General features: G+C 56.8%; 76 protein-coding genes (2 of these 76 running past the window's edge). 26 read left to right on the top strand and 50 right to left on the bottom strand.

Features of this window, described 5'->3' with window-relative positions; all coding sequences use genetic code 11:
• A protein-coding gene (locus J3U88_RS14750; protein ID WP_207859633.1) for a YcaO-like family protein crosses the window boundary here: on the bottom strand, window positions 1-1,344 show its 5' portion. 927 nt of this gene lie to the left of the window's left edge; the window shows 1,344 of its 2,271 coding nt (coding positions 1-1,344); the start codon lies at window positions 1,342-1,344; the stop codon falls past the left edge of the window.
• A 951-nt stretch (window positions 1,345-2,295) separates the two neighbouring features.
• On the opposite strand from J3U88_RS14750, the gene J3U88_RS14745 reads away from it, so the two are divergent.
• The 5 genes from J3U88_RS14745 to J3U88_RS14725 are packed head-to-tail and all read left to right on the top strand — an operon-like array spanning window position 2,296 to window position 7,942.
• Complete coding sequence (locus J3U88_RS14745) at window positions 2,296-3,000, top strand: ABC transporter ATP-binding protein (RefSeq protein WP_207859632.1); 705 nt, start codon at window positions 2,296-2,298, stop codon at window positions 2,998-3,000.
• Window position 3,001: 1 nt separating this feature from the next.
• Window positions 3,002-4,423, top strand: a complete 1,422-nt coding sequence (locus tag J3U88_RS35015) for a DUF3526 domain-containing protein (protein WP_207859631.1) — start codon at window positions 3,002-3,004, stop codon at window positions 4,421-4,423.
• On the top strand, window positions 4,420-5,847 hold the full coding sequence (locus tag J3U88_RS14735; protein ID WP_207859630.1) for a DUF3526 domain-containing protein: 1,428 nt from the start codon (window positions 4,420-4,422) through the stop codon (window positions 5,845-5,847). Before J3U88_RS35015 ends, J3U88_RS14735 begins: the two co-directional genes overlap by 4 nt.
• 26 nt (window positions 5,848-5,873) lie before the next feature.
• On the top strand, window positions 5,874-6,980 hold the full coding sequence (locus J3U88_RS14730) for a 6-bladed beta-propeller (RefSeq protein WP_207859629.1): 1,107 nt from the start codon (window positions 5,874-5,876) through the stop codon (window positions 6,978-6,980).
• Between the two features lie 20 nt (window positions 6,981-7,000).
• Window positions 7,001-7,942, top strand: a complete 942-nt coding sequence (locus J3U88_RS14725) for a Crp/Fnr family transcriptional regulator (RefSeq protein ID WP_207859628.1) — start codon at window positions 7,001-7,003, stop codon at window positions 7,940-7,942.
• A gap of 608 nt (window positions 7,943-8,550) precedes the next feature.
• Here J3U88_RS14725 and J3U88_RS14720 read toward each other — a convergent pair.
• The 9 genes from J3U88_RS14720 to J3U88_RS14680 all read right to left on the bottom strand — a co-directional run bounded on the left by J3U88_RS14720 (window position 8,551) and on the right by J3U88_RS14680 (window position 18,456).
• A complete protein-coding gene (locus tag J3U88_RS14720; protein ID WP_207859627.1) occupies window positions 8,551-8,967 on the bottom strand; it encodes an ester cyclase in 417 nt (138 codons plus the stop codon).
• Window positions 8,968-9,250: 283 nt separating this feature from the next.
• Window positions 9,251-9,871: a hypothetical protein gene (locus J3U88_RS14715; protein WP_207859626.1), complete on the bottom strand. Its 621-nt coding sequence runs from the start codon at window positions 9,869-9,871 to the stop codon at window positions 9,251-9,253.
• Window positions 9,868-12,003, bottom strand: coding sequence for a peptidase domain-containing ABC transporter (locus J3U88_RS14710; RefSeq protein WP_207859625.1), 2,136 nt, complete (start codon window positions 12,001-12,003; stop codon window positions 9,868-9,870). Before J3U88_RS14710 ends, J3U88_RS14715 begins: the two co-directional genes overlap by 4 nt.
• 18 nt (window positions 12,004-12,021) lie before the next feature.
• Window positions 12,022-12,516: a hypothetical protein gene (locus J3U88_RS14705; RefSeq protein ID WP_207859624.1), complete on the bottom strand. Its 495-nt coding sequence runs from the start codon at window positions 12,514-12,516 to the stop codon at window positions 12,022-12,024.
• Complete coding sequence (locus J3U88_RS14700; protein WP_207859623.1) at window positions 12,513-13,709, bottom strand: aKG-HExxH-type peptide beta-hydroxylase; 1,197 nt, start codon at window positions 13,707-13,709, stop codon at window positions 12,513-12,515. The genes J3U88_RS14705 and J3U88_RS14700 overlap by 4 nt, the downstream gene beginning before the upstream one ends.
• 9 nt (window positions 13,710-13,718) lie before the next feature.
• Entirely contained in the window at window positions 13,719-14,981 is a 1,263-nt protein-coding gene (locus J3U88_RS14695) for a radical SAM protein (protein WP_207859622.1), read from the bottom strand.
• Window positions 14,982-15,118: 137 nt separating this feature from the next.
• A complete protein-coding gene (locus J3U88_RS14690; protein WP_207859621.1) occupies window positions 15,119-15,295 on the bottom strand; it encodes a hypothetical protein in 177 nt (58 codons plus the stop codon).
• A gap of 598 nt (window positions 15,296-15,893) precedes the next feature.
• Window positions 15,894-16,994, bottom strand: a complete 1,101-nt coding sequence (locus tag J3U88_RS14685) for a 6-bladed beta-propeller (protein WP_207859620.1) — start codon at window positions 16,992-16,994, stop codon at window positions 15,894-15,896.
• Window positions 16,995-17,673: 679 nt separating this feature from the next.
• The gene (locus J3U88_RS14680) at window positions 17,674-18,456 is read right to left on the bottom strand and encodes an aldose epimerase family protein (RefSeq protein ID WP_207859619.1); all 783 of its coding nucleotides are present in this window, start codon (window positions 18,454-18,456) and stop codon (window positions 17,674-17,676) included.
• A gap of 990 nt (window positions 18,457-19,446) precedes the next feature.
• Between J3U88_RS14680 and J3U88_RS14675 the strand changes: the two genes are divergently transcribed.
• Complete coding sequence (locus tag J3U88_RS14675; protein ID WP_207859618.1) at window positions 19,447-21,039, top strand: glycoside hydrolase family 43 protein; 1,593 nt, start codon at window positions 19,447-19,449, stop codon at window positions 21,037-21,039.
• Between the two features lie 42 nt (window positions 21,040-21,081).
• Here the strand turns inward: J3U88_RS14675 and J3U88_RS14670 are convergent, their stop codons facing one another.
• The 16 genes from J3U88_RS14670 to J3U88_RS14595 form a co-directional block, all read right to left on the bottom strand.
• A complete protein-coding gene (locus J3U88_RS14670; RefSeq protein ID WP_207859617.1) occupies window positions 21,082-21,777 on the bottom strand; it encodes a response regulator transcription factor in 696 nt (231 codons plus the stop codon).
• Between the two features lie 101 nt (window positions 21,778-21,878).
• Window positions 21,879-22,898: a carboxypeptidase-like regulatory domain-containing protein gene (locus tag J3U88_RS14665; RefSeq protein ID WP_207859616.1), complete on the bottom strand. Its 1,020-nt coding sequence runs from the start codon at window positions 22,896-22,898 to the stop codon at window positions 21,879-21,881.
• Window positions 22,899-23,436: 538 nt separating this feature from the next.
• A complete protein-coding gene (locus tag J3U88_RS14660) occupies window positions 23,437-26,487 on the bottom strand; it encodes a sensor histidine kinase (RefSeq protein WP_207859615.1) in 3,051 nt (1,016 codons plus the stop codon).
• Between the two features lie 420 nt (window positions 26,488-26,907).
• Window positions 26,908-27,735 carry a sterol desaturase family protein gene (locus tag J3U88_RS14655; RefSeq protein ID WP_207859614.1) on the bottom strand — a complete coding sequence of 276 codons (828 nt, stop codon included), beginning with the start codon at window positions 27,733-27,735 and terminating at the stop codon, window positions 26,908-26,910.
• 125 nt (window positions 27,736-27,860) lie between these two features.
• Window positions 27,861-28,490 (bottom strand): OmpA family protein, encoded by a 630-nt coding sequence (locus J3U88_RS14650; RefSeq protein ID WP_207859613.1) that lies wholly within the window; start codon window positions 28,488-28,490, stop codon window positions 27,861-27,863.
• Entirely contained in the window at window positions 28,491-29,465 is a 975-nt protein-coding gene (locus tag J3U88_RS14645; RefSeq protein ID WP_207859612.1) for a VWA domain-containing protein, read from the bottom strand.
• Between the two features lie 938 nt (window positions 29,466-30,403).
• A complete protein-coding gene (locus J3U88_RS14640) occupies window positions 30,404-30,679 on the bottom strand; it encodes a hypothetical protein (RefSeq protein WP_207859611.1) in 276 nt (91 codons plus the stop codon).
• A gap of 296 nt (window positions 30,680-30,975) precedes the next feature.
• Complete coding sequence (locus tag J3U88_RS14635; RefSeq protein ID WP_207859610.1) at window positions 30,976-31,257, bottom strand: hypothetical protein; 282 nt, start codon at window positions 31,255-31,257, stop codon at window positions 30,976-30,978.
• Between the two features lie 190 nt (window positions 31,258-31,447).
• Window positions 31,448-38,458, bottom strand: a complete 7,011-nt coding sequence (locus J3U88_RS14630; RefSeq protein WP_207859609.1) for a hybrid non-ribosomal peptide synthetase/type I polyketide synthase — start codon at window positions 38,456-38,458, stop codon at window positions 31,448-31,450.
• 280 nt (window positions 38,459-38,738) lie between these two features.
• Window positions 38,739-38,942 (bottom strand): hypothetical protein, encoded by a 204-nt coding sequence (locus tag J3U88_RS14625; protein ID WP_207859608.1) that lies wholly within the window; start codon window positions 38,940-38,942, stop codon window positions 38,739-38,741.
• 556 nt (window positions 38,943-39,498) lie between these two features.
• Window positions 39,499-40,548 (bottom strand): aspartate-semialdehyde dehydrogenase, encoded by a 1,050-nt coding sequence (asd, locus tag J3U88_RS14620; RefSeq protein WP_207859607.1) that lies wholly within the window; start codon window positions 40,546-40,548, stop codon window positions 39,499-39,501.
• A 243-nt stretch (window positions 40,549-40,791) separates the two neighbouring features.
• On the bottom strand, window positions 40,792-41,991 hold the full coding sequence (locus J3U88_RS14615; RefSeq protein WP_207859606.1) for a cyclic nucleotide-binding domain-containing protein: 1,200 nt from the start codon (window positions 41,989-41,991) through the stop codon (window positions 40,792-40,794).
• Window positions 41,992-42,694: 703 nt separating this feature from the next.
• Entirely contained in the window at window positions 42,695-45,112 is a 2,418-nt protein-coding gene (locus J3U88_RS14610) for an efflux RND transporter permease subunit (protein ID WP_207859605.1), read from the bottom strand.
• Between the two features lie 115 nt (window positions 45,113-45,227).
• On the bottom strand, window positions 45,228-46,529 hold the full coding sequence (locus tag J3U88_RS14605) for a hypothetical protein (protein ID WP_207859604.1): 1,302 nt from the start codon (window positions 46,527-46,529) through the stop codon (window positions 45,228-45,230).
• Between the two features lie 384 nt (window positions 46,530-46,913).
• Window positions 46,914-47,690: an outer membrane lipoprotein-sorting protein gene (locus J3U88_RS14600; RefSeq protein ID WP_207859603.1), complete on the bottom strand. Its 777-nt coding sequence runs from the start codon at window positions 47,688-47,690 to the stop codon at window positions 46,914-46,916.
• Between the two features lie 87 nt (window positions 47,691-47,777).
• Window positions 47,778-48,497 carry a helix-turn-helix domain-containing protein gene (locus J3U88_RS14595; protein WP_207859602.1) on the bottom strand — a complete coding sequence of 240 codons (720 nt, stop codon included), beginning with the start codon at window positions 48,495-48,497 and terminating at the stop codon, window positions 47,778-47,780.
• A gap of 28 nt (window positions 48,498-48,525) precedes the next feature.
• Here J3U88_RS14595 and J3U88_RS14590 point away from each other — a divergent pair, with 28 nt between their 5' ends.
• The 8 genes from J3U88_RS14590 (at window position 48,526) to J3U88_RS14555 (ending at window position 68,653) form a co-directional block, all read left to right on the top strand.
• A complete protein-coding gene (locus tag J3U88_RS14590; RefSeq protein ID WP_207859601.1) occupies window positions 48,526-48,981 on the top strand; it encodes a hypothetical protein in 456 nt (151 codons plus the stop codon).
• Window positions 48,932-61,864 carry an RHS repeat-associated core domain-containing protein gene (locus tag J3U88_RS14585; protein ID WP_207859600.1) on the top strand — a complete coding sequence of 4,311 codons (12,933 nt, stop codon included), beginning with the start codon at window positions 48,932-48,934 and terminating at the stop codon, window positions 61,862-61,864. Before J3U88_RS14590 ends, J3U88_RS14585 begins: the two co-directional genes overlap by 50 nt.
• Complete coding sequence (locus J3U88_RS14580; protein ID WP_207859599.1) at window positions 61,852-62,211, top strand: hypothetical protein; 360 nt, start codon at window positions 61,852-61,854, stop codon at window positions 62,209-62,211. The genes J3U88_RS14585 and J3U88_RS14580 overlap by 13 nt, the downstream gene beginning before the upstream one ends.
• 6 nt (window positions 62,212-62,217) lie before the next feature.
• Complete coding sequence (locus J3U88_RS14575) at window positions 62,218-62,511, top strand: hypothetical protein (protein ID WP_207859598.1); 294 nt, start codon at window positions 62,218-62,220, stop codon at window positions 62,509-62,511.
• Window positions 62,512-62,805: 294 nt separating this feature from the next.
• Window positions 62,806-66,330 carry an RHS repeat-associated core domain-containing protein gene (locus J3U88_RS35010; RefSeq protein WP_207859597.1) on the top strand — a complete coding sequence of 1,175 codons (3,525 nt, stop codon included), beginning with the start codon at window positions 62,806-62,808 and terminating at the stop codon, window positions 66,328-66,330.
• Window positions 66,331-67,065, top strand: coding sequence for a hypothetical protein (locus J3U88_RS14565; protein ID WP_207859596.1), 735 nt, complete (start codon window positions 66,331-66,333; stop codon window positions 67,063-67,065). It begins immediately after the preceding gene.
• Window positions 67,066-67,513: 448 nt separating this feature from the next.
• Window positions 67,514-67,852, top strand: coding sequence for a hypothetical protein (locus J3U88_RS14560; protein WP_207859595.1), 339 nt, complete (start codon window positions 67,514-67,516; stop codon window positions 67,850-67,852).
• A gap of 342 nt (window positions 67,853-68,194) precedes the next feature.
• Window positions 68,195-68,653 (top strand): hypothetical protein, encoded by a 459-nt coding sequence (locus J3U88_RS14555; RefSeq protein WP_207859594.1) that lies wholly within the window; start codon window positions 68,195-68,197, stop codon window positions 68,651-68,653.
• Window positions 68,654-68,774: 121 nt separating this feature from the next.
• Here the strand turns inward: J3U88_RS14555 and J3U88_RS14550 are convergent, their stop codons facing one another.
• On the bottom strand, window positions 68,775-71,819 hold the full coding sequence (locus J3U88_RS14550) for an outer membrane beta-barrel protein (RefSeq protein ID WP_207859593.1): 3,045 nt from the start codon (window positions 71,817-71,819) through the stop codon (window positions 68,775-68,777).
• A gap of 1,209 nt (window positions 71,820-73,028) precedes the next feature.
• Here J3U88_RS14550 and J3U88_RS14545 point away from each other — a divergent pair.
• A complete protein-coding gene (locus J3U88_RS14545; protein ID WP_207859592.1) occupies window positions 73,029-75,275 on the top strand; it encodes an endonuclease I family protein in 2,247 nt (748 codons plus the stop codon).
• 69 nt (window positions 75,276-75,344) lie between these two features.
• On the opposite strand, the gene J3U88_RS14540 is transcribed toward J3U88_RS14545, so the two are convergent.
• The 7 genes from J3U88_RS14540 to J3U88_RS14510 all read right to left on the bottom strand — a co-directional run bounded on the left by J3U88_RS14540 (window position 75,345) and on the right by J3U88_RS14510 (window position 82,693).
• Window positions 75,345-75,965, bottom strand: coding sequence for a Maf family protein (locus tag J3U88_RS14540; RefSeq protein WP_207859591.1), 621 nt, complete (start codon window positions 75,963-75,965; stop codon window positions 75,345-75,347).
• A gap of 35 nt (window positions 75,966-76,000) precedes the next feature.
• Entirely contained in the window at window positions 76,001-76,738 is a 738-nt protein-coding gene (locus tag J3U88_RS14535; protein ID WP_207859590.1) for a pyridoxine 5'-phosphate synthase, read from the bottom strand.
• On the bottom strand, window positions 76,735-78,051 hold the full coding sequence (locus J3U88_RS14530) for a phosphohexomutase domain-containing protein (RefSeq protein WP_207859589.1): 1,317 nt from the start codon (window positions 78,049-78,051) through the stop codon (window positions 76,735-76,737). The genes J3U88_RS14535 and J3U88_RS14530 overlap by 4 nt, the downstream gene beginning before the upstream one ends.
• Window positions 78,052-78,074: 23 nt before the next feature.
• On the bottom strand, window positions 78,075-79,211 hold the full coding sequence (locus tag J3U88_RS14525; RefSeq protein WP_207859588.1) for a CdaR family protein: 1,137 nt from the start codon (window positions 79,209-79,211) through the stop codon (window positions 78,075-78,077).
• A gap of 26 nt (window positions 79,212-79,237) precedes the next feature.
• Window positions 79,238-80,215, bottom strand: coding sequence for a diadenylate cyclase CdaA (gene cdaA, locus J3U88_RS14520; protein WP_207859587.1), 978 nt, complete (start codon window positions 80,213-80,215; stop codon window positions 79,238-79,240).
• A 703-nt stretch (window positions 80,216-80,918) separates the two neighbouring features.
• Window positions 80,919-82,310 (bottom strand): trypsin-like peptidase domain-containing protein, encoded by a 1,392-nt coding sequence (locus J3U88_RS14515; protein ID WP_207859586.1) that lies wholly within the window; start codon window positions 82,308-82,310, stop codon window positions 80,919-80,921.
• A gap of 149 nt (window positions 82,311-82,459) precedes the next feature.
• Window positions 82,460-82,693 (bottom strand): hypothetical protein, encoded by a 234-nt coding sequence (locus tag J3U88_RS14510; RefSeq protein ID WP_207859585.1) that lies wholly within the window; start codon window positions 82,691-82,693, stop codon window positions 82,460-82,462.
• Between the two features lie 38 nt (window positions 82,694-82,731).
• Here J3U88_RS14510 and J3U88_RS14505 point away from each other — a divergent pair, with 38 nt between their 5' ends.
• Window positions 82,732-85,074, top strand: coding sequence for a hypothetical protein (locus tag J3U88_RS14505; protein ID WP_207859584.1), 2,343 nt, complete (start codon window positions 82,732-82,734; stop codon window positions 85,072-85,074).
• A gap of 609 nt (window positions 85,075-85,683) precedes the next feature.
• Here J3U88_RS14505 and J3U88_RS14500 read toward each other — a convergent pair.
• The 12 genes from J3U88_RS14500 to J3U88_RS34650 form a co-directional block, all read right to left on the bottom strand.
• Window positions 85,684-86,157: a DUF4123 domain-containing protein gene (locus J3U88_RS14500; RefSeq protein WP_207859583.1), complete on the bottom strand. Its 474-nt coding sequence runs from the start codon at window positions 86,155-86,157 to the stop codon at window positions 85,684-85,686.
• On the bottom strand, window positions 86,154-86,999 hold the full coding sequence (locus tag J3U88_RS14495; RefSeq protein WP_207859582.1) for a hypothetical protein: 846 nt from the start codon (window positions 86,997-86,999) through the stop codon (window positions 86,154-86,156). The genes J3U88_RS14500 and J3U88_RS14495 overlap by 4 nt, the downstream gene beginning before the upstream one ends.
• 96 nt (window positions 87,000-87,095) lie before the next feature.
• Window positions 87,096-87,590 (bottom strand): hypothetical protein, encoded by a 495-nt coding sequence (locus J3U88_RS14490; protein WP_207859581.1) that lies wholly within the window; start codon window positions 87,588-87,590, stop codon window positions 87,096-87,098.
• Window positions 87,591-87,638: 48 nt separating this feature from the next.
• Entirely contained in the window at window positions 87,639-88,631 is a 993-nt protein-coding gene (locus tag J3U88_RS14485; protein ID WP_207859580.1) for a hypothetical protein, read from the bottom strand.
• 10 nt (window positions 88,632-88,641) lie between these two features.
• Window positions 88,642-89,007 carry a hypothetical protein gene (locus J3U88_RS14480; RefSeq protein WP_207859579.1) on the bottom strand — a complete coding sequence of 122 codons (366 nt, stop codon included), beginning with the start codon at window positions 89,005-89,007 and terminating at the stop codon, window positions 88,642-88,644.
• A 528-nt stretch (window positions 89,008-89,535) separates the two neighbouring features.
• Window positions 89,536-90,582, bottom strand: a complete 1,047-nt coding sequence (locus J3U88_RS14475; RefSeq protein WP_207859578.1) for a succinylglutamate desuccinylase/aspartoacylase domain-containing protein — start codon at window positions 90,580-90,582, stop codon at window positions 89,536-89,538.
• Window positions 90,583-90,644: 62 nt separating this feature from the next.
• Window positions 90,645-92,102: a hypothetical protein gene (locus tag J3U88_RS14470; protein ID WP_207859577.1), complete on the bottom strand. Its 1,458-nt coding sequence runs from the start codon at window positions 92,100-92,102 to the stop codon at window positions 90,645-90,647.
• A 30-nt stretch (window positions 92,103-92,132) separates the two neighbouring features.
• Window positions 92,133-92,738, bottom strand: a complete 606-nt coding sequence (gene folE, locus J3U88_RS14465) for a GTP cyclohydrolase I FolE (RefSeq protein WP_207859576.1) — start codon at window positions 92,736-92,738, stop codon at window positions 92,133-92,135.
• 163 nt (window positions 92,739-92,901) lie between these two features.
• A complete protein-coding gene (gene tsaA, locus J3U88_RS35005; RefSeq protein ID WP_207859575.1) occupies window positions 92,902-93,591 on the bottom strand; it encodes a tRNA (N6-threonylcarbamoyladenosine(37)-N6)-methyltransferase TrmO in 690 nt (229 codons plus the stop codon).
• Entirely contained in the window at window positions 93,588-95,438 is a 1,851-nt protein-coding gene (locus tag J3U88_RS14455; RefSeq protein ID WP_207859574.1) for a multiheme c-type cytochrome, read from the bottom strand. The genes tsaA and J3U88_RS14455 overlap by 4 nt, the downstream gene beginning before the upstream one ends.
• A gap of 430 nt (window positions 95,439-95,868) precedes the next feature.
• Entirely contained in the window at window positions 95,869-96,768 is a 900-nt protein-coding gene (locus J3U88_RS14450; protein ID WP_207859573.1) for a DUF58 domain-containing protein, read from the bottom strand.
• 148 nt (window positions 96,769-96,916) lie between these two features.
• Window positions 96,917-97,042, bottom strand: a complete 126-nt coding sequence (locus J3U88_RS34650; protein WP_279382537.1) for a hypothetical protein — start codon at window positions 97,040-97,042, stop codon at window positions 96,917-96,919.
• Window positions 97,043-97,289: 247 nt separating this feature from the next.
• Here J3U88_RS34650 and rpsU point away from each other — a divergent pair, with 247 nt between their 5' ends.
• The gene (rpsU, locus tag J3U88_RS14445; protein ID WP_207859572.1) at window positions 97,290-97,505 is read left to right on the top strand and encodes a 30S ribosomal protein S21; all 216 of its coding nucleotides are present in this window, start codon (window positions 97,290-97,292) and stop codon (window positions 97,503-97,505) included.
• Between the two features lie 321 nt (window positions 97,506-97,826).
• Here rpsU and mnmA read toward each other — a convergent pair whose 3' ends face one another.
• Together mnmA and J3U88_RS14435 are read right to left on the bottom strand one after the other, a co-directional pair.
• A complete protein-coding gene (gene mnmA, locus J3U88_RS14440) occupies window positions 97,827-98,963 on the bottom strand; it encodes a tRNA 2-thiouridine(34) synthase MnmA (RefSeq protein ID WP_207859571.1) in 1,137 nt (378 codons plus the stop codon).
• Between the two features lie 45 nt (window positions 98,964-99,008).
• Window positions 99,009-99,311 carry a hypothetical protein gene (locus J3U88_RS14435; protein ID WP_207859570.1) on the bottom strand — a complete coding sequence of 101 codons (303 nt, stop codon included), beginning with the start codon at window positions 99,309-99,311 and terminating at the stop codon, window positions 99,009-99,011.
• A 93-nt stretch (window positions 99,312-99,404) separates the two neighbouring features.
• On the opposite strand from J3U88_RS14435, the gene selA reads away from it, so the two are divergent.
• Window positions 99,405-100,763 carry an L-seryl-tRNA(Sec) selenium transferase gene (gene selA / locus J3U88_RS14430; RefSeq protein WP_207859569.1) on the top strand — a complete coding sequence of 453 codons (1,359 nt, stop codon included), beginning with the start codon at window positions 99,405-99,407 and terminating at the stop codon, window positions 100,761-100,763.
• Here the strand turns inward: selA and J3U88_RS14425 are convergent.
• Both J3U88_RS14425 and J3U88_RS14420 read right to left on the bottom strand, forming a co-directional pair.
• Window positions 100,760-103,054 (bottom strand): TolB family protein, encoded by a 2,295-nt coding sequence (locus J3U88_RS14425; protein ID WP_207859568.1) that lies wholly within the window; start codon window positions 103,052-103,054, stop codon window positions 100,760-100,762. The two genes, selA and J3U88_RS14425, sit on opposite strands and share 4 nt — an antisense overlap.
• 19 nt (window positions 103,055-103,073) lie before the next feature.
• A complete protein-coding gene (locus J3U88_RS14420; RefSeq protein ID WP_207859567.1) occupies window positions 103,074-103,994 on the bottom strand; it encodes a cobalamin-binding protein in 921 nt (306 codons plus the stop codon).
• Window positions 103,995-104,816: 822 nt separating this feature from the next.
• On the opposite strand from J3U88_RS14420, the gene J3U88_RS14415 reads away from it, so the two are divergent.
• The 8 genes from J3U88_RS14415 to J3U88_RS14380 all read left to right on the top strand — a co-directional run.
• Entirely contained in the window at window positions 104,817-106,172 is a 1,356-nt protein-coding gene (locus tag J3U88_RS14415; protein WP_207859566.1) for an OmpP1/FadL family transporter, read from the top strand.
• A gap of 494 nt (window positions 106,173-106,666) precedes the next feature.
• Complete coding sequence (locus J3U88_RS14410) at window positions 106,667-107,794, top strand: hypothetical protein (RefSeq protein ID WP_207859565.1); 1,128 nt, start codon at window positions 106,667-106,669, stop codon at window positions 107,792-107,794.
• A gap of 150 nt (window positions 107,795-107,944) precedes the next feature.
• Complete coding sequence (locus tag J3U88_RS14405) at window positions 107,945-108,589, top strand: sigma-70 family RNA polymerase sigma factor (RefSeq protein WP_207859564.1); 645 nt, start codon at window positions 107,945-107,947, stop codon at window positions 108,587-108,589.
• An 8-nt stretch (window positions 108,590-108,597) separates the two neighbouring features.
• On the top strand, window positions 108,598-109,950 hold the full coding sequence (gene tilS / locus J3U88_RS14400) for a tRNA lysidine(34) synthetase TilS (protein ID WP_207859563.1): 1,353 nt from the start codon (window positions 108,598-108,600) through the stop codon (window positions 109,948-109,950).
• A 175-nt stretch (window positions 109,951-110,125) separates the two neighbouring features.
• Window positions 110,126-112,108 (top strand): ATP-dependent zinc metalloprotease FtsH, encoded by a 1,983-nt coding sequence (ftsH, locus tag J3U88_RS14395; protein ID WP_279382536.1) that lies wholly within the window; start codon window positions 110,126-110,128, stop codon window positions 112,106-112,108.
• Between the two features lie 751 nt (window positions 112,109-112,859).
• On the top strand, window positions 112,860-114,170 hold the full coding sequence (locus tag J3U88_RS14390) for an OmpP1/FadL family transporter (protein WP_207859562.1): 1,311 nt from the start codon (window positions 112,860-112,862) through the stop codon (window positions 114,168-114,170).
• A 298-nt stretch (window positions 114,171-114,468) separates the two neighbouring features.
• Complete coding sequence (locus J3U88_RS14385) at window positions 114,469-114,954, top strand: DUF2147 domain-containing protein (RefSeq protein ID WP_207859561.1); 486 nt, start codon at window positions 114,469-114,471, stop codon at window positions 114,952-114,954.
• A gap of 5 nt (window positions 114,955-114,959) precedes the next feature.
• On the top strand, window positions 114,960-115,343 hold the 5' portion of the coding sequence (locus J3U88_RS14380; protein ID WP_207859560.1) for a glycosyltransferase. Its footprint extends 645 nt past the window's final position; 384 of the gene's 1,029 nt are visible here — the first part of the coding sequence; the start codon lies at window positions 114,960-114,962; its stop codon lies beyond the right edge, outside the window.

Here is a 115,343-nt window from a genome sequence, read left to right as displayed (position 1 = left end):
GGCCGGGCGGTCCTTGGTGAGGGAATGGCCGGCGACCCAAAGTACGGGGAGATCGCGGGTAAAGGGTTTCATTGGGCAGCCCTCTTCCGCGTACATCGCCTTGGTAAACAGTACCAGGCTGTCGGGGTCAATCGCGTGTTCGCCCGCCGCGATCAGTTCGTTGTAGGTGGCGCGGCGCAGGGATTCACCGGGAATGTAGTTGCCGCAATAGCGTTCCACCGTTTCGCCGATGGAGGCGTAAAAAGACTGTTCGGGATTGCCGAAACTGGAGCCGCCGACGATCACGTCGTTGGCCGCCTCGTAGCGGGCCGCGATGTTGGAGACCTGGGCTTGGTAGGTGATCAGGCTGTCGGGTACCGATTCGTGGTGTTTGACCTCGATGCTTTGCACGATCACGCCGCTGCGGTTGTTGATCAAAGCGTCCGCGCCCTCGGGTGCCGAGGTCAGGAAGGGTTTTTCCAGGACGCGGTGGGGCATGGGTAGGAAATGGTAGGGCGTGAGTTCCAAGCTTCGTGGGTCGGCTTGCAGTTCGGTGGAGAGCAGGCGACAGGTTGCGCCCACGGCAAAGCGTTCCAGTTCGGCGAAAAAGGCGCCGATCATCCAGGCCAGTTCGGTGCGGGGCGGCAGGCGGCGCGCGGGTAGGTGGATCGACTTGCCGGTGACCGCCTCAAACATGGGTTTGTTGTCCGCGCAGCACAGGCGGCGCTCGTGGAGGTCTTGGTAATCGCCGGTTTGGCCGGGAACGACCAGGGGACCGAGCCAGCCCGTGCCGGCTTCCAGGTGGAAAGACGCCCAGGTGATCTGATTGTCGCGGGCCCACGCGTCGATCTCGAGCAGGCGTTGGCTGTCTAGGTCGGCGAGCAGGACCACCACCAAGTCGTCCGCGTTGGTTTGTTCGCGCATGTCGGCTAGGTCGCTTAAGTTGTAGAGCTGGTGGTCGACGAAACGGCGATAGGGTTGCCAGTTGGCGAGGTGGGGGAGCAGGGCGTCGTCCGCGAGGACGTGCAAGCGGGTTTTCGTCAGGCGGGTGGGATCGAGCTCGCCGCCGAATCGCAGCCAGGGGCGCAGATCGCCTGCTGGTTTTTCGGCCGCCATGCAGCCGTCTTCGAGTAAGGCTTCCAGGACCTCGGCAAAGTCTTGTCCGGCCGCGGCGAGGATGGTTTCCAGAGAATGGTGTCCGTCACACAGGCGCAACCAACCACCCACTTCCTCGGGTTTGGCGGCGATTTCAAACATGGTACCGGCGGGGGTGGTGACCAAGGTGGCCGCGTCACCGAGAGGACGTAAGTTGATGTCGATTAAATAAGGATGGGCCGGTACGCTGAGGGTCGGTGTTTGGGACATGGACTTCTCCTGGAACAATCTTTTTGCCGGACGAAAAATGCCGGGTTATCATGGAGTTGGCCGTGTGATCGTGTGACCACACGGCCGTGAGAATCACGAAGGCGGAGCAGATCAGCACCTAAATTGAGCGCTTCTTGGCGGCGCACTTGTACAATCTGTTGGGCTGCAACGTGCCGGAAAAATGCTCGACGTACCTTTCAGGTACGCCTCCGCTTTTTCCAACACATTTCGCACCAACATCTTGCACAATTGCATCCACCCGAATCGCACACTTTAGGTTGGAGGTTGGCTTCGCCTTTTTATTTAGCCGCTATGCGGCAAAAACATTCTCAGACGTTACTTCTTGATCCAGCGGATCGCGGTAACGCCGGTACCCAAACCATGGGTGTGGTGGTTGCCGTTAGGGGCCAAAGCTTTTTCCCAGCGACGTTCTTTGATTTTCTTGATCATAATCAAAGCTCCTTTAGATTTTGCCGGTCCGCGCCATGGCCGATTTTCACGGGTGGATCGCGGGTCCGGTTTTGTATTGCCAAAGCGTGAACTTTGGTGAATCCCGATTCTAGTCAGCGATTTGAGAAAAAGTTGTCGCATCGGGTACCTTGTGGATGTCGCAAATGGCACGTATTTGCGAATCGTCATGTATTGACTCGGTTTTCTCTTGGTACGGGAGCCGGCACTTTTTGCCTGTCTGATATGGGTTTGGCGGTTTTACCTGTCGATTCGCTCGGGGTTATCTTCTGATGGGGGCGATAGGCAGTCATATCGACGGGTCCGTGACGCAAAACACGGACCGAAATTGGGATCCCGTTATCAAAATGCTTGCGTTGTCATGATATCGGTATATCATTAGCGCTAAGTTGCCCTGGTTGAACCTTCTCTGGTTTTCTTCTGACGTTTCGTCTTTTTTGGATCAGCCTGGCAGCGACATTTTGGCCGGGATGGATAAAGAACATGTTGCAAGCCATTGGGTTAACCAAAGATTACGGCGACCTTCGCGCGCTCGACACCCTCGATTTGACCGTCGAAGCAGGCGAGATTTTTTGTTTGCTCGGTGCCAACGGCGCCGGCAAAACCACCACCTTAAACCTTTTCCTTAATTTTATTCAGCCCTGTGCCGGCGAGGCACGGGTCGACGGCATCGAGGTTGCCAAACAACCGACCGACGCCAAAAAAGCGCTGGCCTATCTGCCCGAGCAGGTCATGCTTTATCCCAAGTTAACGGGTTTTGAAAATTTGACCTATTTTTTGGAATTATCGGGATTGCGCTTGCCCGAGTCCGAACGAAACGCCCTGTTTGACCAAGTCGGCTTGGATCAAGCCGCGAGCCGGCGCCGCCTGGAAACCTATTCCAAGGGCATGCGCCAAAAGGTGGCCTTGGCGATTGCGCTCGGCAAAAAAGCCAAGGCATTGTTGTTGGACGAACCCACCTCCGGTTTGGATCCGCGCGCCTCAAAAACCTTTTCCGACCTCATGACCAATCTGCGCGACCAGGGCATGGCGTTGTTGATGGCGACCCACGATTTGTTCCGCGCCCGCGAGATGAGCGACCGCATCGGCGTGATGCGGTCCGGCAAGCTGGTGGGCTGCTACCAAACCGCCGATCTGACCACCGCCGAATTGGAATCACTGTACTTGCAGCACATGAGCGAGGCTTGATGTGTTTTGGAACCTATTTTTAAAAGAGTGCCGCCTGCAATGGCGCGAAAAACGTTTTGTGTGGTCGTTGGTGGTGTTGCTGTTGCTGGCCGTCCCCGCGGTCGCCGTGGGATTTGCCCATTACCGATCCGATCTGTCCGAGGTGGAAGCGGGTGCCGTCGCCGAGCGTGAGCGCTGGGTGCAGCAAGGCCCCAAAAACCCGCACAGCGCCGCCCATTACGGCATCTTCGTGTTTCGTCCCGTGTCGCCCCTGCGCGTATGGGACCAAGGCATCACCCCTTTTGCCGGCGGGGTGGTGTTCACCGAGGCCCACATCAAAACCGACGCCTCCTACGAAACCGCCCAGGATCAATCGACCCTTTCCCGCTTCGGCAGCCTCACCCCCGCCTTTGTGCTGTTGTACTTGGTGCCCCTGTTCCTGATGATCAACGGGTTTGCGCTGATTTCCGGCGAACGCGAGCAAGGGACCTTACGCTTGCTCAGCGCCTCCGCCGCCGACCCGCGCCGGTTGCTGGCCGCCAAATGGCTGAGCTTGTTTCCCATCGTGTTGTTGGTAGGCGGGGTGATGCTCGGGCTGGGTTTGGTGCTGCTGTGGGGTCGCTTGCCCGCCGCCAACCTACTGACCGCCTCCGCCTTGTGCGCCCTGGTGCTGCTGCTGTACTACGGCACCATCGCCAACATGACCCTGTTGTGTTCCGCGGTTTTGCGCTCCTCCCACCAAGTTTTGGTCTGCCTGCTGCTGTTCTGGATGACGTCCTCCTTGGTGGTGCCCAAGCTGGCGGCGAGCGCGGCCGAATCCTGGTTTCCCACCCCGGATCGCGAGGCCTTTCACGGTGCCATGAAACAAGAGAAAAAGTCGGGCATGGACGGGCACGACCCGGCCGACCAACGCGTCGCCCGCATCCGCACGGAAACCCTGGCCAAGTACGGCGTTGAAAAAGAAGAAGATTTGCCGATTAACATCGACGGCCTGTTGATGCAGGAAGACGAGAATTACGGCAACAAGGTGTTCGACCGCTATTACGAGGAACTGGCCGCGGTCCACGCGCAACAGGAGCGGGTGTTCCAATGGAGTTCGCTGCTCTCGCCGTTGTTGCCCGCGCGGGTGCTCTCGATGACCCTCGCCGGTGCCGATTCCGGGACCCAACACCGGTTTAACGAGGCCGTTGAGGTGTTTCGACGCGATTACGTGGAACTGCTCAACACCGACATGATGCACGAATCGCGCAGCGGCGACTGGCGTTACCAAGCCGACGAGGGGTTGTGGTCGCGGGTGCCCGTGTTCACCTTTGATTTTGGGTCGCCGCTTTCGCGTTTTGCGACCCAATCCGCCGCGCTCGGCATGTTGTTGCTGTGGTTTCTCATCACCGGTGTGTTAACCGCTTGGCTCGCTCCGAAATTTTTGCAGAAGGTGACCCCATGATGTGGCGTGTTATTTGGGCGCATGAATCGCGGCTTTTGCGGCGCGACCGCATCAGCTTGGCCGCCGCCTTGGGTTTTGTGATGATCATGATCGCCGCGGCTTGGGTCAACGGTGACAAGCTTAACCGCTGGGAGCAAGCCGGCGCCACCGCCGTGGCCGAACAAGAAGCGCGATTCTCGGCGCAACACGCCGATTTGGTCGCGATGGAAGCCGGCGAAAAACACTACGACAGTCTGTTCGGCAGCCCGCAAAGTTATTTCAGTTGGGCCGGCGCCGTCACCGTGTTTCCCTTTGATTCCTGGGCCATGCTCTCCACCGGCAGCGGTGACCTGTTCGCCCCCGTCTCGCAAGTGAAGTTCTACACCAAAGCACGGGTACCCGGCCACGACACCGCCAACCCGATGCCGCGTCTGTTCGGGGCCTTCGATCCGGCTTTTGTGCTGCTCTACCTGTTGCCGTTGTTTGTGATTGCGCTGAACTACGGCATCGTCGGCGATGAACGCGAATGCGGTATTCTGCCGATGGTGCTGGCGCAACCCGTGTCGCCGCGACAATTGTTTCTGCTCAAAATTGTGTGGCGTTGGGGGGTGACCTCCCTCGTGGTCTTGTTCGCATTGTGCGCGGCTTTTGCGGTGGGCGGCGTGAATCCCCTGGCCAAACCCCTTGCCCTGGCGCAACTCGCCGGCTTGGTTTGGCTCTACTGCGGGTTTTGGTTTCTGCTCTGTTTGCTGGTCAATACCGGACGGCGCGGTGCCCACCAATGTGCCGTGGCGCTGACCGGGCTGTGGGCCATGCTGCTGCTGGTGGTCCCCGCCGGTGCGCACCTAATCGGCGGTTTGCTTTATCCGATTCCGTCCCGCATCGAAGCCATTGCCGCGCAGCGTTTGGCCGCCGCCGACGCCGCCAAACAGGGCGGTGAAATCCTGGCCAAGTTCTACCAGGATCACCCCGAACTTTCGGCCAACCGCGGCGATACCTACGCCCAATACAAGGCCACCTTCCAGTGGTACCAACGCACGCTCGCCGTTTTTGAAGCCGTCGAAGCGATCACCGCGCCGATGGAGCAGGATTTTGAGGCCCGCGTCGAGGCCCGCCTGCGCTTCGAGCAGGGCTTGGCGCTGCTGTCGCCCGCCGTTTCGGTGCGCGAGGCGCTTGATGAATTGGCCGGGGTTTCCCGCGTCCATTACCGTGCTTACCAACAAGAAGTTCAGGATTACGCCGCGCGGTTCCGCATGTTTTTCGCCGAAAAAGCCTTTGGCGAATCCGTGATTGAAAGCGCCGACGTCGCCCGCCTCCCGCGCTTCGACATGGCCCCGCTGCAAAGCAACGCATCCGTCCTGCGCGCGCTGGCTTGGCTGGCTTTGGTTAACCTGCTGTTGCTGGCGGCCTGTGCCGTGCTGGGCCGCGAGATCCCGGCCCGTTAGCGGTTTTGATTCCGAGGAGTTTCACCATGTCTTTTCTGCTGTTGCTTACATTATTAATGGCGACCCCGTCGGCCCAACTCCACCAGGACTGGGTTTTGGGCGTCGATGATCCCGATATTTATTTCGGGATGGGCGCGCGTTTGGCCGTTGCCGAAAACGGCACGCTTTATGTTTTGGATCCCGGCCGCCACACCATCACCGCATTCGATACCGAGGGCAAACCCAAGTTCAGCTTTGGTTCCAAGGGCAACGGGCCGGGTGAATTTGTCGAACCCGGTGCCTTGGCCATCAGCCCCGGCGGGGAACTGGTGGTGTTCGACACCTCGCTCAAACGCCGCATTGTGTTTGATCCCGCCGGCAACTACCAACGCGACGCTTTTTTCGAGGCCGGCATCGTCGCCATTCGCGAGGCCGTGGCGCTCGACCAAGACTACAGCGCCTTGGTGACCGCCAAACTCGACAAAGAGGGTCGCCCCATTTACGACCTCTCGCTCTACGATCCCCAGATGAAACCCGTCAAAAGCTTGCAGCGTTTGACCGTCAAACCACTGGACTGGAGCAAATCCAACAACAGCGCCTTTTGGGTCACCTTCTTGGCGCAACAATTTGAGTTGCTCGGGAAAGCCATGCCCATGGTGACCGGCGTTGGCAAAGGCCGCCTTGCCGCCACCCGCATCACCCGCTACCAACTCGCGTTGTTCGACATGCGTGGCGAAAAAATCGGCAGCGCGCCAAGGGACATCAAACCCTTGTTTTTCAATGAAGCCACCCGCGAGGCGGCCTTCAAGACGGTGTGGCACAACCTGGCGGCGGAAAACTTCCTCACCGACAAACTGAAACGGCCTGTATTCGAAAAAGCCAAAAAGGCCGCCGAATTGCCGCCCGTCCTGCCGGTGGTTCACCGCATGGCCAAAACGGATACCGGTTTTGCGGTCCTCTACAACTACCACCCGCTGAAACGCGCCGGGATCCTCGCCTTCCACGACGCCGCGGGCAAGGTTACCGGCGAGGTACCGTTCGAGGGGCCGGCCGAGTTCATCGCCGTGCGCGGTGACAAGGTGTACAGCGTGGGTGAAAACGCCGAGGGCGACATCGTCGTCACCCGCTTCTCCCTCATAAACGGCACCATCTAAACGATTTGGGAGCAAGCTCTATGGTGTCCCTACAAAAAGACCCGGCCTTGGCCAAAGCCGAGCAGGAAGCAAGCGCCTTATTTTTAATTCAGTTCGTGGCGGCGCAACGAACGCGTCGGTTATTGGTCGGCGGCAGCCCGAGCGGGTTCGCCGCCTTGGTTGCGCGCCTGACCGGCCTTCCGCACCTGGTCACCTTCGAACGTTTGGACGAAACGCCGGTCGGGCAGGTCACCAGCCTGATGATCATCGCGGAAAAGGGGCGTTGCCTCAGTTGTCATCATCCGATGATGAACGATCCCTCGCTGACGCTGTTGGTTTGGAACCGCGACGGCACGTCCTCGGTGGCGCTGGCCGCCTACGAACAAGGTGTGCGCACCGTGCTGGAACCGGATTTCGATCCGGCCTTGCTGCCCGCGATGTTGCAGGTCGAGGCCGGCGATATGCGCATCGCCAAACCGCCCAGCCGCGAGCGCCTGCGCCGCTTGGAGCGGGGCGAACACATCCTGCTCACCGAGAACCAGGTATTGGAAGTGAAACGGGGCATCCTGCGCTGCATGACCATGCGCGAGGACGGCGCCGAGGTGTTGCTGGGCCTGTTCCACGCGGGCGACATCATGCTGGGCCACGATCCCGACCATTGCCAGGTGACGACCATTGCCCACACGGATACAACCGTCTCGATCCAGCGCTGGGACGACGCGATGGAAAGCCCGTCCTTCCACCACAAGCTGCTGGAACGCATCTGCTACCTCGAACATTGGGCGAGCATTTTGGCCAAACCCAACCTGGAGGACCGTCTCACCGCGATGGCGCGCCTGCTGTCGCGCAAGTTTAACTGCGAAGAAACCGAGAATCCCTTCAGCGAACTGCGCCTCACCCACGAGCAAATCGCCAACGCCCTGGGTTCGGCACGCACCTCGATCACCCGCGCCCTCGCCAAAAAACGCCGCAAGCAGGGGTGATATTTAACCTAAGAAGCGCGATAACTCGCGGGGATTTTAGCTAAACCTCTGGGCTGCAACGGCCTGAAAAAATACTCACCGCACCCAGTGGGTGCGCGTCGTGCGCGACCCCGGTCCGCTTTTCCCAAGCCATTTCGCTGCAGACTTTTAGCCAAAATCCCTGGCTCTTATCGCGCCTCTTAGGTTTAACGGCGGCGATATTTTCCCGCGCTTGCGAGGTTAAATACCTGACAGTGGAATGCCCATAACACGTCCTGGTGAGAGGCATCGATGCTAAACCTGCACATCAAAAACCTAGGCAACATCCAATCAGCAACCCTTGACATGGATAAGTCGCTGATGGTTTGGTGCGGGCCCAACTATTCAGGGAAGACGGCGCTGTCGGCCAGCCAACACTTTTCGGTTCAATACCGAGCGCTTGTCCTTTCTCCCAAGACCACAAAACGTTTGAAGGTCGATTCCCCCAAGACCCGCGTGGTTTATCATGCGAACGGCGACCTCAAATGGATTGGCCACAATGCCAATTACCCCATCCAATAACAACGGTATTGCTTGTGATACGAAAACGAAGCTCGGCTTCGTGAGGTTGCTCCTGGTTCTGATGTGGCTTATTGAATGCCCAACACCTCGGGTATTGCTTCCTGGTTGACCTCGCCGATTTGGGCCAGGAGGCCGAGCATGTCCCAGGTTTCTCGGCTTTCGACAATGTGGTTGTCGGCGAATCGCACCAAGCCGGTGCCGCCGAATTGGAAGGGTGCCCCGCTTTTACGATGGCTGCCTGTGACGGTGGCGTGGAATGCGACCGTATCGCCCTGCTCAAGGGTGTGGGTGACCGTGATTTTGATGTCGGGGAACTGATCCAGTAAGTGGTTCCGTATCGCACGGAATTCTTCACGGCTGACCGGGGTAGTCCTGATTCCGTTGAGTTGCGCGTCCTCGGTCATGAGTTCATTGATGGACGCATCGCAGGGTGGCAAACACCACACTTTATCAAACCATTGATGAACCAAAGGTGCATACGCCATGACGGCCTCCTTGAACGGAAGTGAAAAATTTGGATGCCCCAAAAACATCATTATGGACTGATTTTGTCAAGTGAATTTTCGTCCGATCTGAGTTGATTCCTTTTTCCGAAAGTGTGCGATTCGGATGGATACAATTGTCCAAATATCGGCGCAGGACGTGCCGAGGGCTGGAGCGAAATGTGTTGGGAAAAGCGAGCCGGGTTGATACGAAAGGAGGCGTTCACCTTATAAAAAAGATGCCGCGGAAAACGATCCGCGGCCAGGGCAGGGCAAGGCAAACGCGTTAGGCAATCGGCTCTTGGTCGAACAGATAACCACATAACGCGGCACATACCGCGTCGACCGCGTCGAAGTAGGCCGCCCAGGAAAAACCGTCGCGTTTTACGAGGTACAAATCCGCGGCGGGATAAACGCGATCACCGTCGCTGACGCCGTGGTCCATCAGGGCGCCTTCTACCGGCGTGTTGTTCCCTGTCCGGTTGATAAAAGCCGCCGCCGCCTCGAACAAACGGAGGACGGCCGCGTGCTCCGCTTTGTCACGGGAAAGGATACCCACGTGGCGTTCGTCGTTGGCGGTTTCGGGATGGTGGTAGTGGTGGCCCTCGCAACTGGTGTAGGTGATTAAGTTGTGGTGGACGCCCACGGCTTCAACCAGCTCGATCACACCTGGTTCCAAAACCGAAACGAAGTCGGGATGGAACCGCGACGCCAAACAGCTTTGCGAGGGAAAAGGCGTGCCTTCTATGTTGAGGTTGCCGAAGGCGGAGCGTTTTTGCGACATGGGGGCCTTTGCTTTTAAGGTGGCGGCTTGGTCCTCGGTGAGTGGCTGATCCCAGAGTTTCATAAACAGCGAAACTTGGAGTGATTGGTTCCATTGGCGCGGTTTTAAATACGTGACGGTCATGAGGCGACTCCTTCCAATTCAACGGCCATGGCCGCGTGTTCTGGTGTGATTTCCACCATACGGGCGTGTTCCATGCGAAACACGCGTGAGGCGCGTTTGACGGTTTCCGGTCGGTGCGCAATCGAAATACAGGTCAAATCGCGTTGGGTTAAGTTGTCCAGCAGTTTCTCTTCGACCGCCTGGTCCAGGTTGGCCGTGCCCTCGTCCATCAGCATGAAGCGGGGATGGTGGTAGAGCGCGCGGGCCAGCAGAATGCGTTGTTTCTGGCCGCCGGAAAGCGTGGAGCCCAAATCGCCGATACGGCTGTTGAGCTTCATGGGCATCTGCTCGATTTCGTGCCAAATCATGGCGACCTCGGCGCAAGCACGGGCTCGGGTTTCGTCCGGGCTTGCCTCGAAAAACACGATGTTGTCGAGAATACTGCCCGTAAGCAGTTGGTCTTGCTGCATGACAACGCCGAACAGTTTGCGGTACTGGTGGATGTCGAGTTCGTCCAGCGGCGTGTCGTCGTAAAGAATGGTGCCGCTGGTCGGTTTATGCAGGCCCAACATCAGTTTGAACAAGGTGGTTTTGCCGCTGCCGGACGGGCCGGTCAGCGCCACGAACTCGCCCTCGCGGATGGTGAAATTAACATCTTTCAAAACCCATTCATCCATGGGCCCGTAGCGGAAGGAGACATCGCGGAACGCCAAGCTACCCAGTGGGCCGTCGCGCACCACCTCACGGCCCGCGCCGGCGATTTGCTCGGGGTCGCTAAAGGTGATGTCGGCGAGACGGTCCAAGTGAATGGCGACCAAGCGCAGTTCCATCAAGCGTTCGGCGAAGAGGAACGAACGCTGGGTGAAATGGGCTTTGTACACGAAAAACGCGAACAGCAGGCCCAGGGAAATCGTGCCTTGTTGGACCAGGAGTGCCCCAAAATAAATGCCCAGGGTTAGGTCCAGCCCGAGGATAAACAGTTTGGTTGCGTCTTGAAAGGCGGTGAGCAAGCCGACTTTTTTTTCGGCGTTGACCAGTCGTGCGTAGTGGTTGCCCCACCCATGCAAGCGCTCCAGCTCCTTGGCAAAGATCTTAATGGGTTGAATGCCGCGCAAGGTGTCGATCACATGGCCGTTTTCCTCGGAACGTGCCTTAATCGCTTTTTCCGAAAGGGTGTGCATCGGTTGGAAGCTCAGCCGGCAGAGCAGCAGGTACAACGCAAAGGAACCGAGTGAAATCCAACCGAGTATGTCCGAGATCCAAAACACGGCCCCAATCGAAATCACCGAAACCAAACCGTCCAGCAAGATGCCGGGTAGGCCGTTGGTGAAGACCGCGCGGACGGCGTTGGTGCTTTGGTAGCGATCAATCAGATCGCCGGTCATGCGTTTCTCAAAGTAGTGCATCGGCAGTTTGAGCAAATGTTGGAAGAGGCTGCTCATCATCTGCAGGTTGAAATGGGCGCCGAAGTAGATGATGAGGTAATCGCGGGCGAAGGACATCACCCCGTGGATGAGCGCGACCCCGGCGAAACCGAGGGTAAGGGCCGTGATAAAGGTGAAGTCCTCGTTGGCCAAACCACTGTCGATGACGGTTTTGAGGAACAAAGGGCTCAGCAATGCCAAGCCCTCGAGAAAGGCGGTCAGCCAGATAACCTGCGCTACAAACGGCAGCAAGCCGCGGCTGATCCGGGCCAGACCGGACAGGGTTAACCGATCACCGACTTTGGCCTTTAAGAAATCTTGGGTCGGCGTGAGTTCCAGCGCGATCCCGGTGAAGTGCTTTGAAACCTCGTCGTGGGAAAGCGTCATCACCCCGGCCGCCGGGTCGTGAATGACGATGTGATGGGGATGGTACGCCTTAACCACCACAAAATGCTCAAAGTCCCAATGCAACAGGGCGGGTTTTCGCAGGTTGCGCAAGTTGCTTATCTCGCAACGCACCGGGCGCGCGGATAAACCGATTTGGGACGCCAGATGCACCACGTCCCGTAAGGTGGCGCCGCGCAGGGAGACCGGGTAGCGTTCCCGCAGCGCGGGTAGGGTGGTGTCCAATCCGTACCAGCCGCAAACCATCGCGAGGCAGGCGAGTGCGCACTCGGTGCTTTCCGCCTGGTAAATCATGGGGAGGGTGGGTTTGGAAAATAGCTTCATGGATAAACCGCCTGTTGATTAGGAAGAGGGTGGCGTGTCGTTGAACATGCGCAAAAAGGGTTTGGGCTGTGTCCAGAGCCGCACGCGGGTGTTGGGTGCCGCGTTGGGAGGAGCGCCGTCGTTTTGCAATACGACACGCGGGCAAGGTTGGCCCGCCCGATCCGGGGCACAGGGGCCCGTTTCCACGCGCAGTACGGTGGCGCTGCGACGATCCGGGGTGTCACCCAGAGCCCATTCCACCTTTTCCCCCGGGATGAGTTGCGTGGGCTCGGCCAGAATCAGGCGCATCTCTTGAGAAGGAGTGGGATCGGTGACGGCCTCGTATTTGGTCTGGAGCTCGATCTGCATCAAGCCGAAACCGACCAGGCCGAGCGCGGCGAGGGGTAGCAGTGAAACGAGGCGGGTGGCAAGTGGGCGAAACAGAACAATCTCACCGAGGTGGCGATAGAGTCGGTGCTCCTCTGCTTCCGGGCGAAAAAAGGGGCGATCCTTTTGGATAGGTTCGGGTCTCATGACGGGGCTCCGTGGGCGCTGAGCGTGGGTTCAAGGCTGCCTGGCCCGAAGCCTAGTTGGTCAAACAGACGGTCACGCAAGGGTTCGTAAAAAGCGCGGCCCAAATCGGTCAATTTTTCGGTGTGCACCAGGGGCGGCGCCAACGCGGCCATGTAGTGGTTGACGGTTTCGACCCGGTCCACCATGGAGGGGCCGTAGCCCAAGGCCTTCAGCCGGTCGAACACCAGCAGCGCATTGCCGAAGGCGTGGTAGCCAAGGAGGATGCGGTCAAAGGGGCGTTTTTGATTCTTGAGGGGTGAAAACACCAAACCTGCTTCCGGGGTCGCCAAGGGGCCCAGCCAGTAAAGACAGTGGAAATACTGATGAGAACATTCGTGGACCAGCATCTCCACGATTTCCGTGACGCTCGCGGGTGCCGCGATGTCGATGCCGCCCCAGCGAACCCCTGACGAGTTGGATGCGATACTGTCCGCGTCCGGCCGCGGGATACAGGTTATTTCCCGCAGGAAACACAGGATCCAGGCGTGGTATTCGGGGATTTTTTGTTGGAGCAGATCGAAGGCCGCTTGAATGGCCGCGACCCCTTCGCTTGGTTTGGGCGTATCGGCGTGGCCCTGTTCGGTAAAGTGATGGTGCCAATCGGTGCCAACCAAGGGAATCACGGGTTTGCCGTCAACCGTGATAAACGGGGTGGGTCGATCCGTCCGTTGCCATATGGGCCGATCCCCGTGGTGATGAACCACTTGGTACGCGGCGATCAGGACGTCGTTTTCATCGGTGAATCTCAGGTGTTCCCGATCACCTTCGATCCTGATGGCAGCCGCGCTTAAGGCGTCGCCGCGAACCAAAAGGGGTTCGTTGTTGAGCGTCGCGCTGAGGTGGATGCTGTCGCTGAGACCACAGAGGTGTGCGGCGACGGCGATTTGCGTGCGCAACCAGACTGGGTCCTTGCGCATCTGGGTGGATTGCTGCAGGTGTAGGACGATGTTGGCCTGTTCCGGGGTCCAGTAGGCGGCGGTAGCGGGGCGCTGATCGAGATCTTGGATGAAGGATTCAAGCAGCGGATCAGATCCACCCGGCTGCTCTTTGATCGCGCGGGTGCAGAATGAACGGAACAAATTGGGGGCCAATTGTTCGGCCAACGAATGGTAATCACCCACGTACGGGTGGGCGAATAAGCCGAAAACATCCATGGGGTCCTCCTATACGTCAAAGGGCGCGCCCATAAGGGTGCGGTTTCCGTCCAGGGCGAGGTTGGACGCTTGGTAATCGGGTCGGCGGCCGAGGATTTCGGCTACTGCTTCGATGCCCACCATTTCGGCGGCCAGGGGCAAAAGCATGTGGTGTAAGGCGTCGAGGGTTTCACAGGCGGCCGAGGCGTTGAGAAAACCGTTTTGCTTGCTGTAGCGGTTGTAAAGGTAGCCGGAACGGCAGGAGCGCAACCAATCGCATACGCTGCATTGGGTCGGTACGGTTTGAACGGCGTGCACCAGTTCCTGCCAGAGATCGCCGGACACAAATTCAAGCAACTCGGTATCAAAAATCGTTTGATCGGTGCGGCAAAGGCGGTCGTCCAGGGCGATGACGTTGTCATCCAGTTGGATGTGACCCTCGCTTGAAATGGTGATGATGTTCTGTTTGCCGGCCTGGAGCCAATCGTTTTCGGTGGCGCGTCGCTCGTTGGTCATGGCCGATACCATGCGCGACAGCAGGTAAATCACCACCTGACGACGGCGGCCTTGTTCGTCTCGCGCCGATGCTTGCCAAGCCTTCATGACCCCGCGGAAGTAAGCGATCCACTTTTGTTGGTCCCGCCAAATGGGGCTGTCATGGCCCTCGCGCGGGAGGAGCAGGTTGAAGCTGTCGATGCCCAGGTCCTCGATGATGTGACGTGCGACCGCCTCGCCGTCATGTTCGGGGTTGGCCACACACAGGATGCCGGTGGGTGGCAGTCGGCCGGCGGCCACGGCTTCTTGAACCAAACGCAGACCCCGAACCGTTGCCTGATAACTGCCGCGACCCTTGTGGTCGGGTCGTGAGGCGTCGTGGAGGGGTTCGGGACCGTCGAGGCTGATGCCGACAATGATCCGGTGTTTTTCGAACAGGTCGATCCATTCGGCGTCGATTAAGGTGCCGTTGGTCTGAATGGAAATCGCCAAGTCGACCCTGTCGTCGAGGTGTTGTCGAAGGATGCCGACGTATTCATCGAACCGTTTTTTGGGGAGCAGAAGGGGTTCACCGCCGTGAAGCCCGAGAAACAGGTTTTTAAGGGCCAGATCGTGTGCACCGCGGCGCAACCATTGCGCCAGGTGGACGATGGTTTCGCGATCAATTAATGGGCGGTTGGCATTGGGATTGTTTTCTTGGAAGAAATAGTAACAGTAGGGACAGGCCAGATTGCACCGCTCGGCCAGTTTAAGGACCACATCGAGTTTGTTGCTGAATGGATGGGAAGGGGAACTCACGGTTTTCTCCTTGGTGATGGGGTTGGATGCCGGGCGGGGTGAAAACGGCGCGACCGATGGGTGGACGCGCCGTCGGAAAAGCGGCTCGCGGGGCGACGCGCTAGCAGTGTTGCCCTGGCCGCCGACCGTGAGAGGGTTTATTTCTCGCGGGGTTTGGGTGAAGAGCCGTGGGCGGAACCGTGGGCGGAACCGTGTGCCGCGGAAACCAGATCGAGGTGCGCGTCAACGAGATCGGTCATGCCGGCGTCGGCAACAACGACCTCTTTTTGGCCCAAACGGTTTTTCAAACGGTCCGCGAGATTCTGTAAGTTCATGTTTCTACCTCTTAGAATGAATTAGATAGGATTGAGCGCTACGTTCTTTGAATAGATTCAAAAAGTGTTGCTCAGTGATTTTTAAATTAAGTGTTTGTGGTATTGGGTGTCAATAAAAAAAATTAAAAAATAATGTATGTAAAAAAGAGCATGAGAAGGCGTTTGTGTTCTGGTTGCTATAATAAAGAACACATCGGGTTTTTGGTGATTTTACTTTGGCTTAAATCTAAAAAGCTTACAGGTCATTGCAGTCCAGGGGTCTGCTTAAATCGCCGCGCGTTATCCCGCTTCTTAGGATTAATCGTGACAGTGTGCTTCGTTTAGGTCAGGAAAGGGTTGTCTTTTTGTTGAAATCGGAATGGGGTAATCGACCCAAAGCCTCGTTGCGAACACGAGGCGGTTTCGGCCGGCGCCCCGCGACCTTCCAGAGAGGCGCGAGCTAACCGCGCGACTAAAGCCGCGAGGGCGCGTCTCGCTGGGTGACGGTAACTGGGTGCGGGCGAATGTGGCGGCGAAAGTTCGCCGTGGGAAACCCGACGCGCCCGGTTCTTTGATTAAAATCTTATTTTGTCAATAGTTTACGCTGAGTCTGTGGCGGTTAGAAATCGTAGTGAATGTTCCTGCCGCGCGGCCCGGTATAGTGGATGGGATTGGCTGCGACATAAGCGGCTGCTTCACTTTTGGGAACTTTAACCAAATAGGCCTCTTCCGTCTCATGATCCCAGGCCGTTAGGTAGGCATGATCCCCTCGAATACCGACCATGCGAACCAATAAAGCACCGTTCCAGGTAACATCAACCACTTCCCCCGATGGTTTTAAGGTTAGGTAGTGGTTGGCGGCTTCCGGCTTTCCACGCCAGCGATCCACGATTAATAAACCTTCACTTGATAATTGCAAAGAACGAATGATCGGGAAGGTTTTTGGGTAGTTTTTGGACCAAGTGACATTTTTTAGGTTGGGATCATCGGTCATTCTCTTGAAGTTTAAATCAGCCCATTCGGTATCAAAAGGGACGTGTTTTTCATGACGCTTAATCGAAGCTTCTTTTTTGAAATCATTTAATTCGTAAACATCGATTTGAAAGCGATCCGTGTGGGATAAATATACCCGCGTTTTATCGCCAGATACCACCATAATCGGTTGGTTTTGAATGGGGTTAAAGCGGCCTTCTCGTTGGTCGCCGTTGTACCAGGTGCTCAACCCACTTCGGGTGCCGGGGTGGGCCGGCTTGGCGAGCGCTTTGCGCTTGCTAAAGGTTTCATTAGCCCAGGTTAACGTCGGCGCTGTTTCCTCCGGCAAAAATCCGTTCCAATTGCCGTATACCCAACCGTTGTGGACTTTTTCCAGAATAAGGTTGCGGTCCGGCGCTTTCCATCGTTTGACAAAGGATCCGTCTTGGGAAAACAAACTGATTTCGGCTGAGTGAATATCGAAAACGTACAGTTGGTTGTTTTCGGTCCAGATTTGGGTTGGGTAGGTGAATTCTCCCGGGCCTTGGCCTTTTCCGCCGATGCGCCGTTGCAGGCGCCCGTCGGCGGCGTACATGTGAATTTTGGCCTCCGGGAAAGACAGAATGAACAGGTTTCCGTTTTTCGCGAGCTGAACTTCCGAAACCATAAGCGGCTGGTAAACGTCGGTTTCTCGGTATTCGGTAATCGGTCCTAACAAAAGGACAAGGAAAAGAGCGGGGGATAACATGGTGACAAAGATTCCTTACTGATTCCTAAGATTGAGGGAACAGCGTGTTCCATCCCGTGCGAGGCCCTGACAGCGGATTCGCCGATAGATCGTGCGCCCGGTTCAAAAGCGGCCCGGTATGGGTGCGACGCTGCAGGGTGACCGGACCCGGTCTTGAAGTCCGAAGGGTCAACCTGGGACACATATCGAAGGGGCGGTCTGTGCCTTGCTCGTGATTCTCAGCCGATCTGGAGAAGCAGGACATGGGCGAAGTAGGGCCGAATAAGCGCCTTATCGCCCAAAAAGAACGATACACATCGGTAAAGGAGCCACGGGATGGGCTGTTGATGCAGTGTGAATGTGTGCCGAACGGTCGACTGATTTTCTAAAGTTTAACTTTCCTGATGTGCTAAGTAAACGGAAAATTGATTGTTTTCGTAGTCAATTACTCGTATTGAATTATCTTGTAGTTGTTGATTGACGTAAAAAATGATGTTCTGGCCGTCCGGGAAACGGCTCCGGTTCGTGTGGTTCGGGTGGGCGCGACGATCAAGGTGAAGATAGCGGGACGGCCGCGGCGCCGGGCGAAAGGGCACTGTATGGACACGCATGGGTACCCGCGGCTCATGGTTGTTTTTAGCCGGGGCAGGTGTGCGAAACCGCCGCTTCGCGGTTCAGCCTGAACGTTCTGAAATGTTCTTTACAGGTTCTCGGATCGCCAAGACCAGCGACTCGTCAAAATCAGCGGTTCCCCGGGGTGTACCCACTGCTGCCAATCGTTGAGCGCGTTGGGTGGGGCGCTTTGGGGTTCCACGCACAAGGCGTGGGTCGGTTGGTTGTAGACGACCCACACGTCGGTTGATGCGGTCATTTCCAGCGTCAGGGCACCCGGCCAATGCAGGCGCACCGGTTGCACCACCCCGGTAAAACAATCGTCCCAGGGACCCGCGCCCGGCGCGACGGGTTCCGCGCTGGTGATGCCGTCCCAATCTCGTGCCAACAGATGGGTCGGTTGGAAGTCGAGTTGTAACGCGCCACCGGTGGCGAGCTGTCGCCGAAACCAGGGATGCCAGCCGACGGCGGCGGGGAAGGGTTCCGATTCGCTGTGCACTTCCAAACGCAGGTCAAGATGGGTCTCGCTCAGGACAAACCGCTGCCTGACGAAGCCGGCAAAAGGCCAATCGGGCCCCAGGTCGATGCGGTAACCGTCCGCGTCGCGTTGCCAGGGGCGGGCGTAGGTGGTTCCGTGCATGGCGTGGGGCGGGAAGTTGATTGGAAGCTGCAGCGTGCGATCCCCGGCGCGAAAACGTCCGCGCCGGATGCGACCCGCCCACGGCGCCATCGGGTAACTTCCCCAAGCGATGGGATCCTCCGAGGCTGCGACCAGGATGTCGACATCGAACAAACGCAGCGCATGAATGCGCGCACCGAGGGCGCGGTTAATGACGAGGCGGGCGGGTCCGGCTTGGTACATGTCCAACATGGTGATTCCTTGACAAGATCGGGATAGCGATTGGGTGAAGGTCCACGGGTGGGGGCCAAACAAACCCTGGAAAAAGGTGGTTCACGGTTCTTGTTTGCGCTAACATTATCACGCAACCCGCGCCCGGGTAGTGGGTTGTTTTGCATTCTGTGCGTCAGCTCATGGGTGCAGAAATTCACTCGCTTCCGTGTTTCCAATGGGACGAAGGTCGCCAATCGGATACATTCTTTCGCTTTTGGGTAATTTTTTTACTTCCTTAATTGAGCGTTAGAGAAAAAGTGATCGTGTTTTTGAGACTGGATTCTTTTTCGCGTGTATCTTGATTAACGGATTTTGTACCTAATGTTCGTCTGATATAGTAACCCGTCCGCGGCTCTGCTCCCGATTGATTGAGCGATCCACGGCGGTCCTTGTCCTATAACCTGAGGCTTGCTTTCAGGTTCCACCATCGGTAAACACCTGTTTGCCGGCAATCCAACGTGGCGTGTGCTTCCTTCGCGCCGTGCTCACCGGTTCTGGGACATCCCCGGTGAATCCGCGCTGTTTCGTTGTTTCGATTGGGTCAACCGCGCGGTAGGAGACGTTGTTGGGCGCCGTTGATGCGCCGCGAACCTCGTTCTCTTTTTGGTTTTGCCGGAAACATTGAACCGGTTCTAGCATTGATCATTCTGCCGGGTTTTTTTTCGGCCGGTTCCCGATGCACCAGCGGTTGGATGGGTCTCCACCGCGTTCCCTTTATTCACACATGGACCTTTCTCGCCGCTTAAACCGAAGAGACGTTGAAACGAGAGATTCTGGTTAAAGATCTGAAGCGAAATGACTTGAAAAAGCGGGCCGGGCTCGCACACAACGCGTACGACCGCGCCGGTTCGGTACGCGAAACATTTGTTCAGGTCGTTGCAGCCCAGAGGTTTGGCCGAAATCATCGCGCGTTTCGAGCTGCTTCGGTTATCGGCTGAGATGCACACACTAAGTCACAGGAAAAACGAAATGGGCCTTATCCAAAACCCCGTTCTGCGTGGTTTTCAGCCCGACCCCTCGATGATTCGCGTGGGTTCGGACTACTACATTGCCACATCGACCTTTGAATGGTTCCCCGGCGTTCAGATTCACCATTCACGCGACCTTGCCAATTGGAGCCTCATCGCCCGCCCCCTGGACCGCGTTTCTCAACTGGATATGTTGGGAACACCGGACTCATGTGGGGTATGGGCGCCTTGCTTGTCCTACGCCGACGGCGTGTTCTACCTGATCTATACCAACGTTCGTTCCTTCCAAGGCCCTTGGAAGGATACCCCCAACTACATGGTCACCAGCCGTTCGATCAAAGGACCTTGGTCGGAGCCGATCTACTTGAATTCGAGTGGGTTCGATCCATCCTTGTTCCACGATGAGGACGGCCGCAAATGGCTGCTCAACATGGTTGTCGACCATCGCGGCGGCAAATTCTTCGGTGGGATTTACCTGCAGGAGTTCGACCAGGAACAGCAGTGCCTGATCGGCCCGGTGTACCACATCTTCGGCGGCACCGAATTGGGCTGCACGGAGGGACCCCACCTCTACCGGCGCGACGGCATGTACTACCTGGTACTGGCCGAGGGCGGCACCGAATACGCCCACGCGGTAACCGTGGCGCGTAGTTCGCGCATTACCGGTCCCTACGAGGTGCATCCCGATAACCCGGTCATCACCGCGCTTCACGAACCCAACCACCCGCTTCAAAAAACCGGCCACGCCAGTTTTGTGGCGGACGAGGACGGGACTTGGTACGCGGCGTTTTTGGCCTCGCGGCCGATTAAACCGCGTGGTCGCTGTACCTTAGGCCGTGAGACGGCGCTGGAGCAGTTGGACTGGGGCGACGACGGTTGGCCGCGTCTGGCTTGTGGCGGCAAGTTGCCGCGGCTTGAGGTTGAGGTGCCGCACCCGCCGAAACCCTTCCTCAAAATGCCGGCCGAGCGCGATGACTTCAACACCTTTGACCTCGATCCCGTGTGGCAATCCCTGCGCATTCCGGTCAACGAATCCTGGCTATCCCTCTCGCGGCGACCGGGGCACCTGCGTTTGTTCGGGCGCGAATCGCTGAGTTCGCTGCACCGGCAGAGCTTGATCGCGCGGCGGGTTACCTCACATCACATCGAGGCGGGTTGCTCGATGGTATTTGAACCGACCAGCTTCCAGCAAATGGCGGGTTTGGTGTGTTACTACAACAGTTTGCACTACCACTATCTGTACTTGAGCGTGGATGACCAGGGTCGGCGTCTGCTCAACATCGCGAGCAGTGATCGCGATGCGGTGCGTGAACCCCTCGGCGAGGGCCTCATCTACCCACACGACTTGCCGGTTTACCTGAAGGTCGTGTTTAAGGGCGCATCGCTGCGCTTTTTCTACGGCTCCTCGCCCCAGGCGTGGTTGCCGATTGGGCCGGAATTGGACGGGAGCATCCTCTCGGATGATTACGTCTGCGACGCGGCCCGCAAGTACCAACCCGCGTTCACCGGCGCCTTTGTCGGCCTGTGCTGCCAGGACTTGTCCGGGCAGGGACAACACGCTGATTTCGATTGGTTTGAATACCGCGCGCACTAACCCAAACCACCAAAAGGAAACGGCCCCGATCCGGGGCCGTTTTCAATTTAGGGGTCCGTTGTCCTTGGTTTCGTCGTGGGCGTAGGCGAAACTTTCAAAGCCCTCGAGGATGCCCAGCATCGACGCCATTTGCATGGCCTGGTTACGCTGGCTGATAGCGCCGTTGTCGTGAATGTCCAGTTTGAAATAGAGCTCGGCCACGATGTTGCGCACGCGACCCGCCGTTTTGTTGAGGCGGCGTGCGATTTCCTCGTTTTTGAAGCCGATTAACCGCAGGACTTCCATTTCGGCCGGGGTAATACCCGCGGCTTTCACCTTCTCGTCGAGTTTGCGGTACTTCTCGGTGACGTCGGGGTTGATGAACAGGTTGGTGCGCGACTGGGCCACGCACATCACCGTGGGAATGAACATGTGGTATTTGGTTTTGGGGATGAAACCATTGGCACCGGCGGCTTCCATCTTTTTGACCAGGCGGTTTTCGTTGGTCAAGGCGATGATCAGCACCGGATTCTCCGCGGCCCGCAGCCGTTTGACGACCTCAATGCCGTTGATACCGGGCGGCATGCGAATGTCGAGCAGCAAGACGTCGGGCCGGTGGGTGGTCACCAGTTCAACCGCTTGCTCGCCGTTGCTCGCCTCGGCAACAACCTCAATGCCGGGTGCGTCCTGAAGCAGTTTGACGATGCCTTGGCGGGTGAAGAACTCGTCCTCGGCGACAATGACACGAATATCACTCATGGTTTCTCCTCACGGGCGGGTTGTTGCGAAAAACCCGAGCCGACGCTCATTGCTTCGGCTCGGGGCGCGGGATCTTGAGACTTTATCGGGTGAGGCCCGTATTAGCGACCCAGGGGGCGAACGGGGGTATCCAGGTCTTTTGAGCGGAAATACTTGACGGAACCGCTGTGGCGTTCCACGCGAATCAGACCGGTTACCACACTCGAGTTTACCGAGAAGGTCGCGTCGGGATCTTGGTGAACCAGGTCAAGCGTCATCAGTTGTTCGTTGAGGTGCAGCGCTTGGTCGCTGACCGCTTCGATTTCAATATCAAAGGTGCCGAAGCCGCCGGGGTAAACGCTGATCGTCACGTTGCCGTTGTTGCGCACGGCATGGTTCAAGCGCAGGTTGTCAAGGTACAAATAGGCCGCCTCGGTTGAAGCAAAGCTGACGCGCATGCGGAATTTGCGGATGTCGTTGCCGAACATGCTGGGGCGGGGCAGGTTCAAACCGCCGGACAAACGGTTGCCGATGCTGTTGATTTGAGTGCCGTCGGGAGGGGCGGGTTTCCAGCCGGTTTTGGGACGGTCGGCGGGGTCGAGGGGTTCGCCGTTGGTTTCATCTTCGCTGGGGGCGTCGCCGAATACAACCGAAACACCGCCGTCGAGATCGCCCTCTTTGTCGCCGCCGTCGGTGGGGTTGCTATCGCTGGTTTGGGCATAAATTTCAAAGTCGTGGTTTGCGATGCCGGGGCCTTCGCCGTTGGTTTGGCCGTCGTCGGGTGGGTCGCCGAAGGTGATGGACACCCCGCCGTCGGTCATGTCGTGATCGTCACCCGGATTCATTTCAGATTCGGGGGCCAGGTAAAACTCGACCACCTCGCCGTTGGCTTCAAACGTCAGGGTATAGGCGAGGGCCGGGTTGAGCCGAACTTTAAAACGGCCCGAGGCATCGCTGCTGAGGGAACATGAGGTGCGCGTGGCGTGTTCGATCACGGTCAGGGCGGCGTTGTCTAAAATCTGACCTTGGGCGTCGGTAATTAAGCCGCTGACTTTGCGATCATCCTGGAGAAAACAATCGGAGGCGGTGAGGTAAAAAGAGGAGACGAAGACGAGACACAAGGGGAGAAATACGTTTTTCATGAAGAAGGACTCCTAGATTCAATTGGCGGCAATACCCATGCGACCGTCGAACCAAACGCGGTCCGAACCATAAATAAAAAACAACCGAGACCGGGTTAGCCCGCATTTCTCACAAGAATTCGTCGCGAGAAGCAGAAAGCCATGTGAGTACGAAGATTACGACCGAGAGACGACACAGGCGTAGCAGCGCTACGGCGAAGGCGGCTCGACCGAGTAAGCGAAGTAATCGCATGGGTTTCGGCTTCGTAGCAGAATATCTTGTGAGAAATGCGGGTTTGTCCGGTATTGACCAAACCGAGGGCGGTTCGGTAACGGTTGAGGGGCTGATGTGGCGGGGTCGAAACCCATGGTGTTTCGCGGCACCTGCAGCCGGTTCAGGTGGCGAAGTGCGAGGCTGGTGGTTGGTATTAAAAAACCAAATCGCTTATTACGCCTCGCCACTATAAGGTAATCGATCCGCTGCTTTGGGACAAGTGAGTGTCGTCTCGCGGACCCGTGACAAATGTAACGGCCCCCGGAACGGGGGGCGCAGGCGGCATTAGGATGACCCCATGCGGGCCGCCTCGGTTTTGGGCAGGTTGACCTCGATACGGGTACCCTCACCGATTTGCGAATGAACCACCAAATCGCCGCCGAGCGCGTTGGCGAAATAATGGGACATGTACAAACCGTAGTGCTTTTCTTTCTTGAGTTGGTCCCAGGCTTGCGGTGCGGCGAAACCGACCCCGTCGTCCGAGACCACGAGCTGAACCTGATCGGTGCTGTAACTCAGATCCAGCCGTGCCTTGCCGGCATGGGCGTGTTTGGCGACGTTTTGCAGCAGCGTGCGCGCGATGCGGTACAGCGTGCTTTTGACCGCGGCCGAAACGCCCGCGGGGTCGTCCGCGATGTCCGTGTCGAGTTCAATCTCGGGGTAGCGCTCGGCCATGTTTTCCGCGAAACTTTCCACTTCCAAAGCCAAGCTCATATCGAAGTCCGGCACCAACAAATCCGAACAGACGTTGCGCAACTCGTGGCTAATGCGCGGCACCAGGGTGCCGGTGAGGTCGGCTAATTGGGCTTTAACCGCCTCGTCGAGGTCGGCCTGTTGCAGGGCATGCAGGCGGAAACCCATGCCGGACAATTCAGCCAGCGGCCCGTCGTGAAGGTCGTGCGCGATTTGGGTGGAGACCTGGTCCAAATGCTGTTGTAGCATCCAAAAGTGTTCTTCTTGAAGCTTGCGTTTGGCGGCCTCGTAGCGTTGTTTGCGTTCGGCGGCCGCGAATTGTTCCTCGGCCAGTTCGACACGGGCTTCCAGTTCCCGTTGTTTTTTGCGCGTGCGGGCCTGAACCACGGTGTGGCCCGCCGCGTAGCTGATCAGGAAAAAAGAGCCGAGCAGCAACCACCACCAACGCTTCCACCAGGGTTCCTGGATGCGCACGGTTTCGACGATCCGGGTGCTGAAGCCCCGTTGATTCTCCCCTTCGACTTGAACGGAAAACAAACCGTCGCCGCGTCCCCAGCTCATGTCGCTGGTAAAGCGGGCGCGCCATTTTCCACGTTGATCGCGCGACTCGCCGCCCTCGCCGATGCGCGCGCGCAAGAGGTTGTAGCGCGGTTGGTTGTAGTCCACGGTGGTCCATTCGATTTCGAGGCTTTCGTGTTCTTGGCCGAGATAAAGCGCGGGCGGGCGGCCGACGGCAATGGGGGAACCGTCGCGATCAATGCCGGTGATTAGGACGCGCGGTGGTTTCATGTGGGTCACCACGTTGGGATCAAAAGCCACCCAACCGCGCGTGCCGCCGAAAAAGACACGGCCGTCCGGCGCGACCGCGCCGGTGCGGGTGGTGGCCCCGGCGATGTTGAACTGTTCGACGCGGCGGCGCAGGATGGTGTAGCCGTCGTCGCGCGGGGTCACCAACCCGGAGCCGGTATTGGCCCAGAGCTTGCCCGTTTGGTCGAAAGTTAGCGCGGTGACCGCGTTATCGGGGAAACCGGATTGCATGGTGAAATAGGTGATTTTACCGCTTTCGGGGTCCAGCTGGTTGAGGCCGCCCATGGTGGCGATCCACAGCAAACCCCGCGCGTCCAGGCGACAATCCAACACGCTGTTGTTGCTGAGCCCGCCGGAGGAAGGGGTGCCCATTTTGCGGTAGTGGGTTTGGCGCCCGTCGGCCGTGTTGATCAGGGTCAGGCCGTGGCGGAAGGTGCCGACCCACAGGCGTCCATGCGCATCGCCTTCCAGAACGGTGATCGTTTTGTTCGGCATGACCTTGGAGACGTCCATCCTCTGTTTTCCCGCGCCGAGGTTGTGGTGGTACAAGCCTTGGCGGGTGCCCACCCACAGGTTCTTTTCGCGACGGTGCACGGCGGTGAGCTGGTAGCGTTTTTTTTCGGGAAAGGTGAGCGGCCGTTTTTGGGGTTGGTCGTCGCCGGGGGCAAGGTGGAACATGCCGCGATTGGTTGCGAACCACACGGCGTCGTCCGCGTCGATGGTGAGCGCGGCGATGCGGTAATCTTGGAGAAAGGTTGTTTGTTGGGTCAGGTCGTTGAGTGAGACCCGGTCGGCCCCGAAGGCGAGTTTGGCGACCCACAAAAAATCCTTGTGAATCATCAACTTGCTGGTGGAGGCATGGGTCACCTGGAGGTGGAATTGATCCTGGAGCAGTTGGTAGGTATCCACGCCGCCGAGTTGGGTGGCGAGCCACAGCAATTGGTGGTGATCGTCGACCAGGAGCAGGTTGACCAAGTTGTTGCGGAGCGCGGCTGGATTGGCGAGGTCGGCCTTGAAATGTTCGAAGGTTCTTTGGCCCGAACGGCGGCGCCACAAGCCTCGATTGCCACCGACCCACAGCGTTCCGAAATGGTCGCGGGCCAGGCTTTGGGCGCGGTAGAAGAGCGGTTTGGTTTCGCCGGTGAGCGGCCATTGCGGCGCGCGTTTGGCGCGGAAGCGGTCAACCCGATAGAGGCCTTGATCGGCCGCCAGCCACAGGGTTTCCTCGTCTTCCAGTAAGTCCCGGACCAGCAGGCCTTGCATGCCGTTGACCGCGCGCTCCGTGTCGTCCACCGGGTTGATGTAGTACAGCCCGTAATCGTTGCCGGCTTGCCAGATCCCGCCGTTGGCCGCGCGCGTCAGGCAGCGGGTGGCGCGGTCGTTCACTTTGCGGGTGATGTCGCCGCTCGTGGAGAAGCGCCATAACCCATGGCTGCCCGCCGCCCAGAGCTGCCCGCTCCCATCAACCACCATGCTGAGGATGGTGCCCGTCACTTTGTCGGCGCGCCACAGGCGGCGTTTGCCGGTGATCAGATCAAACTGGAACACCCCCATGTCTTGGGTTCCAACCCACAAAAAGTCGGGATCGGTTTGGGCGAGGCTCGAGATGTTGTCGGTGGGAATGCTAAAGGAGTCCTCGATATGGCCGCGGAAGTGCAGCGTGTCGATGCCGTCGAAGCGGACCAAGCCGCGCTGGGTACCGAACCACATCAGGCCGCGTTGTGAACGCAGCATGCAGGTAATCCGTTCTTCGATAAAAAAGTCGCTGTCGGTGCCGTACCGGAAAAATTGGCCGGTCGGCGGTTGCATCAACAAAAATAGGGAAACCCAAATCATTGTGGGGGCAAAGGTCCTTTTGTGAAATCGGTGACGAGGGGGTTGGTGCCATCATGCCATGAAATCGGCAATGGTGCGGAGCCGTTTGTCCCGATACGTCCTTTTCACCAAACGTGTTCTCTTTCTGTTTAGCGAGAAATAACCCTTTTTTGTGACATCCACGCGATTAGCCCGCATTTCTCACAAGGATTCGTCGCGAGAAGCTGAAAGCCTTGTGAGTACACAGATTACGACCAAGCCACGGCACAGGGGTCCGACCATTCGCGGGGCCGACCATTCGCGGGGCCGACCATTCGCGGGGCCGACCCTTCGGCGTAGCAGCAGAGGCGAAGGCGGCTCGACCAAGTAACCCGGAAGGCCGCCCCCTCGTAATCGCATGGCTTTCGGCTTCGTAGCAGAATTCCTTGTGAGAAATGCGGGTTAGGGTTTTCGCGTGAAGGGGTAAAGCATGCGTCCCCAAAGACTGGTGGGGAAACGGTCTAAATCCGCGAAACCCAGTTTCGGCGGCTGTTCTTCTTTCGGCCAAAAGGCGGTGCCGAACAGCCAATCCCAAATGCTGAACACGATGGCGAAATTGGTGCCGTGCCCACCGTGGGCGATCACGTCGTGATGCCAAATATGGAAGCGGGGCGAATTAAACACGAACCGCAGCGGGCCGTAGCTCCAGTTGAGGTTGCTGTGGTTGAGATGCCCGACCAGAGTGGCAATCACGGCAATCCACAGCATGATCGCACCATCGACGCCGAGGATCACCAGCGGCAGGTAACTCAGGCTTTTGTACAGCACGATTTCCAGCCAATGGAACCGGAAATTGCCGATCCAGTCCATGGTTTCAATCGAATGGTGAATTTTGTGCCAACGCCACAAAACAGGAACGCGGTGGAGCAGGTTGTGGATGCAATACTCGAGGAAATCCTTGAACAGGAAAAACAGGATAAACTGCAGCCAAGCGGGTGCTTCTGCCAACAAATTCGCTTTTTGGAGCCCGGCGAACAGGTTGAGACCGGTTGCGGCGTCAAAGCGGGCGGTCAACCAACCGGCAAACACGGCAATGATCAACCCGGCGTAATGGCCGTTAAACACCAGGAAAAAAAGGTCCTGGCCGAATTGGGGGCGCAACAAAGGCTGTTTGCGCCAGGGGAACAACCGTTCAAGCACCAGGCAGAGCAACGAAATCAGCAGCAACCAAAAGAAGTAACCGCGCGGGTCACTTGCCACCTGCCATAAGTTCAGTTGTTGCCAGTTCATGATCCACCTCGGTATCACCCGCATACCTTAGCAAAAACAAGCTGGGGTCCGCCAACCTTCCGCTTCGCATAAAAAACCCGTGTCGGGTGACACGGGTTTTTGGGGATTGGAACCAGATAAAACGCTTAGAACTGCATGCGAACGACCAGAACAACGCGGCGGTTTTTGGCGCGGCCTTCCGCGTTGTTGTTTTCGGAGATGGGTTTGTCGGCGCCGTAGCTGACGGTGTTCATCAGGTGCAGCGGGATGTCGTGCTGCTTGTACAGGTACTCACGCACGGAATCGGCACGTTGCTGGCCGAGGCGCATGTTGTAGTCCTCGGAACCGCGGCTGTCGGTGTGGCCTTGGATTTCGATGTGGACCAGTTTGTTTTGGCTGAGCAGCAATTGGGCGAACTTGTCGAGTTGTTCGCGGGCCGGCTCGGTCAGCTCGAATTTGTCGCTGCGGAAGTTGGCCTCGGCCTCGGAAAGCGTTTTTTGGAAACGAAGCTGGCCGAACTGGGCGATCATCTGCTGGTTTTCACTAACCATCTTGGAGATGTCGTCGTTGGTTTCCTCGAGGCCTTCGATTTTCAAACCCATTTCGGAGGCCATGTCTTTGATTTCCGTCTGGGTTTCCTCAACTTGGCGTTTAATGTCTTCGATTTGGCGTTGGGTCCGGGATTCAGAAGCCTCAATCTCCCGGTCGACAAACTGCTTGGTCGCACAACTCATCGAACACAAGCACAAGATCAAGGTTAGCGCGATCGATCTCATTTAATTTCCTCCAATTAGTTCAGGCATGGAACCTATATAGCCCTGACGAAAACGGACCTTATAGTTGTTTCGCCTGTGAATGCGCACATCAATACGTCGCCTTGGGTCACCCGCTTTTTGCTCGACCGTCATCGAAAGCATGTACTGGGGCCGCATTTTCTCGTTAAGCGTGGTGGTGATTTGGGGCAGTTGGTGCGCGTCCTTAGCAATGAATAATTCTCCGCCTGTGATTGTCGTGATTTCCTGAAGCGTTTGCAAGCCCAGATCTTCTTGGGCCGCTTCGCTGCTGGGGACAAAACCGTCGGCAATGCCCACGATAAAGACCGGCACGTCAATAATGCGCAAGACTTTCATGAGTTGCTCGCTGGTGAGACGGCTTTGGTTGTCGTTACCATCGGTAAACAGCATCAGCGCGCGGTTGGTAAGACCGTCTTTGCTGAAATAAGCTTGGCTGGAACTCAGCGCATCGTAGAGGGCTGTTTTCCCGTAGCCTTTCAACTTAGCCTTATTTAGGTGCCAAAGGTGATGGTTTTTTTCATCGGCGATGGCCAAAACTTCGGAATCTGAGAAAAGGATCACTTTCCAGCGATCTTCTTTTTGGTGCTGATCCAGCAGATAGTCGATGGTTTGGATGGAACCTTGGAGTTTGCCGCCGATATCCATGGAGCCGGACATATCAATGAGGTAAACGGCTTCGAGGGGGCGGTCGTAGGCGGGCATGCACCCATCGATTTGGACGGGACGGTTGTCGACGGTCAGCACAAAATCGTCGCGTTCGAGGCCGGCGACGGGGCGGTTTTGTTTGTTGGTGACCCAAACCGGAATTTGAATCAAGGAAAACTTGAAACTCTGGTTGTCGTCGAACCCTTTATCGGGTTGGGTTTGGGCATGAGTGGGGCCGGCCAAAGCGAGGCAGCAAAGCAGCAACCCGGTTTGGCAGATAAGGCTTTGGTTGGGTGTGAAACAGCTGTTCATAGCCAGGGCAGTATGACCGACTTGCCGCGTCAAGGCAAGGGTTTGGGTGGCATATGTGATTTGGGATGGGTGGATGTTGGTGGGTGGAACGAGGGTCGTATTCTAGAAGAGGATGACCCGGTTGCTCCTGAAGGGACGAACACACCCCGATGCGGGGTCCACCATTGATGTTGGACGGGTGGAACGAGGGTCGTATTCTAGAAGATGATGACCCGGTTCGTCCTGAAGGGACGAACACATCCCGATGCGGGGTCCACCATTGATTTAACCGTTCGCCGAAGGCGGACCTCAACCCGCTGTCCTGAAAGGACTAGCTATGGCAGCGAAGGGTCGGGCCCTTTGAAAAAGGGACCTACCCTGGGTCTTCGCGGTTCCCGAAACGCAGGCGCTGAAAGTGCCGGTCCCGAAGCCTTTCAGGATACACGGATGTCAATCATGAACCCCACGAGCGTTTCGGTATTCCGTGGTTTGCCACGCGGGCGTTTCGGTTTTCCGATCAGGAACCAAACGAAGGTTTCGGTATTCCGTGGTTTGCCACGCGGGTGTTTCGGTTTTCCGATCAGGAACCAAACAATGGTTTCGGTATTCCGTGGTTTGCCACGCGGGCGTTTCGGTCGGTGGAAAGGGGTGCCAATGCCCGTCCCTTCAGGACTGGGTTTCCTGTTAATCGAAGCGACCTAGGGTTGCAGTCACTTCGTTCCTTGACCCTAGGCTGCCATAGTTAGTCCTTTCAGGACAACTGGAAGTGGTTCGGCATTGCCTCACGTTTAAATGAAGCATGGGCCCCGCATGGCGGTGTGCGTGTACTTTCAGCACACGCCGGGTCAAGCCCATGGGGGACCGGGTGGTTGCCGGGTCAAGCCCATGGGGGACCGGGTGGTTGCCGGGTCAAGCCCATGGGGACCGGGTGGTTGCCGTTAGGCTTCAGGCCATCCTTGCTAGCGTTTGAAGAACATCGCCACTTCATCCATGTTGCCGCGTTCGTATTCGTTGATCAACGCGTGGATGGTTAACGCCTTTACCTGGAAATCGTATTGGTGGATGTCGTCGTTGCGCCACAACTGGCACAGGCGCTGTAAACGACCGAATAAATAACCCTCTTCGAATTCTTCGCGTTCGGCTTGGGCCGCTTCGCCGGGAAGGTCGTCCAGGCCGCGACGGGCCAAGGCTTCTTTGATGTCTTGCAATACTTCGCGGCGGTAAAGAGCGTCCATTGCGAACTCCTTTTCTCTAAGCCCGGGCACAAAAAGTCCCGGCCGAATCCATTCGGCAAAATGAGAGCACCATGTTGGTTGGGTTGATTCACCGACTATAAAATGAAAAAAGACCCTTCTCAAGGGCCTTTTCGTAAATTTCGCACAACCTCAGTAAACCAAGGTTTTTATAAGGGTGCGTTGACGGCGCAATAAGCGCATTCCGTCAATTACTTAAACTATTGTTGTGTTCGACTTATTGTGTCGGTGGTAGATTGTGATGCTTGAGAAAAATAGTGTTTCCGCAAGTTTTTGGCTTATGCCACCGCGCTTTGTTCTTCCCGCTCGTGGGGGCACGGCTCGCCGGGGAAACGGCTGCCCGCCGCTTCCAGCTTGGCGCGGAACCAATGGGGCTGGCGGTGTGCGGCATAATAGGCGGTAAAACCGCAGTCGCCACATTCGAACTTCACGTGCGGCTTGTGACACTGGTCGCGGGACTCGGGTGCTTTGACCTGACCGTTCTCAACCACAAAGTCGGTTTGAACTTGGGTGGTCCAAGTGATTTTGTAATTCGAAGGGTGAAAACAACGCTTTTCCATGAGAGCCTCCAACCGAATCGCGACAATGCCTGTTTGGTTTGGGTGATTGCCGTCGTTTGCTTACCTGTGTAGTGTATTGATACTCAGTCTCAGGATCAAACGAAAAATGCGGTCTTCTGCTGAAAAAAAACGTATGTGTCAGGTTTTGATAGGTTTAAAAACGACTTTTGCACCCGTGGCCCATTCCTGGTTAGGCACCCGCCAAATAAGCGCGAATTCGGTTCGCCAGGGTTTCCGCGTGTTCCGCCGTGAGCATCGTGGTGTGGTCGCCCGTCACCCCGACGACCTGTAGCCGACTGAGCCAAGCGCGCCAGCCGCGGTCGTGGTTGTCCGCCGGTTCCGCGTCCAATTCTTGTTGCGGGCGGATCAGCAGGGTGTCGCCCGCGTAAAGGGGCGGCTCGAAGCCGTGGGCGGCCCGAGTGTGGTGAATGAACACCGCCACCTGACGGGCCAGGTGCTGTTCGTTCAGTTGTTCGTTGCCGGGTAAGCCACGCAAGGCGTTGGTCACCCGTTCTAATTGGTGGTCGCGCGGCAAGCCCTGGAGTTCTTGTGCCGTGAACGGCGGCGTTTGGCCGGCCTGGCGGAAGAACACACGTAACATGTGGCCAAGGGTGGTTTGGAAGGCGTTTTCCGCGTCGAAGACTTCGCCTTCAGTGGAGGGGAAGCTGTCCATCAAAATCAGTTTCGCGACGGTACGGCCCTTGGCTCGGAGCCGCTCGGCGCAGGCAAGAGCCACCAGGCCGCCGAATGAGTGGCCGGCGAGGTGGAGATCGCCCTCGGGTTGGGTAGCCTCGATTTCCGCCGCGTAACGGGCTGCCAGGCTTGTCACATCGCTGGGTTGGCTCGGTTCCTCGTCACGGAGTGCATCGGCGTCTTGGAGCGCGAAAAACGGGCGGGACGCACCCAAAGCACGCGCTACATTAATATAGCCAAATACCAAACCGCCGGCGGAGTGAACGCAAAACAGCGGCGGCGCCTCGCCCGCGGGTTGTAGGGCCACCAAAGCCCGGGTTTGCAGTTGGGCGTCCAGGCCTTGGTCCGCCAGCACCGTTGCCTGTTCGCCCAGGGTTTGGTGACGGAAAAAGACCTCGGCGGTAAGCGGGAGCCCGACGCGTCCCGCCAACGCGAGTAACTGGATGCTCATCAAGGAATCGCCGCCGATTTCAAAGAAGTTGTCTTCAAGGCCGACGGCTTCCAGACCAAGGACCTGGCACCAAACGGCGGCCAGTTGGCGTTCCAGCGCGGTGCCGGGCGGGGTTTTGGTGTTTTGGGCGCGGCCGGGTTGCGGGAGGGCGCGCACGTTGAGCTTGCCGTTGGGTGAAAGCGGCAATGCCGGGAGCAGGATGAAGGCGCTGGGAATAAGGATGGGCGGCAGGCGTTTGCCCAGCCAGGCGCGCAATGCGGTGACCAGTTCGGCTTCCGGCGGCGCGAGTTTGCGCACCACCAGGTAGGCGACCAGGCGGGTTTTGGGTTCGGTTACCAGGCGAACCACGCAGTGTTCGATCCAGGTATTGTCGCGCAGGTGGCTTTCAATTTCGCCCGGTTCGACCCGGAACCCGCGAATTTTTATTTGGGTATCGAGGCGGCCGTGGAAGAGCAGGTCGCCGTCGTGGTTGAGCGAGGCGTCGTCCCCGGTGACGTAACGCCGGGCGCCGGGCTCCGGGCTAAAGGGATCGGGCCGGAAGCGGTCGGCGGTCAAGGCCGGTTGACCGATGTAACCGCGCGTGACCAAGGTGCCGCCAATGTGGAGTTCACCGTGCATGTTGGGGGCGACGGGGCGGTCGAAGCGGTCGACGATGTAACAGCGCACGCCGGTCAAGGGGTCGCCGATGGGCCAGGCCTTCAGGTGGTCGAGTGGGTGGCCGTCGAAACGGGCGACCGTGACGCCGACCGTGGTTTCGGTGGGGCCGTACTCGTTGTCGATGCGCATGGTGGGCGCGGCCTTCTGGAGTTTGCGGATCCAAGTCAGTTCGGCGGGTTCACCGGTCATCACGAGGTGACGGGCGGGCAGGACCTGGCTGAAATTGCCGCCGGTTTGCAGGGCTTGCAACAGGCTGGGCATGACCTTGAGGTCTTCGATGCGGTGGTTTTGCAGGTACCGCGCGAGGCTGTCGGGTTGGGCCGCGGTGGCGCCGTCGACGGCGTAAATGGTGCCGCCGATGGACAGGGTGGGGAACAAGACGGTGTGGCCCGCATCGGCCGTGGTTGCCAAAATCCAGGCGTAGCGCGCGGGAATCAGTTCCAAACGTTCGATCATGGCGTCGATGTAATACGCCAGCTGGGCGTGTTCCACGGCGACGCCCTTGGGTTCACCGGTTGAGCCCGAGGTGAACAGGATGTAGGCGGTTTGGCGGGGGAGCAGGTTGGGCAGCGGTAGGGCGTCGTTGCCGCCGTCCTCCACATCACGGCGATCACGGGCCGCGTCCAGGCAAATCACCTCGCGGCCACTGCAAAGTTCCTCGGGTAGGCGGTCGCGCAATGCCGTGGTGGTGAGGATAAAACGCGCGCCCGATTTGTCGAGTTGGTAAGCCAAGCGGCTGGGCGGGGCGCCGGTATCGAGTGGGACGTACATGCCGCCGGCGAGCATGGTACCGCAGAAGCCGATGACAAAGCCCGCGGAGCGATCCATAAAGAGGGCGACCCCGTCTTCGCCACGCAAGCCGCGGCCGAGCAGTTGCCGCGCCAGTTGTTGGGCCTCGCGACCCAAGGCGCCGTAGCTGAGACGGCGCCAGGCCGCGACCGGATCATGCTCGGCAATCACCGCGTCATTGTCGGGGTGGGTTTGGCAGCGGGACAGTAGGCGGGTCGGGAAAACCGACGGAAGTGGGATTTCCGGGCGGCGTAGGTGATCGTGTTGGGCCTGTTGCGCCGCCGCGTCAAGGTGGGGCGTTTGCAAGGCGAGGGCGCGCAAATTTTGGGTTGGATCCGTGCAAATCAGATCGATCAAGCGGTAAAACTGGTCGGCCAAGGATGAAATCGTTTGGTGATGGTAAATCGACGTGCGGTATTCGATGAAACCCACCAAAGCGGGATGGTCGTCGTAAAGCTCCAGCCGCAGGTCGTCGCGCACGATCAGCGACGAACCGGCCTCGGCCGGACGCAGGTTGTCGCTGTCGGCCTGGGCCGGTGGATGGTTTTGGAATACAAATAAAATTTGGAAAATGGGGTTGCGGCTCAAATCGCGGTCGGGTTGCAGCATTTCGACGATTTTTTCGAAGGGGAACGCGCCGTGGTCAAAAGCCGCGCCGACCTGGTCGCGGTTTTGGGTCAACAGGTCGGAAAAGCTCGGGTTACCGGCGAGGCGGGCGCGCAGTACGAGTTGGTTGACGAACAGGCCGACCAGGGGTTCCAGCTCGGGTCGGTTGCGGTGGGTCATGTGGGTGCCCAGCAGGAAATCGTCGCGGCCGGAGCGGTTCCAGAGCAGTACCTCGAAGCAGGTCAGCAGGGTCACGAACAGTGACAGGTTGTGGGTGCGCGCCAATTCACGCAGTTTTTGGGAGCGTTCCGGGCCGAGGTCGAGGGCCAGCCGTGCGCCTTTCGGATCGGTGATGGGCGGCCGTTCAAAGTCCGGGAAAGGATCGAATACAAGCGGGGCGTCGGCCAACTGTTCGCGCCAAAAGGCCGCCGCGGGGGCAAGGTTTTTTCCGTCCAGCTGTTGCTGTTGCCAGGCCGCGTAGTCCCCGTACTGAACGGCTAGCGGTGGCAGCGTGGCCGCCTCGCCGCTCAGGCGCGCCTGGTAAAAGGCCAACAGGTCGCGGGCCAGCAAGGTGAAGGAACCGCCGTCGGCGGCGATGTGGTGCAGACACAGCAGAATGCGGAAATGGTTATGGTCCAGTTCCACAATGGCGGCGCGGACCGGCAAATCGTTTTCCAGATCGAATGGGGTCGCGGCGTCGCTTGCCGCCAATTTGGCCGCGGCCTCGGCGCGCGCGGCCGGGCTCAAATGGGTGAGGTTGTGGAAGGTGCAGGTGAAGGATGCTGCCGGTTCCACGACCGCGCGGGGTGCGCCGGCGCGGTAGGGATACCGCGTGCGCAAAATTTCGTGGCGGTCGAGCAAGTCGCCTAAGGCGCCCTTGAAGGCGCTGACGTTTAAATCGGCGTGGTGATCAAAGCTGCCGGGTAGGTTGTAGGCGGGGTTGTCCGGGGCCAAGCGGAACAGGAACCACATGCGCTCCTGCGCCGCGCTCAGGGGTAACGCGTCGCGGTTTGTTAAGCGGGGAATGGTTGGGGTCGCGCTGCTGTCGGTTTTGGGTTCGGAACGGACGACCTCGGCCAAGGCGCGGATGCAGGTGGTTTGCCCCGTGAAAAACCGGCTCAGGCTCAGTTCCACGCCGAGCTGTTCGCGGATGCGCGCGAGAATGCGGGTTGCGAGCAGCGAGTGCCCGCCCAGTTCGAAGAAATCCGCGTCGAGCGACACCGTGTCCAGACCCAACTGCTCGCGCCAAATGGCGACCAGGGTTTGGGTGATTGCATCCTGGTCGCTCGTTTCGGCCGGCCGTGCCTCGGTCGCGGGTTGGCTGGGTTTGGGGACCGCCGGCGCGGTGCTTTGACCGGGATAGGCCCGCGCCTCCACCCAGAAGCGTTCGCTGCTGAAGGCATAACCCGGCAGGCGTTTCAGGCGCCCGCCCTTGCGCTCCGGGTCCATCAGGAGTGGGTAACCCAGGGACCACAAGCGTCCGGCCGTGTGCAACAGGTGACGGTGGTCGTCCGCGTCTTGGGCGACCACCGCGGGTAAACTCGAATGGGCGACGGCCTCGGGGAGGGTGGCCCGCACGAAGGTGGTGTTTTGGTGGCCGGGTCCTACTTCCAACCAATGGTCGACCCGTTCCGCCATGGTTTCCACCGCCGTCTGGAAACGCACCGGTTCGACCAACTGACGCGCCCACCAATCGGGTGAAACAGCTTGATCATCGGTCATCCAGGTCCCGCTTACGTTGCTTGGGAAGGGCAGTTTGGGGGTGCGCAGGACGCGGGTTCTCAAAAAGGCGGCAAAGGCCTCGCGGGCGGGTGCCATGCTCGGTGCGTGGAAGGCGTGGGAGGTGTGCAGCGGACGACACTTAATGCCGGCGGTGTCGAGGTTGACGCGGGTGACGTCAATCGCCGCGAACGGGCCGGACAGGGTTAAAAAGTGGGGCGCGTTAAAGGCGGCGACACACACATCCGGCGCCAAGTAGGGGCGAATCGTCGGTTCGCCCGCGTTGACGGAGAGCATGGCGCCGCCCGGTTGGTGCTGCAAAAGGCGACCGCGTTCCCAGACGATTTCCAGGCCTTGCTCAAAGGAAACAATTTCGGCGATGCAGGCCGCGCTCCATTCGCCAATGCTGTGGCCCAGTAAGGCGTGCGGTTGGATGCCCCAGGATTGCCACAACTTGGCCAAGGCGACCTGGACCAGGTACAACAGCGGTTGCGCGTGTTGGGTTTGCCGCCATAACTCGGCGGCGCCGGCCTGCTGGTAATCGCGCCACAACCGCGCCGGTTCCGGCTTCCCAACGGCTTGCAAATGATCCAAGCCGCGGTCGATCCATTGGCGGAACAGGGGTTCATGCTGATAGGTCTTGCGCGCCATGGCGACGTGTTGGCTTCCCTGGCCGGGAAATACAAACGCCAAACGCCCGGCCTGGGGCGCGGCTTTGCGGGCCGCCTCCTTGCGGCCCAAGTGCTTGCGTAGTTCGTGGCTGTCCTTGGCGACGCAGGTAAACCGGAAGGGGAATACCACGCGATGGTGGCGCAGGCTGTAGGCCACATCGGCGAGCCGGTCGGGATCGTCGGCGAGTTGCGCCCGTAGTGCCGCTTTTTGGCCTAACAGCGCCGCCTCGTCGCGCGCCGATATTTGGAAGAGGTGCTTGTCGTTTTTCCCCGCCGCCGGGGTTCGGGTCTCCGGTGGGCTGCACACAATAAGATGGGCGTTGGTGCCGCCGATTCCGAAGGAACTCAAACCCGCCACACGGTGGCCGTGACTGTTTGTCTGCCAGGGCTGGTTTTCCTGAATCGGTTTGAAGCGGCCTTTGCCGAAATCGATGTTGGGGTTGGCTGTCTCAAAACCCAGGGTGCGCACCAGGGTTCTGTGGCGCATCATCAACAGGATTTTGATCAAACCCGCCATGCCGGCGGCGGCTTCCAGGTGGCCGAGGTTGGTCTTGACCGAGCCGAGCAGGAATTCCGTGCTGCTGTCACCGAACACCTTGTTGAGCGCGTTGAGTTCGATGGCGTCTCCCAGGGCGGTGCCGGTTCCGTGGCACTCGATGACCTGGAGATCGTCCGGCTCACATTCGGCGACGGCCAGCGCGTCGGCAATCACCCGTGCTTGACCGTCGGCGGAGGGCGCGGTGAGGCCGACCTTGGTACCGCCGTCGTTGTTGACCGCCGAGCCGAGGATGAGGCCGTGAACGGTGTCGCCGTCCTCGAGCGCGTCGCTGTAGCGTTTAAGGATCACCGCGCCGACGCCGTTGCCAAAGACGGTGCCGTCGGCGGCGGCGTCGAGAAAGCGAACTTGGCCCTTGGGCGAAAAAATGCCGCCGGGGGCGTAGTGGTAACCGCCGAATTGGGGCAGGCGCAAGGTGACCGCGCCGACCAGTGCCGCGTTGCAGTTGTGGCTGAGCAAGGATTCGCAGGCCAGGTGCATCGCCGTCAGCGAGGTGGAACAGGCCGTTTGCACCGCAATACTGGGTCCCTTGAGGTCCAATTTATAAGAGAGGAGCGGGGCCAGGTAGTCTTTGTCGTTGCCGAGCAGCGCTTGAAAGTAACCCGTTTGTTGCAGCCATTCCTGGTTGGCGTAGAGTTGGCGGATGAGGTAATCGCTAAACCGACCGCCGGCGAAAACGCCGACGCGATCCAGGCCGCCGGCGCCGGGATAACCCGCGTCTTCCAGGGCGTGGTAGGCGGTTTGCAGCATGAGGCGTTGCTGCGGATCCAGGGTTTCCGCCTCGCGTTTGGTGAAGCCGAAGAAACGCGCGTCGAAGCAGTCGAACCCTGTGACGGGGGCCGCGAAGGGGACGTAACCCGGGGCGCGTTGTTCTTCGGCGGGAACGCCCGCCGCGTCAAGCTCGGCTTGGGTCAGGCGGCGCACCGCGTTGTGGTTGTTTTTGAGGTTTAACCAAAAACGGCGGCTGTCGGGTGCGTCGGGGAAGCGGCAGGCGTAGCCGATCACGGCAATCGCGTCTTCCAAAGCTTGCTGGTAGGGTGGGGTGGATGGGTGAGACATGCGCAAATCCTAAAAACGACATTCCAGGGGGCGGCCCTGATCGGGACAGGATTTGCGTGGCGGGTGGGTTGCTTCTATGGCGAAAAAAAGCGGGGGCATCCAAAAAGGGGACGATGCCTACCGAGGGGAAAGCGAGGCCGGGGCCGAAACACAAAGACCTGAACGTTTGCCTAAGATTAAGCGAATTCGTTTTTGGGAACAATGACGAATCAGGTCGGGCTAAACGTAAAAAGGAGCCGAACGAGCGGCTCCTTAACTGAATGAAACAAAGTGATGTGAATTAAGCTTCCTGACGCGCGGGCATGGGGGTCTCGTGTTTGGCGGCGCAACCATTACAGGCGTTGGCCACGGATACGATTTCCCAACCGCGACCACCGGGGTCCTCACGGTAAAGGGGTTTCTTTTTGCGCTTAATTTTCTGGGCGTTCTGACGAGCAGGGTAGTTGCGTGCGCGTGTCTCGGTGATCACCAAATTTGATTTCATTCGGGGTGGTACTTTTGTACCGCAGAGTTCACAAACAAACATGAATTGGCCGTACCTCTTCCAACATTCCTCCACGGCCGACCTACCGCGGTGGTCTTTCACGGGCAAGACGACATGACGTTACCCTGATTAACAAACGTAACAGCTAATTAACAAGCCTCGAACAAGGGCCGATGCGAAAAAACGCAACCCAATCGGCTGAAAGACAAAACGCCCGTGGAAGGGAGGTTCGAGGTGTGGACAGCCGTTCAATCATCCCCTAAAGGAAATCATTTTGAAGCGAGCCGGTCAAGATAAAATCCTGCAAAGGTTCCGTTGCCGCTATGCGAGGATTTCGGATTGGAGATCCTAAGATGCATGAAGGGCGTGATTTAGGTTTTGATTCAGCCATGCCGCGATGTGGCAATTGGTTGCATCCAAGTGATGCGAACCCTTTGGCGGAGGGCGATAGGCATCGCCCATGCATCGGCCGGCGCGGACCACGCCGGCCGATGCATGGGCTCTGACTGGAAGCATTGCCGGTCGGCGCCGAGCCGCTTTGGATGTTCCCGCTGTGCTAGAGCAAACCCTGGTGAATCAACAGCTCCGCGTTGAGGATGGCCGCGCCGGCCGCACCGCGTACGGTGTTGTGGGACAGAATCACCATTTTGGTGTCGAACAAAGGGCAGGGACGAATGCGCCCGACCACGGTGGCCATGCCTTTGCCCGCCCACAGGTCCAGCTTGGGTTGGGGACGGTCTTCCTCGTCCCGTACCTCGATGGGTGACGCCGGGGCGGTGTGGAGGCCCACTTCTTGGGGCAAACCCTTGAAGTCGCGCAGGCATTGCTTGATGTCGTCCACGGTAGGGGTTTGTTTGAAACGGATATTGAGGGCCTCGGTGTGACCGTCAAGCACATCGACGCGGTGGCATTGCGCGGAAAGGACCATGTCGTGGGGCGCAATGGTGTCGCCCGCGAGTGTGCCGAGAATTTTGTTGGGCTCGGTTTCGATTTTGTCTTCTTCGCCGCCGATATGGGGTAACACGTTGTCGCCGATCAGTTCTTCCGGAGGACCGGGATAACCCGCGCCGGATTTGGCTTGCAGGGTAACCACATTGACTTCCGTGACGCCGAAGGCGTCGTCCAAGGCTTTGAGGGGCAGGGCCAAACCAAGGGTCGAACAGTTGGGGTTGGTGACGATGAAGCCGGTCCATCCGTGGTTTTGGCGCTGTTTCTCGATCAGGCCGGTGTGGTCGGGGTTAATTTCGGGGATCAACAGGGGAATGTCGGTACCCATGCGGTGCGCGCTTGCGTTGGAGACCACGGCGTGACCCGCGGCGGCGAAAGCCGGCTCAACCTCGCGTGCATTGGCGCTGGGCAGCGCGGAAAACACGATGTCGGCTTCGAAATCGGGTTGGCAGGGGCGCAAGATCATGTGGTCGGCATAGGTGGGGCGTTCGCCGGGAACTTGCCAATTCACCGCTTCGCCGTAGGGTTTACCGGCATTGCGTTCAGAGGCACACAAAATGGAAACCTCAATTTGGGGATGGTCGGCGAGGAGTTGAATGAAGCGTTGACCGACGGCACCGGTGGCGCCGAGAATGGCCGCTTTTTTCTTCACGGTCATGTTCTGTCCTTTTTAAGTAGTTGCCCGTGTCTTTCGTGGGGAACGCGACGCGGGACCACTTGGTTTGGAATACCGAACCTGTTGGGAAAGCCCGCGGTTGGGGAGACCGCATGGCGCAGGCACCGGCTTAGCGCGCCATTATAGGGAAGTTAGTCGCCGATGCAAAAGGTTGTTTGTGGCGGAGGGGCTTGGGGTTCATCTCCAGCGCGGCCGGGCGTGCCCTCGAGAAAGGACCGGTGGTGATTATGGGGAAAGGTTGGCGTCGGCGGCGTTTACTTGGGGTTCATCCGGTTTGATCATGGAGACGAAGCGTTGCGCCATGATGCGGCTGATGTTAAACAACAGTTTTGCGGCGATTTTGGGTTCTCGATCCATCATGTCTTCGATGAATTTACGGCGCAGGACCAGCAGTTTGCCGCGGTTGAGGGCGCGAATCGAAGCCATGCGTCTTCCGTTGTCGAGGAGTAGCGCGACCTCGCCGAACACATCGCCTTTGTGGAGCATGGCCAAGCGGCGGTCCCCGCTGAACACCACAAATACGCCGTCGAGGATGACGAACATTTCCCGCTCGTGGAGATCCTCGCGGGTTACCGTTTGGTAGGGTTGAACCTGGAGGATCATGCCCTGTTCCGCCAGTTTGCGCACCTCGCGCTCAGTGAGGTTTTCCATCAGGGAAAAGGCTTGCTGGTTGCCGTTGCTGAGTTCACTTTGGATCTGTTGCCAAACCTGTTCCGGCTTTACCTTGATGTGTGTTTCCGATTCGCCCAGGACCTTGCGGTAGGCGCTTAGGTCGAGGGGGGGGATTCTGTTGCGGCCCGAGCCGAAGTAGGTCGAAACGAAGGGTGAAAGCGGCGAGTTTACCTCCTGGAAATAGGCGCGGTCGCTGGTGATCATGATAAGGGGTACGCGCAGACCGTCGGCCGTGGAAATCATGCTCGCGTTGTAGGGGCGGTAGCCGAGACGGCGGTAGGGGCGCACCAAACCGGGGGCGCAAAAAGAGAAGCCGAAATGACAGCCGTTTTCGCCGGCGACAAAGTCGTAACAGGCACGGGCCAGGGCGGGGAGCACCAATTGGCCGCGCGACTGGGCCGAGGCGACCAGGCGGCTGACCTCCGAGATGGTGTGGTTTTGGATATCGGGGAACAGGTGCAAAGAATAGGTGTTGCTCAAATCGCGCGTGATGGCTTCCGGCTGCCATAAGGTGACCCGCAGGGCGCCGGTTAGGCTGCCGTTGCTCACCGTATACAGCAAGGTGGTATTGGGGAAGGCGTCCTCGGGGTCGCGGATTTGGCGGGTTCGGTGATCGGCATTGATCACCTCTTTGTTGAGTTCATCGACAAAGACGCGATAGCGTAGCCGGTAAACCGCCTCTTTCTCTTCTTCCGTTTTTGCCTGGTAAACTTTTTCAAGGCCGGTTAACCATCGCTTGAAGAGATTTTTCATAGGGCTCCCTGGTTGTGAAAACCACGCGGGGACGGGACTTGGGGGGATCTTTGATCAACAGGCCCCGCGGCGGGCCTTGCCGTTCCGCGTGTCCGATCCACGTGCCAAATGGGCAAGAGTTTGGGACATAAGAACGTATCGATCAATGTCACACCGCACAAAGCCGATGTGTTGCTCTGTCGGATGGCGCTTCGGTGATTTTGCCGAGGTGATTCCGAAAAAGCAGTAAACCGCGGTGCGTAAAGTTTTGATGCGGATTTCACAACATTAAATCACAAACTTGGGGAGCCGAATTAAAAAAGACCGTATTTGCCGGTTCCTAGCCCGCATTTCTCACCCGAAGTTCTGTTGCGGCCCTGAAATAGCTGTGATTACTTAGGTTACTTGGTTGCGCCGTTTCAAAGCAACGGTGGGACAGCCTCGACGGAGCGCTGCACCGCCGATAGATCGGCCCCGCGATAGGTTGGTCCCGCTACCTTTGTCCTTGGTCGTAACCTGTGTACTCGTAGTGATTTCAAAGCCTTGCGACGAATTCTGGTGAGAAATGCGGGCTAGCTGCCCGCGTGCGAACCCAAGGGATTCCATAAAAAAACGCCGGTACCACCCCGGCGCTTTTCTCTCGGCTCCCGCGAGTAAAGCGCGGGAGCAAGCGTCGTCTGCGTCAGGGAGTACCGGCGTTTTTGCGTTTTGGTTGAGGTTTGGGTTAAGCCGCGGCCTCGACAACCTGTTGGTCGCTGGGCTCTTCTTGTTCCTGTTCTTTGCCCAGAATCAGGGCCGGGAGCAAGGTGGCGTCGGTCACGATGGCCGTGGTTAGTACGATGGCCGTCAAAATCCCGAAGTTGATGTTGGGCACAAATGCCGCGAAGGCGAAGGTGCCGAAGCCGGCGACCAGAATCATGGTGGTCACCATCAGGGCCGGGCCGGTGTGGGTGATGACGTGGGCCACCGCCAACTGGCGACTCGCGCCGCCGCGGCGCCATCGCAGGTAGTTGGTGAGGAAGTGAACCGTATCGTCAACCGCGATGCCGAGGCAGGTCGAGGCCACCAATACCGTGCCGATATCCAGCGGTTTGGAAAGCAGGGTCATGAACATACCGCCGAAAACCAAGGGCATCAGGTTGGGAATCATGGACATCAACCCCAACTTGACGCTGCGCAGGATCACCACCATCAAAATGGAAACCAAGAACACGGCCAGCAAAATGGATTTGATGAAGGTTTCCACCACGTAGCCGTTCATGCGGTGGTACAGCGGGTTTTTGCCCGTGATCATGGCGTCGAGCCCAAACTCTTTGGCTTTGATCTCGATCAGGTCGAACTCGGCGACGGCCTCGGCCGACTTGTGCATCGTCGTCATCGCCGACAAACGCATGCGCCGGTTGTCGAGGGTCATGCGGTTGTTGAGGTCCATGCCCTGGGGCAAACTCATGGTGTACAGGAACAGCTCCTGGGCCACCAGTTCTTGGTTGTCGGGGATGATGTAGGCCGCCGGATCCTCGTTGTTCAGCGAACGGTTGGATTGTTTGATGATGTCCGTGATCGCAATGGTTTTGGTGATGTGGTAGCGGGAATCGAGCCAATCCTCCAAACGTTCGACCTTTTTCAGGAACGCCGGGTTTTTGATGCCGTCCGGTTCGCCGCTGTCGATGGTAATCTCAATCGCCGAAATACCGCCGACCTGGTCTTCAATGTAGAAGTTGGCAATCCGCGTGTGGACGTTGGTGGAGAAGTACTTAAACACGTCCGCGTTAATCTCGTTTTGGAGCGCGACGTATACTGCAAACACCGCCAAAAAGCCGAAAGAGACAATCACCGGGATGCGCACTTTTTGCAGCCAGGCCACGTAACGGATTGCCAAAGGGTGGGCGTCTGAAATGTGGGTCGCGTTTTCTTCTTTTTTGACCTTGATCGGCAGCATCGTCAGCAGCGGGCACAACACAAAAATGGTGACGATCCAGGCGAACATGGTGCCGACCCCGGCCAACACACCCATGCCGATGATGGGCACCAACTCGGCCGTGGTGAAACTGAAGAAACCGATGGTGGTTGAGACACTGGTTAACAAGGTGGGCAGCAGGTTTTTGTCCAAGGTCTTTTTGGTGGCCTCAACCTTTTCGTAACCCATGCGGCGGAACTGGAAGAAGGTCACCAGAATGTGAACCGCGTCCGCGATGCCGATGGCGATCAGAATGTGGGGAACCGTGGAGGTTAGGTTGTTAAACTTAAACCCCGTCCAACCCGCGAAACCGAGGGCCATCATCAAACTAGGCACGATGATGACAAAAGGCAGGATCAACGCCGAAACGCGGCGGAAGGAAATCAGCAAAAAGGCCACAATCGCCAGCAACAAAATCGGGATCATGGTTTCCAGGTCGGCCTCGGTCACATCCTTAAAGGTCTGGCTCACCGCCGAACTGCCCGACATATAAAAGGTATGATCCCCCTGACCGACGTACTTGGGCAAAAAGGTATCGTCGCGCAAATTCTCGGAGAGGGGTTCGCTGCTGTACTTGCGCATCAGCATGCGCGCGCTCGACATCACCTCGTTGTAATCGGGTGTGCCGCCGATGGCCGGCTTGAGCACCCCAATCACCAGCGCCATTTTGCCGTCCGGTGACAAAAGGTAACCTGGTACCGTTTCGTGGTTGCGCGCCACCTCGTAGCGCGCCGCCAGCAACGAATCCAATTCATCCGGCTCAAGGAGCTCGAGCTCTTCCAAATCGGGAATCAGTGGTTCGACGATCATTTCGTCATCTTCCGCGTGGACCCAATTAAAGTTGGACAAGGAGTCAACCCGAATGATTTCCTTGACCTGCCACATGTCCTCGGTCAACTGGTGGATCAGCCGCACCGTGTCCATATCAAACACGCCGGATTCGGAATGAATCGCGATCACCACATTTTCGTCGTTGCCGAATTGGCGTTCGAACTCATCAAAGGCTTGCAGCAAGGGATCCGTTTCGCGGAACCACATACGATAACTGAAGTCGGAACCGAGGTAGGGCAGACCTGAGACAAATGCAGCAATAAAAAGCACGCCGAAGGCAATCGATAGAATGGGTTTTTTGACCAGAAATTCGGCGGTTCGGTAGCTTAAGGTTGTCTTTTCGTCGTTGGACATATCACATGCTCCTTAGAACGGGGTCCGAGTCGGTGTGATGGACGGGGCTAACCGAATCGGATTGAGAAGTGGTGCCCCGGCGGCGTCCGGTTGCCGTCGGCGCAGGGGGGGGACGTTAGAAGAATCGGGTAAGGGTCAGATAGACTTGGTTGGCCTCGTGTAGCAGCTCCAGACCCACCGCGTCTTCTTCCTTGGGCGGTGCTTCCACGATGCGGAAACCGCCCTGAATTTTCCAAGTGTCGGTCAGTCGTTGGGAATAACGGGCGTTGATCAGCGTTTCGTTGCTGCGCTCCACATCGTGGATGACCGTGACCAACAACTGGCGGTCCATGGTGTCGTTCCAGGCGTGGCTGTAGCCCAGCAACACGTCGCGTTGGAACGTGTTGAGCTCGGCGCGGCGTTCCTTGCCGGGACCAATCAAACCCTGGGCTTCAAAGAGCAACACCACGTCGGCGCCGCTTCCGGTGGCCCAGCCGTATTCCAAACCAAAAGCCGCTTGGCCGTGATCGGAGATTTCCGGCAGCAGTGAAAAACCGTCGGGTTTGACAAAGTTCTTGTGAGAGAACTCGACCTTTGCGATCCAGGGACCCATGATTTGCAGATAGGTACCGCCGACATCAATCACCCGCTGGTAGATGGGAATCGCCAGGGTGCCGTCGGGGTCGGGAAAATCGTCTTCGTCGAGGGGGACGACAATCGGTAGATTGCGTTCGATATGATCGATGTAATGCAGGCTGAGGTCGACGTTGTCGAGGGTTTGCGTAAACCGGCCGCCCCACTGATTCACGTTTTTGTCGCGGGTTAAATCGCCGTCGTCCTCCCAAATACGGTAGGGACCCAGGTCGAACCCGTCGGGAACCAGTGAAAGCCGTGAACTGGGTCCGGGAAATTCCGGCTCCTCGAAACGCGGCATATAATAAAAGGTTAGCGCCCCACGACCCAAACTCTTGCGTAGAGAGATCATCAATTCGCCCAACTTCTCGGCATTTTCGATGTTGCTGTCGTAGTTACGGCTGTTGATGAAGTCGGCCGGGTGGAAGGCTTCGGTGGCGGTCCAGTTCAGCATTTGGTAACCGGAGCGGAATTCCCATCCGCGGCCGCGGTAGCCAATCCAGGCCTCTTCAATCGCGTAGATCTCGCGGTTGTCGTCTTCGACGTCGTAACGGGCGATCCCGCGCACCGAGGCGCGCCAGCGGCGGCGCTTGAAGGTGGCTTCCAGCCGGGTGAACAGCGCGGCACCGGCATCGGTGGTTTCATCGTTGTCGTCGTCGGTGAATTGACGGCTCTCGAGCGCGACTTCCCCTTTAAAACGCAGGTTGGCGAAGGCGTCGACAGCACAAAGCGGAAACAGGCAAAGGGATAGGATCCAAAGACCAAGATTCGATTTGCGGGTTCGACTTGGCTGGTGCGGGTTCATGAGGGGTCCTCCAACATGGGTGAGAATCGAGGGCGAGCGGGCGCCGTGATCGTCCAAATCGCGGTACCCGCCTGGAACAGGCACGGTGTTGGGCGGAGGGTTCCGTTGCCAACACCCGTTCCAAGGAGCGGGCCCGAGACGCGCGCGAGACGGCGAAAAGTGTGTGGGCGGCGTGGAAGGTTGCTGCCACGGCCCATCACCCGTTCGTTTTTTCGCCGTAAAGAGCGCATTTCGGGTCAAAACGCATGTGATGGGGTCGATTCTACCAATTACCTGGGAAAAGCTGGGCTTGGAAAAAGGAATGAGGGATAAATCCGATGTTTTCCCAGCCCGTTACCGCGTTTGATCAACCCCTTCACGGGGCGTGACCAAGCGCCGTGTTGCTTAGTTCACCAAGCTGTCGCTTTCGAATTCGTATTCGTCGTAATCTTTGCCGACCTCGCGTTTGGACCAGGTGATAATCGACGATTTTTTGGTTTGGTGGTTGTTCATCTCAATTTCGTGAACGCGCCAGTGCTCCCCCAGCTTGCGGTAATCGCGGAAGGTCGCCGTTTTCATCAACTCGCCCTTGCGGTCGTAGTACTCCGTTTTGAGGGGGTTGTGGTATTCCTTGTCGACCCAGGTAATCTGTTTGCTGTAACCACTTTTCCGACTGACGGGAATCCGCTGCAGTTTCCACACCTCACGGCCGTCCAACCGCGTATCTTCCAACCACTTGTGTTTAAACTTCTCCACTTCCTGGCTACCCAAGTCCTCGTAAGCGAACTCGCTACCCATAAAGGCGCCGGACTTGTTGCGCGAGCTGATCCGTTTGACCCGTTTCAGCGCGGGCAGGTAAAGCCACTGATCGTCGTCTTTCTTTTTGTAGGTCCACGTCAGCATCTTGGTGCCTTTCACATCGGCCGGCCAGAGGAACAAAGACACCGATTGATCGCCCTCGCGTTTGGTCTCGCGGGTTTGGGTGGTCATCTTGCGTTCGATGCGGTCACCGTGGGCGTTGATCAGAACCATCGTCATCTCGGCGTATTCACCGACAAAACCGTCGTTCATTTTTTCGTTTTCTTTGGCGATCTCCAGACCTTTTTTCTCCGGGCTCTGGGCCGCGAGGGGCAGGGCGCCCAAGGTGAGTGCGATGCTTAAAGCCAGTACAGCCGCCTTCATAGAAAGGCCTCCTTTTGGATAAGTTCGTAAGTGCATACTTAGTTAGTGAGAGAATGTTGCATGGGGGGGCGTTTTATAGGGGGGTGCTTAAGCCGAGCCAAACAGCGTTTCGGTGAAGAACCGCAGCATGGCGGGGTTGTAATGGGCCTTGATGGCTTCGTCTTTGAGGCCGAAACCACGCAGGGAAAAGCGCGCTGCCTGGTCGAGGATTTCGGCGCGTTCGAAGCCGTAATCAACCGCGGGTTTGGGTGGTAAGTGAACCAGACGTAGAGACATGGCGAGGTGATGGGTAAACCACCAGCGCAGTACTGGATCCACGCCGGGATCGACCATATCGCCCGCCGCAACCGAGGCGTGGACGCAGGCTTCCCATTTTTCGGTCCAAAGTTCGATGTGGGTGTCCCAGAAGGTGCGGGCAAAAGTGCCGTCTTCGAGCAAGCTCTGGGTAATCAGTCGTGGGATGTAGAGGTGGGGATCGGTTTCCGCGAGTTGCGCGTCTTGTTCGCCGATGAACACCACCGACAGTAAAAAATGGACGCTGTTGACCAGGGTGGAGGTAGATGGCTCAAGGCTTTGGATGATTTCGGAGAAGCGGTGGGTCTGGTCGCAAAGTCCGCCCTGAATCTCTGAGAAAAGGTGTTCCTTGGAGGGGAAGTGGCGGTAGAGCAGGGCTTCCGAGACGCCCGCTTTCTCCGCGATTTGTTTGGTGGTGGTCCCGTTAAAGCCCTGATACGAAAACAGTGGCAAGGCGGCGGCGATGATCGAATTTCTGCGTTGTTCCGCGCTTAAGCGCGTTTGTTTGGTCATTCGAGCCTCCGACAGGAATAATAAGTAAGTGTTTACTTATAAGCAAGCCCATGATCCAAGTTTTACATTCCTGCGACGCATTCTCATGCCCCGCCCGTTGGTGGCGAGGATGGGCGGGCATCCTTCGTATTTTTGTGAAAACGATGGGCCGCATCCCTGCCGTAGGTTCGTGGACGCATGGTTTGCTACGCCTTTCACCGCATTAGCCGTTGATTCTTTTTTCGCGAGGGTCTTTTCGTGGTATGTTCCATCAACCCTTTCTTTATTATTTTTGGCCTGGAATTTTGGCGGTACCGGCCGTGAATACGTTGCCTTCGCATCGGTGTTTACGCGATGTGATCCGCCTGGATTGCCGGCTTTGTTTTTGATTCTTGTTGTTTTTCGTTTTGTTTTGGATGTTTTTTTTGTGGCTCGCTCCTATGTTGGAGGTAGTGATGCAGCGTGTTCTCCTCGTTTTTGCTTTTCTCCTTATGCCCGGCTTTAGTTTGACTCAGGATGCGGTCAACCTTGAACTGCACCCTTTTGATCGCTTCCAGACCACCGCCGGCGCCGCCCTGACCGGGGTGGTTACGCCCACCTCCGCGGGTTTGTTGCTCAACGGCAATCCAGTTTCCCTGGACGCCGCCGGCCATTTTTCGGTGCACATCCCCTTGGTTGAAGGTGTGAATACGCTCCTCTTTCGCGTTTCTCACCCCACCCTACCCGCGCAAACCTTCAAACATTCCTTGGTCTTTGACCAAACCGCGCCCAGCCTGGTGGTGGATCAACCCGCGCTGCCTTTTTACACCAACCAAACCCAGGTGACCGTTTTTGGTCGGGTGGGCGACAATGTCCCCGAGGCGCTGACCCTTACGCGGGATGGTGTTCCCGTTGCCTTAAACGGCTTCCAGTTTTTTGATCGCGATCTTCCCTTGCGTGAAGGTCGCAATGATTTTTCCTACCTGCTTTCGGATGCCGCGGGCAACCAACGCGAACGCGTCGTCTCTGTTTACCATCGCGCGGCTGAACCCGAGGTCGTCCTCAATCTGCCGCAACGGATCGCCGCTTTTGGGGCCTATTCCGTCGCCGTCACCCCGGAAAATCCCGACGCGTTGGTGCAGCAAACCCTGAGTGTGGCCGGGGTTGAGGTTTTTCGTGTTGCCGATGGAAGCGTTTTTTCCCAAACCTTTACCCACGCCGGTGATCGCGATTTTGTCCCGGTTTCTTACCGTGCCCGTGATCGGTACGGAAATGTGCTGGAACGGGATCAGTCGGTACCGGTGGATTTTCCTTTGTTTGTCTTCGGCCAAGTATTAGATGATGCGACGGGTTACCCCCTGGCGGGGGTCCCTGTTGTCCTGAGTTCCCCAACGACCTCGGTTACCGCCGTCAGCAACAGCGACGGTCGCTTTGACGGCTATCTCAATGGATCGCCGCTAACCCTGTCGATCCATCATCCCGATTACGTGCCGCTCCAGCGTCGCGCCGCCGTCACCCGCGGTGGCGGCTTGCGTTTTCACGATATACGCCTGACCGCCCGCGGCGCGGCGCAATCGCTCGCGTTACCCGTTGACCTGCCAGGTGTTGCGTTGACGCTTTCTGGTTTTAGCGGCAGCGTTCAGGCCGGGCTGTTTGGCGAACAGGCCTTGCCCCTGCTCTTACCGCTCGGCTGGTCGCCCTTGAAAGGATTCGCCCTGCTCGGTGCCGAGGGGCGTGGTCGCGTTTTGGGTTCGGTTCAGCTTGAGCGCGGCCCGCCCGCGGGAACGCCCTTGGTCCTGTTGCAGCAAGAGGGCGCGAACTGGCGGGTCGTCGCGGTTTCCTCCGCGGCGGGCACCCGTCTCGACATCGATGTACCTGATGTCGGCGCCGGTTCCTGGCTGGTTGCCGCGCCCGATGTGGGCATGGCCGTGCCCGCCGTTGGTGATCGCTTACAACGTACCGCGCTGCACCCGTCGTCTTACACCGATTTTCGTTCGATTAAAACCGACCCCGAGGTTGTTTCGCCCAGCCAAGAGGCCGCGACCAACGTCAGTCTTGTCGCTTCCGGTGATTTCCCCTCGGGTAGCCATGCCGTGATTTTTGCCGATGAAATTCGCCAAACCTATGATGGCGGTAGCGACCTTCCCGCTTATCCCCTCGACGTGCAGCTTTACCGAGTTCCCGGCGAAAACCAAGCCGTCGGCACCCTTTCCTTTAAGATGCGCACCAGCGCGGACGGTGGTCGAACTCGTTCCGCCACCACCGCTTTTCGCCCCGTGAGTGGTCAGTTACCTGCCGAGAATTTCTCCTACAACAACACCTTTGACCAAGACGGCCTGCACTTTGATTTTGGCCCCCAACCGGCCGGCGGTCTGCCGCCGCGTGCCGTCCAGTTACGTGGTAATCCCGCGCTAACCCTGTCGCTCCCCGTCGGCGCGACCCAGCTTGCGATGTTTCGGGCGGACTTTAGTCAACCTTTAACGGGTGCACCCCAACTCGCGTACGCGCGTTCGGCGGGTGGTTCCGTGCTTCTGCTGCGTCACGATACGGACCGCTGGGTCCTGGCCGCGGTTTTTGTTCACGAGGATGGATCCTGGCGCAACGAGCCCACCCAAACCGAGATGACCACCTCGGCCGCTTACGCTTTGGTTCACCTGAGCGAGGCCGTTTCCGAACTGCGTGGTACCGTTCGCACCAACGGCACGGCCCAACCCGGTACCTTCCTGTCGAGCGATTTCCATCCCTGGTTTGGTCGCGCGGGCGACGATGGGCGCTACCGCTTTTTCGTCCACCAGCGCGATTCAGCCCAAACCTTGCGCGCCTTCGATCCGGTTTCCCAACGGCTTGCCACCGTGGATTTACCCGTCACCAGTGGAAGGGATCTTCTCGCGCCCTTGGATGTGGCCTTGGCTATGCCCGAATTTTCCCTGCTCCAGGTCGAACCCGAGCAGCGCCCGCTCCTCGTGCCGCCTTGGCAAATTATCCGGTTAAACTTTAGCCGTGCCCTCGCCGCGGACCAAACTGTTTGGAGCCAGGCTGTTCGGCTCAGTGACGGCAACCAGGATATACCGCTCACGCTGCGCTACCATGCCGCCAAGTATCAACTTCAAGTGCGTTCCACCGCGTTGTTGCCCGACCGCGATTACCAACTCCACATCGCCACCAGCTTACTCAGCGCCGACGGCGCCAAGCTCGAGCAAGCGGTAACCCTGCCCTTCGCCACCCAAACCCGCGCCATGGACCAGACGTTGGACTTGGCCCGCTTCTACCTTGCGCTCGAAAACGGCAACATCACCCTGATCGCCCCGGGGGGCAGTTACCCGCACCGATCCCAACTGATCGTGCTTAACCAAAACACCGCCGACAGTTGGACCAACACCCTCCTCAGCGGCGGCTTTTCCATGGTGCTCGATGGTGAACCCGGCGACGTTTTTTCACTTGCGCTGACCACGCCCGATGGGAAACAGCACCGGCGTTTATTGGACAGCGTGCGAACCGGCCCCAACCAGGTGCGGCTCGGTTTTTCCGAAACACGCCTTGAATTGGGCGATACCGTCCTCAAGGTGCGCGCGGGCCGAGACGGTTTTGGTCGCGAGGTTCAGTTTGCCGGCTTTGCCCTCGACCAGGCCAAGGCTTTGCGTGAGCAGGTCGCCCCGCTCGCCGGTTTGGCTCACGACCCACTCGACGCCGTCACCATCAATATTGTTGACGGTGGCGGGCCTTTTACCCTGGAACTGGCCTACGAGCGGCCGATTCATCAAGAACTGCCGCCCGGTAACCTCGGGCTGTTGCAATTCACCAAGGACGTAACCGCGCCGCTTAACCCTTATCAACCCGAGGTGACCGGGTTGTTTACCACCGCTCAGGTAGTTACCGAAAGCACCGTTGCGGATCAACCCCAGGGAAAAAACAAGCTGGGCAAGGCCGGTTTTGTTACCGTTGCCGCTTATGGTTTGTTTCAACTCACCCTGCAGGCCGCATCGACGCAGCTTCTGTTGGATTACGCTTGGTCGTCCCAATACGTTCACTCTCTGCGTGAGCCCGCCGACCACTACCAAGGTAACCGCGCCGACCTGAACTACCTGATCGAGCGCGGGTTGACCCCGTTTTGGTGGGGCAACCACCGCACCCTCGGCGAAGGGCGCGCCAACGGATTTTTGCCGATTAACGGCGCCGCCGTTTACGACATCGTCCGCGCCGGCAACAGTGTTTCCTACTATTACCGCGGCACCACCGGGTTTCAGGGCCACTTGAAGGTGCCCTATTCCGGGGCGGGTTTTTACGGCGCCGGCTTGGTGGGGACCGATCCCTTTACCGGCGAGGTGCTGAACGCCGAGGGCAAGTGGATCCCCCATTACGATCTCCTGTTCCGTTGGCTTGAACCGGGTCAGACCCCCAACCAAGCTGAAATGAACATCGCCTGGTCGGTTGTGGAACGTTTGGCCGACGAGGAAGACGCCGAGGTGGTGGTGCTTGAGGACGACACCGAAATCTTGCGGCGCCACGGTTATTTTGAGCGGCCCGAGGTGCCGAGCGACCCGCGGGGCCCGCGCTTTGAGCGTGGTCTTCGTCTCGTCGTTTCCTCGGATCAAGAGATCGATCATTTCATTGTCAATGTGTCCGGTCTCCCGTCGGTGCGGGTCGATGAAAGCAACAGCACCGCCCAAAACGCTTTTAACATGGAATACGACTGGTTCGGTGTGCCGCCGACCGGCCGAATTCTAAAAATTGAGGCGCTCATTTATCCATCCGACGGCGCCACCTATCCCATGCAAACCTTCAGGCGAACCCTGCTCATCCGCGACGCTGAAATCCAAACGCTGAACGACCCCGAAAACAAACCCACCGTGTTGTCCGTGGATCCCTATCCCGATCAAGATGACGTCTTTCCCACCGATCCCATCGTGGTTCAGTTCACCGAATCGGTGCGTAATGTGGCGACGACCCATGTGGTTTTGACCGATGAAGCGGCGCACGAGATCGACCTGTTGTTGCTGGATGCCGACTTGCTTCCTATTGATGCGGCAGACTGGGTCTCCACCTTGTACATCTTGCCCACCGAGGCCTTGCGCTTTGATGCAGGCTACAAGCTGGAACTCAAAAACCTCCGCGACCAAAATGGCGACGGGCTCATTCATTTTGACGCGGAAAACCGGGAACAGCCAGGATTTACCAGTGAATTCAAGACCCGCAAAACCGATCCCATCCCGCTCAATGCGGGGGGCACCCTGCGACGCGCATCAGCCGGCCTGCAAAACTTAACCTTCCACCTTGGTCCCGTTGCCCAGGGTGATGAAGGCAGCATGAAGCTTTACGTTGAAGACACCACCCGTGAGCCGAAAGCGCGCCTGGCCACGGTTAACCTGACCGCTGCCGGGGTCCATTTTCCCGATATGGAAGTGTTTGCCCCGGTTGCGCTCGGTACGCCGCCGGGTTCCGAGTTGCAGGGATTGGGTCATCAGCCGGGCGCGCGCCGCTACCAGGTCGTCCCGCAAGGTACCGTCGTGGTGATCACCTATTGGTCCTCCTTCACAAAAAACCATCAAATGGTGCTGCTGCGTTACAACGACGGCGCTTTTCAAACCCTTTACCGCATGGGGGTTCCGGGGGCGGGCGCCCTTGGCGGTATCAGTCAGATCGGTCCCTACCTGTTGATGGGTTTTTATGACTTGAGCCCGGTCGGCCCGGTTGGTTATACCGAGGTGATTGACATGCGCGATTTTGTCAATCGCCTGCAGGTATTGGCCGACGGTGTGAACGGTGGCAGGGGCGTCCTGCCCTTGTACCGCTATCGCGAGGAATGGAACAAAACCGAAAAATCCCGTTACAACCATCCCCGTGGCGCCGTGGATGTATGCGGTTTTCTGCGAACCGACCGCACCGGCCGCGATCTCTCGTTTAGCGTGTCGGGTCTGGCTTATCCCGGTGTGAACAAAATCGTACCGCGCGGCAACATTCCCATTGCACCGGTTCAGGGTTATTACGATCCCGAGGCCGTTTTGGCCGCCGCCTACCCCGTGGTTTCGGGGGCCGGGGAGCCCGCGCCCAATGCACCCGGCCGCTACGGTGGCGGCCATCTCCTAACCGGGGCGGTGCAAGGGTTGCGTTACCGGCGTGGCACCGATCTGGTGACCCGCGATTTGGCCCTGTTCCATGAACGGCCGCCCATCGCCGACGGTGGCAGCCTGGTTCACGTTTACGAATTACCCGATGAAATTAGGTTGGATCAGCGGGCTAAACCGACCTTGCACCTCAAAACCCTGGACGCCGTGGATATGGCCGTCGACCGTCATTTCGGCTTGATCGCGCTTTCATTTAACGAACGGGGCCGCGCCGTCACCAAGGTGTGGGCCTTGCAGACCCTGTTCGATCACGTCTCCGAGCAACTCAGTGAAGAAGATGTTGAACTGCCGTTGGAAATCGATTTGGCCGACCCAGAAAACGCGGGCTTGGTTTTTTGGGAAGTCGACAACGAAGTTTTGAACGATTTGGATCCCTTCGGTGAGCATTTGGCGTTTTACCATGGGCGCCTCAGCTTCAGCAGCCGCGACGAAGCGGAACAGGTGCTCCATGAGGTGACCCTCGTTCCCGTTAACTACCGTAGCCAGGGTTGGCTTACGTACGACCTCGCCTCGTGGCAGGCGAGCGAAAAAGACAACGCCGACCGCGACGCCGACGACCCTTTGCGTTACATGCCGCAAGGCGTGCTGTATGCCACCGATCTCCCGGACCTCGGCCGCGAGGGTTTTACCGGTTTCCATATGGAGACCGGGAGCTGGGGCATTGAGCTGGAGCAGGGCGAGTCACTCCAGTTAAAGATGGTCGGACCCGGCATCGACTTCGAATACCAAAGTGGGATCCGCCACACGGCGGGCATGGTTGCTTTCAACACCACCGAATTGACCGAGCACCTATCCGAGGGAAATAACGCGGTCGACCTCCGCCGCGGGGGTTACCTGCACCTCAAGTGGGAATACGAAATTTATAAAAATCTCAGCGTGCAAAAGAAAGACACCGTCGATTTCCTGGTGGTTTACCGTCAGCCCGCGACCCGGTATTTGGACGGCCACCGCTTCGCGGGACCCATCGATCTGCTGAGCCGCACCCCGGAGCTCCATGACACCGACGTCCCGGTGCCGGGGATCGACCCGCGCCTCGATCTTTCGCCGTCGCGGGCGTACGCTTGGGAATACGCGTTGGGGACCGGGTTGTACGGCGTGGGCATGCTGGACCCGCAAAAGTTGTACGCCTCGGTGCCGATCTGGTGGCGTGCCGGCTTGTTGCCGAACCAACCCAGCGACATTGGTGACGATACCAAGCCCATGATTCAGTTGCAGTTAGAGCAGCCGGGCGTGTTCTTGCTTCAGGGCGAGTTAAACGACGACTTGGATCAGGTCGGTTTTTACAGCGATCCCTTTTCGAGTTTTAACCACGACCCCGAAAACAATGAATGGCGCTTTAACCATCTTGGCAACGCGCTGTACCGCGTGGTGGGTGCGCGTACCTTCCCTGATCTTTACGGTACTTTCAAAAAATTGAACGAGGGACTGAGCTTGGGCGCGGAGCAAGAGATCAAGGGTAGTTCGGAAATCGTGCGCCGCATGTTTTATCCGGTCGTACGTGAGGCCGGCGACAGCGACACGCCCGGATCTTTCTACACCGCGTTAAAAGAGCAGGTGCGCAAAGACAAGCCGTGGGAAAACGAATTTTGGGCGAGTGGGGAGCGGGCTGAACGTCACCCGCGTTTGATTGTCGACAAGCCCAACGACGGCGGCGGCAAGCGGCAACTCGAGCGCAAGTACAAGCAGCTACCACAGGGCATGGTCATCGAAACCCAACAGGAAAATGGGTTGGAAATTGAATACACCTACGATGACGAGGGTTACCTTACCGAGGCCGCGGTAAAGGCACCGGGCGACACACGCACCATGGTGTACGGATGGGAAGCGCTAGAAAACGAGGACGGCGACCCCATCGAACTGGGCGATTTCACCCTCAAACGCCTCACCAAGGTAGAGAAAATACGGAACCAGGATGAGCGTGAACTACTGATGCAATTGTCCTATCTGGGCAAACGTAATCTGTATGTGGATCGCATTAATTACGGCTTGTGTGACAAATTAATCACGCCGGCCACCGATGACTCGACTGGTCGCCCAACAAAGATATCCGTTTCGGGTTGTGATACCTTCACGTCTTCAGTTTCGTTTGCGGAGGTGAACGGATTATTGCTGAGTTCGGGCTGGTCTCCAGGCGGGGATTTCGACTTTACTACGACCTGGGAACAAAAAGACCTTCAGGCGGTACAACATCCAGACGAAGCTGTGCGAAATGTAAACTTTTCGCTTCTAGGATGGTTTATTACCGCGGATAGTTATTTAGACCGCCGTATTGAGACGAATGAGCACGGGTTGGTTAGCTCGATATCCAGCCATAATCGCACGAAAACATTGACTTACATGTCTTTGCCGGAACGCTGGATGGAGCCGTCGTCGCTGGTGGACGGGGACGTTACTTGGACCTTTAGTTATCCTGATAAAACGACCTACGTTGGCAGTGACAGTATTTCGGGTGATTCGCTAACTACTTATTTCAGCGATAGTGGAGTTCCGGTTCGGACAGAAGGCCCTACTGGCTTAATCCAGGGAAGCGAAACAACCCAAAAATATTTACCTATTGGTGGGCAGAGAGACAGCAAGCGAGAGAAGACAGTTCTTTCCTTCGATGGCACCAGCAAACACACTAAATGGACATTCAACCGGTTTGCCGAGGTAGTCGGCGGAGACCGATTGGGGACACTTAGCCTGATTGATCGAGATCCTATGGGGCGCGTAACCCGGGCTGAAACCGGAAAAAAGATCCTCACCTTCGCATATGAAAGCGTGGAAAACCGGCGTCAGGTCACCAACGAACGATTGGCAACTGCCGAGAGATGGGTGGAGCGGTTTGACGAAAGAGGGTTGCTCCGTGAAATGAATGGGGTAAGCCCTGTTTCGAATACGATTTCAATGACTTACGATCCCCTTGGACGAATGGTTACCGCTGTTTCTTCAGATGGTCCGACTTCTGGAACGATTTCGTTCGCCTATTTTGAGGATACCGATATTGTCATTGGAGTAACGGGACCAGGGGGGGTTAGCAAAAGCCTCACCGTGGTTAAAGGTCCAGAGGGTATTTTGGTCACCGAAGGCGGCGTTTCCATTTCCGGGCAGACTGACCGCGAGCCGTCAACCATCAGGACAGGTCTGATGGAACAACAACGCGAGTTGCCGGGAATTGGGTTGGCTACCACCATGTTTGACGGTTTTGGGCGAGCATTTGAAACCAGCGGTGGTGGAGGGAGGCAAACGACTCACTATCAGGAACGACAAATTGATTCACAGAATGAATTTTCGAAAAGTAACTCAAGCCTGCGGTTTATGGATTCGTACGGTAACCAGCAACTGCTGACCCGTGAGGATGAGAAAAGCGGAAACAGCTTCACCATCCAATCCACGTTAAGCGCTGTTGAGAATAGTTTCTTGTACGCTACTGACCAAGGTGGTCAATTAAGCAATCTAAAGCTTAACGGCGAGGGCGAGATTGAGGAAATTCGACTGGGAGAGCGTTTGGTGACGTTTCGTGAATACCATGCGAGTGGTTCTCCTGGACGGATCGAATTCGGTCGTGAAGGTACCACCAGCGTCGCCTCCTTAACGACAATCTTCGATGATCATGGTCGCCCTGTTGCTGGAACCGACCCCAACGGCCAAAGTTGGTCACTCACCTATAACAACTCGGGTCAAGTCGATACCTTTACCAACCCGCGCGGTGTCTTGTATCACTATGAGTATCATCCTGAGCTGGGGATTTTGAACCGTGTCAGCACCAATGAACCGAACAGGAGCGGTCTTGAATTGGAACTGTTTGTCCGTGGCGCGGATGGCGCGGGTTTACTTAGCGGCCGGTTTGGCAATTGGTTAGGGCGACAACAGACAATAAAGCTGAATATCGCTGAGGGCCAAAAGGGTATCACGCTTACCGATTCCGCGAACTCTGGCCGTGACCCCGAGCGTGAGCGTACATGGTCTCTTCGGTTTTTGGAGGGAAGTGGGTTGTTGACTCAATCACTCGGGCCAGATGGTATTGCTTCTTATAACCACCAAGATTTTGGCAACCAAACCGAGGTCAGCCGGCCGAGTGGAGAAACGATGATGCGTGAAATCAATGGTTTCGGTTCGTTGTTGCGCCAAGGCCAAAACGGCTTAATCCAACTGGAAATTCGGCGGGATAACCGCGAACGGATCACGGGGATGCGTACCCCTGAACGAGATATTCGAGTGACCTATAATGACGCTGCAGACACTTTGTCACGTGTAGACGGTTTGGAAGAACCCATTGTTTTTTCTGGTTTCAATCATCTCGGTCAACCGGAAAGCGTAAATATTGGAAATGGGCGTTTGGTTATGAATCTTGAATATCATCAGGGCGGACGGCTAAGTTGCCTAACCCAAAAAACAATTGGTGGCCAAACCATGCGGGGTACATACAGTACCTTGGGTGATCTCACCAGTATCAAAGTGGGCAACCAGGAACCTATTGAATACAGCTACAACCGCTGGGGAGGCGTTGCTTCCTTGACCTATAAGGATCAAGAATATTCCGTTTTTGGATCCGGCTATCCTCAGAAACTAAGTTTCCCGGGTGATATTTCCGCGGATGTGGATTCTCGCGGTCGTCTAATTGAAATCAAGCGTCCAGGTTTAGCGCTCAAAGAGATAACTTATTCCGATGATGGTCAGCAAGACAAAATTCTTTTTGGTGGTAGTTTGGTGCGTGATTACGATTATGTTGGCGGTTACCTTCGTGAAATTCGCCTTCTTAATCCATCTGGCACTGAGGACTTATACCAATACCAATACGATGACCACGGTCGTCGCACCAGTATCCTCGAGAATGGAACCATTTTGGCCGGCTGGACTTATCCCGACCTTAGCAGCATCATGGCTCAAAGTTCATCGAATCGGCTGGGAGAAGGAAAACGCCCTTTGGCTTACACCGACGGCAACGGCATCAATTACGACTATCATTACGATGCATATGGTTATTTAAACCGTGTCGCGTTATCGGGTGGACCTACTTTTCACTATCGCTACGACCAAAGTGGTAGATTGTTGGAACTCCAATCGAGTGGAATGGCCGTGTCTTATTCCGGTTGGTCCGAGGGGTTGCCCGCCACAATGCGCTGGGGAGACGGAACTACCTTTAGGATTGATCGTGAAAGTGAAAATACGCTTCAGAGAATCGCTGAGACCTCCGATGTTTTCGTGCTTGATCTAACTTGGCGCCAATCGGACGATGGGGACGACTTATGTGAGGTTGTTGGCAACCGAGATAGACGCATCACGCGCATCGAACGCAAAGCGGGGACTTTCACCGAGATCATCGAACCAGGGTACAGTGCGGAGGAAATCCTCACCGACGTAACGATTTATCGCAATAGTCAGGGTGTCACCGACGTTATTCAGGAAAACTATGGGTCTGTTCACAATCAGTTGTTGGGCGGTATTACTCGGGCGCTAAATAACCAGGTTTTGTTGAACGAACTCCTTGCCACCGAGGCCGGCGCCGACAATCGCCGTGTCTACCAAAGTATTGGTAGTCCGGGAACCGGGGCGGGGACGGGAACGGACCACTATTCCTACGACCCTGTTTTCGGCAATTTGAGCCAAATTGACCGGCGCGACGGAAGCGTACGCACCTTTATTTGGGATGGTTTTCGTCGCCTACGTCAAATTCACGATGACGGCAATCTTACGGCAAGTTACAGCTATGACCACCAGTTCCGTCGAATCCGAGCCGCTACCAGACACAACCCTCTTCCCTTAGCATTTGCCTATGAGGGCAGTAAAGTCATCGCAATTGGACTTTACGAGGGGATTGGCCGGGTTCAATGGACGCACGCGGTAGGCCAAGGACCAATGGGTCCGGCTTTTATAAAAGACTTAACGGGTGGAGGGATGGACTACTACATTTTCTCCGACCACCTGGGTACACCGTTAGCTTACAAAAATACTCACACCGGTACGGTTTACCTCAGCCCCCTGTCACCGTGGGGCAACTCCTTGGCCAACGCTCCAACCCGTGGATCCCCATTCACTAATCAAAATTTCACGCTACCACCCGACTCCATTTTCCCAACCGTTCCGCTTGGCATTAGTGGCCACCTGTTTGACATTGACACCGGATTGACCTACATGCACAACCGGTACTACAGTTCGGACCTAGGCCATTTTCTCAATCCCGACTTCCGCGCACCGAACCTCTACGACCCGCGTACCTTTACTGAACCATACGCCTATGCCTCTGGAAATCCAGTCCTTTTCTTTGATCCCAACGGCCTAATCTCGACAGGTCAGGCAATTGATCAAGAGCTGGACCTTCTGGTGAAGGAGTTTGTAGAAGCTGAAACAACCGCGATGAAACTCGCGTCAGGATCTTTGGTCATGGCACAAGGGACCCTGAAGGCAGCTTATAAACTTTTAGATATTGCGACCTGGGGAGGGACCGAACGGCTCAGTAAATCAACGGACGATTACTTGATTGGGCGTACCGATGGATCAACCTTTGCCAATCAAGCAGCCGGCCATACCGCGACCATCATCGCTGGATCGGCGAGTACCGTTTTTACCGGAGGGTTAGCGAGTGGTGTGGTTGCGAAATTAGGCGTTACGGGTATTCGTGGTAATGCTTTTGCCGCGGGCGCCGTAACGGCGACAGTAGATACATTTGGAATGGATGTGACCGGCATACTGGGTGGTAGTAAGGATGATTTTTTAGGATGGGAGCATTACGCCCTCAATGCTTCTTTTGGCGGTGGCGGCGGCTTTCTTGTCGGCAGTATTCTTAAAAAGTACCATGAAGTCCGAAAAGCGTTTCAGCCCCCCCCGCCACCTCCTCCGGTAGTAGAGCCGCCTGGTTCCTTTTCTTTTGACAGTGATGATCTCGTCTATGGTCTGTCAAGTTCATATCGGATCATTCGGCATCCGCGGACCGGAGAAGAACTTAATTTTTTGATTTATGATCCGATAAGAGATTACTCTAAAAGATACGGGGGAAGTGCGCTGATGGATACACCTGGCGGACAAGCCGTTGAAAGAGTAGGTAAATTACTGAATACTTCTACGAATGACTTGGCATGGACTCTTTCTAAGTTAGAGATGGAGAGAGTATTACATCATCCTCGGACGCTTCGTTTTGTTTTGGATGGGATTGAGGAAATAGATAAAATACTGCTGGGTAAAGGAAGTTATAGTCATAGTGTAACATCTAAGGAGTTGAGATACATTCATTCAAATTGGAGTCGTTTTAAAAATAAGGTCAAGTTTTATGAAAACGGTCTGGAGGTGAAACCGCCATGGATCAAATGAAAATTTCGTTAACAGATGAATATGTTCTCGTTTTCAATTGCGTATTCAAATCGTTAATACCTGTTAGTGTGGAGACAGAGCGTGAATTGTATTTTCTTGGGCGAACCGTTGATAAAGCGATTGAGGTTTTTTGCAAGAGATTTTTTGTCGGTTCTACTTTTCCCGTTCTGTCGATTCCTCATTCGGGTAATCTACTGTTTTCAACAGAGTGCGAAGAGGATGTCGTCTTGTTTCGTGGTATTGGAGAGCAAGAATTTATTCGTATTAAAGTTGAAAACAAGCATTTTAGAAATGACCTTCTTCAGCTTCCTCAGCGGGTAAAATCTATATCATGGATCGTGGGGTGAAAGAGAATGAAAAGCGGGAAGATGGTAGTTAAGTTCGGTGATGTAAGTATTTATATTTTTGAGAAAGATGAAGCTTTTAAGGAAGTTTTTTTGAAAACCCGTGAACGAAGTTATTACCTGGGTAGTACGCGAGATGTCCCAGAGGAATTCACAGAAGAGGGTATGTTGATTGACTCGATCGTCTTTTCGATGCACACCCCTTACGGAGTTTTTTGTGTTAACAAAGCCGAGCGAAAAATTTCTTACTCAAACCCTTATAATGAGGGTTTTACTCTCGATTTCATCCCAGAGGTTAATTAATCTTGGGGAATCAGGGGCCAGTCTTCTGTAAGAAGCTCCTGGTCCATGACCTACGACGAAAAAGGCCAAGTCGCCACCTACACCAATGCCCGCGGGGTGCTTTATTCCTATTAATACCATCCTGAACTCGGTGTTCTAAGCCGCGTTACCACCGATGAACCCAACCGAACCGGGGGTGAACTGGTCCTGTTCGAACGCGGTCAGGGCGATGACGGCTTATTGGGGGGATCGTTCCGCGATTGGAAAGGGCATCAACAGCACATCGGGTTTCATGTTGGGGAAGGTCAAAAAAGGGTGGTCGTTACGGAAACGACCCATGCCGGGGCTGATAGCCTAAGCGAAACCACCCGTATCCTCAGTTTGGCGGAAGGCGCCGCGTTGCCGACCGAATCGATCGGTGCCGACGGAACAACCCGGTTTAGCCATGAAGATTTTGGGAACACGACGACGGTCACGCTACCCGGCGGCGGCACGCTTGAGCAGGAGCGAACCGGCTTTGGTGAATTTTTGCGTGGGCGCCGAAACGGCCTGACCGAGGTGGTCGTGAGCCGTGACGGCCTCGGTCGGATGATTGGCATTCGTTCTGCTGATCGAGACATCCGTTTGCGCTATGACGAAGCCGCCAACAAAGTGTCCCGAATCGAAGGCTTGGAGGAACCCATCGCCTTCGACGATTTCAACCACCTTGGCTTACCGGGCAAGGTTGATCTCGGTGACGGTCGCATCGAAATCAACTTGGAATACCACCAAGGTGGACGCCTGAGCTGTTTGACCCAAAAAACCAAGGGTGGCCGAACCACGCGGCGGACCTACAACCGGTTCGGCGACTTGAGCAGCATCAAGCGCGGCAATCAGCCCCCCGTCAGTTACAGCCACAACAACTGGGGCGCCGTGGAAAGCTTGACCTACCAAGATCGGGTGTACTCGGTTTTTGGGAATGGCGCGCCGCAAAAATTAAATTTTCCCGGCGATGTCACCGCGGACATCGATTCCCAAGGGCGCCTGATTGAACTCCTACGGCCCGGCTTAGCGCTCAAAGAATGGCGTTATACCGAGCACGGCATGCATGATCTGGTTTTATTCGGCGGTCACCTGCTTCGCGATTATGACTATGCCGACGGCAAACTAAGCGAGGTTCGGGTTACCCATCCCACCGGCCCGGGGGATCTTTACCAATACCAATACGACCCGCTTGGCCGTCTCAGCCATATTCTCGAGAACGGGTCGGTTCTTTCGGCTTGGACCTACCAAGACCCAAGCGTTCATAGCGGTCGGGACCCTGCCGCCCGTTTCGGGAACACCGAGCGACCGGAAACCTATATCGATGGAAACGGCATCGAACACCGCTATCGTTATGATCGCCACGGCTTCGTGAATCAAATCGATCTTCAAGGCGGTCCCACCTTTCATTATCGCCGCGACCCAAGCGGGAACCTGTTGGCGCTTCAATCAACCGGAATGGCCGTATCCTACGACGGTTGGAAGGACGGTTTACCAAGCACCCTGCGCTGGGGTGATGGGACCCATTTCACCCTGACCCGCGACGATAACCATGCGTTAGCCCGCATGGCCGACGATGGCGAAATCTTCGTTCTCGACCTCACCTGGCGGCGCGCGAATGACGCGACCGCATCCTGTGAAAGCAGTGAGGCCGACGACAAAACCCTCACGCGCATTGAACGTCGCGCGGGCAATTTTAGCGAAATCATCGAACCCGCCTACAATCAGGCCCAACACCTCACCGCGGTGACCATTGACCGCAACAGCAACGGGGTGCTTGACCAGATCCGTGAGCAATACGGCAGTGTTGAAAACCAGTTGTTGGGTGGATTTACCCGAATGCTCAACAGCCAAACCCTCGTTGATGAGCAAATCACGACCGAGGCCGGGGCGGATCACCGCCGCATTAGCCAACGTGTCGGCCAAGCGGGCGCAACCGCCGTCACCGGAACCGACCGGTACAGCTATGACCCGATTCTTGGCAACCTGATCCAAATCGATGACCGTGAAGGTGGGGTACGCACCTTCACTTGGGACGGTTACCGCCGTCTACGCGAAATCCGCGACGGCGACGTGATCACGGCCCGTTACCATTACGACCATCAGTTCCGACGGATCCGGGCCGCCACCCAATTCAACACCGCCCCCTTCGCCTTCGCTTACCAAGGCAGTAAGGTCATTGCAATCGGTTTGTACCAGGGCCCCGGACAGGTTCAATGGACCCATGCCGTCGGCCAAGGACCCACCGGCCCGGCGTTCATCAAAGACCTCACCGGTGCGGACATGGATTACTACATCTTCACGGACCACCTCGGCACGCCCCTGGCCTACAAAAACGCAAATACGGGAAGGGTTTACATCAATCCCCAATCACCGTGGGGGGATTCACTCGCCAACGCGCCGACGCGCGGTTCCCCCTACACCGGCCAGAATTTCACCCTACCCCCGGACCCCCTTTTCCCGACCAGTCCCCTGGGCCTCAGTGGTCACTTTAAGGATCTGGATACCGGGCTGATTTACATGCATCACCGCTTCTACAGCCCTGCTTTGGGTCACTTTCTCAACCCGGACTTCCGCGCCCCCGACATCTACGATCCGACCACCTTCACCGAACCCTATGCCTTCGCCGGCGGCGACCCCGTACTTTTCATGGACGGCAACGGGTTGGAGCGAGGCATGTTGGTCAGCGCCATGGTGAACGATGTCAGACGTTCGGGAAGTTTTATCGGCCGGGATCAGGAGAAAACGGAGCAAGCGGTTCGCATCATCGAAAAAGCGATGGCGGTGACGCCGGAAGAACAGGCCTTGCTCAAGGGGGCGATTCAAGGCGCCGCGGTCACCATGTTCATTTTGTCGCTACCCATTTCAGGACCGACCATGGCGGCAATCGGCGTCGGCGCCATGGCCGCGATGAGTGTCTACAGCGGTTATGAACGCGCGCAAAAAGGGCAAAGCGCGGATGAAGTGGTCTCGGGCGGCCTCGCCGACGGGACAGGCATCGGCATGATTTATGCCGTGATGCACAATGAGGATATCGTAACCGGCGAGGACAAAAACTTAACCCCGGAAATGCGGCACGAACTCGCCGGAAACTTCCTTGGCGGGGCAATCATTGCGCCCTTTTCAAGCACCATCCGTCAAGGCATCGTCAGAATGCTCCCGAAAGGCGGCAAGCTGTGGAACCGCTACATGGCGCTTGAGTTTGTAGAAATGGTGCATCCTCGAAATTATGTTGCGCCTATTCAAGAAACCCTGAAAAGGAGTTATGTTCCCTTATGGCGCAGTGGTTTGAATAAAGAGTTACAAGATGCTATAACGGACACGGCTGGAATGACCAATACAACCATTGCGGTTCGTAGCCGCCCAGTTCTCGCACATTTATTTGATGGGCGGTATCCAGCAAAACCCATGGCGCCAAAGTATAAGAAGTCCAAGGCTCGGTCATTCATAGAAAGGTATACACGGAAGATCCCCATTTTGAGGGATCTTGTTGCCTTCACAGATCGGGGCTTTAGGTATAGAGGGAAGGAGATAACAATTTCAGATCTCGATCCGGCATTCTTGATGCGTGATGGGAAGTTTCTTCCTGAGAATAAAGCTATTGAGGTTGGGGATTTGGTGAATCAATTCTATAGACATAAAGTGTGGATGCATGGAGATAACTATAATGGTGTATTGAAAGGGAATTTGGGCGCGAGAGACGTAGCTAAACGGGATGAATTAGTTTTTCTTTTTGGGAAAGATGGATTTGTTGGCGCTGTTAAGTATCAAAAGTATATTGTGGCGGTTTACTCTGCTAGAGATAGGTGGGGGAGATAGTTGAAAAGAGTGAAGATTGATTGTGAAACTGTTTTGACTTTAGATCGGAGAGAGGGCGATCCATTGTTTGTTACATTCGGCGATGCACCTTTCGAGGAACTCAAAACGGTTTATTTTGATTATCCCCGGAATCCATCTAAGATTCGCAAAATGCCACCAGTGTATTGTATTGATAGATATCTTGAGCCTTACATGGGGTGGAAGGAAATTAAAACGAATAGAACTCAAGTGAAAAAATCAAAACAGGTCAAGCAGGCAAAGGTTGTTGATGCATTCTCGTTGAGTTATTTGAGAACCCTTGTGGTGAATCCTGTTTCTCTTCGATCTAAATATCGGTTTAATTTGTTTTTAAGGATTTTTAGTCATCTTGTAAAGACCGAGATACTATATGTTGATGATGATGGGGGTGTTTTGTTTGACGATATAGAAGTGGGGCCTCATTCTGAGCTTTGGAAAACAATTCTTGAAAAATATGATAATATATTGTTTTATAATCCCGCGTATGAAGTGAGCCTCGGGGGAGTAGAAAAGCGCAATAAAGGATATATCTATGAGTTTACACAAGGGACTATTAGAAAGCATGTTTATATTGATCTTGAATATATCTCATGGCCCTTGATTTATCACTACTGGAGCTATTATGGTACGATTCAAACCGATCTTCAGTGTTATGACGGTTTATCTGAGTGGGGTGCACTTCTCCATGAACATGGTTTCAAGGGTGATGGTACCTGAAAGGTAAGTTTTATAAGTTTAAACCACTATTCGTTAAGGTATCAGCGGAAGGCCTCTAAGTGGAAGCAAGCTGTTGAACCGCTAGGTAACGCTGGAGGTTTTTGAAATGATGACTAAACGGTACGGGGAAGTGCGCTGATGGATACGCCCTGCGGACAAGCCGTTGAAAGAGTAGGTAAATTACTGAATACTTCTACGAATGACTTGGCATGGATCCTGTCTAAGTTAGAGATGGAGAGAGTATTACATTACCCTCGGACGCTTCGTTTTGTTTTGGATGGGATTGAGGAAATAGATAAAATACTGCTGAGCAAAGGAAGCTATAATCATAGATGTGACATCTAAGGAATTGAGATGCATTCATTCAAATTGGGGTCGTTTTAAAAATAATAATGAGGGAAAATATCGAACTTGCAAGAATGCTGGGACTGATAGACTAGGAGAGCGTATGAAGCAGTTGCCTAAGGAAGATTGGGATAAAAGGCTACAGTTTGTAGGTTGCGGGCTTGGGAGGAGTTATTTAAGTGTTTTTGAGAAATTTAGGTTTGAGTTGGAGAAAGATGTTTATGACATCTTTGGTAATGTGCTAGTTGGTTGTTTTTTGATGAGTTCGGGGCAGAAAATCGGAGTCATGCTTTCGGTAGATGTTGAAAAACTAGGTATCGATATTTTTTCTTATGTGGACTCTCCAGAAGAAGATATCTTCGAGTTTCTTGATTGTCTAGGGCTTGCGGTTTTAGATTTGGAATGGATTCACCCGGATCTTAAATTTTCAAAAGTTTTGTAATGAAAATTCATTAGGGAGGCAGTGCGATGAATAAAATTGCGTGGTGTTTTTTAGGTGATTCTTCTTGAGTGGACTTGAGGTTTTGCTGTTGTGAGAATCAGTATTGATTTAAATCTTTTGGGATGTATGGTTTAAAAAGATTTTTAAAATTCATAAGAAAGAATGGGGTAATCAATGGGTCAAAAACTTACTAAAAGTGACCTTCTATCAAAGCTGGAGGGGTTGTTGGCGGGTGAGATTGGGCGATCTGATCTTAAATCATGGTTTGTCGAAGTCGCTAGGGGATTTTAAAAATCGGGGCCCGGGGCGGTACTTTGCCCGTTGAGTTATAGAGAAGGTCAAGTGATTTTTGCATCTCTGGGGATCTTGATGGAAAAGTACCCGTTTGGTAGCGATGAATTTTTTATAAGAGATTCAGATGTTCGTGAGTATATTCGTTTGTTGTTGAACTGTCCGACCGAAGAATCAAAACCTTTCACCACGCATCGATGGGATCGGTTTCAATTTTTTCAGAAAGCGGTTCATTGTTTTTCTTTTAAGATGACTAACGCTGCACTCGCGAATCGAGGAATTAAAATGCTCCGACTTGCGGAGGACTGGACTGACTTGGTTGAATTTTGCCAGGCTTCGTGTGATGGCGTTGTTTGTAATTTCTTTAGATCTGTGGATCTCGATTGTGAAATCGTTTCGGCTTCCTTTGAGCGTTTTGAGCCTGATTATGTTAGAAAAGTTATGGATCATTTGGATTTAACCGGGGCGCAAATTGATTGGATTGACCCAAGGTTTGAGGTCAATCGTTGAACCCGTAATACCGGCCCTTCCTAGAGAGAAAAGCCGCACCCCTTGAAGGGGGTGCGGCTTCGCCTTGGGGTCTGGAGGGATCGCGCGCCGGTGGGTGGGCCGACGCACGACCGGGATCGTTCTAGAACAGTGCGCGCATGCCCAGGTAGAAGCGGCGCGGGTTTTGGAACAGTTTGGCGTCGCCGAAACCGGTGGCGCCTTGGCCGGCAACCAGATCCTGCAACAGGATCGCGTCTTGGTCGTCCAACGCGTTAAACACGTCGAGGAAGAATTCGGCCGTGATCAGACCGAAGTCGCGACGGTACTGCGCGCGCAAGTCGAGGGTGGAGAACGAGGGGTTCTTCACCGCGCCAACCGCGCCTTCTTCCAACCAACGACGGGTGATGCCCGCGTAGGTGGTTTCTTCGTCGGCTAGAACCGGCAAGTGACGGCGGGAAGCCAAACGGGTGCGGCTGGTGTAGATACCGGAGTTCCAGCGGAATGAACCGCCCACCTGCAGGCCGTTGTCCCACTCGTAAGAAGCGGCGGCTTTGAACAGGTTTTCGATCAAACCCGGCTGGCGGCCGAATTGGTTGGGCGAACGGGGATCAAGCCAGATCACGTCACCCTGGAAGTCGGCGTTGGAGTCGGAGTTGGTGTTGCCTTCCATGTCGTTGCGGTTGTAGGAAGACAATACCTGCCAGCCGTTGCTGAACCGTTTGCGGAAAATCACTTCCATGCCCTCGTAGTCGCGCTTGCCGCCGGCCAACGTGGCAATGACGAAGTTGGAGCCGGGGTTTTCGTCGTAACCGAAGTAATCGAGACCCAGGAACAAGGTGTCGGGATCGTCGATGGGACCGGGGTAAGCGGTGTTGCCCTCGGTGTCGATGGCGTAGAGGCTCAGGTCGTAGTCTTCGAGAATGTCACGCACCTGGCGTTTAATCAGGTTCACTTCCAAACTCATGTTGTTGCCGAAATCCAACGCGTACCCCAAGGTGAACTCGTCGGTGTACGGCGTTTCCGTGGTAGGCGCGAAAAAGGCGTCCTGAACCTGGGGACCACCCCGCGTACGGTAGGTCAACCATTCATCATTAATGAATACCTGCTCTTCACGAACGCGGCCGGACAAAGAACCGGCAAAGTTGGTCATGTTGTTGCGGATGGGGTCGTAGTAACGGCCGTAGTATGCGGATACTTTTTGGCGACCTTCGCCGTTGATGTCCCAGGTGGCGGACAAGCGGGGTGCGATTTCCCAGTCAAAGGTGTAAATCTCTTGGCCGGTGGTGGCGAAGTGTTCCCAACGCTCGGCGCGAATGCCGATGTTGAAATGGAAATCTTTGACGTCCCAGGTGTCCTGAATGTAGAAGGTGGTGCCCTCGGACTTGGTTTCCTGCGCGCCGTCTTCTGATTGGAAGGTGCGGTCGTAGTTGATCATGCCGTTGGGGTTACCCGCGGTGCTGCTGAAGACGATGGCCGATGCCGCTTCTTCCGGGGTGATCACGCCGTCGCCGTCGGTGTCCATCAGCGCGTAGAAGGATTCGCGGTCGGAACGAGCGTTGATGGTGTTGATCAAACCATTGAAATCACTGGTGTTGTATACGTCAAATTGGGTGTCGGTCCAGCTCAGGTCGGAGATCGCGCCCGCCGTCAGCGGGATACCCGCCGTTTGCAGCGCGGCCAGGTTGCGCGAATCGATGGAAGTGTATTCGGAACCGCCGATGAAGGAGCGGTCGCGGTAGTTGTTGTGTTCTTCGAATTCGGCACCGATTTTAAGGGTGTGGTTGCCGAAGGGGCTGTCGACAAAGATTTCGTAACTCAAGGAGAACGAGTCGTTGTCGCGTTCGTCGATGATGTCCTCACCGAAGGCGCCCAGTTGTTGGTCGAACAAGGTGTTGGCGACGTTGATGTCGACGCCGTTAACGGCATCGTTCCCGCCGAGGAAAATCACCTCGTTGGAAGGATCGCGGCCCGCGGAGAAGTCGGAAACTTCGCCGTTGTGTTTGGAGTAAGAGGCTTCCAGAACCGAGTTACTGAATACGTGTTGGTAGTTCAGGATAAAACGGTCACCGCCGGAGTCGCGAGAGCGGTTACGGGCATTGGTGACGGTACGGTCGGTGCTGCCGTCGCGTTCGGTGGGATCGGTGAACACGGACAGGGTGAATTTATCGGCGTTGGTCGCCTGCCAGGTCAATTTACCGAAGAACTGTTTGTCGTCGCGGGTCACCGTGCGTAAGAAATCGCCGGTGTCTTCCGTAACCACGTCGTCTTCACGTTCGATCAAACGGTAAGACGCAAAAAACCACATTTTGTCGCGGATGACCGGGCCGCCCAGGGTGAAGGCGGTGTCGAAGGTGGAGAAGTTTTCGTCGCCGCGGTTGTCGTTGTCGCCCACCAAGCTGTCGTCCTGGTGGTAGTAGTTAAGGCTGCCGGTGAATTCGTTACCACCGGATTTGGTGATCACGTTGGAAACCAGGCCGGGCGCGCCGACGAATTCAGCGGGAACACCGCCGGTGATAACCTTTTGTTCCTGAATGATTTCGGTGTTCAGGTTGGCGCCAAAGGTACCGGTCACCGGATCGGTTACGTTGATGCCCTCGATGTAGTAGAAGTTGTCGCGGCTGTCGCCGACTTCGCCGCCGATATCGCGGTAGGCCAGACCGGAACGAGAAGCGGGGTTACCGCCGCCGGTGCTGGAGAAGTCGTCGGGTAACACGCCGGGCACCAACTGCAGGTAGCTCTGGTAGCTACGGCCGGTGGGCAGTGATTCGGTGAGTTCGAGGGTGATGTTCTGGCTGGTCAAGGCTTGGGTCACGTCGACGACGGGCGCCTCGGAGATGACGACCAGTTCTTCTTCAACGCTTTCAACAGCCAAGTTAAAGCGCAGTGAGGCGACCTCACCGGAGTTGACCTGAACGTTTTTGTTTTTGGCGGTTTGGAAACCGGTCATGGTGACGGTGACATCGTAAACGGCGGGGTCGAGTGCGACCAAGGTGGCGCTGCCGTCCTCGCGGGTGGTGGCGCTCCGTTTGGCGATGAAATCGGGTGATTCGGCAAGAACCACGGCGCCCGGGAGGGGGGAGCCGCTTTTGTCCTTGACGGTAACTTTAATTGAACCAGTAGTCTGTGCAAAAAGGGGGAGTGCGAGCAAAGCGAGTGCACAAACCCCATGCAGAAGCAGGCGTTTCATTTTCGTCTCCTGAACAGTGTGAAGTGGTGCCCATCGAGATTGGTTTGGGGCGAACAACCATGGGAAAATCACGTTGTGTGAAACCCTCTGGGAATTTCCGCGTTTAAGGAAACATAGGTCAAGAAAGGTAGAATGCTGCGTAGAGGCAATAAACTTCCACGGCGAACTGTGACCAAGCTCTGTTCGGGTCGCTTGGTGCAAAACGCCTTAATCGTCTTGTTTTGATTGAAGTTCCTACGAGCAGGACGACCTAATAACGCACTTCGCTTCCCATGTGATGATAATTCACGACCTAAGAGAAGAACCTGGTCTTGGGGGAAAGCGAATGTGATATTGCCTGCAACTTATCACGACGTTGACCGTTCAATAAAGGAAAAAGTTTGCCTTTCCTTTACGAAAATATTGCTTGGGTGAGCTATTCCCTTAGATCGTTTTACGACAGGTTGTGACCACCACCCTAAATGTCTGAATTTTTGTTAATAACCTAAAATAAGTAGCTTGCAGTTTGTTTCTCTTGGAAGAATGCCGCGAAGGGATGAAGTTTTTGCCGCGGAGCGAGGCTGATGTGCGCGTTTTGGAGAGGGTTGTCTTGGATTGATGGGTTCTTATTTTGGTAATGGAAATGTAAAAAGAAGATCCCGAAGGATCGATTTTCTGTTGTGGCATTGTGAAAAATAATAACCGACAGGAAATGCAATATGTTTTGTGAAAATGACCTGTGACTCGGTTGGAGGATCGTGTTTCGGGCGTCCTGTTGTCGTCGGGAAGAGGTGGGTGATGGGTCTCGCCTGGCAAGGCGCCGGTGGACCGAAACAGGTGGGCCGGGTGTTGTAATGCCTGGGCGCCGCGGTCTCGAACGGTTTTGGATCGGTTCAGCATGCCGCGCCGGCCGGTTAGGGAACCCTCAATGGGAACAAGGGTTGATGGACGGGGTTCGCGAGGTCTGTTCCGTTAGGGCTCCATGAAAAAGTTTGGTTAATGTTAGAAAATAGTGAGAAAAACCCCGATCTCACACGTTGTCACCGATCTTCCTGTATGATGAGCGTCCGGCGTAAAAATGACGGCAGAAGCGCCCCTAAATCAATGCTTTATGCGTATTTTTGAAGTTTATTTTTCACTCAATCGGCAATTTACCCATTCTTCCCGGGGTTCACGCGTGCCACTGCCGCCTGTCTGTTACGTCCCAATTCTATTGCTTAGGAGAACGTGATGTTCCCAGGTTCAGAAGGCGTTACCCGTTCCTTTTTTCCTGTCCGCCGCGCGGCTTTGGTTTCCGCTCGGCTGGTGCTTGCCTGTTTGGTGTTGACCGCTTTTTCACCGCTTTTCGGACAACGTATTAATGAGTTCGTAAACAACCATACCGGCAACGATATTTATGAGTTCGTTGAGATTTTCGGCGAACCCAATACCGATTACTCCCACTTAACCATTGTCCAAATTGAAGCTGATACCGATTCGGGTGGGCTTGGCGCCGGTTGGATCGACACGGTCCACACCATGGGCACCACCAACGCCGAGGGTTACTTTGTGACCTCCTTCTTGTCCAACCAGTTTGGCAACGGCAGCATGGCCTTGTTGCTTGTCGAAGGTTATAGCGGTACGCTCGGTACCGATTTGGATACCAATGACGACGGCACCTTCGAGACCACGCCGTGGACCAACATCATTGATTCGGTGGGTGTCGATGACGGCGGCAGTGATCCCCGTTATGCCGTGCTCACCCTGCTCCAGAATTACGATGGTATTTCCTTCACGGTCGGCGGCGCCTCTTTTTTGCCGAGCGGTGATCCGACCGGCACCGCGGCCGACTGGATTCGCAACGACTTTCATGGCGCGGGTTTACCCGGCTTAGACGGCACCTTGGTAGACGGCGAAGCCGCCAACACCCCCGGTTTGGTTAACTCGTTGACCGCACCCCCGCCCCCGCCTCCGCCCGCGCCCGTGATCAGCGAGTTCGTGTTGGACCACACGGGTAGCGACACCATGGAGTTTGTCGAGATTTTCGGTGTGGCCGAATCCGATTACAGCGCCTTCCGCATCCTTATTATTGACGGCGATGCGACCGGCGGCGATCCCGGCAACATCATGAATGTGATCACGCCCGGTGTGGCCAACAACAGCGCGGTGTGGGCTTCCCAGTTCACCAGCGAACAGTTCAGCGATGGTTCGGTTACCTTGATGATCGTTGAAGGCTTCCAAGGCGCGGTTGATACCGATCTCGACACCGACAACGACGGAACGGTTGATGTGGAAGTTTGGACCGCGTCCCATGACGCGGTTGCCGTGCGTCACAACCAGGGCGATGTGGTTTATGCCCAGGTTGTTCTCGAGGCGGGTTTCGGCGGTGGTCAAACCGCGCCGGGCGGTGCCTCGCGTTATCCCTACTATGCCGACACGGATTCCGTGAACGATTGGTTGCCGAATGATTTCGACGGCAACGGCTTTGTCGATTTTCCCGGCTCTCTGACGGATGGCGAAACCATCAACACCCCTGGCCGGGTCAACCGTGTTGGCGAAACCGCCTATTACCGCGGTTTGAGCACGGCGCTCGGTCAAACCGGTTTGCGTGATGCGGTCAACGCCTTGATTGACGACCACATTTATTTTCCCTACACCGACGGCGGAACCGACACCTGGGACATCCTCGAAGACGCCGATCAGGATCCCGACAACAGCAGCCAGGTCATTTCCATTTACCGCAACGCGACCTATACCAAGGTCGGCGGCGGTAATAATGACTACAACCGTGAACACACCTGGCCCAGTTCCTATGGGTTCACGGACAATATCCCGTTGGCTTATCCCTACACCGACGCCCACCACCTGCGCATCGCCAACGCGAGCTACAACTCGTCACGTAGCAACACGCCGTTTGGCGATTGCAGCGCGGGTTGCAACGAATTGCCGACCGAATTTAACGCGGGCCGCGGCGGCCAAGGCGGTGGGTTCCCCGGTGATTCCAACTGGTCCGATAACGGCAGTGATATCTTTCAAGTGTGGAACGCGCGCAAGGGCGACGTAGCCCGGAGTCTGTTGTATTTGGATGTGCGTTACAACGGTGGTCAGCACGTGGTGACCGGCGGTAACGAACCCAACCTGATCCTTACCGACAACCTCTCGCTGGTTCAAACCATGGGCAGCAACACCACCGGCGACGCCTACATGGGCCGCCTTTCCGTGTTGCTCCAGTGGCACATGGATGATCCGGTTGACGAGGATGAGCGCCGTCGCAACGAGGTGGTGTACAGCTACCAAGGCAACCGCAACCCCTTTGTCGACCATCCCGAATGGGCCGATTGTATTTTCAATGACGCGTGTGGCACCGAACCGCCGGTTTGCTTCAATCCCTCGCTGCCTAGCTGGACCTTGGTTGACAACGAGGTCTGCGAGGCGACGAACGCGGTCACCGTGCTGCATTTCGTTTCTTTGCTGAACGGGGATTGTGTCTGCCAATAGCACGCCCGCATATCCGTAAAAACAGAAAAACCCAGGCCCTGTGCCTGGGTTTTTTTAATTAAATGCGGGTTAAACGCCGAGCAGTTTGGCCAGTTCCACCGCCAAACGTTCCATCGGTAAGCCAATGACGTTGCTTTCGCTGCCGTCCAGGTGGGCCACGATGTATTTCGAATCCTGGTACCCGTAGGCGCCGGCTTTATCCAAGGGGTTGACCTCACGGAACAGGGCCCGGCGTTGGCCGAAGTCGAGGCCGCGCATCAGCACGCGCGAGGTGACAAAAAACGAAACCGCTTGCTGCTTTTCAAAATGGTACAAAAACACGCCGGTGTGGACCTGATGGTAACGGCCGCCGAGGCTGTTGAGAAAGTGGTGGGCCTCGCCGATATCGGCCGGTTTGCTGTAGACCCGCGCGCCTTGTGCGACCAGCGTGTCCGCGGCAACCAGGACGGTGGCTTTGTCGCGCTTTTCGAAGGTGTGTTTTTGGATCACCGCCCGCCCCTTGATGCGGGCGTTGGCGACCACAATGTCGGTGACGGTTTCCGGGACCGCGTCTTCCTCATCCGCGTGGCTCGGCACCACGGTGATGGCGTAACCCGCTTCTTGCAACAGTCGGGAACGGCGCGGCGATTGCGAGGCGAGCAAGAGGTAACAAGCGTCAACGGGATGCAGCGGGGGTGGCGTCTGCGTCATAAAACATCCTTATGGGTTGAAGTAGGGGCGCGATTTTAGCCGGGGCTCGCCGAGCGGATAAGGTCGTTGTAAAAACGGACCGCGTCGCTGACGCCGACTTGCAGGGAACGCGCGACCAAAGGGTGGCCCATGTGAAGGGCACTTACACCCTGCAACTTGAGCAGGTGGGGGATGGCCTTGGCTTCGATGCCGTTAATTAGGTGGACGTCCATCCCGTATTTGCGGGTTAACCGCACCGCGTCCGAAATGGCGTCGAACTTTTTCTGGAACACAATCGAACGTTGATCCACGACCAGATCACGCACGTTCAGCGCCAGCCCGAACACTTTTAACTTGGCGGCGGCCTTCACCTGGTCCAGTTGTGGATCGACCATGAGGAACACGCGGGTCTGGCGTTCGTCGATGTTGCGGATGATGGCGGCCAGTTCACGGTGGAGCAGCGCCACGTCGAGCCCGTTTTCGGTGGCCTTCTCCTCGCGGCGCTCCGGGGCGAGGATGAGGTTGTGGGGGCGCAAGCCGTTGACCAGATGAATGATGTCCTGGTGCGGGGAAACCTGGAGGTAAAACTCGGTTTTCACCTGGCGGTTGAGGAGTTCGATGTCCTCCTCAATGACATGGCGTCGGTCGATGCGCAGGTGGGCACGAATGCCGTCGGCGCCCGCGAATTCAGCCTGGAGGGCGAACAGCACCGGGTCCGGTTCGCGGGCGTTGCGGGAGGCGCGCAGCAAGGCGACCTGGTCTACACCCACGATGAGTTTACAATATCCGCTCATGCCAACTCCTGATCGATGGTTTCGATGAATGCTTCCAGATAGGGGTTGAACGGGGTCAGGTCTTGCGCTTCTAAATAAACGCGAATCTTGTTTTCCGTGCCGGAGTACCGCACGATCAGGCGACCTTGATTCCCGACCGCGTCTTTGAGCGCGTCCAAGCTTTTGGCAAGGGCGGGTACGCTGTCCAGGGGCGGTTTACGCTGCACCCGGTAGGCTTTTTCAAACACGGGGTACAGCGGGATTTTGGCACGGGCGCGGCGCAGCAAGTCGGGATCGTGCTTCAGCGCCGCGATCAGGCGCATCGCCGCCAGCAAACCGTCGCCGGCCGGGAAGAGGTCGCCAAGAATTAGGTGCCCGCTCGGCTCACCGCCGAGCAACAAGCGGCGGTCGATCATTTCAGCCAGCACGTTTTGATCGCCGACCGGGGTGCGCAGCAGGGTCTTGCCCTCGCCGGCGAGAACTTGCTCAAAACCCATGCCGCACATAATGGTGCCGACCACCGTTTCGATGGGGTGACCCGCGGCTTGCATGACCTCGCCCAGCGCGTAAAGGACCATGTCGCCGTGGAGCGGCCCGTCCGCGTCGACCACGATCAAGCGGTCACCGTCGCCGTCGAGGGCGAAACCCGCCAGGCATTGATGTTCGACAACGGCTTGCACCAGCTTCTCCGTGTGCAGCGCGCCGTAACCGGCGTTGATGTTGGTGCCGTTGGGTTGGTTGCCGATCACGGCTTTGGGTTTGAGTTTGAGGCGGTCCGCCAATAACGCGAAAAACCCGGAGCCCGCGCCGTGGGCCAAATCAAAAGCAATCGGCGGGGTGGTTTCGAGAGCGCCAAAATGTTGGGCGAGAAAATCCAAATAGAAGGTGGGTTCCGCTGATGTCGGCCGGCAAACACCCTGGGTAATTTGGGTTGCCGGGTCGAGGACGCGCTCACTCCAAGCAACCGCCTGGTCGTAGCGAATCTTGTGGCCCTGTGCGTCGAAAAACTTGAGGCCGTTGTCCTCGGCCGGGTTGTGGCTGGCCGTGATCATGATGCCCAATTGGGCGTCGCGTGCCTGGGTTTCGTAGGCGACGACCGGGGTCGGAACCACGCCGAGATCGATCAGCGTGACCTCATCAAAAGCGGAACAAATCCATTGGCGTACCTGGCTGCAGGATTCGCGGGTATCGCTGCCAACGACGACGGTGGCCGGCGTCCCGGTCGTGTTTTGATGAAGCCAGGCGTTAAGCACCGTGCTTAAGGTTTCAATGATTGGTTGTGTTAGCGGGTGTACACCCATCTTGGCGCGTAACCCGTCGGTCCCGAATATCATGGGGGTCGGCCTCCACGGCTGAATCACCCCCCGTTTTGGGTTTCGTCAACAACTTGGCTGGATTCGGGGGGCGGTGCTTCTTTTAAAATGACACGAGCGTCTTCGGGTTGCCATTCTATCTTGAGTCGTGACAATCGGTTCAACCAATTCGGTGATTCCGTCTTTTTTTCTTCGGGCAAGACCCAGCGATGGGTGATTTGCAGGGTGAGGCCGGGATCTTCCGCTGTGTCACTTGGTTCGGTCGGCGTTGGTTCCGCTGCTCCGTTGTCGGAGCCCTGTTCGTTTTGGGGCGGATCCGGGGCCGACTGGGCCGGTCGGCTAACCGTGACTTCCGGCTGAATCCAGGAAGGCTCAAACCAATTCACCACGCTTACCGGCCCGCTGATTTGCAAGGTGACCGAGCCGGGGTCGGCGACATAATCAGGGGAGCCAACGACTTGGATGGGGAACGGCTGGTCAAAATTTTTGACCTCGGTGCGTTCGCGGATCACGATGGTGTAGGTGTAATTGCTGAGGTCACCGGTGATGACCGAATCTTTGGGCAGCAGATCGAGGGCGATGGTGCCTTTCATCGACTTGGTGGCGCCTTCCACGTCAATCGCTTTGATGGTCAAAAACTGAAGTGGGTTGAGGTGTTTGGGGGGTCCCTCCAGGGTGAGGTGACTGGGGGAGAGTTCGACACTTTCGATGTAGTAGTCGCCCGCGGGTGTGCCTTTGATGTTTTCGAGCAAGCGCAGTTCTTTGCTGACGACCTCGGTAAAGGTGACCTCGACAAAGTTGGGTACGATGCTCACGACCTGGGGCGGGTCGATGTTGGGTGGGAATTTTACATCCCGGGCCGATACCGCAATGGTGTGTTTGCCTTCGGCGGCAATGCCCTGCATGTCCAGTTCCACCAACAAATCTTGGGGATTCAGCTCGTTGAGGACTTTCTGTTTGCCGCGTAATCCGACGCTGAATTGGTAGTTGCCCAAGCTGGTGCGCATGTTGTCCGGCGACAAGGTGCGCAGGGGTACCGGCGGCCCGAAATTTTTGGCGGTAATGGTTGCCGCTTCATCCTGACGCCCGGACATACTGATCCACATGACCAGTGCCAACACCAGGGCGGTGAGTTTTTGCATGGATCGAGAGGCAAAGGATGAATCGCGATTTTTGTCCATTGGTTCGTTCCTGGTCGGGGCCGGGTTTATTTGCGTTGGGTTGAGGTTTTGGCGGAAACCGGGGTGATCTCTTTGGGGTTCTTGTTCTTCTTACGGCGGCCGCCGCCGCGGCGCCCTGTCTGTTCCGTATTTTTTGTGTTTTCTTCCAATTCGTCTTCTTCGACCGGTTTGGGGACACTTTCCCAGGATTTGGGCAGCTTGATGCGCGACAGCGAGGCCAAAATTTCGGAACGCTGCTCGTCTTCCGAGGACATCAGGCCTTTGTAGACTTGGTAGATTTGCGAGAGGGTGTTTTCGGTGAGACGGTGAATCTCGCCGTCTTGGGCAAAGGAAATGCGGCCCGTTTCTTCAGAAACAATCAGGGCCAGGCAGTCGGTTTCTTCTGTGATGCCGATGGCCGCGCGGTGACGGGTGCCGAAGGTGCGCGGCAATGCTTGGTTCGCGCTTAGCGGCAGAACGCAACCCGCGCTGGCGAGTCGGGAGCCCGACACGATGACCGCGCCGTCGTGCAAACGGGATTTCGGTTCGAAAATGTCGAGTAGTAATTCAAAGGAGGGCAAGGCGTCTAACTGGGTGCCGCTGTCCATGTAGTTTTTGAGGCCGTCGTGGCCTTCAAACACAATTAAGGCACCGGTCCGGTTTTGCGAAAAGTGGTGGACCGCCTGGAAAATACGGTCGAGGTAGGTGGACTCGGTCATGTTGGCTTTTGCCCAGGGCGAGGTGCCGATGGATGCCAACACGCGGCGAACCTCGTCTTGGAACAGCACGATGATGGCGATGGGAATGATGCTGAACAGGCTGCCAATGGTTTCGCTGACCACCACCAAATTAAAGCGTTGCGCGATGATTTGGGTCATGAACAGAGCCAGTAAGCCAAAGGCCATTTGCAGGGCGCGGCTACCGCGGATAAAGCGGAACAGGTTGTAGAGGACGACCCAAATAATGAGGATGTCGAGGATGTCGGTCGGTCGAAGCGGTCGTAATTGAAAAATATCGGAAATCATAGCGGCGGTGCCTTGCGCTTCGGGACCGCGTCGCGGAGGCGGACCCTCACCGGTTTCTGAGTAACTGTCGACCACCGTCGTCGGTATGTTCCCGGACTAAACACGACCGGTTGCGGCAGTCAGATTCCTTGTGTGTTCGAGTGCATGAACCGGTGCCGGCGCGCGGCGGCGGTTGTTGCATTCAGGGAGTAGACCCAAAACATCCTTTGTATCGGTAAAAAAGTGCGTTTGATTGAGGGGTTTATGTAGAGGAATTTGCAAGGAGGGCAAAATTTTTGGTCGTGCCGAATGCGCACCCACCACAATCCCATACGCGATCTTTTCCGAACAGGGTGCACGCGGCGACTCCCTGGGGCTGTTGCGGTATGGTTGGGTCCCATCTCGCCTCGCGGTGGTTGGAACCGCGGCGTTTGGCGAGCCAAACATCGCGCAATCAGTGCTCGTGGGGGGCGCGTGTGCCGGGACCAATCTTAACATTCCCCTTGGTGTCCGTCCCCTACCGGTTGTAAAAATCCTGTGATTTCGGGTGGGAAAAAGGGGGTCGCGCGAGCCAGGTCACATCTTGAATGGGTGCCAAAAAAAAGAAGGCGAAAAAGTCGCAATAGGGTGGCCCCTTTCTCGCTTCTTTTTCGCCTTTTAACGCCCCCTTTCTTCCGGGCCGCTAGGGCCCGCGTGATGGGGGATGTGCCGATGGATGGAGAGGTTAACGTTTGCGCAGGAACACGGTGCGTTCTACATGGCTGACATCACCGTTGCCCACGCCGCGGTTCACTTGCAAGACGCGGACCGGAACCAATTTGCCGGAACCGATGCGCTTGAGGATCTGTTCAGCATCCTTGGGGTTCTCGACTTGTTTGCGGTCGATATGGGTCAGGATGGTGCCCGGCACGATGTTTTTGTTGAAGGCCAGGCTGTCTTCGTCGACCTCATCGATGAGCACACCCGCGACATTGCGTTCCAGCGCCAGCTCGGTGCGTGCCTGTTCGCTCAGGGGTCGAACCGACATGCCCAAGCTTTCCAGCAAGTTCGCGGGTTCTTCTTGGACCGGCTCGGTGGGCTCGGTGGCGCGGTTGCGGAAATTCGGATCGGTCAAGCTGCGGCGGTCACCCAAGACCACGGTTTTCTCTTGGGTGCGCCCACGGGACAGTACCTTGAGGTTAACCTTTGCGCCGGGAGGGTGTTGGCCGATGGCCGCCATCAGGTCACGGTGGTTGAGCACGTCTTGTTTGCCCACCGCGAGAATCACATCATCCTTTTGGATGCCGGCTTTTTCGGCGGGGAAGCCGGGCGCGACGGTTTGAATCAAAGCGCCGCCGGGAACGCCGTAGTATTCGCGGGCCTCGGCGTCGAGACTTGCGAGCGTGACGCCCAGTGCGCCGCGGCGCACTTCGCCGTGACGGCGCAATTGGTCGATGCTGTGGCGGACGAGATCGCTGGGAATCGCGAAACCGTAGGTTTCACCCTGGGAGACGATCATGGTGTTGATGCCGATGACCTCGCCCGCGTTGTTGACCAGGGGGCCGCCGGAATTGCCGAAGGTGATGTCGGCGTCGGTTTGAATGTAGGTGGCCAGATCGAATTGGCCCACGTTCATGTTGCGGCCGATACCGCTCACGATACCGCTGGTTACCGAAAAACCGAGGTGGAGGGGGTAACCCAGGGCCAGCACCGTATCGCCGAGGCGTAAGTTGTGGCTGGTACCCAGTGTCAGCGGTTGCAGGTTGCGCGCCTCGATTTTAAGGAGCGCGATGTCCATGCCGTCGTCTTTGCCGACCAACTCGGCTTCCATTTCGCGACCGTCGTGTAGGGTGACGGTGAGGCGGTCCGCGTCGTTGACCACGTGGCGATTGGTGACTACCAAACCGTTCTCGCTAATGAGAAACCCGGTACCCGAGCCACCACCACGACGGCGAGGCTGTTGTTGGTAGAAAAAGGGGTTGAAGGGGCGGGAGCGGCTTTGTTCCACGCGCGACTGGATCTGAACGACGGCCGGGCGTACTTTTTCGACCAAATCGGCGTAACCTTCAAGCCGCTGTGCGCTGACCGGAAAAAAACCGGTGGTCAATAAACAGAGCAGGATAAGCGATTTCTTCATAGCAGATCTCCTTCAGTTGGGGCGGACACCTGTTGTGCCGTTTTATGTCCCGGCACCCACCCGTTTTTATGCTACGCCTTAGGGCAAATTCAGTGCCAAAGAACGGGCTTTCTGGGCTGTGATTGGTTAAACAGTTTGAAATATTTAATTTAATGTTTTTTGTGGCGGTTCTGCAACTCAGCTTGTTTTTTTTCGTAGCCCTGCTTTTTCATGGTCAAGGCGGCCTGTAACCAATCCCATTCGGTCATACGGGTACGACACATTGTCCTGCCGAGGCGGGTCGGCCCGGCGCGGGCGTCCGTGACCAGGCTCGCCTTCTCGATTTCCCCCCGAATGGCTGGTTGCGGGGCTGATGCCCGATAGGTTAAGATTTCGTCATCCACGTTCCTGTTTCCATTAATCCCGGCCAAGGTGACATTGCATGGCTAAGCTCTATATCCCCAAGGATTGTGTTCTCGAAGGCGCGCTCACCAAGATTTCCTATTCCGGCGACATTGTCATAGAAAACAGCCTGAGTCCCCAAGAGGTGACCTCCACCGGTGGCGGTGTGGTGCTCCACAGCTCGGCCGAATCGCTTACCTGCGCGAAAATTTCCGCGGCGACCGGAATTGCCCTGCGCGGTCAAGCCGTGACCGCGACCTCGGTAAGCGGGGAGGAGGGTGAAATTGAGGCGCGCGATCTTCAGTGTCATCAGCTGACCTTGACCGATCACCTCGCGCTGAAAGCCGAGACCCTGCGTATTCACACGCTCAAGGCCAAATCGGCCGTCATCGAAGCCGACCGCATCGAAATCGATCAACTCCAGATTGAAGGCGACCTCTTTTTGCGGGGCCGCGAGGTGAACGTGGTGGAGTGCAGCGCCGGCAAGGTGCAGCTCAGCGGCATGTACCAAGGTGAACGCATGACCGCGGTCGGCGGCGTCCACCAAGAACAAGGTTCCATCACCGTGCGTTTTTTGGACACGCGGACCTATTCGGCCGAGGATCATGTGCGTGGCATGGTGGCCATTTCCACCGCCGAGGAAGTGCGTGCTGTTGGGGTTCGCGGTTTCTTGCGACCCGACGAATTTAACATCTTGTCCGGGAGCAACGGCATGTCGATGGATTTGGCCGTTGCCAAGCCCATGCCGATGGCGCCCGCGGCGGAAGACGGTTCGCAAGCCGAAACCGAACCCCAAGCTTTTGCCGAACCGACCATGTCGGATGAGACCGAGGCAACCTGGCTGGTGGAAGCGGAGCCGGTGGCCAAGGATCCCGACATTTTGCACCATCCCAACGACCCCGACCAGATCGATACCCGTTCCGTGCCGACCGGGGAACTGGATTTGGTTACCGCCGCGGTTGACGATGCTTTTGTGCCGACTCATGAATTTGTCCCACCGGAACCGGCCGCGGCCGCGCCGCCCGAAGAAGCCGAGGCCCCTGCAGAAGGGGCGCCGGAGGAAGAAGTTGAACCTGAGCCCGAGGCGGCGCCCGATCCCGAGGCCGGTGTCGATACCGCTTTTTCTACCAATCCCGCCGTGGAAGGGGAGGATGAGGGCGCCTTTGAGCCCGCGCCCGAGGCCGAGGAGGCGCACTGGAAATCGGTGGAAGAGCTGCCGGACTCCATGCAAGCCGCCGCCTCAGCCGCGGAAGAAATGATGGAAGTGGCCAATGCCTCCGTGGATGGTGAAGACGGTCCGGCCGTGGAAGAACCTGTAGAAGAACTGAACAACGAGGAACTTGCATCCTTTGATACCGGTTTCGACGATCCCGACCTGCCCCAAGAATTTGAGGTGGTTGAAGCGCAGCCTGTTGCTGAAGAGGCCGAGGCGGCGTTTGAAACAGACAAACCGACCGAGACGGCTTTTGACGCGGATGAAGAGGCCGTGACGGCGCTCGAAGCAGAGGAACCGGCAGCCGAGGCTGAGGAAGAAAACGGCGATCATGTGGCCGAGAACTCAGCCGACGCCGACGCCGAGGCGTTCATGCCGGTTGAGGCCGCTCCGGCCGCGGACGATTCGGAACCTGAAGCGGTCGAAGCCGCGGCGATTGAACCCGATGTTTCCGCCGACGATCTTGTTCGCGAGGCCGTGTCCGATATTCGTGCCGATGATTTAATAGAGTCCGACATCAGTGCCGAAGATTTGCAGGGCGTGAGTGATCCCGGTTTTGTGGCTGATGATTTCGATCCCGAGTCCCTTTCCGAAATGAACGATTTCATGACCATGAACGGCGAGGAAGAGGATTTTGTGGCGCCCAAACCGGAGTCCCCCGATTTCGGTGATCTTTCCGCCGCCGGCGATCCCGAGGACTTCTCCAGCGTCCCCGAATTTGGCAATACCAGTGATCTTGGTGACTTGGGTCCTCAAGACGTCACCGCCGACGATCTGACCTCGCAGCCCGAGCCGCTCACCGCGCAAGCCGAGCCCTTCACCTCGCAGCCCGAACCCTTTACCTCACAGCCCGATGTTTCCGAGGGCGACGGCTTGGACGACAGCGGAAACCAGTCGGATGCCTTTGTCACGCCCGGCGTCAACGAGGATGCGCTGGCCGAGCAGCTCAACGGGATTCTCGACCAAATCTGCGCGTTCTTTCCTGAGAAGAACTATCCCAAATTTGTGGGTCAGATTCAGCGCTACGTGGACGAGCGTCGGTTCAAAATCCTCGCCAAGGAACGCAATAAAGAAGCGGTACTCTCGCGAATCGACAAAATGGAGCACCCCGACATCAGCAGCTTGGCCCGCACCTTTTATGCGACCCTTGCTGAATCGCTCAATCCCTAAAAGGTAGATGTTTTTTGGCACCCGGCATGATGTGAAGCCGTGTGCCGAAAAGCCGCCCCCGGTTCATAACATCACGCTGAATCAATGGGGTCACCGGTGAACCCAGTTTTGAGTGGGTTTGTGGGTGATGGCTGTGTACCGATAGCTTGGCTCGGTCTTCGTTTTTCTCTAAGGATATAAGGATGATTTGAAGATGGGCGGTAGGCGGGGTGTCCTTCCACTCGGGGGTCGCGCCTTGGATGGATGGGGGCGTTGATGCATCCGTATGCGACCATGCCGGGTAGCGCTTTGGAAGGGCGTCTGGCCGGGTTGATTCATGGGATGCCGCGCGAATGAAGCTGCCGCGAGTGGGGGCTAATCCCGTGAAAATCATGTTTGATGGTGTTCAAACGATTGGAATTAAGCGTTTTTGTGTGGGTGAAATTATACGGTATTGAATGCGAGTAAACGAAGCGACGGCGTTATCCGCATGCGCGATCCGTCCAGCCCAACGTTGTTGGGCGGGCAAGGGAAAAACTGCATCTCGCCATCCTCTAAAAACTCGAAAATCCTGAGAAATAAGAGAAACCAAGCCATGCTCCCCGGGAACCTCCCCCCGTAAAACCCGGGCTAGGTTTTTGGCGTCAGAAAGGTGATGCCCGGTTTGCACAAGGCGTCCAAAAGCTCCGTTTCTGCGATCAGCGGAATGACTCGCGGGTCGTAGAAGCGGAAGTACAGTTTTTGGCCGTCCTCGCGCTGGACCGTCAAAAATTTCCGAAAATGACGTTGCAGAAAATCGATGTCATGGACCGATGCGAAAAAAGAAGCCCAGTGGTTGGGGATACCTTCTTCGATGATCCATTCGGTGGTGGTCCTTCCTGATTGCAGCAGGACAAGGTAGGGGGCGATTTCTTGGACTGTTTCGGAGAGATGCCCCCGGTAAAGGCAGCGGTAGGTGCCGCCCGAAAGCAAAATACGTCGGTGGATAAAAGGTTCATGGGCGCCGTCGACCAACGCGTATAAAAGGTGATGCTCACCCAACCGTTTGGTTTGCTCGGTCAGGTGTGCCATGGTTGTGTCAAGGGTGGCGCCTGCGTTCCTCAAGCGCAAACCTCGGCAAAGGGCATGCCTTGTTTTGCCGCCTTTTTGAAGGTGGCAACCTGTTGTGGGCTGAGGGTAACGGGTTTTTTCGCCGCGGCGGATGAAGCGCCGCTGTTATCTTGGAGGTAACCGGCCGGCGCGTTAGCGGCGCCCCCGGCAGGGGTTTGGCCGGATGAAGCACCGGCACCGCCTGCAGCGGAACCGCTCCCTTCCTCGTTAAGCTGGTCGAGGGGGTAAAAAACACGGCCGCTGTGAATGTTGGCGACGGCTTCCCAAAACGGTTCGCCAACCAAAAGCCCGGTTTTGGGAATGGGGTTGAGGTGTTCCGGTGGGACTTCCAAGTTAAAGGCGCGAATCATTTCCCAAAGTTGCCAGCGATCCAGTGAATCGTGAAACCATTGATCGGGGTTTCGTCCCAGCCAGGTGTAATAAAAATCAGCGCTTACCAGGATGCAGTTGAGGAACTTGTGGTTGTGATGGGACGTTGCGTAATCAATGAGGATGCCGTGGTTAATCCCCAGGTGGTCGTGTAACCGTTGGGCGTAATGCAGCATGTAGCCGGGATTTTCACACAACAGCAGTTCTAGGCGCTGTCTCTCCAGCAGGCGTTGTTTGATGATGCCGCCGGCTTCAAATTCAGCCTCGAGCATGACCGGGGGCGGTGGCACCGAGATGCCTTGTTGATGGCGCAGATCGCGCCGCCAGGATGTTAGCGCCTCGGTTCGCACCGAATCATAGGCGAAGAGCGGGTAAACATCGGGAACGGTGTGTTGGTAGAACCTGCGGTCGTGGCGAAAAAACTTCGTGCGCACAATCGCGTTACTTCTGAAAAAGTGTGATTTCATGGTAGCGAGACCTTATACAAACAGCTCGGAAGGTTGTCATCAGAATAATGAATGTTCCGTGTAGTGAAATAGGGGGTAGGTTAAGGGCAAAAAAGATCAGGGATTGTTCAGTGTGACCGGCGCGGATGGCGCTTCACGTTTGCCATGGGTGATACGTGCTACTTGCAGATACCAACGATCACTCCAAGCTTGAGCGATCTTTAAGTAATATTGGAATTGTTTGCGGAAGTCTTGTTTGCTAATTGTTAGTGGATCGTATTCCTTAGTGTACTCGAATACTCTTTTTTCTTCAACCAAGTGAACCTTGCCGCCGTCCATTTCATACATCCCCCCAATGGCGGGGTCTTGTAGGGCGGTATCCACCATTTTGAAACGCTGCACGAGCTTGGGGGGATCGTCCGGCAAGCCCGCGGCGGCAACATAATGGCTTACCTCGAGGCGGTTGGTCTCCGGGTTGAAGCGAAAGGAGAGGACGTTGTTTTGGTATTGGTGGTTTTCGTCGAGTTCCAAGTTGATGCCGACGACCGTATCGCCCACGTACGAAACCAGTTCGGAAGCCGCCTCAAGTGCTTGCTTGTTCAATTCGGACATGTGTTCTCCTCGTGATCAGGGTGAAGCCCGGGCTTTACGGGGCAAGGCTTAGGACTTGCCCCGGCACCCGTTGTTAAATTGGCTTTGGGCCTTGAGGTAGGTCTGGTCCACATCGTGGTACTTGGTGAAGGACGTGCCGCCGGTATCGTCGCCCGGTTCCATTTCCTTGAACGAACCGCCGCCGGGTTCTCCGACAAAACGGACCACTTTGGCGCCCTTGCCGGCTCTTGAGGCGTCTTTCTTTGCGCTTTTGCGCAGGCCGAGCTTCACCGGCGTGAAATCACGGGCGTGGATCAAATGGGTATATTCGGGGCCGTCCGGCCATTGTTGCGCGGCCGATCCCATGCTGGTAACCGATACCTTGCTCATGTTTTCTTCCATGCCCGCGCCGGCGAGTTGTTTTTCCGCCTCGTACAATGCGACGCTGGTAATGGCGCCCCCCTGGCTGTGGGCGAAGATTTCCATTTCTTGATCGCTGCTTGCCTCGGCATAAATCATGTCGCGCAGGGTGTCGACCGCCGGGTTGCGCCCTTTGGGACTCATTCTGGGTTCTTCGTCCGGCGCGTCTTTTTCCGCGTCGGCCGCGTGCTTCTTAATCCAGCTTTTGTCTTGTTTGGCCTGCCACAGATCCGCGACTGAATTTCGGGTGGCGTTGTAAACCCCAATCACCTTGGCGCAGGTGGTGTCGGCGACGTCTTGCAGGGTTTGGCAATGGCCGCCTTGTTGGGTGCGAATGCCGTTGACATAGACGATGGTTTTGTCGGCGACGCCGTCCGGGGGGTGTTTGCCTTTACAGCAATTGCTGTTGGAAGTGAAGGCTTGTTCCTTGGCACCTTGGATGGTCGCGCGGGTCAGTGCTTCGTTCTTTTTGGTTAGGGGCGCACAGGCGCCGTCTTTTCGACCCATGATGACCCCGTCGAGATCCATGTCCGAGAGCGGCTCCTGACCCGCTTCACAGCCTACACAGGTTTTGCCGACCTCCTTGTCGGAGAAGCCGTCGGTGGGGCTTTTGTCCTTTTTGCCCCATCCAAGGTTGCCCATGGGGAACCTCCTATAAAGATAATGTTTCTTTTCTCAGCAAGTCCTGCTGAATGTGCCAGCGCCACAGTCCTTCCGCTTTGGCGTCGGCATCTGCTAGATGGTTATCCAGCAATGCGTGAATATAACTATGCTTCTCGACGATATCTTCGCCCCAGACCCAAGTAACAAAAATCCAGACCATGCATTGCTTTTCGCTGATGAGGTCGTATTGTTTGGCAACTTGGTAGTGTCGTTCAATGAACGCATCTAGCTCTGCTTCCGGTGTTTTGGCCGCGGTGGGGTCAAATTCCCGGAGTTTGGCTCGGACTCTTTCGAAGAAGTTGATTTTTGAACTGTATTCAATAATTCTTACATGTTCGCTTTTTAGGGTAAGCAATGCTGTAGGACCTTTGATTGTGGGTTGGACGACTATTCTACCAAGCATCTTTTAAGAGTGGAATACAAATTCTGACGGCAGTTTTTCGTCTTGCAGGCGACCACCCGATGGTTTTTTTCGCCATACCGACACCGCCCGCGTGCGTCCTTTCCGAACAAACGTGCCTACGCGAACCGCGGCACAGGTGTGAATGAGCCCCGCCCGAGCACGGGGAATCGGTTGGACCATGCCTGACATGGCCCAACCGTTTAATTTAAGAGGTGCTGAAGCGAGGGTTTTGCCTAACGGTTTGGAGCGCGATGGTTTGGAATAAGCGAGCCGGGGTCGCGCCCGACCGCGCCCGCTGGGTGCGGTGCGCATTTTTACAGGCCGGTGCAATCCCGAAATTAGGCAGCAACCACCGCGATTCATCGCGCTGCTTCGGTTAATGGGTCGGGGCGCCCACGTGCGTCGCGCAACCGCGGGTCGTGGGACGCGGAACTGACTTGTTCAATAAGGAACCGGTGATGCGGGTGGTTGACTTGCCGCTTAGCTGTCGACGGGCATGCCCAAGGATTGTACGTCGATTTCTTTTTTAAACGCCTGAAGCGCATGGTCCGTATATTTCTGCCCTAAATGCAGAATTCTGGCCCCGGTTTGGCCGACAGGGTCCACGCTTTTGCCGATGACGATGCCGTCTTCCGGCGCGCGGTATTCGCGCACCACATCGCCGAACACATTGGTCAGCCGTGCTATGACCTGGCCTTTTTCCACGTCGTCTTTCACGTTGGGGAACACTTCCAACAGGCCGCCGTGGTCCGCGTAAATCCAATAGGAATTGCCGCAAAGCACGGGGGGTGGACCCGGCGAACGATGGCGTTTGCGCACCATGCCCACTTCGCTCAGTACCGCGCGTAATCCCGAAAGCGACAACCGAATGAACTCCGGTTGGAAGCGGTGCGGATTTCCGATCTCCACGGTGATCGCGGGAATGCCCAGGTCCATGGCGTGGCCGCGCAGTGTGCCGTCCGAGGGTTGGTTCTGAAGAATGATTTGCGGGCGTTGCAAGTAGGCCATTTTGGCCGTCATTTCGTCGCTTAAATCGGCGCGTACGTACAGGCTGTTAATACGCCCGAACGAGGCCGTGTGAAGGTCGACCAGAAAATTGAAGTGGCGCACAATGCGTTGGCTGAGGCGATAGGCGTAAACCTGGGCGTCGTTGCCGTCGACGCGGCCCGGCATGATCGTGTTCAGATCGGTGCCGTCCGTGTGGGTTCGCGTTCGCGCGTTGTAGCCGGGCACGTTGGTGACCGGGACCGCCACCACGGTGCCGCGTAAGTTGCGGTCCAGTTTCTGAAAGAGCTGGTGAATCACCGGAATGCCGTTGACCTCGTTACCGTGTAAGGCGGCCGTAATCCCAAATACCGGCCCCGGTTTTTCGCCGCGAAAAACCATCACCGGCACCCATACCGGCTGGCCCATGCCGTCGTGAGAGAGCACGACCTTTAACCGAGTGATGCACCCGTGGGGCAGTTCCTCCAAGTTGAGTTCTTGGGTGAGACGAATCGTTTCAATCGTTTCTTTGGCTGCCGTCACGGGGGGCTCCTCGGGCGTGGCTAAAGTGAGTTGGGGATCTAAATCGGCGATAAGGCGGTTCCTCAAGTGCTGGGTAATCTGCAGATTTCATCGACCAAACGGTCGTCTGGGTTTACGGTTCGGAAGAAGCGAAACTTAAATTTTCCTTTGGTGCTCACCAGTGAATCGGCCATTTCGTCGATGGCGCGGGTTGCCATCACCGTTTGCAGATAGGATTCGATCAAATCGTCCAGCCCGATGCCCAGCTTGTTAAAGTCACGGTTGTCCATGAGCATCAAGCGTTCCGTTTGCGTCTGCCACCGGCCTTCGCCGTCCTTGTAGGAGAGGTTGGTCCCCAACATATCCCAGGAGGTGCTGGAATCGTTGCCCAGTTCACCGGCGAGTGGTGAGGGCGCGCGTCGTGCGTAAATGGCCACGGGGAAGAAACCTTGTTCGCTTGAACCCACCATAAAGCGCAGGTCGGCCACGAAGATGCGGTTGCGTTTGTCGGGAACCGTGCCCACATGGTACAGCGTTTCTTGCGCACCGCGTGAACTCCACTTGGCGTTACCGATTAACGATTGCACGATGAAGCGGTCGTAGTCGGCCTCAATCGCCATAAAACGGTCGAGTTCTTCTTGGTTAATGATGGTCCAAACGCCCTGGCCCGCGTTGCTGTAGGGGTTTTTAACCACGGCGACCCCGCCCAAGCGTTCGACGTAAAGCGGCACCGAAGATTTGGGAACATCCCAAATCGTTTCCGGGGTACGCACCGCCAAGCGGGTTCCGCGCATTTTTCCGTTAAAGAAGTCGTAGGCTTTGGCCGCCAGCATTTTGTTGCGACCCCCCGCGAGACACCCCAGGATTGGGTTAAAAATCATGGTCCGGGTGATGGGGGGAATGCGGTTCCAGGGCTTTTGCGTGACATAACGCATGGCCGCGCGGATGGGTTGCCATGCTCCGTCGGGCTTGCGAATGGACAAAACACCTTGATCGTTAAAACGCGCGGGCGGATCGGGGTCTTTGTCGTGGAAGGGGACCAGGAACACGGGTTTACCTTGTAGGTCGGCGAGGGTGGCCGCGTAACCCGAGGCCTCCATGTGGTTTTTGTCGTAAAGGACCGCGACATCGCCTTCCGGCAGGGTCCGTTTCTTTAAATAAGGAACCAGGGATCGTTCAAGCAAGGTGCGGTAGCCGCTCTGGTCGTCGTACTCCCCGTCCAGCGGTACGGATTTTTGACCGGAGGGACAGGAATTCAATTCGATGACCACGACTTTGCGATTGCCGCGATCATTAGAGACACAGAAGAGATCGGCGCCGGACCAGCGCAAGTATTTGATCGGGCTGGAAAGCGTTTCGATAACCGCATCACGATCAACCTCGGGATGAAGATGGCAATAACGCTCGGCGATGCGATCATTCCCCAGGCTGAGGAAGTGTTTGATCATGGGATGCAGTTGCGCGTTTAGCGCGCGGGGGTAGTAGTGGTTGTCGGTTTCAAATTGGCCAGGCTCAACAATGACAACATTCTTTTGGTGCATGGCTTGTTCTTCCCTTCCTTCTTTCTTTCTTTAAAATTGGCGTACCGATGCATCGAGTTTAATGAGTTCCAAGAATTCGCCGCGGGTTTCGGGATCACGGAAGCAGCCCTTCAGTGAACTGGTGACCGTGTCACTGCTGTGTTTTTTGATGCCGCGCTGGAACATACACAGGTGAGAGGCTTGGATGACACATGCGGCGCCGCGTGCGTTTAGGGTTTCCATTAAGGCGCGGGTGATTTGACTGGTCATGCGCTCCTGAACTTGCAGGCGACGGGCGTAAACTTCCACCAAGCGGGCCAGCTTCGAAAGACCAACGATGCGGCTTTCGGGGACGTAGGCCACGTGGGCGACGCCGAAAAAGGGCAGCATATGGTGTTCACACATCGAGAAAAACGGGATGTTGCGTTGCAGGATCATTTCGTCGACATCTTCGCCGCCGTCACCAAAAGTTTTGAGAACCGAGGCCGGCTCTTGCTGGTAGCCGGAATACAAGTCGTTGTAACTGCGCAAGATGCGGTCGGGGGTTTCTTCCAATCCCTCGCGATCAGGGTTCTCGCCGATGTAGGTCAGAATGGTTTTGACCGCGGCGCGTACGTCGTCGGCGGATACGGTTTTGGAAGGGGCGTTTTGCGTCATGAAAAAGGGGACTCCTGGCTGCAGGGTATTTTAGGGTGGATCGGGCCTGCGTCAAAGTGTGGCCCATTTAAACACACTCTTGCACGCATTTCTCTGCAAGCTGTGAACCTTCGTGAAAAATACGGTTATTTTGCTTGGAACCCAGGGGTTCGGGGTTTTCGGGTTAACAGGAAACAATTTGAAAAACTTCCGCACCGTCATGTTCCACCCGCCACTTCACGTCGTATTGGTAGAGTTTGACCCCGTACACACGCGAGCCTTGTTTGCGGCGGTAAGCGGGACGTGGATCGGCCGCCAACACATCGATGATCAACGCTTGAAAATCCTCGGGGAACCGATTCGGGTCGGCCAGTTGGCGTGCAACCGCGTCGCTAAAGCGGACCGGCAGCAGCGGGGCCGGTTTGCGCTCGGCGAAACCGCCGCTCGCCTCGGGTAAGGCGTCGGAATAAGGCAGGTAGGGTTTGATGTCGAGAATCGGGGTGCCTTCGACCAAATCACCGCCGCGCACATGCAATGCCAAGCGGTCTCCTTCTTGGTGTAACCGGTCAAAGGCTACCACCGACATGCCCAGAGCATTGGGACGAAACGGCGAGCGGGTGGCAAACACGCCGAGGCGGCGGTTCCCGCCCAATCGCGGCGGGCGCACCGTGGGTGACCAGGTCTCCCGTTGCGCCTGGTGAAATACCCAGCAGAGCCACAAATGCGAGAAACCCTCAATGCCGCGGAAGGCGTCTGCTTCCGCAAATTCCGGCAGCATTTCGACGTGGCCGCGCGCGTATCGCGTCAATCCCGGCTGACGCGGGATGCCGAACTTCTCTTTGAAGCAGGAGCGAAAGATGCCGATGGTTTTCACGGCGCCTCACTTTTGGCCGGCTGCTGTTCCATGGGTGCCGGCAGGCAGGAGACCAGCGCGGCCAAATCCAACACGCTGGTGGTTTCCCCCGTTGCAAACGGGTAAGGCAGGGGTTGCCGCCATGCGGCCGTCAACAGGTTGATATCCGCGATTTGGATGCCGGGCGTTACGTCCAAACCCTTGAGGTCACAGAAGCTTGTGGTTTCTTGGGCGCGTTCCATCAGCGTTCCGAAATGAGGTGGTGCGATGTCGGGCAGCGGATCGCCGAGGCCGGTTTCCACCCAACCCTTGGCCTGGATGAGGTCAAAGAAGGCGCGGCGATAAATCAGGCGTACATCAACCGATAGCGGTCCGTCCGCATCCGAACTCGGCCCCGCTTCAAAAGCAAAGACACCGCGGTAGGTTTCGCCTGGCTGGATGCGGTTGTCGGCAAGGACCCGATCAGCCTCGGTGTAAAAAACCCGCTCGCCGTCGCCGCGGGCCAGGTTCTTGTAAAAGGCTTGGCCTGGCAAGCCCGCGTAATAGCCGTTCTCGGCGTCGGCGGATCCGCCGACTGAGTCGCCAATCCCGCCGACTGAGTCGCCAACCTCGCCGACTGAGTCGCCAACCCCGCCGACTGAGTCCACGACGGTTCCGGCCGTTTGGTTGAGCAGCAGGCCGTTGCTGTCGCGTACTTCCACCAGCAGCAGCATGTTGCGAATGGCGATGCCGGTCGGTACCGCGTGGCCGGTGCGGTCGTTGGTGAGGTTAACCGCCACGCTGAGTTGCGGGTTTTGGACGCTTGCCGCGGTGGTTTCAACCGTCATCGTCAGCGCGTTTTCCAGGTAATCGGGGCTGGTCCCGCGCAGTTCGTGACTTCGAATCGTGCCGGGATCGCGGATCACATTGGAAAAGCTACAGAAGCCGGCGCTGTTGGTCGCGGGCATGTGGCAGCCGACGCAGGTTTGCACCGATTCGGGGTCGGCCGTTTCCCGGTAGCGCAGGTACTCGCTGTAGGTGGTTTCATGGGGAACCGAACCCGCATCTTCAAAGTCGCCGTCGCCGTCGTGATCGTTGTTGTCCTCGTGACAACTTGCGCATAACGTGTCCTGCATCAATGGGTTGTAGCCAGGACGCATGATGCTGTTGTCGGCGTAGTCGGCGTCGCCAAGCAGGCCGAACTGGATGATTTGCGGACCGCGCAGCAGCCTAAACGACGCCGGAAACACACCTGGCCAATTGAGTTTGCTTTCGTCGATTTCGAGCGCGCGGTGACACACCTCGCACTGAACGCCTTCGCGCATTGCTTGGTTGGGATTGTGGAAATCGCCCATGCCCGCGTTTTCGATGTCGCTTAACCAGTGGACCGGGGAGTGGCAGGCGGAACAGTCGCTGTTGGGATGGGTCAGCCGGTGAACGGAATCGCGCTGATAAACAAAACCGCCGGTGCCGCCCTCGGTCGCGTCACCGCTCAGTAAGTCAAAGACCCAGGTGTTGAGCCCGGTTTGGGCCATCGGCGAGCGCAGCCATTCGCTGAACTGATTGGGGTGGCATCCGCTGCAGGAGGCGGGCGCGTTAAAGGGATGATCGGGAATCACCGTGGTGTCGACCGCTTCTAATTCAAAAATTAAGTTCTCGAGCGCGCCGGTGTCGGCGATGGTGATGGCGCGGTTGTAATATCCTTGGGCGCCGGCGACGAGTTTGAAGGGGAAAGGCCGTGTATCGTCGAGGCTGAAAAAACCGCCGTCGTCGCTGAGGGTTGCCAGGCTGCTTCCCTGAATGCGAACCTGCGCCTCAGGCAGGGCGTGTTGCCCGTCCTCGGCAACCACGATCCCCTGAATTTGTGCAAGGCAGGGTGATAGGAGCAAACCCGCAACCAGAGCGAGGGGTGTGACACAACGTTTTATCCATCCTAAAGAAACCATAGCGACCTACGATAAAAGCGAAATTCCCAAGGCCGGTAGGTGGCCTAGCCCGCATAGTTCACAAGAGTTAAACCGTCTTGCGACGAACCCACGTGCCTCATGCCGGAAAACATGAAGGTATGACGCCATCATACGCTTTCGTGGCCAAATATGAAAAGCGTCGCAACCGATGCCGCGGCTTTTTGATGAAGGGTTTTGCCTAAGAGGCGCTGAAGCGAGGGATTTTCTCTAAAAATCTGGAGCGAAAAGGCTTGGAAAAAGCGGACCGGGGTCGCGCACGACGCGCACCCGCTGGATGCGGTGAGCATTTTTGCAGGCCGTTGCAGCCCAGAGGTTTAGCGAAAATCACCGCGCGTTATCGCGCTTCTTCGGTTTAAGGGTGGAGTTCGGAGGCGCGCATCACGCGACGTCGCGTATTGCTGAGCAGGTTGCCCGCCTGCTCCGGGTTAACCGCCTCGGCCTCGGCCAGAATCGCCAGCATTTGTGCCTGGTCGGTCGGCTGTTGCAGGCCGTGCTGGGCAAACACCGCCCAATCGTCAAAACCTTGGTCTTCCACCACCCAGGTGGCCATCACCTTAATCGCGTATTCGAAGTGGGGGCAGGTATCGGCCAAAAAGATGCGCGGGTCAACCCGTTCTTTTTTTTGGAAGTCCCGGCGCACGATGGGGATTTGGGAGGTGGCCGATTTGCGCCAGTGGATCATGCGGATGTCGTCGCCCGACTGGTAGGGTGACAGGTATTGGAAATCCTCGCTTTGTTGGGGTTCGAGACCGGTGCGGGGTTCTTCACTGTGGGGGAGGCGCTGTACCTTGTCGAGAATTTCCGGGAAAATTAGCAGTTCTTGGTCCAAAACCAAGCTTTGGCGCCGGGCGAACAGGCCGAAAGGGACGGCGCTTTGCAGGTAGACCTCGATGATTTTGAGACGGCCGCGTTTTTTGGGGGTTAAATGAATGGTATGGACCACTTCCTCGTGGGCGGGCACGCTGGGGACCACGGTCTGGAAGGTGACATCGTCTTGGTCGGTCACAAAGGTGATCTCTAAGGGGCCGAAGGGCAGGCGGCGGTTGTGGCTTTTCAGGTGGATTTCAAAGGAGCCGTCGCGGCCGGCGAAGAGTTCGGACGGATTGCGGACTTTAATGTCCAGCTTGGGGAACAAAAACCGCAGGTAAAAGAAGCTATAGACCAGGATCGCCGAAAAAATGCTGCTGAACAGGAAAATGGTGCTGTTGGTGGTCAAGTAGCTGACGCCGTACAAAATAAGGGTGGTCCACATGAAGAACTTGCCCGTGTTTTGGAGGACCCATTTTTTTGGTTTCGGCGTGGATGAATTCGGCAAACACTACCCCGGTTTCGTGTAAACGCAAAAAGCACCTCAACGAGGTGCTTCTGATGGACGTGTTCTTTAAGTGCGGGTGACCCGGTTACTGGTCGTAGTTGTCGTAGAGCGGGTATTTGTAAAATTCATCGACCACAAAATGACCGATGACCGCGCCGATCCCCAAGATGATGGGGGATACGGTTAAAAGAAACGATGCAAGGTACCACATATGGTGCAGCTCCGTGTAGGGTCGTCGTCTGGTGCCTCAGGTCGGCACCCAGATCCATTGCAACCTTATCCTTGCCTGCGATTTGAGTCAAGAACGAATGGCGTGCCGGCCCAGGGCCTTTTCCGCTTGGGTTGGTAGGGGCCTGCAATTCCTTGTTCATGGGCGTGCTTTGTGCTATGATTCGCAACTTGTGTCCAGGAACCTTTCCGAGGACCGCCAATTCAACATAGAAAGGATGTGACACTTTATGCCAATTGTTGTTCTTCAAGGCCACGAGTCAATTGATGAGATCGTCAAGCAGTTCAAACGCAAGTGTGAACGTTCCGGTTTGTTTTCTGAAATTAAGAAAAGAAAGCATTTCATCAAACCTTCTGAGATTCGTCGTAAAGAAAAATTGGAAGCGCGCAAGAAGATCCTGAAAAAGCTTCGCAAAGAACGCCAACGGATGCGCTACTACAACTAAGAATCTCTGATCTCAACATTGACAGCCTGTTACAACAAGCTGTGTCCATTTCTCGAAAAGGCAGTCGCTTCGGTGGCTGCTTTTTTATTTTGGATTTTTGGATGGTTAGAAGATGCGGATCAGCATGGCCGCCCTCGGTTACTGATGGCCGGTGTGGATGAAGCCGTTGCTTCGAGTAGGAAGTGGATGCGGATCAGCATGGCGGCCCACGTTTACCGATTGCCGGTGTGGCGGGGCGTTGCTTCAGGGGTTTGCCGGCTTTGATTTTGGGGTCGCTCAGGGTTTCGGCTTCGTAGCAGAACTCCTTGTGAGAAATGCGGGTTAGCCCGCTACTTGGTTGGGTTCCGCTTCGCGCAGGGCCGTGTCGATGACGCCGCCGCCCAAACAACGGTCGCCCTGATAAAACACAATGGATTGTTTTGGGGCGATCGCGCGCTGGGGTTGCGGGAACTGTACCAGATAGGTTCCCGGTTCCGGGCCCGCGGAAACACGGCAGGCCTGATCGTCTTGGCGATACCGGATTTTGCACTGAATGAAGCTGTCCAAAGGCAGCGGGGCGCCGGTGGTGGTGCTCAAGTCGGAACACTGTAATGCCGGCGCGAACAGAATGGGGTGGTTTTTGCCCTGGGCCGCGATCAACACGTTGCGGTCCGTATCCTTGGCGGCCACGTACCAGGGCTCGCCCGGCCCGCCGATACCCAAACCCTGGCGCTGGCCAATGGTGTGGAACATCAAACCGTCGTGTTTGCCGACGACTTTGCCGTTCGGATCCTCAATCACACCGGGTTTCATGCCCAGGTACCCTTTGAGGAAATCTTTAAAATTGCGTTCGCCGATAAAACAAATGCCGGTCGAGTCCTTGCGGTCCCAATTGGGCAGGCCCGCTTTTTTGGCGATGTCGCGCACCTCGGATTTGTGGATGTCGCCCAATGGGAACATCGCGCGCGACAAAGCGTTTTGTTGCAAGGTGTAAAGGAAATAGGACTGGTCTTTCTTGGGGTCCACGCCCTTGAGCATTTGGTAGGCGCCGTCCTCATAAACAACCCGCGCATAATGGCCCGTGGCCAGGTTGTCGGCTTTGAGGGCCATGGCTTTTTCTAGAAACGCTTTGAACTTGATCTCTTTGTTGCAGAGGATGTCGGGATTGGGCGTATAACCTTTGCCGTACTCCGCCAAAAAGTGTTGGAACACGCGGTCCCAGTATTCTTTGACAAAATTGAAGGTGTAAAACGGAATACCCAGGGTGCCCGCGACCAGACGTGCGTCGCGGTGGTCGTCTTCCGCGGTACAGCCCTCGTCGTCGTCTTCCCAGTTCTTCATAAAGATGCCGATCACCTCGTGGCCTTCCTCTTTGAGGCGATAGGCCGCCACGGCGGAATCGACCCCGCCCGACAAGCCCACGACCACCTTGCGTTTGGCGGGGCGCTCTTTATTTATAAGGGTCAGATTCGTTTCCATGGCTGTCACTTCTCGATCTTGTTCGACGGTGCGCTGCGACCGTGATTAATACTTGGGTTGATGAAAATTGTGACGACAGTTCTCGGAACAAAACTCGAGGATATGGCCTTCGACCACCTCATTGGTGACCCGGGTGGCCGGGAAGAAACACGAGCAGTTGTGGCATCGCAGCATCTTGCCTTTGTCGACCGTTTCGCCGCGTTCCGATTGCGGCGGCGCGGTGAAACGACCGCGAAAAGGATCGTCACTCCCGGTAAAGCTTTTGAACTTGCGGCGCGTCGGTGTTTCCGAGTTGTACAGGTAGGTGGCCGCTACCAAAAAAGCAACCACGGCAAGGAACATCGTCATAATCAACCCCGTTCCACTATACCCCGTTCTCCCCATGACGGGAAGCGTCGAGCCGCTTCTTCACGACCTTGCTTATGCAATCCCGGTGTTAAGATGGGACACCTTTTAATGGGGATGGTGACCATGGATCGGCGGGCGAAGATTCCCAACATAAACCGGGTCAAACAGGTGATCCGTGCATTTTTCCCTGACCACGATTGTGATGAGCGGTTGCTGCTGCGCTTGGCGCGGTTTACGACCGAACACGTGCGTGAACACGCCGGCGCGGTTTGGTCGCCCGATGTGTGTCGCCGCCTGTTACAGCCCTTGCTGGAACCCGGTCCGCGCCCGCTGATTAATGCGACCGGCATTATGTTGCACACCAACATGGGGCGCGCGCCCTTGCAAGCGTCCGTGGTGCAGCAAGCCTTAGCGCGGGTCGCCGGTTATACCGATCTCGAACTGGACGCCGCCTCGGCCAAACGCGGCCATCGTGATCGCCACATCGCCGCCTTGGCCCGTTTGCTGTGGCCGGTGGAAGATGCGACCCTGGTCAACAACGCCGCCGCCGCGGTGTGTCTGGCGCTGAGTGCTTTGGCGCGCGACCGCGAAACCGTGGTGTCGCGAGGGGAATTAATCGAAATCGGCGGCAGTTTCCGCTTGCCCGACGTGATGACCCAAGCCGGCACCCACCTGCGCGAGGTGGGCACCACCAACAAAACCCGGATCGCGGATTTTGAAGCGGCCGTCGGCCCGCGCACCGGGTGTTTGTTCAAGGCCCACCCTTCCAATTACCGCATCGAGGGATTTACCCACGAGGTACCCCTGCACGAACTAACCGCGCTCGGTCGCAGAACCGGGGTTCCCGTCGTCTATGATCTCGGCGGCGGTTACAGTGAGCACCTGGCCTTGCCCGCCGCGGACGAACCCTCCATTGAAGCGGCGCTGGCGGCGGAACCGGATTTGCTCATTTTTTCCTGTGACAAACTCCTCGGCGGCGTTCAGGCTGGGTTGGTTTTGGGCCGGGCTGATTTGATCGCGCAACTGCGCCGCCAAACCCTGATGCGCATGTTGCGTACCGATAAATTAACCCTGAGCATCGTGTGTCATCAACTGGCGCATGTCCAGCGGGGGCTGGCCACGCCGACCTCGCGGCTTGCCAATCAGGATCCCGCCCAATTGGAACGACGTGCCGCCGCGTTAAATTCACTGCTGGGTCCCGCCTGGCGCCTGGTTCCCGACGAGACTTACATCGGCGGCGGTAGTTTGCCCGCCCAGGCGCGACCCGGAACGGCGCTCGCTTATGATGGGGCGGACAAACAAAAATTGGCCGACTGTTTGCGTCGAGGTGAACCCGGCTTGCTCGCCTCGATTCGCGGCGGTTTGCTGCGGCTTAACCTGGCGACGGTTTTCCCCGAACAGGATGAAACCGTCGCCAAGCTGGTTATCGCCGCGCAATCCAAGGTCGTTTAACGGGCCTTGGGGTTCTCCTCACACAACAGGGGCAGCAGTTGGAGCACCCGGATGTTGTCTACCACCCATGTTGGCAGCGCGGTGAAAAACGAAGGCCGCACCCCGGTCATGTAAATACGCGGCGTGAGGTCCAGGTTAAACACGTAGCTGCACTGGCTGCTGTTGCGACCTAGGTTGACCGCGCTGATTTGGGATTGGACCGCTTGGTTATCGGTGAACTGGGTTAACTGTTCAAAGGTGGTGCTACCCAGTTGGTGGAGTACCAGTTCTCGGCCGCCGTCGTTGTTGCCGCCGACGTAATCGGCATCCGTCACCAGTGCCAGCAGGCCGGCATCGTTCACCGTGACCGAGAACACCTCGGCCGATTCCGTGGCGGTTCCCGCGCTGAAACCGGGATCCCCAAGCGCGATTTGATCGGGTTCGTAAACAAAGGCCTCGGCGTTGCCCTGGGGGTTGAGCCCGGAGATATTGTCGTGGGAGATAAAGGCCAACAGACGGCCCGAGGGGCTCAGTGATAGCCCTTCGTGTAAGCCGCTTCGCACCAGCATCCCTTCCAGATCGCCGTCGTTCCAGATGAACAGGTTCGCCGGTGCAGCAGCGCCGCGTGTGTAGGCCAAGCGATTCCCGTCCGCGCTCATCACCAGTTCATAGGTGCTTTCGAATACTGGCTGGTTGGTCGTTTGGCTAATTTGGGTGAAATTCTGTTGCCCACGGTCCAGCACAAAGGCTTGGGGAGTGCCTTCGCTATTGTCGCCCGCGAAATCGCTGTCGCTGATTAAGGCGATGCGGTCGCCGTCGTCGCTGATGGCGGTGCCGCGGCTCCCGTTGGCCGTGGTTGAAGTGGTGAGTTGGCTGAAGGACTGGGCAAGGATGTCGTAAACAAAGACCTCGTTGCGGACCGCGCTGTTGCCGCCGGTCAAGTTGGCGTTGGAGGTGAACAGAATTTGTCGTCCGTCGCCACGCATGAACGGGTCCGCGTTCACCGATTGGGTGGTTTGGGTTATTTGTTGGATGAGCCCGGTGAGGCTGTTGTAGAGGAAAATCTCTTGGTTAAAGTCGCCGTTGGTTCCGTGTGGGTTGGCGTTGGATTGGTAGGCGATCCAGTTGCCGTTGGCGGACTTACTTGCCGCCGCCGCGTTGCTGCCCACCGCGTCGTCGTGGCGGTACACATCGCAGCGGTCATCCAGATTCACGCCGGCAAACTCTACCGCCTCAAGCGCTGCATAGGCCGTATCGTTGCTGGTTACGTTGGTAACAATCAAGAACGCACCCCCTGGATCGACGAAATTGTCGTCCTGACCCAGGACATTGATGGTTTGGTAGCTGTCCCAGTTGCTTTCCGAAAAGGTCAGGGTTTGGGTCGCGGCCGGCGCGCCCCCTGCCGTCGAAAGTAAGGCTTCGTTCGGGGTGAGGCTGGTGAAGCGGACCTCAACCGGTGCGGTGGGAACCCCGCTCAAACGCATCCGAATTGCGTCTTGGTTGCCGGACTCGCTGGTCGCCAGTGCCGGCGGTGCATCAATGTCGAGCCCGATCATGCCGCCCTCGCCGTAAAGCGCAAAGGCCATGTCGGGTTCGGGTGGTGTGGTATCGCCGACGTCGGTGGCGCCGCAGGTCGCGATGCGTGCGCCCCAATTGTTGACGCAAATGGGCGGACCGAAAATTTCGAGGTTCTCCATCCAAACACTGGGTGCACCGACGGGAACGCCGCTATCCACCTCGCTGCTACTTTCTGTCCACAACCAAATATTTTGCGCCAGGGAAATGGCGTGAATGCCCACAAAGTAGGTGCCCTCTTGGAGGGTGATCGGCGCGGGCAGCGGCACGGAAAAGTCCCCAAAGCCCAACTCGTTAAAACCCATGGAGGTGCCCACGAAAATCACGTTGGGATCGTTGGCGTTAAAGATATCGGTGGTGGCCGGTTGGGTGCCGCCCGCGTTGGCGCGCACGAAAAAGACGTTCACCGAACGCGCGGTAATACCCTCGGCGAATTGATAGTTGCCGCGAACTTCCAGGCGGTCGATACGCCAGCGCTCGCCGGTGGGAATGATAAAGTCGTCCATGGCGATGGAGAAGTAGCCGCCCGCGGGTTGGGGTTGATCCAAGAAAAACTGCGAGCCGACCGAGTTGGCCATCACCGGTGCGATATTCGGGAGCGTGGAAAACAACGGCGTTTCATCGCCTATCGGAAGCGCCGTCTCGGGATGTTGCACCGCCAGGGATAAACCAGGGGGTTGCGCCACACACAGCGTTGCCGCCAGGATGGCTCCCAGCAAGGCAAGAGATCGTTTCATATCAAGGCTCCTTCGGGTTTTATAGTTTTTGCCAGGCCTTTTTGCTAAATCCAAATTGAAAGTCCTCGGGATGGAGGATTTCGGCCATGATCTCCAGGGAGTCGGCCAGTCGCGGTCCCGGTCGATTGAAATAGGTGTTTCCGTCAACCGCATATACGCGGCCCGTTCGGACCGCTTTCAGGTTTGTCCATGCCGGGTTTTTCGCCAGTTTGGCCGCTTCCTCACACGCGCGTTGGATGCTGAACCCGCAAGGCATGATGATCAGCACGTCCGGGTCTGCTTGCGCCAAATCATCCATGGTAATGGTGGGCGCGTTTTTTCCGACGGTGCCGAGCAAGGGGTAGCCGCCCGCCATGGCGACCAATTCGGGGGTCCAGTGACCCGCCGCGATCAAGGGATCCGTCCATTCCAGACAGGCCACCTTGGGGATGGTTTTAAGTTCGTGGCTGCGCGCGTAAACCGCGTTAAATCGCGCCTGCATGCGGGCGACCAAATCTTCGGCGCGGAAGGGCACCTCCAGGGCGGCGCCGATCGCATGGATCGAGGCCATGACCTGCTCCAGGTTGCCGGGGTGAACGCTGACCACGGTCACCTGGCGGCTGTTCAGTTCGTTGAGGGCCTGGTTGACCACGTCCATGGGGACCGCGCATACCGAGCACAGATCTTGGGTAAGGATGTGGGTGGGTCGACAGCGTTGCAGGGTCTCCAGATCGATTGAAAAAATCGAAAGCGCTTGTTCGATGCTGCGCGCCACCTCGGCGTGGATGGTTTCGGGGGGCTTGCGGTCGTCCAGCCGGGCGCGGCTGCAGATGGGCCGGTTGGTAATAGAGCCGGGGTAATCGCATTCGTGAGATCGGCCCACCAATCGCTTTTCCAGTCGCAGGGCACAGACGATTTCGGTGGTGGCGGGCAGAAGAGATACAATGCGGGGTTTTCTCATGAAGCGGCTCCTGCTGCAAAACCGGGACAGAGTGACAAACCGGATCCGGGGCGCTTGGACGACTTGTCCAGTACGGGCGACCCCATTGTCCGGTGTGCGTGAATCGGTAAATCAGTGTAAAAGTGGTGCCCGCTTAGAATATCACGAGCTGTGATTTCTGCCTAAAGGCGTGGCCGACCGAGACGAAATTTGTGTTGAAATCGGCGAGAAATTCACAGTAGGCAGCAAACCCATCGCGGCTTGCCGCGCCGCGTGGTGAATCAAGCGCTTGGTGTTCAAGCGTTTGACGAAAGGATGCGGTCTTATCACCTTTGTGCCAATCCGACGATTCGCGGGAACATGTCTTGCGGGGAAGCTTCGCGAATCGGCGGGGGCAAATTCTGAACGAGCGCTCAAAAAAGCATTGGATTCGCCATAAAAACCTTTCCCAGGCAAATTTTATGGTGTTACCATGGGGCCGTCTGTCAATGCATCCCATTTTAATTCCTTCGTGCGACGCCTTGATTCCAACGACCTTTCGTTGGTATCGGGTTGATGAAGAAATAATTCGATCTGAGCTTCCTGCTTCATTCATTTCTGATCGTTGACAGCCATTCACGGGTTTCCATCGCATCGAACCACGACAGGTCGACGGCGTCGAAGGCCGGATTTCGTATTCGGGGTCTTAACTGTTTCCGAAAGAGGTTTGGGGGGGTTCCCAATCCATCATGAATTCCTTGTACTTCAAGTCCACTCTGTCCCACGGTCCTGCCAACCCGTGTCTCACCCTTTCGTTATAGCCGGCTGAGCCCGGCGTGTATGTCAATTAAGGAGACATGGATTATGTGGAGTAATCGCTTCAGCCCACTGCAAGTTGTCGTGTTGGGCTTCTTTTCAATCTGCTTATCGCTTCCCCTCATCGCCGGCGGTTATCAAGTTTCTGAACAATCTGTTCGCGGCTTGTCCCTGGCCCACGCGGGCGTAGCCACGGGTCTTGGCGACGGTAGCGCCATTTTTTACAACCCCGCCGCGCTGACCCGCCATGACAAAAACCGTATCAGCTTTGGTCTGCAGGGCATTTTCCTCGATGCTGAATTCCAAGATGAGGGCAGTACCGTCGCCGGGGTGATTCCCCTCAGCGGTGATGCCGGTGGTAACCCAACCGATACCGCCGTCATTCCCAACGGTTACGCCGTTTACCGCATTAACGACAAGCTCGTTTTGGGTGGTTCACTGAACGCGCCTTTCGGTCTTGCTGTTAAATACGAAGAGGGCTGGATCGGCCGTTACCACGGTGTTGATTCCGAATTGGGCGCCATCAACCCCAACTTGACCCTCGGCTACAAGGTTAACGACACCGTCTCCTTGGGTTTCGGTTTGAATTACTACTACTTGCCCGATACGCTGATTTCATCCGCGATTGACTTCGGCACCATCGGCACCAGCGTTTTGGGTCCCGAACAAGCCGCCGCCATCGGTTTGGCACCGCAAAGCAACGACGGGTCCGTGACCATCGAAGGTGAGGACAAAATCTTCAGCTTCAACGCCGGTATGTTGTTTGAGTTTGAAAATTCTCGTTTCGGGATTGGCTACCGTCACGAGGGTGAAGGTTCCGTTGTCGGCCGTGCGGAAATTGAAATTCCCGCCGGTTACGAAGCCCTGTTCCAACAGTTCAACGACGCCAACGGCCGTCCCCTGTTCGCCAGCTCCGACGGTTACGTTGACATCACCTTGCCAACCATCATTTTCGCAGGTTACCACCACGACTTCGGCAAGCTCGGCATGAACCTCGACGTTCAGTGGGCCGACTGGAGTGTTTTCCCAGAATTGCGTGTTGTTTACAGCGAAACCTTGCGCGTTGATTCTGTTGTTGAGCTCGAGTGGGAAGACGCCATGCGTTTCTCCTTGGGCTTCGATTACGAAGCGAGCGAAACCATGACCTGGCGTTTCGGTGTTGCCGAGGAAGAATCTCCGATTCCCGCCGCACGCAACCGTACCCCACGGATCCCCGACTCCGACCGTACTTGGTTGGCCGGTGGTTTCACCTACAAAATGGGCCACTACGAAATTGACCTCGCGGTTTCCCACATCATCGCGGACGACGGTCCCGTCGACCTGCCGGGCACCACCGACCAATTGCGCGGTACGTACGACTTGTCCGGTAACATCTTGAGTGTTGCGGTGAACTACATCTTCTAAGATCCGCTCGTTCCATGTCCTACCTGAAGTGACCATGGGCATGCGCTCATAACTTAGACTCAACCATCCAGCCGGCTTCCTCACGGGGGCCGGCTTTTTCTATTGAGGATGGGGTTGGGTTGTTTGGTTTGGGCCTGGTTTTGCAACGGAAGGGTCGGATGCATTTCTTAGGATTTGGGGATGGGACCTTGGGCGGGAGGGGTGAAGCGGCGGGGCCGCATCCTAAAAATCCCAAAATCCTTGTAACGAAACGAATCCCAAGCTAAGCGAATCAGAAACCCGACCCGCAACCAAAAGGAAAACCCCCATTCCATTTTCCTCGTTCAGTGATAGAGTGGAACACGCGCCTAAGTTCTATGTTTTCCAGCCCGCACCGCTCATTGGGGTTTCCCTTTTCCGGCGAGATCCTGTTGGGTAAGGGCGGCGGGTCGCCTTCCTCGGTGGTTCGGCCCGCGCGCGTCTGCTGCAACACCAAAATGCGACGAGGAGTACCTATGCAGGGCTTGTCTCTGGTATTGATGTTTATTTTTATGACAATTATTTCCTGGGGCAACTACGGACCCTTGATGCATGCCGGCCAAGCCGGGATGCTGGGCGCGAGCCTCAAACCCTTCATCTGCGTGGGCGTGGCTTATTTTCTGATTGCCGTATGTGTGCCGGCCCTCATTCTCAAAGTTCGCAATGAAACCGGGCGTTTCACCGCGCGTGGCGTTTGGTGGTCGCTCTTTGCCGGGGCCGTCGGCGCCCTAGGAGCGCTCGGCATTATTTTGGCCTTTAAATTTCGCGGTAGTCCCGTGTTTGTGATGCCGCTGGTTTTTGGTTTGGCTCCGGTTGTCAACACTTTTGTGACCATGTACTTAAGCAAGACGTACGACAAAGCCGGCGCCTTGTTTTTTGCCGGGCTTTTGATGGTTGCCCTCGGCGCGGCCGGCGTCCTTTATTTCAAGCCGAGCGCCAAAAACGTGGTGATCAACGAAACCGCCGCCGGCGCGATCACCGTTTCCCTCACCGAGAGCCGCGACGGGGGGACCGCGACCCAGACCTGGGAAGCAGCGTCTCTTGAGGAACTGCAGTCGAACCCCGAGCTGGCAACCGCCTACAAATGGTACACCCGCAAAAAACCGCTTTCGATTCGCGAGTTGCTGTTGATTATCGCGTCCATCGGCATGACCGCCCTGTGTTGGGGCTCCTACGGACCGACCCTCCACAAGGGACAGGCCATGATGGAGGGCAGTCGTTTGCGGCCCTTCATGTGCGTCGGGATGGCCTATTTCATCATCGCCGTGGTGATGCCGATTCTGATTTTGGGTTTCTGGAAAGAGGGCGGCACCTGGACCGGAACCGGGGTGTTTTGGTCGCTGGGAGCCGGTGCCGCGGGGGCCGTGGGCGCCATGGGCATCATTATGGCTTTTAACAACGGCGGCAAACCCATTTTCGTGATGCCTTTTGTTTTTGGTGGCGCGCCCGTGATGAACACCTTTGTCACGGTCCTCACCGAGGGCACCTTCAACCAACTGCAGCCCGCATTTTTTGTTGCGTTGCTGCTGGTGGCCGCCGGTGCCGTGACCGCACTTGTTTTTGTACCCAAAGCACCACCGCCCAAGCCGAGCGAAGCATCGTGACGGGCTGTCAGCAAACATTTGACAGCGGTTGAGTTAGCGCAGGATAATGGAGCCGGTTTCCGGGGCCGACCCTTCTTTTGGGGGCTGTCCCGGACGTTGCCGCGCGTGAGGGATCGCTGCCGGTGTTAAGTTCCCCAGGAGGACCCGTCCATGAACGAACCATTACCGCCCCCGTCATCCGAGGTGACCCGCCTCATCCGCGAGTGGAGCGATGGTAGTAAAGAAGCCCTCGAACAATTGATGCCCATCGTTTTCGACGAACTCCACCGGTTGGCGCGGATCCGTTTTCTCGACGAGCGCAAGTCGCATACCTTGCAGCCCACCGCCTTGGTGAGCGAACTTTATCTGCGGTTCACCGGCGAAACCAACATTAACTTACACGACCGTGCTCACTTCTTCGGGGTTGCCGCCCGCCGCATGCGCCAGATTTTGGTCGACCACGCCCGCAAAACCCGCGCTCAGAAACGCGGCCACGGCAAAACCACCCTTTCGTTGGAAGTGTTTGGCGAGATTGGCGACAAAAGCAGCAAGAAAGTGGTGGATGTGATTGCACTTGACCAGGCACTCACCAAATTTGCCGAAATCGATCCCCGCAAATGCCGCATTGTGGAACTGCGCTTCTTTGCCGGGCTCACCATTCAGGAAGCCGCCGACATGATTGGCATTTCGTTGCGGACCGCCAAACGCGAGTGGACCATTGCCAAGGCTTGGCTGTTTAACGAACTCAAGCACATTGACGACAGTCGCGCCGAGCCGCCCAGCTCGCAAAAGAAAGCTAACGAAACCGAAACCTAAGGTTTCTCATGAAAAGCCCGCTGCTGCAATTTTTGGTGCAGCGTTTTGCCGCGCCGCCTTACCAGGGTGCCGCCGGTTTGGTGGTGGCCGTGTCCGGGGGCGTTGATTCCATGGTGCTTCTCGATGTTGTGCTGCGGTTGCGCCATATCCATGGTGCACCCGTGCGGGCTTTTCACTGCGACCACCGCACCGGCCGTTTCGCCAGGGTCGCGCGTGATCTGGTCCGAGCAAGCTGTGCTGAACGCGAGGTTCCCTTGGTGGAGGCTGTTTTTGAGGCCGGGGACGGCGCCAACTTTGAGTTTCGGGCCGCCGCTTTCCGGCGCGCGCGCTTGGCCGGGGCGTTGCAACCCGGTGAATTTGCGCTTTTGGCCCACCACGCCGGTGACCAGATGGAAACCATGCTTTTGGCCTTGTGCCGCGGGGCTCGTGTCGCCTCGCCCTTGGCCATGGCGCCCCACCGCAATCGCCGCTTGCGGCCGCTCCTGGATGTCACCCGGGCGACCATCCTCGCCCACGCCGCCGTCGCCGCTGTTCCCCACGTCCAGGACTCGAGCAACTACGATCCCCGTTTTCAGCGCAACTATCTGCGTCAAGAAGTGGTGCCGCGCCTTGCCGGCGCCCATGAAGCGCCCTGGATCCGTTGGTCGCGTTGGGCCGCCTCTTTTACCCAACTTCAGGACCAACTAAACGCCGCCGCGCGCGATTGGTTGGATCGTTTTTGGATCGAGGCGGGGATCCCGTGTCCGCTCTTGCGGCGGGGTTGGTGGCAAGAAACCCCTGATTACCTGCAAGAATTTGTCCTGGCGCAATGGTGGGCGCGTTTGCCCTGCCCACCACCGATTAACGCCCATCACGAACAACTGATTGCTTGGTTCCAGGCAGCGGAAACCGGCAGCTTTCAGCATGAGGGCGGCGTGGTTTATTGTGACCGCGACGGATTGACCTGGTGGCCCGCGTTGCCCACGGCACCCCGGTTTTGTCATTGGGATGAATGGTTTGACTGGGGGCCCTGGCGCTGGCGTTTCTCACGGCCGTCCGGCGAGGGAATCGGCACGCGGGATAAACAAAACGCCCATGCACGCCGTACAATGGCCATACTCCGCGGCCAGGCGGTGAAACGTTTTCCGAAAACGCCTTCACCTCAATCGGTCGCGACCTGGCATGAATGTGAGGGTTTGTTTGTTTCACTTCCCGATGGGCTCGGCCCGCGTATCCGTGAGTGGTACCGCACCGAACGGTTCCCGCGTCGACTCCGCGGTCTCCTACCCAACCTGGCCTGCAAACAAACCGGCGCCGAGGTTCATTTCGTCGACTTCCTGGCGCAACATCCGCAATCGGTTCATATCGAAACCCGTAAGTGACAACCCTTTGATCCATCGGATCTGGATCGAGCGGTGATGCGCGGGTTGGACGGACCGCCCGCAACAAGTCGTTTCGAGCAATCGGGATAAATGCAAAAAATTGACGAATGTAGCTTTATCCCGGGCTTTCGGCTAGAATGCAATATTTGAACGGATTTATTTGGAGGGCGTGCTTTTGAGCAACACACTCAAGACCATCACTCTTTGGTTACTGGTGCCCACCGCGATAGGGGCGATCTTCTTTTATCAGAGAAACGCCGGCGGTAGTGTGGAAGAGGTTAGCTTCAGCGAAGTTGTCACCTTTGGTGAGAGCAACATGATCAAGTCGCTGAAGATTTCCCAGACCCGGGTTGAAGCGGTTCTTCAAGAAGGCTGGACAGGGACCGGCGAAGAGAAGCAAACGAAACCTTTACCTAAAACCGACGATGGTCGCAACATCACGCGAATATCGGCCTCGTACATGCTTTACGACGGCTTTGTTGATTGGGCCTTAAAACACGTCAACAGCGAAGTGACTTTTGAAAACAGCACCGCAAGCGATGCACTGATCGGTGTGCTTACCTGGATTCTTCCTTTTGTGTTCTTTTTGGTTCTGTGGTTTTTCTTCATCCGCCAGATGCAGGCCGGTGGAAACAAAGCCATGATGTTTGGCAAAAGCAAAGCCAAGCTGCTGACCGGTAGTCAGAAAAAGATCACCTATATTGATGTAGCGGGCTGTGATGAAGCCAAGGAAGAACTGCAAGAAATTATCGAATTCCTGAAAGAGCCGCAGAAGTTTCAACGGTTGGGCGGCAAAATCCCCAAGGGTGTTTTGCTGATGGGCCCCCCGGGAACCGGGAAAACCTTGTTGGCGCGTGCCACCGCGGGCGAAGCCAATGTGCCCTTCTTCTCCATTTCCGGCTCGGACTTTGTTGAAATGTTCGTCGGGGTCGGTGCCTCGCGGGTTCGCGACTTGTTCGAACAAGGCAAGAAAAACGCGCCCTGCATTATCTTCATCGACGAAATCGACGCCGTTGGCCGCCACCGTGGTGCCGGCATGGGCGGTGGTCACGACGAACGCGAGCAAACCTTAAACCAATTACTCGTTGAAATGGACGGCTTTGAAAGCAACGACGGCGTCATTTTGGTGGCCGCCACCAACCGACCCGACGTGCTCGATCCCGCTTTGTTGCGTCCCGGCCGTTTCGACCGCCGTGTGGTCGTTGATCTGCCCGACGTCAAAGGTCGCGAGGCCATTCTTAAGGTGCACACCGCACGGGTGCCACTGTCCCAGGATGTCGATCTGCCTTCCATCGCACGTGGTGCGCCCGGATTCTCCGGTGCCGACTTGGCCAACATGGTCAATGAAGCCGCGTTGTTGGCGGCCCGTAAGGGTAAGAAAATGGTCTTTCGCGCCGACCTAGAGGACGCCAAAGACAAAATTATGATGGGTGCCGAGCGGCGCAGCATGATCCTCTCTGAGGAAGAAAAACGCAACACCGCCATTCACGAATCCGGTCACGCGGTTGTTGCCGCCCTCATCGGCGAAGCCGATCCGGTTCACAAGGTCACCATCATTCCACGGGGCCGCGCCTTGGGAGTCACCATCCAATTGCCTTTGGATGATCGACGTTCCTATACCGCCACCTACCTGGAAAACCGGCTTGCCATCCTGATGGGGGGTCGCATTGCCGAGGAACTGTTCCTCAATCAGACCACCTCCGGTGCCAGCAACGATATTGAGGTTGCCACCAACATCACCAAGCAAATGATTTGTGACTTGGGGATGAGCAAAGCCATCGGACCGATCTGTTTGCGGGAAGGCAACAACCAGCCGTTCCTGGGTCGCGATTACAACCGGGCGCAAGCCACTTCCGAGAAAACCGCGCAAATTATTGACGCCGAAGTCAAACGGTTGATTGATGAGGCCGATGCGCGGGCGCGCAAAATTCTCACCGACAACCGCGACATTGTGGAAACCATGGCCGAGAAGTTACTCGACATCGAAACCCTCAATGATTGGCAGGTTGAGCAGCTTTTAGCGCGTCAGCCGGTGACCCTCACCAATCCCAAACACGATCCACAAGCCAAACCCCACATTTCCGAGGGGGGCAGTGATCCAAAACCCAAGCCGGGGCTGGGCGTTTTACCCGACCCGCCACCGCTTGCCCAAACCTAGTTAAACTGAAGGCCCGCCTCGTGCGGGCCTTTATTAATTTCTGGATGGTTGGCGGATGGGGGCTGGGTTTGTCCCGGTTGGGGTAGGCTTGGTTTTTGTTATTTCTCAGGATAATCGGATGGTTTGAGGATGGGCGGTCGGCGTTGCGGTTGACCACGCCGCGTTGCGCCTTGGATGGATGGGTTGGCCATTGAGCCGCGGGTGTTCGGTCAAGCTTGGTTGCGCCTTGAAGTGATCCGTTTCGGGTAATAGGGGAAAGCCCGCGAGCCTGCCTTTCTTCGGGCTGCCGATTCGAAGCAATGGCCCCATCCGTGTCGGGAAGGGGGCGAACAGGGCGGGAAAGAAAAGCCGCATCCCGTGTTAACCCTGAAATCCTGAGATTTAAACGAAGATCAAGCCATGATCATCCATGGAAACCCATCCCCGCCACGAAAATGGGCGCTCCTTCATTTCGGGCTAGGCTTTTTTGGGGGCAGGTGCTTTAATGGTCACAATTTTTCCTGCTTTGGGCGAGTGTTTCGGATCTGGACATACAGCTTCGAGAACCCGTGTTTCGGTAGTGGGATTGGCAGAGGCGATGACCGAGCACATGTGAATTTTCCCGCCGGCCTATTCTTCCTAACCATGAGACGGGTGCTGAACCGGAAACCGAGTAAACGGTATCGACAGGACTTTAAGTTGAAACACAGGTCAGACCTGTTGCCGCGACCCATTCGTGACAAGGCTTTTTGATGGATTTTTGGAGGCTTGAATGAGCGTCTATCGTTCTTGGCGCGCACCACTTTTCTGTTTCTTGCTCGCCGGCTGCCTGCCGGTTTTTGGCGCCGGGTTTGCCCTGTACCAAGGTAGCGCGCGCGGCAATGCGCAAGGCGGTTTGCCCGCCGCGGGAGATGACGCTTCCGCAATTTTTTACAACCCGGCCGGGATTACCAATTTGGAAGGGACCCACTTTATGGCCGGTATGACCCTGATCACCCCCAGCGCCGATCTGAGTCTGACCAATACCTATACCGGCCGCGTGACTACCGCGGAACCCCAGGACGATTTTTTTATTCCGCCGCATGTTTACTATTCGCGCCCGATTGACGACAACCTCTGGTTGGGTATCGGGGTTTTCTCTCGTTTTGGCTTGGGTTCCGAGTTCGAAGACGACTTTGCCGGGCGTTACAACAGTATTGACGCCAACATTGAAACCATCGAGTTCAACCCCAACATCGCCTGGAAGGTCAATGATCAGATCTCACTGGCGGCCGGGGTGCGCATCATGTACCTCGATGTGCTTCTTGAAGGTACCGTCGACGCGAGCCCCTTGCTGGGGATCGATGAACGCAACAACCCCGAAACCACCACCTACGATGTCAACCAACGGGTGACCGGCGACGCCTTGGGTTACGGCTTCAACTTTGGTCTGTTTTACCGCATGAACCAACAGTGGTCGTTCGGTGTGTCTTACTACAGCGAGGTCAAACAAGAGGTTGATAACGGTGCCGTCAAATTCAAAAAACCGGCGGGTTTGCCCGATACCTTGTTCCTCGATTCGCCCGGGACCGCCGAACTCGATTTGCCCGCCATGGCTTTTTTCGGGGCTTCCTACAAGCCTTCCGAGGCCTGGAGCTTGACCTTTGGCGCCGTCTATACCGGTTGGGAGTCCTTTGACGAGATTCGTTTGGAATTTGATCGTCCCATTATTATCATTCCCGGCCTGGGCGTGGGGGTTACCGAAACCGTGTCTCCCGAGAATTGGCAAGACAGTTGGAAGTACAACATCGGCGCCGAGTTCCGCGTAACCGACGCCATTTGGGTGCAAACCGGTTTTGTGTACGATGATTCCCCGTTGCGTGAGGAAACCATCGATTACCGCTTGCCCACCAACGACCGTACCCTGATTAATTTGGGAACCACCTTTAACACCGGCGAATGGACGATTTCCCTGGCGGTCAACTACCTAACCATTAAAGATCGCGACTTGCCGGACCAGCAGTTGGCCGACGGGGTGTTGCCGTCCACCGTTCGCAATGGTGGCGCCATTTTGACCGCCTTCTCCATCGGCCGTCAGTTTTAGCCTGCGGTTCTCACAAGGATTCGTGGCGAGAAGCTGAAAGCCTTGTGAGTACGAAGATTGCGACGGAGAAACGGCACAGGGGTCCGACCTATCGGCGTAGCAGCTGAGGCGAAGGCGGCTCGACCGAGTAAGGCGGATGGCCGCCCCGCGGATGGCCGCCCCGCGGAAGGCCGCCCCCTTGTAATCGCATGGGTTGCCCCGTGGTAGAATTCCTTGTGAGAAATGCGGGCTAGCCTTGCCGGCGGGTTGCGCGATGCGGTGCCCGCCCGGCCTTGCTCAGCATGAGGAGAACGTTTTCATGAAACAGTGGTTAATGATTGCTTTTTATCTGATTGGCGGAAGCTTGCTTTCGGCGGCGGACAGCACCGTTACCCAAAGCGACGCGGTGCTGGGTACCTGGTTCACCGAAAAAGATGATTCCCGCATTGAAATCTATGCCTGCGAAGGCAAATTCTGCGGCAAAATCACCTGGCTGAAAGATCCGCTTTACGATGAACACGACCAAATGGCGGGGAAACCCAAGGTGGATCGCGAGAATCCCAAGAAGGCGTTGCGGTCCCGCTCCATTGTCGGTTTGGAGATTATGACCGGTTTCGTTTTCGATGAGGGCAGTTGGGTTAGCGGCCGCATCTACGATCCCGAAAGTGGCAAAACCTATAAGTGCAAAATGAAAATCTCCGAAGAGGGTCATTTACAGGTGCGCGGTTACATCGGTATTCCCGCCTTGGGTCGCACCACGACTTGGACCAGGGAGCCCAGTGACGCCCAGTACGCGGTCGAATAACACCCGTGTCTGAAACCCGTCCGGCCGTTTCGGTCCTGATGCCGGTCTACAACGGCATGCCCTACCTACCCGAAGCCGTGGCCGCGGTCCAGGCGCAGCGTGATTGTGCCTTTGAGTGTGTGGTGGTCAATGACGGCTCCGAGGACGGAACAGCCGCTTATTTAGACCAAATCGCGCGGGAGGATCCTCGCTTTCGCGTGTTCCATGCACCCCACGGCGGCATCGTCGCCGCGCTTAATCTTGGGTTAACCCATGTTCGGGCGGATTGGATCGCGCGAATGGATGCGGATGACCAATGCGCCCCGGATCGACTGGCCAGGCAGGCGCGTTTCCTCCAGGCGCATCCCGAGATTGGCTTGGTAGCGGCGCGGGTGGCTTATGACGGGGAT

The sequence above is a fragment of the Acanthopleuribacter pedis genome (assembly GCF_017377855.1).
GTDB classification, from domain to species: Bacteria; Acidobacteriota; Holophagae; order Acanthopleuribacterales; family Acanthopleuribacteraceae; genus Acanthopleuribacter; species Acanthopleuribacter pedis.
This window is presented reverse-complemented; position numbering and strand designations above follow the sequence as displayed.

Bases quoted from the DNA above. Each gene is read 5' to 3' on its own strand.
- J3U88_RS14745 (WP_207859632.1), top strand. From the start codon at position 2,296: ATGTTGCAAGCCATTGGGTTAACCAAAGATTACGGCGACCTTCGCGCG.
- J3U88_RS14735 (WP_207859630.1), top strand. From the start codon at position 4,420: ATGATGTGGCGTGTTATTTGGGCGCATGAATCGCGGCTTTTGCGGCGC.
- J3U88_RS14730 (WP_207859629.1), top strand. From the start codon at position 5,874: ATGTCTTTTCTGCTGTTGCTTACATTATTAATGGCGACCCCGTCGGCC.
- J3U88_RS14725 (WP_207859628.1), top strand. From the start codon at position 7,001: ATGGTGTCCCTACAAAAAGACCCGGCCTTGGCCAAAGCCGAGCAGGAA.
- J3U88_RS14720 (WP_207859627.1), bottom strand. From the start codon at position 8,967: ATGGCGTATGCACCTTTGGTTCATCAATGGTTTGATAAAGTGTGGTGT.
- J3U88_RS14715 (WP_207859626.1), bottom strand. From the start codon at position 9,871: ATGACCGTCACGTATTTAAAACCGCGCCAATGGAACCAATCACTCCAA.
- J3U88_RS14710 (WP_207859625.1), bottom strand. From the start codon at position 12,003: ATGAAGCTATTTTCCAAACCCACCCTCCCCATGATTTACCAGGCGGAA.
- J3U88_RS14705 (WP_207859624.1), bottom strand. From the start codon at position 12,516: ATGAGACCCGAACCTATCCAAAAGGATCGCCCCTTTTTTCGCCCGGAA.
- J3U88_RS14700 (WP_207859623.1), bottom strand. From the start codon at position 13,709: ATGGATGTTTTCGGCTTATTCGCCCACCCGTACGTGGGTGATTACCAT.
- J3U88_RS14690 (WP_207859621.1), bottom strand. From the start codon at position 15,295: ATGAACTTACAGAATCTCGCGGACCGTTTGAAAAACCGTTTGGGCCAA.
- J3U88_RS14685 (WP_207859620.1), bottom strand. From the start codon at position 16,994: ATGTTATCCCCCGCTCTTTTCCTTGTCCTTTTGTTAGGACCGATTACC.
- J3U88_RS14680 (WP_207859619.1), bottom strand. From the start codon at position 18,456: ATGTTGGACATGTACCAAGCCGGACCCGCCCGCCTCGTCATTAACCGC.
- J3U88_RS14675 (WP_207859618.1), top strand. From the start codon at position 19,447: ATGGGCCTTATCCAAAACCCCGTTCTGCGTGGTTTTCAGCCCGACCCC.
- J3U88_RS14670 (WP_207859617.1), bottom strand. From the start codon at position 21,777: ATGAGTGATATTCGTGTCATTGTCGCCGAGGACGAGTTCTTCACCCGC.
- J3U88_RS14665 (WP_207859616.1), bottom strand. From the start codon at position 22,898: ATGAAAAACGTATTTCTCCCCTTGTGTCTCGTCTTCGTCTCCTCTTTT.
- J3U88_RS14660 (WP_207859615.1), bottom strand. From the start codon at position 26,487: ATGATTTGGGTTTCCCTATTTTTGTTGATGCAACCGCCGACCGGCCAA.
- J3U88_RS14655 (WP_207859614.1), bottom strand. From the start codon at position 27,735: ATGAACTGGCAACAACTGAACTTATGGCAGGTGGCAAGTGACCCGCGC.
- J3U88_RS14650 (WP_207859613.1), bottom strand. From the start codon at position 28,490: ATGAGATCGATCGCGCTAACCTTGATCTTGTGCTTGTGTTCGATGAGT.
- J3U88_RS14645 (WP_207859612.1), bottom strand. From the start codon at position 29,465: ATGAACAGCTGTTTCACACCCAACCAAAGCCTTATCTGCCAAACCGGG.
- J3U88_RS14640 (WP_207859611.1), bottom strand. From the start codon at position 30,679: ATGGACGCTCTTTACCGCCGCGAAGTATTGCAAGACATCAAAGAAGCC.
- J3U88_RS14635 (WP_207859610.1), bottom strand. From the start codon at position 31,257: ATGGAAAAGCGTTGTTTTCACCCTTCGAATTACAAAATCACTTGGACC.
- J3U88_RS14630 (WP_207859609.1), bottom strand. From the start codon at position 38,458: ATGTCTCACCCATCCACCCCACCCTACCAGCAAGCTTTGGAAGACGCG.
- J3U88_RS14625 (WP_207859608.1), bottom strand. From the start codon at position 38,942: ATGAAATCAAATTTGGTGATCACCGAGACACGCGCACGCAACTACCCT.
- asd (WP_207859607.1), bottom strand. From the start codon at position 40,548: ATGACCGTGAAGAAAAAAGCGGCCATTCTCGGCGCCACCGGTGCCGTC.
- J3U88_RS14615 (WP_207859606.1), bottom strand. From the start codon at position 41,991: ATGAAAAATCTCTTCAAGCGATGGTTAACCGGCCTTGAAAAAGTTTAC.
- J3U88_RS14610 (WP_207859605.1), bottom strand. From the start codon at position 45,112: ATGTCCAACGACGAAAAGACAACCTTAAGCTACCGAACCGCCGAATTT.
- J3U88_RS14605 (WP_207859604.1), bottom strand. From the start codon at position 46,529: ATGAACCCGCACCAGCCAAGTCGAACCCGCAAATCGAATCTTGGTCTT.
- J3U88_RS14600 (WP_207859603.1), bottom strand. From the start codon at position 47,690: ATGAAGGCGGCTGTACTGGCTTTAAGCATCGCACTCACCTTGGGCGCC.
- J3U88_RS14595 (WP_207859602.1), bottom strand. From the start codon at position 48,497: ATGACCAAACAAACGCGCTTAAGCGCGGAACAACGCAGAAATTCGATC.
- J3U88_RS14585 (WP_207859600.1), top strand. From the start codon at position 48,932: ATGCAGCGTGTTCTCCTCGTTTTTGCTTTTCTCCTTATGCCCGGCTTT.
- J3U88_RS14580 (WP_207859599.1), top strand. From the start codon at position 61,852: ATGGATCAAATGAAAATTTCGTTAACAGATGAATATGTTCTCGTTTTC.
- J3U88_RS14575 (WP_207859598.1), top strand. From the start codon at position 62,218: ATGAAAAGCGGGAAGATGGTAGTTAAGTTCGGTGATGTAAGTATTTAT.
- J3U88_RS14560 (WP_207859595.1), top strand. From the start codon at position 67,514: ATGAAGCAGTTGCCTAAGGAAGATTGGGATAAAAGGCTACAGTTTGTA.
- J3U88_RS14550 (WP_207859593.1), bottom strand. From the start codon at position 71,819: ATGAAACGCCTGCTTCTGCATGGGGTTTGTGCACTCGCTTTGCTCGCA.
- J3U88_RS14545 (WP_207859592.1), top strand. From the start codon at position 73,029: ATGTTCCCAGGTTCAGAAGGCGTTACCCGTTCCTTTTTTCCTGTCCGC.
- J3U88_RS14540 (WP_207859591.1), bottom strand. From the start codon at position 75,965: ATGACGCAGACGCCACCCCCGCTGCATCCCGTTGACGCTTGTTACCTC.
- J3U88_RS14535 (WP_207859590.1), bottom strand. From the start codon at position 76,738: ATGAGCGGATATTGTAAACTCATCGTGGGTGTAGACCAGGTCGCCTTG.
- J3U88_RS14530 (WP_207859589.1), bottom strand. From the start codon at position 78,051: ATGATATTCGGGACCGACGGGTTACGCGCCAAGATGGGTGTACACCCG.
- J3U88_RS14525 (WP_207859588.1), bottom strand. From the start codon at position 79,211: ATGGACAAAAATCGCGATTCATCCTTTGCCTCTCGATCCATGCAAAAA.
- cdaA (WP_207859587.1), bottom strand. From the start codon at position 80,215: ATGATTTCCGATATTTTTCAATTACGACCGCTTCGACCGACCGACATC.
- J3U88_RS14515 (WP_207859586.1), bottom strand. From the start codon at position 82,310: ATGAAGAAATCGCTTATCCTGCTCTGTTTATTGACCACCGGTTTTTTT.
- J3U88_RS14505 (WP_207859584.1), top strand. From the start codon at position 82,732: ATGGCTAAGCTCTATATCCCCAAGGATTGTGTTCTCGAAGGCGCGCTC.
- J3U88_RS14495 (WP_207859582.1), bottom strand. From the start codon at position 86,999: ATGAAATCACACTTTTTCAGAAGTAACGCGATTGTGCGCACGAAGTTT.
- J3U88_RS14490 (WP_207859581.1), bottom strand. From the start codon at position 87,590: ATGTCCGAATTGAACAAGCAAGCACTTGAGGCGGCTTCCGAACTGGTT.
- J3U88_RS14485 (WP_207859580.1), bottom strand. From the start codon at position 88,631: ATGGGCAACCTTGGATGGGGCAAAAAGGACAAAAGCCCCACCGACGGC.
- J3U88_RS14470 (WP_207859577.1), bottom strand. From the start codon at position 92,102: ATGCACCAAAAGAATGTTGTCATTGTTGAGCCTGGCCAATTTGAAACC.
- folE (WP_207859576.1), bottom strand. From the start codon at position 92,738: ATGACGCAAAACGCCCCTTCCAAAACCGTATCCGCCGACGACGTACGC.
- J3U88_RS14450 (WP_207859573.1), bottom strand. From the start codon at position 96,768: ATGTGGACCACCCTTATTTTGTACGGCGTCAGCTACTTGACCACCAAC.
- J3U88_RS34650 (WP_279382537.1), bottom strand. From the start codon at position 97,042: ATGTGGTACCTTGCATCGTTTCTTTTAACCGTATCCCCCATCATCTTG.
- rpsU (WP_207859572.1), top strand. From the start codon at position 97,290: ATGCCAATTGTTGTTCTTCAAGGCCACGAGTCAATTGATGAGATCGTC.
- mnmA (WP_207859571.1), bottom strand. From the start codon at position 98,963: ATGGAAACGAATCTGACCCTTATAAATAAAGAGCGCCCCGCCAAACGC.
- J3U88_RS14435 (WP_207859570.1), bottom strand. From the start codon at position 99,311: ATGACGATGTTCCTTGCCGTGGTTGCTTTTTTGGTAGCGGCCACCTAC.
- selA (WP_207859569.1), top strand. From the start codon at position 99,405: ATGGGACACCTTTTAATGGGGATGGTGACCATGGATCGGCGGGCGAAG.
- J3U88_RS14425 (WP_207859568.1), bottom strand. From the start codon at position 103,054: ATGAAACGATCTCTTGCCTTGCTGGGAGCCATCCTGGCGGCAACGCTG.
- J3U88_RS14420 (WP_207859567.1), bottom strand. From the start codon at position 103,994: ATGAGAAAACCCCGCATTGTATCTCTTCTGCCCGCCACCACCGAAATC.
- J3U88_RS14415 (WP_207859566.1), top strand. From the start codon at position 104,817: ATGTGGAGTAATCGCTTCAGCCCACTGCAAGTTGTCGTGTTGGGCTTC.
- J3U88_RS14410 (WP_207859565.1), top strand. From the start codon at position 106,667: ATGCAGGGCTTGTCTCTGGTATTGATGTTTATTTTTATGACAATTATT.
- J3U88_RS14405 (WP_207859564.1), top strand. From the start codon at position 107,945: ATGAACGAACCATTACCGCCCCCGTCATCCGAGGTGACCCGCCTCATC.
- tilS (WP_207859563.1), top strand. From the start codon at position 108,598: ATGAAAAGCCCGCTGCTGCAATTTTTGGTGCAGCGTTTTGCCGCGCCG.
- J3U88_RS14390 (WP_207859562.1), top strand. From the start codon at position 112,860: ATGAGCGTCTATCGTTCTTGGCGCGCACCACTTTTCTGTTTCTTGCTC.
- J3U88_RS14385 (WP_207859561.1), top strand. From the start codon at position 114,469: ATGAAACAGTGGTTAATGATTGCTTTTTATCTGATTGGCGGAAGCTTG.